Here is a 115343-nt window from a genome sequence, read left to right as displayed (position 1 = left end):
TTTACCACATAGTAGTTGAGGTAAGGTTCCAGCACGTTTTCCACTGCTGCACGGTATTCCTCTTTTACATAGATGATATCGGACAAGATGGGCGCTGAATGGTTCCATCCCGGGTTGTTGTGCAGGAACTTCACGCTCTCGGGATAACCTTCCATTGAATCGATCAGGCTTTTCAGCAGGTCGTGTTCGTTGCGTTTGGCATCCAGTTTACGTGTTTCATCGGCCAGCTGCGCACGCAGCACTTCCAGTTCGCCCTGTGTGGTGAGAATCTGTTCTTTGGTGCGCTCGTGGTGCTCCTGCAACTGGCGCAGGTCGGTTCTTTTGGCTTCGAGTGATTCTTCTTTTTCCTGCAGCTCGCGTTCCAGTTGCTGCAGCTGTGCGGTTCTGTTTTGCTTTTCGTCGTTCAGCTGTGCATGTGAACGTTGCAGGTTCTGGATAGAAGTATCTGCTACCGCTACTTTCTTCTCTGCATCGAACTGGCTGCGTTGTATCTGCTGGTGTTTACCGCGCAGGGCATCTACCCCACTGCGTTTTTCATCGAAGGCGCGGCGTTTGTCTTCAATGTCCATTTTGGCATTCTCCACGCGCTCCTGCAAATCAACCAGGCGTTGTTGTTCATCGCCTACCTGTATCTGTGTATACTGGATAGAATCTTCAATGGTTTTTAACTGGCCTTCTGCTTTCTGTAAAAAGTCTTTCAGGCTGGTTTCCTTTTCGCGCAGGTATTGCAGTTTTTGCGTGGCCAGGTTGCGTTCGTTTTCACGGGTACGCAGGTTTTGCTGCAGGTCGTTAAACTGGTGCTGCATGCTTTGCAGGGAACGTTCCTTTTCAATAAAGGCAACTTTCTCCTGTTCAATGGCAGCTTCTTCTGTGGCGATCTCTGCTTCGAGGCGTATCTTCTTGTCTGTCTCTGTCTCCTGCTGTTCGTTCAGGTCTTTCCAGGTAAGGTTAAACCCTTCGAGCGAGGCCTTGGCCAGTTCCAGCGCTATTTCTTTGTATTCCTTTTTTATCTCGTAGTACTTCTCTGCCTTTTTAGCCTGGTTCTCCAGGGTTTTGAGCTGGTTGTTGATCTCGAACAGCAGGTCTTCAATACGGTTGAGATCCTGCTCAGTGGCATCCAGTTTTGATTTGGCTTCTTTCTTCCTGGTTTTGTAGATGGTGATACCGGCAGCCTGCTCCAGCATGCGGCGGCGGCTGTTTTCCTTATCCTTAATGATATCGTCTACCATGCCCAGTTCAATAATGGCATAGCTGTCGGTACTTACGCCGGTATCCATAAACAGGTTATGGATATCCTTCATACGGCAGGCTACATCATTCAAACGGTATTCACTGTCCCCGTTTTTGTAGAAGCGGCGCGTGATGGTGATGGTGCTGAATTCGGTGGGCAGCAGGTTCTTGGTGTTTTCAAATGTGAGACTAACTTCAGCCAAACCGCTCGGACTGCGGGTTTTGCTGCCGTTAAACACCAGCGCTTCCAGGTTTTCGCTGCGCAGCGCTGATATTTTCTGTTCACCGATAACCCAGCGGATAGAATCGATGATGTTACTTTTACCACAGCCGTTGGGCCCGATGATGCCGGTAATACCCTCATCAAAATTCACCACAGTTTTATCAGCAAAACTTTTAAATCCCTTGATTTCTAATTGTTTTAATCTCACAGTCTAGGCCATTTTAGCAAACGCGAACTTAAGCGAAAAAGGTTAATAAAGGGGCACTATGGATAAATCTGTGGAGAATTGGTGCATTGCGACGCGTAAAATGCAGGTGGCTCCTACCGTATACCATTTATTTGCTATATCTAAATGGGTATCAATACTGTGTTCCTTATAAAAATATGCTATATACAAGCTGCGCGTAACCATTATAACAATAGTTTTGTGCAAAACAACCCATTTCAAGTGAAAATCATTGTTGTTGCAACACTGCTGACCGGATTAATGCTCACCGCCTGCACCGGTAAAAACACAAACCAGGAACCCGCCAGCCACACCGCTTCCGATTCTGCGGTAGTATCGCTGTACAAAGGCGATTTTGATGGCAGCCCCATTTACATCACCATTAACTATCATAACGGCAATAAAGTGGCCGGGTACAATGTACACAAGGGCCTGAAAAGAAACATTACCGGTGAGCTGCTGCCTACGGCCAATGGCTTTACCGCCACGCTTGATGAGCCGGGTGATAATCCCTATGACGGTCATTTCATCATTAACTTCGATACGGCTTTTGCCAAAGCCACCGCCAGCTGGTCGCCCGTGAAGCCAGACGGCCCCCGCGCCAAAGATTTTACCCTGGCAAGAGCCACTTCGCCCAAACGCCAGTACGAAATTGATGAGGTAGGTTACGATCCCTTTACCGATGGCGGCATGATGGCCGGCGACCACAGCGATATCAATTTTGAGAAAGATGGCTCCTGCCTGCTTACCTATTACGCGCATATAACAGACAGTACTTATGTAGACCAGCTGACTACCGTAAAAGGTACCTGGGAGGTAAAAAACAACCAGGTGCTGGTAAACTGGCAACCCAATGAAACTTTCAAGAAAACAAACACTGTTTTTGATTTCAGTTTTTACCAGAACGACGACGGCAAAAAATACCTGAACGGCATTAAAGGGGAAGGATTTGATTTCAGCATTATCGTGGATTAAACATACCGCCTTACCGCTGCTGCGCAAAATACCGGCAGTAATAACTGTAGTGCTGATACTGGCAGGCAGCTGGTTAATGTTGCTGTTAACCCTGCCTTACACTTCATTTGACCGCTATACCGGCTTTCTGCAAACTAAAATTGCGGTATATCACCTGCTGCACTGGCGGGTGAGTTTTTACGTACATGTATTTGTAAGCATGCTGGTACTGGTAAGCGGACTGCTGCAATTTAACCGCACCTTACTGCGCAAATACCCGCGCTGGCACAGGCTGGCAGGTAAGCTGTACGTGCTGGTGGTATTGCTGTTAAGCGGGCCTGCCGGTTTAGTGATGGCTTTTTATGCCAACGGCGGATGGCCCGCACGCACCGGGTTTGTTTTACTCGCCTTATCGTGGCTTACTACCACCGCCCTTGCCTGGCGCTATGCTTTACAACGCAAATGGCAACTGCACGGTAACATGATGACACGCAGTTATGCCTTGACCTTATCGGCACTTACCCTGCGCGGTATGATCTATTGCATTGCTGTACTGCGGATCAATATAAGTCCTGTAGCAGCCTATGTTTTTGTTGCCTGGGCCAGCTGGGTGCTGAACTGGCTGATCGCTGAGTGGATGATAAAAACGCGTGGTGAGTAGTGATCCCCTCCTCTCCCTACATTTTCACAAAATGCCCGCCCGGTGTAATGCTGTATTGTTCGGTACCGGCTTCTTCCATTGCGGTAACATGGTTATCACTTTCGTAGCCTGACTGCTCGGGGTCTTTCAGGTAAGATATTTTATAGCTTTTGATGCTTACCTGCGAATCCTGTTTCAGCTCTGCAATTTTAAACGGCTCGCTGAATTTTTTATGTCCGCCAATGGCGAGTTTTTCTATCAGCTTGCCTTTCTTGTCATAACTAACCAGGTAGTAACTCAGGGAAATATTGCCGCCATTGGGCATTACTTCACGCAGAAACTCGTCTTCAATAGCATAGATCAATACCACGGAAGAATCGGTTTGTTTTACCTGGCCTACACGCACGGCCACTTTACCTACATCTCGTGAAAACTTGCTGTCGCGCATTTCGCTTACATAACGTTCATAATCGTAGGGAATTACTTTCTCCTCACCAAGGTATCCCTCCTGGTCAACCCGGATATAATTGGTATCGAGCACCAGCGGGAAATGCAATGGTTTAAAATCGCGGGCATACATTTTCCACTCCAGTGTTTCGGTATCACCTGCCCCATTGAGCGCAGCTTTTACGGCATTGGAGAATGTCCAGTTGTCTTTACGGATGTATTCCAGGTCAGGATCGCTGAATATCTGTTTGCTGTTGTTGTAACCAAATTCAATGGCAGACACCAGGTAGTACAGTGCAGCAGAATCCTGGTGTAAGATAGAATATGCACAGGCGGTATTGTACAGCAGCTTGCCCAGCGGTTTGTAGTTGAGGGCTTCTGCCATGGAGTAGGCTTTTACGGCTTCCTCATATTTGTTGCTGCCCGAAAGCGCATTGCCCAGTTCGTAATACGTCTTCGCCTGCGGAAGCACCACGAGCGATTGTTTAAACAATGCAACACTGCCGGATGCCTTGTTTTTGTTGCGGTATTCATCCACCGCTTTCTGAAAAAGTTTATCAGCCGCACCTGCAGCGCCCTCGCTGTGGGCAGCTACCCACAACACCGAATCTTTGTTGTAGATGGCATTTGCCGTAAGGTGAACACTTTGTTGCTGATTGGACTGTTTACATGCAGCCAGCAGCAAACCGGAAAGGGAAACATATTGCCAGAAACGCATAAGCATGGGTTTATTAGGAAGTACACAAATGTAAGCCTCCGGAAATGAATGATGAATAAAAATTGTGTTACTTATCTTTATGCTCTTCAATTATTTCAACTGCATGAACCAACGGATTGTCTTCGCAGCTTTTTTATTGTGTATTAACCTTGCGGGCCGCGCGCAAACGGCGCTGAGCGGGGTGCAGTACAGCCAGGCCCTGTTGGTAAAACCGGAGGGTGTTTTTATACTGGGCAAAACGTTTAAAAACAGCAACGGCGCGTGTTTTGCCACGGTAAAAAAATTCGATGCCGCGCTGAAAGAACAATGGTCGCTCAGGATAGACAGCCTGCCCATTAACGTATTCAGCCAGATGGCATTTGCCGGCGATACCCTGCTGGTAACCGGTGTGCATGCCACGAACACCGGCAATGCAGCCAGCGGAGTGCAGGTACTGCGCTACATTAACACCGGTGGAAAAACATTGAAAACGGTAAGTCTGGGTGCAGCGACTGCAGATGTGTGCGGCACCATTGCCACAGGCAATAACCGAACGGCCATCGCTTATCTATATAACAACGGTGCACAGGCAACAGAACAGGCCAGCAAAAGTGTTATTAAAACAACAGTAAGTTATGGCGGCAAACTGCAAACCTTTGCCTTTACATGGACAAGCGTGCTGCCCTTTTACACCTTCTACGGCAACAACAAAATATATGTGCTGGGTAATTACAACAAGGAGTATACTTCTATGACCCAGCCTTTTTTACAACGCCAGGATATAGCTACCGGCAAGCAGCTGGAGAAAATCATCGCCACCAGGGAAGATGAGTTTTTGGCCAGTGCCTGGTTCAGGGAGCAGTTTATTCATATCATTACCTTATCCAACCCGTTTAATACCGATGAATCGCAGTACGTAAAGATTACCGCCATTACTCTTGATGGCGTCATCACCGGCAGTGTTAAAATCCCTTTTATGCGTTATCACTGGGAATGGGCTGGTCATGATAATGTGTATGCAGATGCAACAGCGATTTACCTGCTCGTAAGAAAAGATACAGACCCTGCAGCCACGTGGCTCGCTAAACTGGACTATACCGGTAAATTGCTGCATGAATGGCGTTTACCTGCGCAGGATAATTACTTCCAGTACACTGTTTATAAGGGTGAATTATTTTTTATCGGCGTCCCCGTGAACACAGCTGTTGCTGCTGGCAGTTTGCCGGTGCCGGTGCTGCAGAAATTTAAGCTGGGGGAATGATTGCCTGAAGGGTTTAATGGCTTGATGGCTTTTATGGTTATTTAAAACAAATAAGTAAGATGGAGCGATATATTTTAGCTATTTCAGGGAGTTTGCGTGCGCGTTCGTTTAACCAGTCGTTACTGGAAGCGGTGGCTGCCATGCAGCAGGGAACAGATCTGCCTGTACTGTTTTCCACGTCTATTGGTGAGTTGCCGCATTTTAACCCGGATATTAATACAGAGCAGCTAACACCCGCACCGGTAAAGGCTTTCCGCAATCAGGTACAGGATGCTGCGGCTGTGGTGGTATGCACACCGGAGTATGCATTTGGCATGCCGGGTGTATTAAAAAATGCGCTGGACTGGCTGGTTTCCTCAGGCGAGTTTACCAATAAACCTACCATCACTATCAGTGGCTCGCCATTGGTTACAGGCGGCGATAAAGCACATGCTTCGCTGCTCACCACCTTAAAAGTAATCGGCGCCAGCATACCCGAAGGCGGCAGCATCAGCATACCTGCCGTTACCAAGAAAATTGGTGAAGACGGTCGCCTCCACGATGCTGAAACCCTGGAGCAATTGCAAAGCCTGTTGAAGCTGGTAACAGCTGCAAGCTTCTAGCTGCGAGCTGCAAGCTTGTCTGGTGCCAGTCGCCTGCGGCGAAGCAATAGGTTCGCTAAGATAGTCCCGACTGTCGATTCTCGTTCTCGAAAAGTCTTCGCCAAGATCACTGACGACTGACGATTCACGAATAACGCTCGCTAAGATAGTCCCGACTGTTGATTCTCGTTTCTCGAAAAGTCTTCGCCAAGATCACTGACGACTGACGACTGACGATTCACGAATAACGTTCGCTAAGATAGTCCCGACTGTCGATTCTCGATTCTCGCTGCTTCTCACTCACGCTTCACGCTGTGCGATCCAGTTCCTTCCCGGGCTTCATGAATACATAACACAACAGGGATATGAAAATGCACGTGGTTACGTACCAGTAATACCAATGCTCGTGCCCGATGTTTTTACAATACAGGGCAATGTATTCGGCAGTTCCGCCAAACAGCGCAACAGTAATGGCATAGGGAAAACCCACACCCAGCGCACGTATGCCGGCAGGGAACAATTCTGCCTTTACAACGGCGTTAATGGAAGTATAACCGCTTACAATCACCAGCGCTGCGAGTATGAGCCAGAAAGCAGTGGCAGCGGTGCCTGCAGTGCTCACTGCGGTTAAGATGGGCACCGTGAAAATAGTGCCGAGTATGCCGAAGGAGATTAACAGGGGTTTGCGGCCGATCCTGTCAGATAAAGCGCCCATCAATGGTTGTAAAAAAGCATAGATCAGCATTAGCCAGAATACGATTTCGGTTGACCGCTCCTTGGTTAAGTGCACCGTATTTACCAGGAACTTCTGCATGTAGGTAGTGTACGTATAAAATGCCAGGGTACCACCCATGGTTAAGCCCACCACAGTCATTACTGCCCTGGGATGCTGTTGCAGCAGTGCTTTCAGCGATCCGCTGTTTTTATTGGCAGCAGCCTTCTGCAGTGATTCGGGCATATGCACCCGCAGGTACAACACGGTTACCGCGAGTATAGCACCGATCACGAATGGAATGCGCCATCCCCATGCATGCATTTGTTCAGCACTCAGCAACACCTTTTGCAACAGCATTTGTACGCCGAGCGCAACCAGTTGTCCGCCGATGAGTGTTACATATTGGAAGCTGGAATAAAAGCCACGTTTACCTTTTACCGCCACTTCACTTAAATAGGTAGCCGAAGTGCCGTACTCACCTCCTACACTCAGCCCCTGCAGCAAACGGGCGAGCAGCAAACAAACAGGAGAAATAACACCAATGCTTTTATACGATGGCATGCATGCAATCAGCAATGACCCGAATGACATAAAGAGTACCGACAAAGTCATCGCCGTTTTACGCCCTTTGCGGTCTGCAATACGGCCAAACAGCCAGCCGCCTACCGGGCGCATCAGGAAGCCTACGGCAAATATGGCAGCCGTATCGAGCAACTGGGCTGTGGGATTGCCTTTCGGAAAAAACACGGGTGCAAAATAAATGGCGAAGGCTGCGTACACATACCAGTCGAACCATTCAACCAGGTTACCTGCAGAACCGGTCAATACCGCTTTGATGCGGCTGCTGCCGGTTGTAAAATTGTGTGTATCGTTTGTCATGTTAATGGGTGAAAATAAAAAAAATCCCCGACCTTAGAAGCCCAAATAACCTGCTAACTTGCTATGACACAAAAGTTACGTTCTGCTGCCCTCCTGCTACTGCTTATTGCCACGCTTCATGCCTGTGTAAACATAAAAGCGGTGGATACCTACGCCACAGGTGCGCTGGAAAACATCACACAATTCGACAATACCGGGTATTCCTTTCAACAGGCCTGTGCCGATTCGTGCAAACTGCAACGTTATTTCAGCCTGCAGCTGCAAACCACACCCTGCCCCTGCGAATCGAACAAAAAGGCCGATGCAGGTACCCGTAAAATATATGAGGCATTGAAAGCCTATTTCACTGCACTGTCAAAACTTGCCGGTAAAGATGCCAGCACCTACAAGGTAACGGCGCTGGGCACTTCGCTCAATGAATCGGGTTTAATCAGTTCCACGCCTTACAAAAAGGAAGTAGTGAATGCCTATTCAAAAATATCGGAAGTGTTACTGCATCTCATCACTGATGGTTACCGCAGCCGCAAGCTGAAGCAGGTGATCGAACAATCCAACGGCCCTGTGGATACCTTGCTGCATTACCTGTCCTTTGCCATTGCCACCAATCTCAGCGGCAAGTTGCAGGTAAAGGCAGCCAGGCTGCAGTATGATATTTATCCTGAAATGATGCGTCATGCAGCAACCGATTTTGAAAAGAAAAAAGTGATTGACGAATACGATGATACCATGGCTGCCATTGCGGCCAAACAGGCATTGCTCGAAACCTTTGGCAAAGCACTGGAAAAAACAGCAGCAGGGCACCGCCAGCTATACAATAACCGCAACCGTTTAACCGCGAAAGATGTACAGGAAGCAACCATGCGCTATGCCAATGACCTGGGTGATCTGTACAACGAATTCAATACCATTAAAAACGCCGATAAATAGCCCATATGCCACAGTTAACTGCCGAACAAACAAGCCAGCTTGCACACAGTTTCCTGGTAATAGCCCAGGCCGTAGGCGAATACCGCATTGCCAATATCAATACACTCAGCGAAGCACAAAACCAGCAGCTGCGCTCGCTGCACTGGAATATACTGAACTACTCCGACGATTTGTTTACCCAGTCAACCCTGCTCGTGATGAACACGGTACAGGATTCCCTTGCTAAAATTGCAGGACTTACAGAGGAATTGAAAAGCAGCTACCACCAGCTGCAGAACATACAAAAAGCCATCAATGTAGCCGCGGCAGCCAGTACACTCGGCGCCTCTATCATGAGCAAAAACCCTGCGGCGATAGCAGGCGCTATCAAGTCGGCCATAGATGCATGGAAGGCATAACAAGGTTCCATTGGTTCCATTGTTTAAATGTTCAATGTAACCTTGTCTGCAACTATTGAACTATTGAACGTTTGAACTATTGAACTATTGAACATTTGAACCGTTGTTCAAAGTACTTCTTTGAACAACCATCTTTGAACCGATGCTTTATTATACGCTGCCGCCATCGCTGTTGCTGAGCCCGTTTGTGCGGGCTTACTGGGTACTGGAACATGAAGTGCCTGCCGGGCAGCCCTATGTGTACCGTTCTATGGCAGATGGTTTACCGGAGATGATTTTTCATTACAAAGGACGGTTTAAACAACTCACACAGCAAGGTGCATTAAGTGAGCCGCTGTCTATGATACACGGGCAGGGCACACAATACCACCGGTTTATTACCCACGAAAGTTTTGGCATTTTTGGCGTGTACTTCTACCCTTTCGCTTTTCAACGCCTGTTTGGCATGCCTGCTGCTGAATTCAGTGATCAGATGCCCGGTCTCGAAACATTTTTAGGCAACACAGGCCGTGAATTGGAACAGCAGGTACTGGCAGCAGACAGCAATACCGCCAGGGCTGCACTGGTAACCGGTTTTCTTGAACAGCAGCTGCGCATGCACCCGGTTATCCCGGAGGCCATGGCTTCGCCTGTGCTGCAACTCATTGCATCAAAGGGTACCATTAGTGTACAGCAGCTTGCCTATGACCATTGCCTCAGCATACGCCAGTTTCAACGCAGGTTTAAGGAAGCGGCGGGCTTCAGTCCGAAACGTTATGCACGCATTATCCGTTTCCAGCATGCACTAACGCATTATGGCAACAGGCTGCGCCCGCTCACTGATATCGCTTACAGCTGCGGTTACTATGATCAGGCCCACTTCATCCATGATTTTAAGCAATTCTCCGGCTACGAGCCAGGCCAATATTTTCACGGGAACCCCGAAGGAGCTGAATGGAGGGACGGATAGTGTCGCGTTTTTACAATTCCGGGCGGTGAGCACTTGCTAGCTTTACATAAAATTAAATGCCATGTCAACAACAACTATTCCCCAGACACACCAGCAAATTATGCCCTACCTCGTGGTACCGGGTGCTGCCGGTTTTTCGGCCTTTGTGCAGGAAGTGTTCGGCGCAAAGGAAACCTACCGCGCCATGCGCGACGAAAGCACCGTAATGCATGCCGAGGTGATGATCGGCAATAGTACCATCATGTTTGCCGATTCCACAGCCGCGTACAACGTACAAACTGCGGGTTTATTTATTTACGTGGAAGATGCAGATGCAGCCTTCCGGCGGGCCCTGAAAGCAGGCGCTACGGTGGTAAATGAAATGGCCGATCAATCGTACGGCCGCAGCGGTGGCGTGAAAGATCCCTTCGGAATTACCTGGTGGATTACTTCGGTATAGCAGGAAATTACATATCTTCATCGCTTATTTTAATATACCTCTACCTCCGTTACTATGGGAAGATTTCAAGGGATTATTGGCATAGCACTTATCCTGGGACTGGCGTTCCTGTTTTCCAACAATAGAAAAAAAATTAATTACCGGCTGGTTTTCAGCGGCATGGCCCTGCAGATTGTCATTGCGCTGCTGGTATTTAAAGTGCCGCCTGTATCGCGCTTTTTCCAGGCGCTGGGACATGGCATGCAAAAAATTGAGGAATTCGCCTTCCAGGGTGCATCATTCGTATACGGAGGTATTGCGGTAGAAAAACAACCCGGCATCATTGCCAATTACAGGGGCGGCGGGTTTGTATTTGCCTTTAATGTTACGGCCACTATTATATTGGTTTGCGCGCTGGTGGCCGTGTTTTACCACTACGGCATTATGCAGCGCGTGGTAGCGGTAATTGCCCGTGCCATGAACTTTGTAATGCGCGTAAGCGGCGCTGAAGCCCTGAGCAATGTTGCCAGCGCCTTTGTTGGCCAGGTGGAAGCACAGGTAATGATTCGCCCGTATTTACAGGGTATGACCAAAAGCGAACTGCTCGCCAGCATGAGCGGCAGCCTGGCCTGTATTGCCGGCGGTATACTGGTGGTGTATGCCAATATGGGCGCAGCGGCCGGACTTGATCTTGCCCCCAAACTAATCACCGCCAGTTTAATGGCTGCACCCGGCGCATTGGTTATCGCGAAAATTGTGTTCCCCGAAACGGAAGAAAGTCAAACCATGGGCAAGGTAAAACTGGAAGTGAAAAGCCATTACACCAACGTAATCGATGCCATTTCACACGGCGCAGGCGATGGTTTTAAAATAGCCATGAATGTAATTGCCATGCTGATTGGTTTTATTGCCGTAATCGCTGTGCTGGACTGGGGTTTGATTAAAATAGGCCATCTCTTTAACCCGCACTTTGATTTAAGCCTGAATTATATTTTCGGTAAAGTCTTCTACCCCATGGCCTGGTCAATGGGTGTACCTGATGGCGATGTAAACAACGTAGCCACTTTGCTGGGGCAGAAATTATCCATCAATGAATTTGTTGCCTTTCAGAACCTCACCAATAAATCAGTTCCCATTGTATCAGAAAAAGGCCTGCTGATTGTAAGTATTGCCATTTGCGGCTTCGCGAACTTCAGCAGCGTTGGCATGCAGATAGGCGGTATCGGTGAAATAGCGCCAGGCCGCCGTACAGACCTTGCCAAACTGGGTTTAAAAGCCTTGTTATGTGGTACACTGGCATCGTATCTTTCTGCTACAATTGCCGGTATTTTGATTTAATCATCGGCAATTTTTCATTTTGTGCAGATATGCATGGTAAAATATGTTTAAAACGTTAATTTTAAACAGGCTTTTAGCTTAGTGAGCCGTATTTACCTATATGCCGTTTAAACAAGTATTAGCTGCAGTATTAACCCTGCTCTCTGTTCAGATCTTTGCCCAAAAACAGCCATCAGCCAACCATATCACGCGCAGGTGTGCGACCATGGAAGTGATGCAAAACATGCTGCGCAACAATCCCGATCTTAAAAACCAGTGGAAAGCAGAAAGCGAACGCCTGCTGGAGCAATACCGCAACAGCCCCGCAAGCCGGGAAACCTTTCCCACAGGAACGATTGTAGTTCCCATTGTAGTGCACATTATCACCAATAACCCGGCCAGCATATCCGACAGGGATGTACTCGACCAGATTGAAATACTCAATACCGACTACGCCGGTGCCAACATAGATACCAGCTTTCTTACACCGGAATTCAAAGCCCGCTTTGGCCGCACACATATCCGTTTTGTAATGGCACGCCGCACACCTGCGGGAGCCTTAACCAACGGCATTGAACGCAAAACAACCAGTGCCACCTTTACTTCCAATACATCCAATGCCGTAAAACATGTAGCCCAGGGCGGTTTGGATGCATGGGATGTCAATAACTATTTCAACATATGGGTGGCCAATTTTACAGATGGCCTGCTTGGAATTTCTACCTTTCCCTATATGACACCAGCCAGCGAACAGGGTGTGGTGATCAACAATATCGGCTTCGGCATTAACCCCTGCCATGTAGATCCCCGGTTTAACCTGGGCCGCACGCTGGTTCATGAAACAGGACACTATTTTTACCTGTACCATGTTTGGGGCGATGATCAGCTGGAAAGCAATACCTGCTCTGAAAGCGATTTCACTACAGAAACAGGCGCTGATTTACCTGCAGCGTGTACTGATGATACACCCAACCAGGGTGTAAGTTCCAGCGGTTTTCTGGCCGGTTATGTGATAGACAATTGCAGTACTGCCAAGCCTGGCATCAATTACCAGAACTACATGGATTATACCAATGATGTGAGTTACGGTATGTTCACTGCCAACCAGGTGTGCCGCATGCATGCTGCGCTGGATTTATACCGCAGCTCTTTAAAAGCATCGGCTGCAGCATCTGCACCCGGCACGTTTACAGATGCTTACCTGGTTGCATTGCAGCCCGGCGGCAGTGCCTGCGGCGTGGTGCCGGTAGTAGCTAAAAATACCAATGTTATTACGCAACTGCGCAATGCTGGCAATACCACGCTCACCAGTGTAAACTTTACCGTACAGTATGATGGCAGTACGGCTACAACCGTGGGCTGGTCGGGCAAACTGGCACCCGGTCATGATACCCTGGTAAACCTTGGCCCCATTACTGCAGCACAGGGCGCGCACACCCTTACCGTATTTACCACTACACCCAATGGCGGTGCAGATGGTTATGTATTAAACGATACCATTGTAAAACAGATTACCGTAGCACAAACAGCTATTGCAGCGCCGTTCACAGAAAGCTTTGAAGGTACCAGCTTCCCCCCGCAGGGCTGGACAGTTTCCAACCCCGACAACAGCGCGTTTACCTGGGTAAGGGCATCAGGCGCAGGTGCTACCGGCACCAAATCGGCTGTTGTACAAAACTATGTGGACAGTCTTGACGGCGAATGGGACGACCTGATTACACCACCGATCGATTTTGGTGTAGCCAATGCAGCCACCCTCACCTTCCAGGTGGCATACCGGCAATTAAACCAAAACGGTTATGTGGATGGGCTGGATATATGGGTATCGGGCGACGGCGGATTAACCTACCAGCCTGCCTACCGCAAATCTTCACCAGACCTGTCTACTGTTGCAGGTACCACACCCAATTCATTTGTGCCAACAGCAACGCAGTGGCGCAAAGAAACCGTAGACCTAACGCCTTTCCTGGTGCAGGGGCAAAAAATGCAGATCCTCTTCCGCAACATAGCCGGCTGGGGCAATAACCTGTACATTGATGATATACAGGTTACTAAAAACTCGCAAACACAGTACGATATTGCGATTAAAACATTGAGCGCTCCGCCGTTTACGTGCACAGGTACCAGCATTACGCCTGCCGTAACGCTATTCAACAACGGCACCGCAACGCTTACCAGCGCAACACTGCACTACGCGGTTGACAATGCAACCGCTACAGCCGTGCCCTGGCAGGGCAACCTTGCTCCCAACGATTCTATTGCCGTATCGCTGCAGGGAGTTTCCGGCAGTCTTGGCCAGCATACCCTGCTTGTTTACACCACCAGCCCCAATGGCAATGCAGATCAGCTTACTTCGAATGACACCGCAAGCCAGGGTTTTGCCATTACCGGGCTTGTCAATGCACCGGTATACGAAAGCTTTGAAAGCACCGTTCCACCTGCAGGCTGGGGTATTTATAATCCCGACAACAGCATAACCTGGGCACAAACCACGAAAACCAATGGCAACAATGCATCGCAGGACAGCCATGCTGCCTACATGAACAATTTTGCCTATACCGGCAGCGGTAACATTGATGAACTGCGCAGTCCAACAGTGCAATACGGCACCGTGGATTCAGTGTTCGTGGTATTTGATGTAGCGGCTGCGCATACGCCCATTATCTCGGTATTGCCGGGCGATACACTACAGGTGTTTATTACCAGCGATTGCGGTAATACCTTGCAGAAAGTTTACGAGAAATACGGCACTACTTTGCAAACGGCAGGCAGCACACCCGCCGGCGGGGCTGTTTTTGTTCCGTCACAGGCATCCCAGTACCGCAGGGACAGCATTAACCTCACCAGCATTGTACCATTGAGCGGCGGTTCGTTCCAGGTGGTATTCCGCAACGTATCGAACGGGCGCAACAATATTTATATCGATAGTGTACAGATCTATACCAAGTCGCTGCCGGCCAAACTGAAAGAACAGGGATATTTGATTTACCCCAACCCCTTCCAGACCTGGTTTGCGGTGCAGCACCTGAAAGCGCCCACCAACCTGCAGGGCATTGAAGTGTTCGATGCAGCAGGCAGGCGCATTTATTCATCGCGCTACAGCAGCAATGCCCCGTCGTACATTACTGTAAACCTTGGCAACGTACCGCATGGCATGTACTTCGTACAACTGGTGTACCTGGATCATAAAGTGACAGAACGGGTATTGAGGTAAAACAAATCCCGAAGCTATCAGCTCGCAGCTCGTAGCTTTTCTCTAGCTTTGCACCCTAAACAGAAGAGCAATGTTTACCGTTAGCGCAGACCCAAAGACCATTGTTTCGGCAACAGCTGATCCTTATTTAAAAAATATAGGCGACAAAATCCTGGCAGGTGAAAGAATCACTGCCGATGAGGGTTTGGCCCTGTTTGAAAATGGCAGCCTGCCGTTTGTTGGCGCACTTGCCAACTGGGTAAGGCAGCAAAAACATGGCAACAAGACCTATTTTAACCGCAATTTTCATATAGAACCCACCAATGTTTGTGTGTTCTCCTGCAAATTTTGTTCTTACTCACGCCTGTACGCCCATCGTGACGAGGGCTGGGAACTGAGCATAGCGCAAATGCTCGACATCGTTAAAAAATACGATGGCAAACCTGTAACAGAGGTGCACATTGTAGGTGGCGTGCATCCCAAAATGAACCTCGAGTTTTTCTGTGAGCTCATCCGCAAAATCAGGGAACACAGGCCCGATCTGCACATCAAAGGTTTTACCGCGGTAGAGCTGGATTATATGTTCCGTAAAGCCAAATTAACGGTAGAACAGGGCATGAAACAGCTGCACGATGCCGGTTTGCAGTCGATGCCCGGCGGCGGCGCTGAAATTTTTCATCCCGATATACGCAGCCAGATTTGTGATGACAAGGTGGATGCTGACGGCTGGTTGAATATTCACCGTGCTGCACACAACCTGGGCATGCATACCAATGCAACCATGCTGTACGGCCACCTGGAGCAATACTGGCACCGGATAGACCATATGGAACGCCTGCGCCAGCTGCAGGATGAAACCGGCGGGTTCAATACCTTTATTCCGCTCAAATTCCGCAATAAAGACAATGAGATGAGCCATGTGGCAGAAAGCTCAGTGATCGAGGACATGAAACTGTACGCGATTGCCCGCCTGTACATGGACAATTTCCCGCACCTGAAGGCCTACTGGCCCATGCTTGGCCGTAAAAATGCACAGCTCACCCTGTCATTCGGCGTAAACGACCTGGACGGTACCATTGATGATACCACCAAAATTTACTCAATGGCCGGCAGTGAAGAACAAACCCCTTCACTGAGCACAGCCCAGCTGGTAGCGCTGATTAAACAGGTAAAACGCGAACCGGTTGAACGGGATACCCTGTACAACGTGGTAAAAAACTATGCCGATATTGATCTTGCAGAATTGGAACAAAACCCTATATACAACTAATTATCAGTTATATAATTCAAAAGGCGCTGCCCGCGGGCGGCGCTTTTTTATTGCACGGCCCTGTGCATGCGGCCAGGCTGTTTGCAGTTTATTTTTGGGCGGCCCAACAATACTTACGTTGCAGTACGTATTAGGGTAGTAAATAACCACTACTCAAAAATTTCAGGGAAATGAAGAAAAACAAACTGCCGTTGCTTGCACTTGCTGCGACAGCACTCGCCGCGGCGACCATTACCGGCTGTTTTAAATCAAACGACAGTCAACCCGCATCGCTCACCAAAAACCAGGTATTTATGGTACAGAAACCCTGGGCGATCAGATCAATCACCATCCCAAAGAAAAACGATTCAACCCAGGACAGTTCTATATTTCAGCCTTGTCATTCAAAAGCAGGTATTTACTTCGGTCAGCCCGTATACAGCGACGGCTCCGGCGCTTTTGCCTATCTTGACAGCGCCAAAGGTTGCGACAGCAACGCTTTCCATTACGGCCAGGGCCGCTGGTTGTTTGCTACAGCTGCCGAAGACAGCCTGGCAACCCTTAATTACAGCTACGGCATCAGCGTAATGAAAGTTTTAGCACTGAACGATTCAGTTTTACAGGTACGTTTCATCGATTCTATGAGAAATGCACCAAAAATTCTGAAAACGATAACATTTGTTCATTAGAAATTTGCGGCGGAAACCGGCGGATTAAATCTGCCGGTTTTACCTTCAGCAGTGAGCGTTAAGAACCTGGATAACATATTGGCCCTTTGTCTGCAAAACGACCGTATAGCGCAAGAAAAGCTGTACAGGGCATTCTTTGGCCTATTTTATACCGTAGCAAGGGATTACACAACCGACAATGAGAGCCTGCTGGCGATTATCAATGAAGCCTTTCTGAAGATATTTCTGCACCTGAAAGATTACGACACCAGCAAAGGCAGTTTTGAAACCTGGAGCAAGCGCATTTTGCGCAACCAGTGCATTGACCACTACCGCAAACAAAAAAACGCGATCGCTGCCATAGAAATAAACGATTCGGTTAGCAATCATATTCAGCACAACGATTCACAGCCCGGCAATTCACGCGATACAGCGTACTATTTCAGCCTGTTGCCCGAAACCACAGGCAAGGTTTGCAGACTGTTTTTCCTGGAGGGTTATGCCCATAAGGAAATAGCAGCAGAACTGCATATTACCGAAAGCACTTCGCGCTGGCATGTTTCGGAAGGTAAAAAACGTTTGCAGGAAATTTTAAAGAGAAAATATGCCTGAAGACCAAGATGATATACACGATTACGGGCCACCGCCTTCCTTCCTGGAAGATACGGGATGGGCACAGATGCGCAGTCTGCTGGACACGCACATGCCTGTGGCAACGGAATCGCCGGTAGTTCCCCTGCCCGTGCGATCACGTTTGCGGCTGCTTTTATGGCCCGCCCTTGTAGCGGCAACGCTGTTCCTGGGTTTGCCCATGCACACACGCGATGCCCTGCAGCAAAGCTCCATACCGGAAGATATTGCAGTCCACGCCGCAACCAAACCAGGCGACGCTCAAAACAACAATACAACAACGCTTATTGATACAACTGTACACAACAATCAACCGCTTTCAATTGCCGGCCAAACGTCAACTATTGAACCTGCAACCCGCCGCTTTGTTGCCGGTGAAGTTGGAGGCAACGCAAAAATAGGTCGTAAACCGGTGCATGGCAATAGTTTTAGCGCTGCTGCCGGCGCCAACAACGAAGCCCCACCTGTAGCCAATGCTACACGGCAGGCTAACAGTGCCGATACAATGGCGGCTTCTCCCCTTGCAACAAGCGCTGCGAAAATTACCAGTCCTGACAGCCTTACGGCTAAAACCGCTACGCCAACAGACAAGTCTAAAGACAGCACCGTGAAGTCTGCTGCCAAAAAACAAATTACCCGTCAGCCTTTATTGGGTGTTGCACTGGAGCTCAATAAAACCATCGCACGTCACAGTCACCCCAACAGCCTGTTATACCAGGCGCCGGTGTTTCCTTCTTTAAAGGCCACCATACACATCAATAACCGCTGGGGCATATCTACAGGCGTTGCCCTATTTGCACCCGGTAATTTCAAACACCCGGTTACGCAGCAGGTGCCTGTTGTAAACCTGGTGTCTAATCTGGCACTGGTTACAACCAAAGAAACGGTTGACCAGGTGTATTACTGGAAGATACCCATACTCGCTGAGTATAACATCAATCGCAACATCAGTGTGTTTGGCGGCATAGAGCTGGCTTTTCTGCAAAAAGTGCTGGTAAACAAACAGGAGAATTTTAATTCTGCTTCAGATACTGTTACCACGCTCAGGGTAAACAATTACCTGCTTTCAGGCGGCACCGTAGACCGCGCGGCACTCGGCCAGTCGTACGATGTACGCAAATTCGATCCGCGTGCAACAGTTGGTGTGCAATATCATTTCAACCGGTTTTATGCGGGCGTACAGTATAGCCAGGCACTGCAAAACTCTGTTGTGTACAAGAATTACTCCTACCAGCCCAGCAAAAACAAGATGATTAATTTTACGGTTGGTTTTAACCTCCTTAAAAGTAAAAAGGCAGCCAAATAACAACTTATCGATTTGCTCAAAAATTTGGCAATTATTATAAAAAGTAGCTACCTTTAATTAAAGGAACCAGGAGGCTGCTACCTCTGGTCCCCTGCTTTTACTGAAACAAATCAATAAAAGCTTTAAGTTTTGTCGCTAAACTTATTAACTTAATAAGAACATCCAGGATTACTTTAAACCTGGGTGTTTTTTTGTTTTTAGTAATCATCCATAACCAGTGAGATTTTGAGCCTCTTCATTTAAAATATAAAGCCCATCTGTTTAGGATGGGCTTTACGCATTGATACATTCGTACCAGCTTCTTTAAAAAATATACCGCAAACCCAACTGCAACTGCCAGCGCGAAGGCAGGTCAGGACTGGTGGTAAAGGTAGATTGCTGTGAAGGATCGAACTGGTAAATGGTTTTACCGCCTGCATCTTTGCCGGTGTAAGCCACAGGCTGGTAATAACCCGAAGCACTGGCATATTTACGAACGCCCCATTTGCTGCTGATGAGGTTGCCGATGTTTACACAATCAAGACTGAACTGGATGGTGCGCACCCGGTCTCCTGCCTTGAAATTAAAATCCTGCAACACGCGCATATCCACCTGGCTAAACCACGGTGTGGTGCCTGCATACTTGCCACTGTAGCTGCCCCTGTGGCCGCGCAGGTATTTATCCTGCTGGATAAATGATTCGAGTGCATTGCGCTGTGCAGCTGCATCCTGCTCTTTGCCCGATGCATCGGTAAGGGTGGCAAAATTCATATTGCTGATTTCTGCTGCTGTAGGAATATAGATCAGATCGTTCGCAGCAGAACCATCGTTATTAATATCACCGCCATACACATAAGAATACCGGTTGCCACTGGTGTAACTGCCGAACAGCGATACCGTGGTGGCAAAATTCTTTTTAGCGCCATAGGTAAACTTGCGGATACCAGCCAGCACAAAACGATGCGTATTGCCATACAATGATGGTCCGCCCACTGCTTTGTTGGAATTGTTGAGTACAGGATTACGGTCAAACGCATCACCTGAAATTTCAGCTGAAATAGAGTTGGCATCCCTCGCTATAAGATAATTGTAAGCGCCCATTACATACAGGCCATGGCTGAATGTTTGCTGTACCTGGAATGTAAGGTTTATTGAGTGGCCAATGTTGGTATTGGTAAACACATAGGTGCTGGTATTGCCTTTATCTGCCGGCAGGTATATACTGCGGGTATCGCCTGTGCCGGAGTTAAGCGTGCCGGTGGGCAATCCTAAGCCATAGTCACGCACCAGCATGGCATGTACGTCTTTGCTGTAAGCCGCATCAACAGTGAAAATGGTTCCTGTAGGCAGTTTATAGTCGATGCCGATATTGGTACGCCATATCTGCGGCCACCTGAAGTTTTGCGCAGTGATATTGTAATAACCTGTTTTGGGATTGCCGATTGCATTGCCTAACCATACAAACGGGAAGCGGCCGGTAAACAGGCCGGAACCGCCGCGCAGCTGCACAGTTTTATGCCCGCTGATATCCCAGTTAAAGCCCACGCGTGGCGAGAACAATATTTTGCCTGTCGGCATGCGGGTGTTGTCAATCTGCTGGCCGGGGCCATTGCTTACAGGATTGCCGTTTTCATCAAACAGTTTTAATACATCTGTGTTGGGCAATGTGGGTGAGCCGGTGAGATAATTACCCGCAAACGTACCATCTGCATTCATTACAGGTTCGCGGTAGCTGGCCTTGGAAGAAAAGTAGAGCGGCTTATCTGCACGCACACCATAGGTTAATGTGAAGTTGCGGCCGGGTTTCCATTCGTCCTGCAGGTAAAGCGCTGCCTGGCCAACGGTAAGATAATACCATTTCCACTGGCCTGCTGCGCCTGCGTTGCGGGCATAGGTAACATCCACATCAAGCGGGTAAGCACCAAACACTACGTTACCGCCAACCGGCACCTTTGTAATAAAATCATTGATATCGATACCGCCAAACAATGTGGCGCCATAACCGGTAAGGTTAAAGGAGTTGGCAAACTTAAACTGCTCGTACGATGCCCCGATGGTGAGGGTATGTTTGGAGAGCAGGATGTTGAAGTTGTCTGTCAGCTGCAGTGCATCCTGGTTCAGCACGTTGTTGATGGAAAAAGGCTCGTGCCCTGCAACAATATACGGCACACCGTACTTGGTGATATTAAGCGCCGGGAAGGGTGTGGAAAATGGATCGCGCTTGTCCCGGAAGATGGTATAGACTGCCCTGAATTTATTCGCATACATGTCGCTGAAATTCGATTTCAGCTCAAGTCCGAATGAATGCAGCCGGTTGATCATTTTATAACCTGAATTCCTGAACTGCAGCGTAATGGCATCCGGACCGCGGCGGTTGATGGAATTGGGATGTGCCGGTTTTTCCTGTGAAGCGTCAAGGCCATTGTAGGTAAAGGACAGGCTATGGCGGCTGTTGATGACCCAGTCTATTTTAGCCAGCCATTTGTAGTTCTTGGTTTTTAGTTTGAAGCCTTCGTACAGGCCGGTTTCGTAACCAAAGCGGCGCTGCAGGATATTGCTTACCGAATCAAGGTCGCTGGCCAGTACGCGTGAAGTAGTGATACCGCCTTTGTTGGCATCTGTCTGTGCAACATAGGCACTTGCAGCGTCTTCGCGTTGTTCGGTTTCAAAGTTCACAAAATAATACAGCTTGTTCTTTTTGATGGCACCGCCCAGCGAGCCACCTGCCTGTACATGCGACAGGGAGGGTGTTTTTATTTTAGTGCCGTTTACACGCTGTCCGGTTAAATCATCATTGCGGTAAAAGCCATAGATGGTTCCGGTGGTTTTATTGCTACCGCTTTTGGTTACAGTGTTTACACCCGCACCGGTAAAGCCTGATTGCGTCACATCGTACGGTGCAATGTTTACCTGTATCTGGTCAATGGCATCCAGTGAAACGGGCTGGGCGCCTGTTTGTCCGCCCGGTGTAGGAGCATCCAGTCCAAACGGGTTATTGAATACCGCACCATCCAGTGAAAAGTTATTGTATTGGCCATTGCGCCCTGCAAAAGAGGTACCGTTGTACGTGGGTGATGCAGATGGGGTAAGCCTGGTGTAATCATCTGCAGAACGTGAAATGGTAGGCAGCTGCCTGATCTGGCTGCTGCTGATGTTGGTAGATGCGCCTGTACGTTTATCGTCGAATATTTTTGAACGGGCGGTCACCGTCACATCCTGCAGCTTGCCCGCCCCCTGTTGCAGGGTAAATACCAGGTCGCTGCTGCCGCCCAGGTCAAGCATAATGTTTTGCTCTGTTTTGCTTTCATACCCGGCAAAGGATGCAGTAACCGTATACGGACCACCTACCCGCAGGTTGGGTACCAGGAAGCGCCCGTCAGACCGGGTAGCGGTGGTTTTATTAATGCCTGCGTCGGCAAACGACAAGGTAATGGTGGCGCCTGGTAATACCTTACCTGCCTCATTGTATACAATACCATTGAGTGTGGCAGTGGTTACCTGCGCGTTTAATTGCAGCATGCAGCCGGTGCACAGCAGCAGCCATGCTGCGGCCAGTGTAAATTTTCTCATGCAGTTTGTTTGTGATTGGTGTTTTGTGAAAAGAAAGTCCAGTAACATCAAAATACAAAAAAAGAAAGGAGCTATGCCGGGGATTTGCTCACATGAGTGGAAAACTCTATTTGAAAACCAAAAAGAATCAGCCATCACTTATTACCGCGGAATGAGCAATTCTGACCGCTGGTAAACATAAATATTTTTTCGTACGAAAAATTTCCTACCTTAGATTTCATGAAACAGGGATCACTCAAAACAGCAGACCCCACCAAAGCAGAGCTCGAAATTCTGCAGGTATTGTGGGAACATGGCGCCAGTACGGTAAGGTTTGTAAACGACCAGCTGAACAAACAAAGGGAAGTGAACTACACTTCTACCCTGAAGCTGATGCAGATTATGGCAGACAAAGGCATTTTGCTGCGCGATGAAAGCCAGATGAAGCATATTTACCGTGTAGCCCAGGAAGAGCAGCAAACCAAGGAGCACCTGCTGCAGAAATTCGTAGACGCCATGTACCAGGGCTCGGCCAGCAAACTGGTTATGCAGCTACTGGGCAATAAACAAACCTCAGATGAAGAGATCCAGGCCATTAAAGACCTGTTGGATAAGCTGGAGAAATAATTAAATTAATTTCTATAATTAATTAAAAATCAAAATATTAATCCATGCAAACGCTCTCTGCATTATTTACCGGGCAAATGGCCCGGGCCTTGTGCAACACCCTGCTGCATTCACTTTGGCAGGGCGTATTGCTGGCCATTGTAACCGGTATTATTGTATTGTGCACCCGCAGCAGCAGGGCCAGCACACGCTACAACAGCCTGGTTGCTGCCTTAACGGTGTTTACACTCGGCGCTGTGGTTACTTTTATCTGCGAGTGGCACAATGCCGCTACGGCTGCCGTATCCGGCAATGCAGCGGCTTACATGCCGGCTGTTGTTTTTGAGCAGGTACAATATGGTGGCGCCGCTACAGATTCGCTTACCGTTTTATTACAGCAATGGATTAACCAGCACACCGGTGCGCTGGTACAAATATGGCTGCTGCTGTTTACCATGAAAACCATACAGCTGCTCGCAGGCCTGCATGGCACCTGGTATATGCGCCGTTATAAAACCGCTGCTGTAACCGGTTACTGGCAGCAGCAACTGCAACAACTGAGTAACAGGCTGCAGCTGCGGCAAAAGGTACAGCTGCTGGAATCGCAGCTGGCAAAGGTGCCCATGGTAATTGGTCATATGAAGCCTGTGTTATTGCTGCCCATCGGTTTGCTCAACAACCTGCCGCCCGACGAAACAACTGCTATATTAATTCACGAACTGGCCCATATTCGCCGCAGGGATTATCTGGTTAACCTGCTGCAAAGCCTGGTAGAAACGGTATTTTTCTTTAATCCTGCCATCTGGTGGATTGCCGCACTGCTGCGCACAGAAAGGGAAAATTGCTGCGATGATATTGCAGTGGCACATACCGGCAACAAAGCAAAATATATCCGCGCACTGGTATCCTGCCAGGAATACCATACCCGTGGTGCAAGCGCCCATTATGCAATGACGCTGGGCAAAAAAGGCGGCGCGCTTATGCAACGCGTGCAGCGTATGATCGGCAGCCGCAACCGCTCACTCAACCGCTGGGAAAAACTGCTGCTCAGTCTTTGTATTGTAGCTGTATTGGTGGTTGCGGGCATACCTGCTTTTGAACAACGCAAACAGCCGTCACCCGCTCAATATGCCGGTACGGCCTACAGTGACACTACGCGCAAAAAAGCAGAGCCACCTTACGAAGTGTATAAACCGGAAGAGATCAGTAGCGGAACCTACCTGCATAACCAGCAAAAATGGAACGGGCAATTGTACCATACCTACCTGGTTAAAGAGAAGGACGGCGTGCTGTACCAGATAGTTTTTGCTGACGACCAAATGAGCTCTTTGTATATTAACGGCAAAGCTATTCCGCAAAATGAATGGGCAGCCTACAGGAAGAAAATAGAAAAGCTGACTGCGGCACCAGCACCACCTGCTGCACCATTCGCGATAGTACCTGACCACCCGGAAGCTGCTGAAACGCCCGAACCTGCAGAACTGCAAGCCCCGGCAGCGCCAACACCAGCCAAAACAGCCAAGGGCGCAACAGCCCCTGCTGCACAAAGCCTTCCCTTGCCGCCACCTGCTCCCAAAACTGCCCGTGCAGCACAACCTGTTATTACTACTGACGTATTGATGTCGCCGGCTGCTTCGGCACCTGCTATACCGGCTCCGCCAACTCCGGGAGGCAAAGTCACCTCTTCCGGTAAAACCACGATGTCTACTGATGTGTCTGGCGGTAATTTTGTCATCACAAGAGATGATAGCGGCGAAAACGTGGTAAGCAGCGGATATGTGCCCCGTCCCGATAAACCAAACGCGGAACAGGTTATCATCAATGAATTGCTGAAACGCAAAATTATTACCAGTACCCAGAACCTGCGCTTCACCATTTCAACAGAGAATGGTTTAAAAGTAAATGATGTACAGCAGCCCGATGCAGTGTGTAAGGCTATTTTACAACAGCTGGGCACAGGTAACGACCACTTTTCAATGGCCTATTCCAAAGACACGAAAGATTAAATACAGGAATAAGGGGCTTATGCTTCCGGTGTAACATCTTTTATTTCCTGTTCCTTTTCAGGTGTAAGATCCAGGCTGTAGTAAGTAATGTGCATATTCAGCACCAGGTTGTAAGGAATAATAAAGAACTCGCCCGGCAAATCGTAATAACGGTTGTCGGGCTTTCCTGTTGCCGGCGCTTCATCTTCCCGCAGGTAACGCCGGCTTACGTCAGACAGGTAAATACGGTCAATGCCGCCTTCCTTGTTTAACGTATAATGCGATAACACACCCATGTAAATCACCGTGCCTTCATCACTGCGCATCAGCACATCTACATATTTAAAATCTACGTTTTCGGCAGTACCGGGGATATCAGGAAAATCGAGCATTTCACCGCTGAATACATAGTGCCATTCATTCTGGAAACGGAACAGCGAAAATTTGCGGTCGAGCTTTAACCTGCGTACAAACTGCTTGGTAAGCAAACCGCCTGCAATGGCCAGTATACTTACACCGGCAAAGTATTCAATAATCAGTACAGCATGCTGCCCAATACCGTTAAAGGCGCCGGTTACCCTGCCTGCATCGGTGGTGCCGCTTAGCAGGGTACCCAGGGTTTGCACATCAAAAGTGTAGCGGCCCCTGACAAATAATTCAAAGCCTATGATGTGAATGATAAATCCGGGCAGTATACTGGCGAAAACTAAATCGGTGAGTGTTTGCTTGAAATATTCCTTGGAGAATTCGGCGGTATAGTAAAACCGCCTGAAGAGAAAACCGGGATAAAGTACAATGAGCAGTACAAGTGTGGCTAGCGCTATATTCATGCGGCCCGGCTAATGCTATTTATTTTTATAAGAACCTACGCGTGTTACTGAAATACCGTTTGAGGCACGTGCTGCTACAGGAACACCCCTGTGGGCATTGCGTTCGTTGCGAACGGCAGCCAGTAAGGCAGGCATTAAACCGGCCTTTTCGAGGCGCAGCATTTTTTCGCTTTTTACCGCAGGTGCTGTACTGAATTTCATGTGTAACAAATTTGACTATGTGCAAGTTAATAAATTATAAGAATAAAAACAAGCGGTTACCAGTGCACATTCCAGGTAACGGCGGGAATAATGGGAAACAAAGATACTTTTTTGGCTTTTATCACCACCCGGCCATTCAGGGAAATGCTGCCGGATTGATCGTAATAATAAAAATACGGGTTGGCGCGGCTGTACACATTGTAAATACTGAATACCCAGCTGCTGGTATACTTGTGTTTGCGTTTGGGAACCGGCGTGTAGGTGGCCGCAAAATCGAGCCGGTGATAGGCCGCTGCGCGATAGGCATTGATGGTGCTGTACTGCTGCGTTAGCACATTGTTAATAAAGTAAAAACGTTCAGGCAGCGACATGGCATTGCCCGATCCGTACACGAAAATGGAAGATAGTTTCCATTTTTTGGTCAGTTCGTACATACCCACCACCGATAAATCGTGCCGGCGGTCGTATTTGCTGGGGTATTTGTTGCCATAGTTCAGATCAGGAAACCGGCGCCAGGAGTAAGAAAGGGTGTACCCCACCCAGCCGGTAAGCCTTCCTTTTACTTTTCGTACAAACAGTTCGCTGCCGTAACTCCAGCCTTTGCCAAATACAAATTCCTGCTCCGGGTCGGTAAGTGATGGCGTATATCCCTCCCGGTATTCAATCTGGTTCTGCATGGTTTTATAGTACAGTTCCAGCGAGGTTTCAAACATATTGTTATTGAAATTGCGGAAATACCCCGCTGCATACTGCCACCCTATCTGCGGTTTTACGTGCAGGGTGCTGGGTACCCATAAATCGGTAGGCAATGTGGTACCGGCATTGGTTACCAGGTGTATGTATTGCAGGTTGCGGGTAACGGCCAGTTTTACCGAACTGTTGTTGTTGAGCATAAAACGCAGCGTAGCCCTGGGTTCGAGCCCGCCATATCCTTTTACCAGTTTACCGCTGCCGTATTGTACGCTGTCGAGTTTATTGCCGTCTGCATCACGGTTGTAAGCAGTATAGGGACCTACCTGGTGAAACACGCTGTAACGCACACCAACATTCAGTTTCAGCAGTTTGCTGATGTCCCAGTCATCCTGTATATAGGCTGCATATTCCTTGGCATGTTTGGTTACGGAATTATTGGGTGTAAACTCGGTTGTATCCTGGCTGCCCGATGCCACATTGGGCCTGAAGGTATGGTAGGTGTACTGTGCCCCGAAGCGTACTTTATGTGCGGTAGATGCATACCAGTCAAAATCTGTCTTGGCTGCATAATCCTGTATGCCGGAAGAGAGTTTGAGGTTAAAATTATTCTGCCCGCCGTCAAACGAAAACTTGTAGTCGTTATACAGCAGCGTAAGGTTGGCAAACAGTTTACGGCTGAATACATGGTTAAGCCTGGCCGTGGCTGTGGCATTACCCCAGGGCACGCGCAAGCTGAATGAGCGGCGGCTGTTTTTGTATTCAAACACATCGCGGCCAAGATAGCCGCTCAGGTACAGGCGGTCACGCGGGGAAAAGATATAATTCATTTTGGCATTGAGGTCGTAGAAATAATAACCCGAGCCGTACGATGAGTTTTGTTTGGATACAAAGGGTTTGATCAGCTGGTCTACATACGTGCGCCTGGCAGACAGCATGTACGATGCTTTTTGTTTTTTGATGGGTCCCTGTATGGTAAACCGCGATGCAATTAAACCAATGCCTGCGTCTATCTCCGTTTTGTTGAGGTTGCCTTCTTTCATGGCAATATCCAGCACAGACGATAAACGCCCGCCATATTGCGCAGGCATACCGCCTTTAATGAGCGATACACTTTTGATGGCATCCGAATTAAATACCGAGAAAAAGCCGAACAGGTGGCCGGAATTGTATACAACGGCTTCATCCAGCAGAATGAGGTTTTGATCGGGTCCGCCCCCGCGCACATAAATACCGCTGTTGCCCTCCCCTGCATTGCGCACGCCGGGCATCAGCTGCAGGGTTTTCAAAATATCGGTTTCACCCAGCAATACCGGCAGGGTTTTAACGGCGTTCATGTCCAGGTCTATCTTGCCCATCTGGGCTGTTTTAAGATGGTCTTCCTTCTTTTTACCAATTACCGTCACATTGTTCATGCTGGTGGTAAGCGGTGAAAGTAAAATATCGAGGCTGCGGGTACTGTCGACCCTGATGGTAAATACCTTGCTTTCGTACCCGATAAAACTGCATACGGCCTGGTACTCGCCTGCTGCAAGGGTAATGGAATAAAAGCCATACCGGTTGGCATTAACACCTTTGCGGCCTTCCTCAAACGAAATGGATGCGCCGATCAATGTTTCACCGGAAAGTGAATCTTTTATGTAACCGTTCAGCGTGTATTTTATTTGTGCGGCAAGCTGTGCGGCGAGGCAGGGTAAAAAGCAAAGGCAGGCTAGTATGGTCAATTGGCGCATGTAATATGCTAAAACAAAAAGCCTGGGGGCTTGTTTGAAAGCACGGCGGCATTTTTTCTCCCCGTCGCCTCCTCAACCGCCCAAAGCACCGCCCTCCGGAGAACCCGGTTCTCCGCTCCCACTTTAAACGTTAAACCAGTACTAAGAATGACGGAAATCGATGGAATCCTGCACCTTGCCGCAGCCGATCATACCGCCTGCATAGTGCGGGTGCTTTTTGCCGAGGTACGGGTTTACAATGGTGGAATCTGTGCTTATCCAGAAGGCTTCTTCACTGTCGTTGAAGGCCATGGGACAGCTCATGTGGTAAATAACGCCCTGGTCGTAATGCACGGCGCGGGCCAGGTTATATAAATCTTCAGATAAGACATAAAAAGAGCGGCGTTTGCCTTCAATGGTGGCTTCACCGGCAATGGCCTTGGTTTCGGCTACCAGCCCGTCTGCCAGGCTTTTGGCAGTAGCAATAATGGCAGTATCTCCCTTCAGTTCATTGAATTTTACGCTGTTTGCCGCTGCTGCCAGTTTAGGCGCCAGCTGGGTGGCCTGCACGCTGTCCCAGTTCACGAACGCAGTTTTGAGGTCAGCATAAGCCTGCAGCAATTGTCCGAAAGATTCGTTAAAAGCCGCACTGTTTTTGCTGATGGCAAGGGGTTGCTGTTTGGGAGCTTCGGCAGCGGGTTTACCGCTTTTTTTCGACACCAGCAGCCATGCGCCGCCTGCAATAACCACCACGCCCAGCAACAGCCATATTCCTTTTTTCATATTTATTTTTTTGGGAATCTCAAAGATAAGGGAATACAGCAGGCACTACACTCAATCTTCTGCCAACTCTTTCGTAAATTTGCGCTGCAATTTGAAAAAGCAAGCTTATTTATGTTAGTCGGATTGAACAATGTTACTTTCGAGTTTGGCGCCCGCGTTATTGTTGAAGAAGCCACCTGGCACATTCACCCGGGCGAGCGTATCGGCCTTATCGGGTACAACGGAACTGGTAAATCAACCCTGTTAAAGGTGATTGTGGGGCAGTACACCCCAAGCGTAGGCACCGTTGAAAAAGGCCGTGAAACTACCATCGGTTACCTGCACCAGGATCTGCTGAGCTTTGATACCAACGATTCTATTCTTGAAGTAGCCCTTACTGCCTTTGAAAGGGTAAAACAGCTGGAAAAAGAGATCGAGGAACTGGGTATTCAACTCGAAAAAAACTCCGACGACGAAAAACTGCTGGAACTTTATACCGATAAACTGCACGAACTGGATGTAATTGGCGGTTACACCGTTCACCACCGTACAGAAGAAGTGCTGCAAGGCCTTGGTTTTGCCAATGCCGATCTGCACCGCCCCTACAAGGAGTTCAGCGGTGGCTGGCGCATGCGTGTGCTGCTGGCGAAAATGATATTGCAACAGCCTGATGTGCTGCTGCTCGATGAGCCCACCAACCACCTTGACCTGCCCAGTATTGAATGGCTGGAGAAATACCTGATGCATTACCAGGGCAGCGTGGTAATTGTAAGCCATGACAAGTTTTTCCTGAACCGCATGGTGAATAAAATCGTAGAACTGTACCAGCAGCGCCTGCACGTGTACAGCGGCAACTATGAATACTACGAAACAGAAAAGGAAATGCGCGTAGAGCTGCAGCAGCGTGCCTACGAAAACCAGCAGGATTATATACGCCAGCAGGAACGTTTTATTGAACGCTTTAAAGCCAAGGCCTCCAAGGCTGCCGCTGCACAAAGCGCCATGAAACGCCTCGATAAAATTGACCGTATTGAACAGGTGGAAATTGAACGCCCTAACCTGCGCATCAATTTCCAGGTAGATAAACAGCCGGGCAAAGTGCTGGTTGACCTGAAAAATGTGACCAAACGTTTTGGTGACAATACCATCATTGAAAAAGCAGTTGCAGAAATCGAACGCGGTGATAAGATCGGCCTTATCGGCGCCAACGGTAAAGGTAAATCAACCGTGCTCCGCATTGTAGGCGGTACTGAGCAGCACGAAGGCGAGCGCGTATGGGGACACAATGTGCAGGAAAGCTTTTATGCGCAGCACCAGCTGGAATCACTCAACCTCAACAATACCATACTCGAAGAAATGCTGAGCTGCGGCAGTGGTAAAACCGAACTGGAGCTGCGTTCTTTGCTGGGCTGTTTCCTGTTTTCGGGAGATGATACCGATAAAAAGATCAGGTTGCTGAGCGGTGGTGAAAAAGCGCGTGTGGCGCTGGCCAAGGTAATTGTAAGCAAAGCCAACTTCCTGCTGCTGGATGAGCCCACGAACCACCTTGACATGAACAGCGTGGAGCTGCTGGCTGATGCCCTTAACAAATACGAAGGCTCTATCCTGTTTGTAAGCCACGACCGTTTCTTCATCTCTAAAACAGCCAATAAAATCTGGGAGATCGTTGACCATGAGATCAAGGAATTTAAAGGCACCTACGATGAATATGTAGCCTGGAAAGAGCGCATGGCCAAACAGCAGCAGCAATCTGCCAAAGAACAGAAGGCAGCCACAGCAACCCCTGAATTGGCTAAATCGCCTACCCAGCCTGCCACACCTGTTAAAAACAATAACGACAACTTAGACAGGGAGCAGAAAAAAGAACTGCAGAAACTGCAGCGCCAGTTTGCCCGCCTGGAAGAAGATATTGCCAAAATGAATGCGGAGAAAAGCAAACAGGAGCAGGACATGGGCAACCCGGATATTTACAGCAACAAACAAAAATTCGCCAGCCTCGAAGCCGATTACAAAAGCATACAGCAAAAGCTGAACACTGCGAATAAAGAATACGAAACACTCTTCGAAAAGATCATGGAAATGGAACAGCAGTAGTTCCCCAATAAAAAGCCCGGCCAAGCCGGGCTTTTTATTGGGGATGGTTTCATGGTCGATGGCTTTTCAACCATCTAACAATTCAACCATCCAACCATTAAATTCTATAATTTTAGTAGATTACTTATTTTCGCGTTTCAACAGTGTAAACAACATTCTATGTCTGGCATATTAGATCTGGTTGGCAATACCCCGATGGTGTTATTAAAGAACGTTACCCTTAACCCCGCAGTGCGCATTTATGCAAAGCTGGAAGGCAATAATCCCGGCGGCAGTGTGAAAGACCGCGCAGCTTATGGCATGATTAAAGGCGCGCTCGACAGGGGCGAAATTACACCCGGCATCACACTCATTGAAGCCACCAGCGGTAACACCGGTATTGCACTGGCCATGATTGCCAGTTTGTTTAATGTGCCTATTGAACTGGTGATGCCCGAAGACGCCACACGCGAACGCGTATTAACCATGGAAGCCTTTGGCGCCAAAGTGATATTAACGCCGAAAGAGAAATCAATGGAAGGCGCTATTGATTACGCCAATGCACAGGTGGCCAAAGGCGGTTACCTGATGCTGAACCAGTTTGGCAATCCCGATAACTATGGCATGCACTATGCCACCACAGGGCCGGAGATATGGCGCGATACCAACCATGAAGTAACCCACTTTGTATCTGCCATGGGCACCACAGGCACCATTATGGGTGTATCAAAATACCTGAAAGAACAAAACCCGGCTATCCAGATTGTAGGATGCCAGCCCAGCGATGGCTCACACATCCCCGGCATACGCAAATGGCCCGAAGCGTATCTACCCACAATATTCGACCGCAGCAGGATTGACCGTACCATAGAAGTAGCCGAAAGCGATGCACGCACTATGACTAAACGACTGGCCCGTGAAGAAGCCATTTTCAGCGGCATGAGCAGCGGCGGCGCAGTACACGCAGCCGTACAGCTGTCAAAAGAACTCACCGCAGGTGTAATTGTCTGCATCATCTGCGATCGTGGCGACCGCTACCTCTCCTCCGATCTCTTTGACTAACCATACAACCAGCAAACCATTCAGCCATTGCTCTGTTCATTTTCAAATCAGCAAATTTTCAAATTATGCCTCCTTTGTTTGTTACAAAATTTGTGACCACTGATGATGAACTGGTGCAGATAGCCGCCCTGTCTGATGCCAACCTGGTATCCAATGTCAGCGATGATACAAAGGGAAAGGAAGGCTTTGTTACCTGGGCATACACGCCGGAGATTTTGCGCAGCCTGCATGCCGTTACCCCTTCTGTTATTGTGAAACACAACAACCAGGTAGCAGGTTATGCATTGGTGCTGCCGCAGGAAGCTGCGCAGTTGTACCCGCCGCTGGCAGGTGTGCTGCAGTATTTTAAAGAACACGTTACCTACCAGGGCAAACCCGTATCTGATTACCGTTTTTATGTAATGGGACAAGTATGCGTACACCCGCAGTTCCGCGGCCAGGGCGTGTTTGACAAGCTTTATCAATTCCACCGTGAGCAGCTTGCCGGTCAATACGATTTTATACTCACCGAAATATCTACCCGCAACCTGCGCTCACAACGTGCACACGAACGTGTTGGTTTTACCACCATTCATACTTACCATGACAATATGGATGAATGGAATGTGGTGTTATGGAATTTTATGTAGTTGCTTCAGTTGCTTGTACACCGGGCAGTTTTTGTGATGTGCACCAGGCAGGTAACCTGTGCTTAATAAAAACGATTCAACAATTTCACCACCGGTAAAGCGAAATGTCTTTTTAAACAGTTTCACCCAGGCATCCTTACCCATAGGATGATGCGCTTCTATCCATTGTTTAAAGGAACCATGCGATTTCTGCAGCACCAATACCTGCTGTGCATTGTATACCGCAGCGGCCACCTTCAGCCTGTTGCGGATAATACCTGCATCCTGCAGCAGCGCATCCACTTTAGCTTCATCATACCGCGCAATCTTTTTAATGCTGAATTTATCGTACGCCTTATAAAAATTGGCTTTCTTGTTCAGGATGGTTGTCCAGCTCAATCCTGCCTGGTTTATCTCCAGCAGCAAGCGGCCAAATAAAGCATCATCACTATCCAGCGGAAAACCGTATTCTGTATCGTGGTAAACGCGGTGCACACTGTCTTCAGGTTGTTGGTGTACAAAACCGCAGTAGGTTTTGTCAAATGGCTGCTCCATAAATACGGTAATCTTATATGTAAAGATACTGTGTGCCACAAACAAATTGTATGCAGCCTACTGCGCGATTACTGGTTTTTGTTACCTTTCAAGCTATAATCAGAACTGCTATGCGCATAAAATTGCTGGCAACCGCAGCGGTTGCCTTCCTTGCTTCGTTCACTGTACACGCACAAACACCTGCTTTTGTAAGCAATGACATCGATGCCTACATCAAAAAAGGTATGGCCGACTGGAAGATACCCGGCCTGGCAATCGCCATTGTAAAAGACGGGCAGGTCGTAATGATGAAAGGCTACGGCGTAAGAGACATTAAAACCAATGCACCGGTGAATGAGAACACGCTGTTTATGATTGCCAGCAACAGCAAATTGTTTACCGCTACAGCGCTTGCACAACTGGAGTACAATAAGCAACTGTCGCTTGATGACAAGATTACCCAATACTTCCCCGATTTCCGTTTGTATGACAGTACCACCACCCAACTGGTGACTATCCGTGATATGCTGAGCCACCACCTGGGTACCAAAACCTTCCAGGGCGATTTCACTTTCTGGAACAGCAATCTTTCACGCGGTGAAATCATGGACAAGATGCAACTGCTGAAACCCGTTGCAGGCTTCAGAAACAGCTTTGGCTATTGCAACAGCTGCTTTTTAACAGCAGGTGAAATCATCCCCAAAGTAACCGGCAAACCCTGGGAAGTATATGTGTACGATAGCCTGGTGGTACCGCTGAATATGCAAAACACCCATACACTGGGCTATGGCATGGAGCAAATACCCAACGCCAGCAAACCATACACCACTGCATTTACCGGCGAAATAAAAGAAATCCCCTACGATCATGTAGACAACCTCGCCCCTGCCGGCAGCCTGCTCAGCAATGTAAAAGACCTTTCTCAATGGCTCATCACCCAGCTCGACAGCGGCCGCTACGAAGGCAGGCAGGTACTGCCCTGGAAAGTATTACAACGCACGCGCGACCTCAATACCATTATCGGCAGCCGCAGCTCGCGCAATGGCCTCATGCACTTCAATGGTTACGGCCTCGGTGTTTTTGAAGCCGACTACGATGGCAAACAGGTATTCTGGCACACCGGCGGTGCATTTGGTTTTGTAACCAATACCTGCTTTGTGCCTGAAGAACGTTTGGGCATTACCATTTTAACCAACCAGGACAACCAGGAGTTTTTTGAACTGCTGCGTTACCAGGTACTCGATGCTTACCTGCAACAACCCTTCGTAAACAAGAGCGAACAGGCAGTTACCGGCTTTCTGCAGAAAGAAGAAAAAACCAACAGCGCCATCCGCGCATTACAGGCACGTGTAAAAGGCAATGCACCACCATTACCGCTGCAATCGTACACCGGCACGTACGAGAACATCCTGTATGGCCCGGTAGTGATTGAAATAGCCGGCAATGCCCTGCAGGTAGTGTTTAAAGGACACAATACCCTGAAAGCCTCGCTGCAATACCTCGACAACGACGAATGGCTGCTTACCTACAACAATATTGCTTTCGGTATTTTCCCCACAAGGTTTATGATGAAGAATGGAAAAGTGAACGGCATCACCATTAAGGCAAACGATTTTGTGGAATATGATCCGTATATTTTCACAAAGAAAAACTAGCATGAGAAAACTAACTGCTTTATGGGCACTGCTGCCCCTGTATGCCGGTGCACAAACCGGTACAGTCACAGCCTTTGATAAACCGGTGGCAGCAGTAAAAGACCAGGTAATTGCCTGGCGCAGGCAAATTCACCAGCACCCCGAACTGTCCAACCGCGAATTTAAAACCGCTGCACTGGTAGCAGAACAGCTCAAAAGCTTTGGACTGGAAGTACAAACAGGCGTGGGTAAAACCGGCGTAGTGGCTATTTTGAAAGGCGGCAAGCCCGGCCCAGTGATTGCGCTGCGTGCAGATATGGATGCCCTGCCTGTTTTTGAACGCCCGGATATTCCCTTTAAATCTACCGATTCGGCCGAATACCTTGGCCAGAAAGTGCCTGTAATGCACGCCTGCGGGCACGATAGCCATATCGCTATACTGCTGGGCACAGCCAAAGTGTTGGCACAAATGAAAGCACAGGTGCCCGGCACCGTAAAATTCATCTTCCAGCCGGCAGAAGAAGGCACACCCGGTACAGAAGAAGGCGGCGCACCGTTGATGATTAAAGAAGGCGTAATGGACAACCCGAAAGTGGAAGCCATATTTGGCCTGCACATTAATTCACAGACACCCATTGGCCAGGTGAAATACAAAAGCGGCGCCACCATGGCATCGAGCGACTGGTTTACCATTAAAGTAAAAGGCAAACAAACACATGGCTCCCAACCCTGGAATGGCATTGACCCCATTGCAGTTTCTGCACAGATTATAGAAGGCCTGCAAAATATTGTAAGCCGCCAGATGGAATTGACCAAAGCGCCCGTAGTGATTACGGTGGGCAAAATACACAGCGGCTTGCGCCCCAATATTATCCCGGAAGAAACGATAATGGAAGGTACCATCCGCACGCTGGACAGCAGGATGCAGGCACAGGTGCATGAGCGCATTAAATTAACTGCAGCTAAAATAGCCGAGGCATCGGGTGCTACTGCAGAAACTTCTATCGATACCAAAACCAAGGTAACGTTTAATGATCCAGCCCTGGTGCAACGCATGCTGCCCTCTATTGAAGCAGCTGCAGGCAAGGCCAATGTAACTGCTGCAGACTGGACTACCGGCGCGGAAGACTTTTCTTTTTACGGCGATAAAGCCCCGGCCTTTTTCTTTTTCCTCGGCGGCATGCCTCTTAACCAGGATCCTGCCAAAGCTGCACCGCACCACACACCTGATTTTTATATCGATGATTCAAGGCTGGATGTAGGCGTGAAAATATTCTGCCAGCTGGTATTTGATTATGCGAAAACAAAATAGGTTTAAAGTTTAACAGTTTAAGGTTTAACGTTCAATTGCTGGTGTTAACGTAAGCATCAGCGATTGAACTGCTATCTTGTTCCGAACAACAGGCTGCCAATGCGTACCATCGTGCTGCCTGCTTCAATGGCGAGTGCATAGTCACCACTCATACCCATGCTGATGGTATCAAAAGCAGTATCGTTCAGAGAAGCCTGTGCAGTTGTAAATAGCCGGCGGATGGCGGCAAACTCGCTTTTTACCACTTGCTGATCGTCTGTAAACGAAGCCATACCCATTATACCTTTTACCAGCACATTTGCGTATTGTGCTTTATTGGAGCGGTATGCTTCGATCAGCGCGGCGAGCCCGACAGCATCCATACCAAACTTGGTTTCTTCCTGGGCTACATGCACCTGCAGCAGGCATGCAATAGTGCGCTGGTTTTTCGCAGCCTGTTTATTGATTTCCTGCAATAGCTTCAGGCTGTCTACCCCATGAATCATATATACAAACGGGGCAATATACTTCACCTTATTGCTTTGCAGGTGACCGATAAAATGCCAGCGGATATCAGCAGGCAATACGGGCTGCTTTTCAGTAAGTTCCTGTACATAATTCTCACCAAAATCACGTTGACCCAAGGCGTACAGTGCCGCTATATCAGCTGCAGGCTTGGTTTTACTCACTGCTACCAGTGTAACCCCTTTGGGCTGCAACTGCGCGTTAATATTGGTATAATTCGTTTCTGAAATCGCCATGTGGAAGAATGGTTGATTGCTCGATGGTTTAATTTGCTTTATGGTTTAATGGTTATTCGTTTTATCCATTAAGGCACAAAGATAGATGAAGATGCATTCAGAACAGCTGGTAGCTTGTTTAGGCATATCGCCTTTGAAAGCGTACTATTCACTATGCCTGTGGCTGTGTCCCCACAGCCACTTCTTCACCCATAATGAGCGGCTGTAAGGACACAACCGCTGGCGATCTGAGGGAAGGATTCACTAAGATAGTCTCAACGTGTCGATGTCCCGATTCTCGAAAAGTACTCGCTAAGATCACTCACGACTGACTACTCACAACTCACGAACTGGGCTCTCGCAAAGTTCATTCACTATTCACCCGTTTCCGCCACACCAGGTATTCTAACAACAACACATTGTTATACGCCGGTGCATAGTAAAAGAATCTTCCCAGTCCTGTGCTGCCCATCCATTGTTTAAACGGGTTGGGAAGCATGGAAGTCATATTGGCGATGAAGAAAACGAAATCGCTGTTTTCTACCAGTGCTGTTACCGGAACATCGGTTTGCATAGCAGTTACGGGCGGCTGTACACCCCAGCGCATCAGCGCAGTGGAGAGAATGATTTTATCAACCAGGTTATCGCTTTGCGCAAATATCAATTGGGCATCTGCAATCAGTTGCTGTTTGTAAGGCTCCAGTAATGGCAGCGTTCGCAATTGCATTAACCTGGACAAATGATACAGGATAATAGAACTGCGGCTGTAATGCGGCGCAACAAATGAGGGATGCAACATATACTCCCTGCTCTTCACTACCTCCTGAATCAGCTGCAGTGAAGCCGAATCCGCAGCAGTAAACGCGAGTTGACGTTGCTGCACCATATACAATACATTGCTCAGCACGCAAACATCAAAATCAATCGGCATACGCTTGCCAAACCAGGTGGAGTACGCGGCAATATGTTTGTAGGCCTTCAGTGTGTTCTTTACTTTTTTCTTCCCGTTATTGGTATACCCCTGCATCAGCGCATGCACCTGCTGTACAACTGAATCCGGCGCATCCATCGCCATCAGTACAATAGCAGTATCATCCATGTCATCGGGTAACGTATGTGTTTTGTTCATCCAGTTGAGCCAGCCGCCATTGGGGAAAACCGTAGGCGGATCTGTTTGCCAGAAATTATAGGTATTACGCCCTTTCGTGTTGCGGAACCTGGCATATACAGGTGCAGCCCGGGAAATGATGGTATCGCAAAGCAGCTGGTCTGCCGGGGGCAAATGCGGTCTTAACTGGCGCAGGGTAAAAACTACAAGTCCTGTGTAAAAGGCGTTGTCATCATCTTTAAAATGATTGCGGTGTTTATCGTATTCACGGTAAGAAGGAAACATGCCTGCAGCGAATTTACCACTGGTGCGTACCTGCTGCGCAGCAATGCGGTTCAATAACTGGTGAACCTGTAAGCTGTCGCTGGCACAAAGGGTATTGTACCAGCCTGACAACAGTAACAGAACAATAATGCCAATGCCTGACCGGTGTTGTATAGCCATATCTGAAAATACCTGTTCATCAAATATAACGCCGGGAATGCTGAAAACCATCGGGAATCGAGACATCGACAGTCGAGACTATCTTAGCGAGTGCCATGCTTGTCGCCGGAGGCGATATGCACCCAACAAGCTACCGGCTATCAGCTTACAGCTATCAGCTATTCCTCACTTCAATATCGCGCGGCTGATAACAATGCGCTGCACCTCGCTGGTGCCTTCGTAAATCTGGGTGATTTTGGCGTCGCGCATCAGGCGTTCTACGTGGTACTCCTTTACAAAGCCATAACCGCCGTGTATCTGTACGGCTTCTGTGGCTGTCCACATCGCTGTTTCGGAGGCGTACACCTTGGCCATGGATGAGCTTTGCGTATAGTCGAGATGCTGGTCTTTTTCCCAGGCAGCACGCAGGCATAAAAGCCTTGCAGCTTCCACCCTTGTGGCCATATCGGCCAGTTTAAACTGTATGGCCTGGTGATGCATGATTTCTTTACCAAAAGCCTTGCGTTGTTTGGCATAATTCAATGCCAGTTCATAAGCGCCGCTGGCAATGCCCAGGGCCTGCGATGCAATGCCTATACGGCCGCCGGCCAATGTTTTCATGGCAAACTTAAAGCCCGATCCGTCTTCGCCAATGCGGTTGCGCTTGGGCACTTTTACATCGTTGAACAGGATGGTATGTGTATCACTGCCGCGTATACCCATCTTATTTTCTTTGGCCGCCACGGTAACGCCCGGCCAGTTTTTTTCTACAATCAGGGTATTAATACCGTGCGATCCCTTGGCTGCATCTGTTTGCGCCATTACCAGGTAAACACTGGCGGCAGAGCCGTTGGTAATCCAGTTTTTGGTGCCGTTGAGCAGATAGTAATCACCCATGTCTTCTGCCGTGGTACGCTGGCTGGTGGCATCACTACCGGCTTCCGGTTCGCTCAGTAAAAAGGCTCCGATGTATAACCCGCCATCTTTGCGGCCCTGTGCCAATGGTGTGAGGTACTGTTCTTTCTGCGCTTCGTTGCCAAAAGCCTGCAGGCCCCAGCATACCAGGCTGTTGTTTACACTCATACACACGCTGGTGCTCGCATCTATCTTGCTGATCTCTTCCATGGCCAGTACATAGCTCACGGTATCCATGCCTGCCCCGCCATATTTCGGGTCAACCATCATACCCATAAAACCCAGTTCGGCCAGTTTCATTACCTGCTCGCGCGGGAATTTCTGGTGCTCGTCACGCTCTATTACTCCCGGTAAACATTCGTTTTTAGCAAAATCCCGTGCAGCTTTCTGAATCATTAAGTGCTCTTCATTCAATTGGAAATGCATATCGTTATTTTTTATGGCTGGACTAAGATAAGTATTTACCACTAACAACCGTTAGTTGCATTGCTAACTAATGTAATTTACTTATATTCGCATAGCTTTCCATCCCCACTCCCTGGTTTTCTTCCATCTACTCCTAAAAAATAGTTTAATCTGTAACCCCGACTTTAAAGCCTGCTTAAAACCACCCCAAACGCACCTTAAAACATATTACAGTTGATTATAAACTGAAATTTTACACGTTACTTAGCGTCATCAATCCAACCCGCTCCCTAAACTTCCCTCGTTTATTAATCTTATTCCTATACGGCCCTAACCCCTTTTTTGATTTTACTAAATCCTTGAGAAGACCTAAACCTTGTTTTCCATAGCCATGCCATGTTCATAACCGGCATGGCTTTTTTATTTTTGATCAATGAACAATGTATTTAACAGCGATTACTGGAACCAGTTGTATGCCACACACCATACCCGGTGGGATATCGGTGCCGTTTCCCCGCCATTGAAAGCTTATATTGATCAACTGACAAATAAAAATGCGGCTATCCTTATTCCCGGCTGCGGCAATGCTTACGAAGCGGCGTACCTGCTGCAGCAGGGTTTTACCAATGTTACGCTGGTAGATCTTGTACCTGAACTAACCGCCAGGCTACAACAACAGTTGGCAGCATATGGTGATGCCGTGCATATTATTACCGGTGATTTTTTTGCCTTGCAACAGCATTTTGACCTGGTGCTGGAGCAGACTTTCTTCTGCGCACTCGATCCCTCGCTGCGCTCTGCCTATGTACAGCAAATGCATCGTTTGCTTACCGGCGGCGGTAAACTGGCAGGCGTGTTGTTTAACCGTACGTTTACGGGAAATGTGCCTCCCTTTGGCGGATCAAGAGAAGAATATGAACAACTGTTCAGTGAACTGTTTCACATACGTACCATGGATATGTGTTATAACTCCATAAAGCCAAGGGCTGAGCGCGAATTGTTTGTTATTATGGAAGCAAAAGACTAGAAAAGTTTCTCCTGGATCACTGCCATAAACTGGTCGCGGTATTTTTCACTGATGGGAATTTGTTTGCTGCCGATGAAGATATGATTGTCCTGTATGCGGTTAAGCTGTTTGATATTGACGATATAGGAATTGTGCACGCGTACAAACGGAATGGCCAGCTGCTCTTCCACTTCTTTCAGGCGCCTGTTCATCAGGATCTGTTCACCGGCAGTAACCAGGCGCACATATTCTTTTTCTCCTTCAAAATACAGTATATCATCCAGCAGCATCCTGCGCAGCACCTTGCCTGATTTTACAAAGAAATAACCATCCTGTGCTGCAGTGATACCGGCCTCGGCAGAGGTTACAGGCGCAGAAAAGTAGGCTTCTATTTTTTGCTGCGCTGCCAAAAAACGCTTGAGGGTAATAGGTTTCAGCAGGTAGTCGATGGTTTTGAAATTATAACTGTCTGCCGCATATTCGGTATACGCCGTAGTAAACACAATGCGGGTATCGGGCAACAGCGTGGCCAGTTCCATACCGCTGAGCCGTGGCATATTGATATCGAGAAACACAAAATCAACCGTATGCTTTTTAAGAAATGCCATGGCCTCCAGCGCATCATAACACTTGGCCTGCAGTTGCCAGCCGGTGTTTTGTTTCACCAGTATTTCCAGCAGGTTTACTGCGTTGGGTTCATCGTCTACTATAATACAACTCAGGTTCAGTTGACAGGGAATTTAAGTGATGCAATAAAATACGGGCCGGATGCATTGGTATTTAATTCGTACGTATCGCCATACAGCAAGGTAAGTCTTTGCTGCAGATTTTTAAGCCCGAAACCGCTGGGGCCATTGATTTGCGGCTGTTGCGGCATTTTGTTGCGCGTTTCAAAATACAGGCTGCCATTGCTGCGCACCAGCCAGATATCGATGGCATTGTCGCTGCTCGACTTGTCAATGCCATGTTTAAAAATATTCTCTACAAAAGTAATCAGCAGCATAGGCGGCACATAATCGTCGGCCCGGCAGCTTTCTTTTATAAAACGGATATCCACCCCGTGCCGGATGCGTATTTTCTCAAGCGCCATGTAGTTTTCGAGGAACTGTATTTCGGTTGACAACAGCACTTTTTCTTTCGGGCTTTCATCTACAAAATAGCGCATGATCTCCGATAGTCTTTCAATCAAATGTGCGGTACGCGGGGCTTCGCGGTAAGCCTCGTAGTAAATATTGTTAAGCGTATTAAACAGGAAATGCGGCTGCGCCTGTGATTTCAGCAGGTTAAGCTCGGCCTGTGTTTTCTGGAAAATAATTTCCTCGGTATGGCGTTTCAGGGTAAAATAATCCAGCGCTATCCGGTACAGGAAACTGAGGATGTACGTAAGCACGCCTGCCACCAGGTAATTAAAAATATAGATGTAGCGGAATGTCTCTTTCTGTTCTGCAAACCAGTTGTTGTAAATAAAAAACACGCCCATCCCTTTGCTGATGCCGGCTACACTCAGCAACACAATTACGGCCGCCACATAAGCCTTTATCCGCCCTTTGCGGTATAGCCTGGGCAGCAGGTAATTGGCATTGCCATGAATAATCAGCGCATAAAAAACCGTGTAAATGGAAGCAAAAATGAGCGAGGCAGGTAAGCCATCCATACCAATAAGCGAAAGAAAAATAATGATCCATACGCCTGCCCACACCAGCCAGTGCATGCGCATTAAACTCATCTGTGTCGGGGGCCATTTCATCTCTAAAAATACAAAGCCGCCGGGTATGCCCTGTGAAATTTCAATGTTTTGGCCTGTTTATTCCATTAAACGGCCATTATAGCCCATCAATGGCGGTAAAACAGCTAAAAACACCCCGTAAAGCCCGGTTGTTGAAAATAACAGCCCAATCGTTGAATGGGTTTGTCAGCCCCTGTAAACCGCCTCATTTTTACAGCACCAATCAAATACCGCTTATTGTTATGAAATGCCTGTTACGTGTACTTGTTTTTATTGTTATGCCCTGTATAGTTTCTGCACAGGCAGATACCATCAATTTTACCAGCCATGCCCTGCAGATACACCAGCTGAAAACAGGCACCAGGCAATACCTGGTTTATTTCCAGCATCCCGCACAAAACAAAACCCTGCGCTTTTCCCTGTGGCAACGCAGCATTGATACCATTCGTTTCAACAACCAGCCCCTGTTCCGCATTGTGCAGCAATGGTACGGTACAGACAGCGCGCAATTCCGCAGTGTATATTCCTTAAGCAGCCGAACAGATTTTAAACCTGCTTTTCATGAAGAAACGCTCAACGGCAAAACAAAGGCGTATAACTGGTATGCAGATCATATTACCGGGGCAGACAGCATTACCGCCAACACAGCCGCTGCATTTAACCTGCCGCTTGAATACCCTACGCTTAACTGGAACCTGGACATAGAAACCTTTGAAATGCTGCCGCTGGCCGAAGGGAAAACATTTGTGATCCCGTTTTACGATGCCGGTTTAACGCCGCCTGCCTTTATTACCTACAAAGTAACCGGCAGCGAAAAGCTGAACACCCGTGAAGGTGTAACCGATTGCTGGAAACTGCTGACAGAAGGGGTACACAACAACAGCCGTTATACCCAAACCTTCTGGATCAGCAAGCAGGAGCATGAATTATTAAAAGAAGAAGACCAATTCAATGGCGGGTACCGCTACAAGATTAAGATACCGGCTTTTTCACCGGATATCACCGCACGGTTTGCCGCCCAAACACCATAAATACCTGTTATGAAAGCCGTATTACTGTTACTGCTGGTTGCCGGTTGCCTCATGTACCTGCTGGTATTATCACAATGGTATGTACATGGCCATGGTATTATCTTCCCGGGTGTACACATTGAAACACCTATGGCAAGCATACACACAAGCATGCAGTGCACTAAATAAACCAGTGATTCGTTTATCCTCATAAGAAAAGGGCGATCAACCGTGTCTACGGATGTATCGCCCTTCTTGTTTCCATATATTCTTTGAGAGCAGTTTAACCGTTTCAAAGTTCAGGCGTTCAAATGACCACACTGTGCCGCTGCGTACCCGCGATAAAGAAAATGGTCCCGCTTCAATCACTCACGACTGACGATTCACGAATAATACCCGCTACGATCTCTTCACACAACCGGCTGTTTTATTGCCTATTGCCTATTCACCAGCTTTGTTTTCACTCACCACTCACTACACCGCCGGCTCCTGCTGGCTTAAGCAATGGAAGCTGCCCAGGCCCCAGATAATATCTGTTGAATCGATGCCTACTGTTTCGCGGCCGGGAAAGCTCTGGCGAATGATTTCAAGTGCTTTCTCATCCTTGTCACAACGATAAGTGGGCACAATAACATGCTGGTTGCTGATGTAGAAATTGGCGTAAGACGCAGGCAAACGCTGATCATCAAACACCACGGCATCAGGCATGGGCAGTTCAATAATATTGAGCTGTTTGCCATTCAGCAGGCGCATCTGTTTTAATGCGGTTAGGTTCTGCTGCAACAGTTCATAGTTCTCATCGTTTTTATCTTCTTCCACCACGGTTAACACGGTGTCTTCATTTACAAAACGGATGGTATCATCAATATGGCCGTCTGTATCGTCGCCTACTATGCCTTCGGGAACCCACAGCACCTGTTCAACGCCGTAATAATCCTGCAGGTAGGTTTCAATCTGCTGCTGGTTTAAATGCGGGTTGCGGTTGGGGTTTAACAGGCAGCAGGTAGAGGTAAGCAATGTGCCTTTGCCGTTGAATTCTACTGAACCACCTTCCATTACTATACCGGGGTGGTATACCGGCACCTTGTATTTTTCACCAATAAGGGTGGGTATTACATCATCCAGGTCGTAGGGCGGATATTTACCGCCCCAGGCATTGTAATTCCAGTCTACAATTACTTTGGGTTGTGCGGTATTGGCCGGGTTAATCAAAAAAGCCGGGCCATGATCCCTGCACCATGCATCGTTGGTTGGGTGCAGAAAAAAACGCACCTGCGCCATGTTTACACCTGCCTGCTGCAAATGTGCTGTGGCAGACTGCTGCATGGCTTCGTTGGCTACGTTGATGCATACCTGTTCACTCATGGCCAGGTATTTTACAAACAGACTGTAATTGGGGTAAATGGCCTCAATTTTCCCGGGCCAGCTTGCTTCTTTATGCGGCCAGCTTAACCACGTGGCAGTATGCGGTGCAAATTCAGCCGGGAAATAGTAGCCTGCTTGTTTTGGTGTAGACATGATATACAGAATATAGTTATTGGAAAAGGGAACAGCTGCAAGCTTATAGCTTATAGCCTGTTGGGGCGTTGACCTGCGGCAGTGTTTTCCACTTATCCGCTTAGACCAAACCCTCGCTTAGATAGTCGACGCGTCGATGCTCGACAAAGTCTTCGCTAAGATCACTCACAACTCACAACTCACAACTGACGGCTCACGAATCGGACCCGCTAAGATCGTCTCGAGGTGTCGATTCTCGATGCTCGCTCTCAGTCTTCGTCAATATAACGTTTGGTAATGGGTTGGTAAGAATCAATACGCCTGTCGCGCATGAACGGCCAGTGTGTGCGGTAGCGGTCGCTCAGTTTGGTATCGATTTCCTGGATAATGATTTCTTCGTTTTCATGTGAAGCCTGGTACATGATGGTGCCGAAAGGATTGGCTACAAAAGAGCCACCCCAGAATTTCATCAGGCCATCCTGCTCAAAGCCTACCCTGTTCACGCTTACCACGTGTACACCATTGGCTACGGCATGGCTGCGCTGAATGGTTTGCCAGGCGTTGTATTGTTCCACATTGGTAGCTTCATCCTGTGAAGTAGCCCAGCCGATAGCGGTGGGATAAAACAGGATTTCCGCACCCATGAGTGAAGTAATACGTGCAGCTTCAGGATACCACTGATCCCAGCAGATCAGCACGCCGATGGTAGCAAATTTTGTTTTGAATACTTTATAACCCAGGTCGCCCGGTGTGAAATAGAATTTCTCGTAATAAGCCGGGTCGTCGGGGATGTGCATTTTGCGGTATTTGCCGAGGTAGCTGCCATCCGCATCCAGTACAGCGGTGGTGTTGTGGTAAAGTCCCTGCGCCCTTTTCTCGAACAGGGAAGCGATGATTACCACACCCAGTTCACCGGCCACCTGCTGCAACGCATCTGTTGAAGGACCAGGAATGGTTTCGGCCAGTAAAAAATTATCGTAATCTTCTACGTCGCAGAAGTAAAGTGATGTAAACAGTTCCTGTAAACATACAATCTGCGCGCCTTGTGCAGCCGCTTCACGTACTTTGGCAATTGCCTTGTCCAGGTTCTCCTGTTTGCTGGCGGTACAGGTCATCTGCACCAATCCTACTTTTACTTTTGACATAGTTCCAAATTTGCCGCAAAGGTAACATTATGCAACGAAAATGAAAGTTATGAAATGTGAAAAAAGCCATCGAGAATCGAGAATCGACACCTCGAGACGATCTAAGCGAGTAACAATTCCGAGAATCGACAGTCGACATGTCGAGACGATCTAAGCGAGTAACAATTCCGAGAATCGACAGTCGACATGTCGAGACGATCTAAGCGAGTATAAAACCTGTCGCCGGAGGCGGCTTACACCAAACAGGCTTGCAGCTGTTTCCTGTGGTGCGAATGTTGCCGGTGAGGACACCGGCAACGGCAACGGCGGCTGTTTTATTCACAATTGACTATTCACTATTCACCGGCTTTGTTTTTCACTCACCACTCACAAACACGCACACAAAAAAGCCCGCGGCACGGCCGCGGGCTTTTTTGTTTAAGGCCCCACTATCTACGCCGTTCCCATTTGTTTCAGGAACAGGATGTGCGATACAACGGCCTGTGACATGCGTTTATATTCTACATACTGTACACCGTATTCCTGGCAGGCCTCTTTGATAATGCGGCTGATGGCAGGATAGTGTACGTGCGATATTTTAGGGAACAAATGGTGTTCAATCTGGAAATTCAGTCCGCCAACAAGCCAGGATACCAGTTTGCTGCGGGTAGCGAAGTTGGCCGTGGTTTTTAACTGGTGAATGGCCCATTCGTCTTCCAGGCGGCCGCTTTCCACATCCTGCACAGGGAAGGAAGTATGCTCAACGGTATGTGCCAGCTGGAATACAATGCTCAGGATAAACCCGGCAAAAGCAGTCATAATCAGTATGCCAACAATGGTAGGTATTACGCCAACTGTGTAAATGGGTACTACCACCATGGTAATCAGGGCAATCACTTTATACAGCCAGAAATAGAAATGATCTTTGAACTTCATTTTCTTCAGTGGAATAGGACCTACTTTGCCGCTGAAGTATTTGCGGTAATCGGAGAAGAAAATCCAGTACAGGTACAGGAAGGCATAGAAAAACCAGAAATACAGGTGCTGGTAGCGGTGCATTTTGTATTTCTCCTGCGTAGAAGCCAGGCGCAGGAAGGGTTTTGCATCAATATCATCATCAATACCGTCAACATTGGTGTAGGCATGGTGAATAATGTTGTGCTTCATGTTCCACATAAAATGGCTGCCGCCGAGAAAACCAAGTGTTACGGCAGCTGCAAATTTGTTTACACCGGGGTACTTGCTGAAACTGCCGTGACCGCCGTCGTGCATAATATTAAAGCCGATGGCGGCGGTAAGACCACCCAGCAAAACACATTCTAAAATGGCCCATACAGTAGCCGGTGTGTAAAACACCAGGTGAATGTAAGTGAGCACATAACCAACCAGCAGGATAATGGCTTTACTCCACAGGGCAAAATTGCCGGTTGATTCTTTCCCGTTTTCCGTAAAATAATCGTTCACCCTTGTCTTCAGCACGGTGTGAAAGGACTGCTTGGGGTGAGCAAATTTGGGCGTTTGCATAAACTCTAAAAGGCTTCAAAAAATGATAAAATCGGGTTACTTATAATAACGGAGGACCAGGTACTCTGCCTCCGGTGTTATGTTGTTTGCTGCACAAAAGCATCAAAATCGCTGATGCCCGGCATTTTCTTCGAAATATAGCCCTCTGCATAACGCACCCCTATTCTTTTGCCCAGCATCAATGCACGTGCAGTGATGGTGTCAAGGAAATCGGGCGATGAAATGTAGGTTTGCGGCTCGTGGGTATTGGTGGTTGCGGGAGAATGAAACTGGGTATGATAGGCCTGCACCGCTTTAATTTTCTGCTCCATGTGTGCAGAAATATCAAATACAAAATCGGGCTTCAGGTAACGATCCTGTATGTAGTGAAATACATACTTGGGTCGCCAGGCTTCTTGTGCCACTCCGTCAACTGCGGTTTCAATCTTACGCAAACCCGACAAAAAAGCCGCGTCTTCTACCAGCTGTGAACTCCTTCCGTGATCCGGATGGCGGTCTTCCAGCGCGTTACACAAAACTATATCAGGCTGGTATTTCCGGATAGCGACAATTACTTTCTTAATGTTTTGTTCATCTATCTGGAAAAAGCCGTCTGCCATTTTAAGGTTTTCCCTTGCATGTACACCCATAATCTTTGCTGCTTCAGCAGCTTCGGCCGTGCGTGTTTCAATGGTGCCGCGAGTTCCAAGCTCGCCTTGTGTTAAATCAACAACAGCTACTTTCTTACCCTGCTGCGCAGAGGCAATCAGGGTTCCTGAGCATCCTAATTCCACATCGTCGGGATGTACGCCAAAAGCAAGAATATCTACCTTCATAAATGTGCCGCAAATTACACCAATTATACGTAAAAACACTATCGCAATCGGGAAGGATATTGAGAAAGAGGCTGTTGGATACAGGAACTGCGCAATATTTAACATAGGGTTACCGTCTTACCCCGTACATGCGCTCCACATCTACCACAATGGATTCCATGGCCTGGTCTTTCCCGGCAGGCTCATAGTCCTGTTTCAGGTTAGAACCAAATACAATGGCCACTGTCTGGTAAAATGCAGCGGTAAAGCCGCCCTTGTATTCATCAATGATTTCGTAGCAGTTATTGCCTGTTTGGCGGTGAATGAGTTTCATGAGCACTTTGCCCTGGTATACCGAGAGCTGGGTGAGCTTGTCGGCAAACTCGCGTTTCAACTCTTTCTCGCGCGATTTGATGATGCTTTTGCGCTGCTTGCGGTCGTTCACATTTACCAGTTGTGCATTAATCTGGTTCATTACCCGTGAAGCTGCAATGGCGTAAGGATAGGTCACATACACCGCATTGCGCAGGCGTGTCCACTCTGCATGATAAGCCCGCCATTTGGGTGTTAAATGCGTGTAGATGTATACCGGCGGTAAAAACGAACAGGGCACTGTATCACCGTTCGATTCAATGCATGCGTTTACCCGGATGGTATCGTACATACCGGTGCCATTCTGGGCATGTGTACGGTTGGCCGCACAAATAACCAGCACAAAGCTCACGAATGCAAAGCGAATTGTATTTTTACAATACCTCATGGTAAAAACATCGGCACGCCGATACGTAAATATAGACATTCAACCGGGTAATGAAGCTGCTATGCATGCAAAACTAATTGGCGCATTTGTTATTGTTTTCTTAAACCTTTACTGTTGTTGCGGGTGCTCTCCTGCCGGCAAATCTGATGAAGTAAGTGACACAACACTGGAGTTTGAAAAAAAGCTCGATTCCATTGCAAGCATACGTATTGATTCGGCCTACAAGGCAGTACAACAGCAATGTGATTCTGCCAATAAATACAGGCTGCCCCTACTGATAGATTCCCTGCAACACCTTAAAAAAGATTCGGCACAATGAGCACAAACAAAATCATTTTAACAGCCTTGTGCCTGTGCACCCTCGCCTGCCAACAGCCTGTTGCAGATAAACAGGAGGCGGCCCGGCAGCAATTGCAGGCAGCTATGAACATGGAAGAAAAAGTAAAAAAAGTAGCTGCCCAATTGCACCGCGACTGCGACAGCGTGTTACTGCAAACCGCACTATTTAAAGTAGATTCTATCGCAAAAGCCGCAGCAGTAAAACCGGCAAAAACACCTGTTAAAGCAGCACCAAAGAAGAAGAAATGAGCGTGTGGTGGTGAGTGAAAACAAAGCCGGTGAATAGGCAATAGTGAATAGTGAATAAAACAGCCGCAAGCTTTATCCAATTATGAGCTGCTGTGAGGACACAGCAGTGGGCGAAAGTAATTTTATACTCGCCGAGATAGTCTCGACTGTCGAATCTCGATTCTCGAAAAAACGCCCCCGGTTCAGCCGGGGGCGTTTTTTTATGCTCTCGCTAATTTGTTGTCTCGTTTTATTCGTTGCCACATGCTCATTACAAAGCCTACGGCCATTACAATTACACCAATCCACAACACGAAAATAAACGGAAACTCATACACCTTGGCAGTAAGCAGGGTATTCATCGCCCTGTCTTCCTTAATGCCCAGTTCCAGCTTGCCTTCTTTCTCGTCAATCACCCGGTTAAACTGCAATGCCAGGTTTTGCGCTACTACTGTATCGGGCAGACTGCGTGCGTTTTGTGCATTCTGTGAAATAGCAACGCCGGGGTTGGCCTGGTACCTGGTTCCTTCTTTTGAAATCACCGTCACATCCAGCACCATGGCTGTTTCGTTCGGTTCCAGTTTCAGTTTATTGTCTGCAGGGTTTACGTTTACCTTGTTCAGCACAATCATGCCGTTGGAGTAGAATACGGTATCCCCTACTTTCATCTGCCTGGGAACAAAACCTGCGGTATCTTTTTTGTTGCCGTCAATCCAGGAAGTGATGTATACAAACACGTCCCTGTTCCAGTAATGTTTGGCATCGGGGTTGGCAGAAGGTTCTTCCTGCCCCTTGTTCATACGCATGATATCAGGGTACAATGCAAACGCTTTGCCGGTAGCCTTGTCCTCGAACAACAGCTGGAAATACTTCTTGCGGTCGTACTGGTTCAGCGAATCGCCCTGGTAGGTAACATGGTATTTACCCATATCGGTGCGGATGCCTTTAAACAGGGTGATGTTCTCAGCCGGGTCGCCGGACAAACTGTTCTTTTGTTTGGGATCAGGGGCCTGTAAAGGAGTAATGCCCGTCGTATTCCAGCTAAGCACGGTTTTCTTGCTCGATGAGATTAAGATACCCAACAGCACCAGGCCAAAACCTACGTGTGCAACAGAAGCGCCTGCGGCTTTTATCTTACCGTTCATGCCCAGCCATATATAACCTGCATTGGCTACTACTGCATACACACTGGCAAAAATGCCGAGGTGTATCGCTACCAGGAAGCCGATGCCTTTTTCATTGTAATTCACACCGCCGAATGCACTGATGCTGGCGCTGATAACCACTGCAATAATGGTTGGCAGCATAATCTTTTTCCAGAATGCACCTTTGGGTGTGGCCTTGTATTTGAAATACTGTGTGATGGCCGTTAACACACCAATAATGATCGCAATAAATATCTGGATCTGGTTGTGTGCAAACTTGGGATCTTCGGGATCGGCGATGCTGGTACCAAATACTTTGTTCACTACCGGTGTAGATGTTTTGGCAATAATAATAATGCCTGCCAGCAATAATACCAGCGCACCGATAAACATCCAGAACTCACGGCTGTAGGTATTTTCTTCCCGCGCAATGGTGGGAATGTTTTTCCTTTCTTTGAAAAACAGGTACATGCCGGGTAAAAAGAATACCAGTACAAACAAGGCCAGCTGGGTAGTCATATCCGCCCCTGTAAACGCGTGCACCGAGCTGTCGCCCAGTATACCGCTGCGGGTAAGGAAGGTGGAATACAATACCAGCGAAAAAGCCAGTATATAGAACAGGTAAGTACTGCGCAAAGAATATTCACTGTGGCGGTATACCAGGTTGGTATGCAAACCGGCTACCATTACCAGCCAGGGCACCAGCGAAGCATTTTCAACCGGATCCCATGCCCAGTAGCCGCCGAACGACAAACTTTCGTAAGCCCAGGCAGCACCCATCATAATGCCTACGCCAAGTACAGCACCTGAAAAACCGGCCCAGGACAGCGATATACGCGTCCAGCTATGGTCTTTGTTTACCAGGCCTGCGTATGCAAAGGCAAAGGGTATAATGGTAGAAGCAAAACCGAGAAACAGTACCGGCGGGTGAATTACCATCCAGTAGTTCTGCAGCAGTGCGTTAAGGTCGTTACCATCACGCACACGCGGTATGCTCAGGTAATCGGGATTGGTAAACAGCGGCAGGTTGGGCATTTGCTCCCTGAATAAAATAAAGGGATTGGCGCCTATTTTGGTACCGCCGATGTAAATACCAATGAGCATGGTGCCTATACAGAACTGCGCAAAGTTTACCACCGTCATTACCGGTGCTTCCCATTTTTTGGCGCGCAGAATAATGCACCAGCCCAGCACTACATGCCATATATTCCACAACAGGAAACTGCCAGACTGGTCTTCCCATATACAGGCCAGCAGGTACTGCGGCTGCAGTGAACGGGAAGAGTGGTTCCAGGCAAAGAAGTATTCGCTGTAGTGATTGCTTACAATATAAAAAAGTGTAATAAAAGTGCCTGCAACGGCAATGGATTCTATAATAAAAGCCGCACGTGCCAAACGCAGCCAGCTGGCTTTGTCGGCAGGAATTTTTTCCCTGTTGGCTTTAAAATATGCGATGGTAGCGATAACAGCAGCAACAAGCGCCAGTACGGCGAAAAAATGTCCGAGCTGGCCGGGCAATAAGTGTTCACCTATGTAATTCATTTATGAGGGGGTTTACCGCAGCCCGGGGCTGCAGCGGGATTATTGCAAAACCGCAGCGTTTACATTTTTCTGCACGGCATTGGGATCGTCTTTGTATTTGCTGGGACATTTCAATAAAATATCTTTGCATTCAAAATGATCGCCCTGTACCCGTCCTTTCAGCACCAGGCGCTCACTTTTCTCCATGTCGGTAGGTTTGTTGTTGTGGTAAACCACTTTAATGGCATTGCCCAAAGTATCAATGGCGGTAAAGCTCAGGTAGTTGGGATTTTTCACCGGATCGTAATCCACGGGATGCGTTTTATCCATTTTAGCGATCAGGTGGACGAATTTCCCTTCTTTTTGCCTCGCAGATGCAATGGTGTCGTAGGTAGAAGTATCTCCCATAAAGCTGATTAAAACAGCGATAGACACAGCAATAAGCACCAGCGCAATAATATGCGTCTTCTTCATCTTGATAAGTGGTTTCAAGCGCGAAATTAGGGCAAAAACAACTTACAGTGTAGCATAATAAATAAACCCTTTTTGTTAAAAACGTTAACGCGCATATAAAAGATTGGCCCTATAACCGGCAGAATATCACCCTGCTAAGCGCTTCCGCCAAAAGTTGCAATAGTAGCCCGAAAAGGCTTTTAGTGGTTTTTAACCCGAGATACCAGCTTTTTGACATAACTTGCATGCCGTTTTACGTTTAAAGGACTAATAAGTGCCCAATGGCAGATCTATCCCGTTTTGATCCGAATGCTGCAGGGAACCCGAATAATAATATTTTCGGTCTCCCCTTCTCCGAAGAAGACGCCCAGTTAGTTTTACTACCCGTACCATGGGAAGTAACCGTTAGTTACGGAGCCGGCACCGCCCGCAGTGCCGAACATATTTGCAAGGCAAGTTTACAGGTTGATTTATTTGATACACAAGCACCCGATGCCTGGAAAAAAGGCTTCTACATGCGAGATGTAAACAAGAAAATATTGCTGAAAAGCGATTACCTGCGCAAAGAAGCCGAGCTGTATATCGATTATATCTCCAAAGGCGACCTTGTTGAAAAGAACAAGTTCATGTGCAAAAGCCTGCGGGAAATTAACGAAGGCGGTAAACTGCTCAACAACTGGGTGTACGAACAAACCACCGACCTGCTGAAACAGGGCAAGCTGGTGGGCCTTATCGGCGGCGACCACAGCACACCGCTGGGTTACTTTAAGGCACAGGCCGAAAAACATGGCCAGTTCGGTATTCTGCAGATTGATGCACACTGCGATCTCCGCAGGTCATACAACGACTTTACTTACTCCCATGCTTCTGTGATGTACAATGCGCTGGGCGAAATACCCGAGATCCAGAAACTGGTGCAGGTGGGCGTTCGCGATTTGTGTGAAGAAGAATGGGCGTACATCAATAACAGCAACAGCAGGGTCATCACTTACTTCGACCAGCAGCTGAAAGAGCGCCTGTTTGAAGGCGAAACCTGGAAACAGCTGGTAAACGAAATGATACAGCACCTGCCCCAGAAAGTACACATCAGCTTTGATATAGACGGACTGGATCCCAAATTATGTCCGCATACCGGCACCCCTGTACAGGGCGGTTTTGAAGCAGAGCAGGTGCTCTATCTCTTTAACAAAATTGTGGAAAGCGGCCGTACACTCATCGGGTTTGACCTGGTAGAAGTAGGCGTTGGCGAATACGACTGGGATTCGAACGTAGGCGCACACCTGCTGTGGCGTATGAGCAATTTACTGATCAAAAGCAACATGCATGACTGAGCAGTATGATTATGTAATTACACTAAAAAAGAAAGACCGGAGTGGTATTGACCTCATTGGTTTTTTGTTGTACATACTGGGATTCCTGTTTTTCCTGCGCTTTTTCGCCATCACCCGCAACCTGCTGGATGTGTTGTTCGCCGTAATTGTGCTGGTGTTCTTCATTGCCAAAATAAGGCACAAGAAAATACGCCAGCGCTTCTTCCTGCGCGGTGGTTTGCTCATTATCGCCGTTGGCATTCTATCCATGCACCGCGATTTCTGGTACCTCGGTGTGTTTTACCTGCTGGCAGCCTTTCTGGAGAGCTATGCTAAAACCCCGCTGGAAATCGGTTTCAGTAAAGACAACGTAACGGTAAACAGCATACCACGCAAACACTTTACCTGGAACAGCATTGGCAATGCAGTACTGAAAGACGAACTGCTCACTATCGATTTCAAAAACAACAAACTCATCCAGCAACACACCGAACCCTACGGCAAAGACATGGAACAGGAGTTCAACGATTTCTGCCGAACCAGCATCCAGGGAAGCCGGTAGAGGCAGTTGTTTCAATGGTTTAATTGTTTAAAGGTTTAATGTTTGAAGTTTAAAGTTGGCAAACACTTTAGTTCACTCACGACATGAAGGAACAGCGGCGGGCTACGAGCCGCAAGCTTGTCTGGTTGTAAATCGCCTCCTGCAATAGGTTTACTACTCGCCAAGATTGTCTCGACTGTCGACTGTCGATTCTCGAAATTGTTACCCGCTTCAATCACTCACGACTGACGACTGACGCCTCACGAGTAATACTCGCTCCAATCGTCTCGACTGTCGATTCTCGATTCTCGAAATTGTTACCCGCTTCAATCACTCACGACTGACGCCTCACGAGTAATACTCGCTCCAATCGTCTCGACTGTCGACTGTCGATTCTCGAAATCGTTACCCGCTTCAATCACTCACGACTGACGCCTCACGAGTAATACCCGCTTCAATCGTCTCGACTGTCGACTGTCGATTCTCGAAATTGTTACCCGCTTCAATCACTCACGACTGACCACTGACGTCTCACGAGTAATACTCGCTCCAATCGTCTCGACTGTCGACTGTCGATTCTCGAAATCGTTACCCGCTTCAATCACTCACGACTGACGCCTCACGAGTAATACCCGCTCCGATCATCTCGACTGTCGATTCTCGATTCTCGATGGCTTTCCTGATTCACGAAATTATCCGATCTTTGCACGATGGCATTACCACAATCTCCTTACTTACTTTACTCCGACGGACAAGGCAGTATATTTGAAGACACCAGTTTATACGTCACCGGGCGTGCAGGCTGGGACGCATTGCCCATTCCCGAAGAAGACTGGATAGAACTGCCCGACGGCGGTAACCTGTACGAGCTGCCTGGCCGACGTGGGATTGGTATTGATGTGGAAACAGGCGACCTGCGTCTTTGTGAGAAAGGATGGGCCGTAGCTGCATTTATACCACCTGCACATACCGGTTTATACCTCGCGGCATACGAAACAGCGCCCGATGCGCCTACCCTGCCTTTGTTCTGTTACACGGCAGCAGGCTGGCTTAATGAAAAATTTTATGTTCCCGCAGTACGCATAGAACGCGACATACGCCAGGAATGCGCCGGTTACGATGATGATAAAATTGCCGACGGCACCACTAACCTGCTGGCAGCTTACCCGCACAACAGGCTGGTAAAACACCTGATGGAAAACTGCTGTCAAACCTATCATTGTCCGGCTGCCCGCAATTTTGCATTGGGTCGCTGGGAATGTCCGGTGCCCAGCTCTCCTGCATGTAACGCCAACTGTATAGGCTGTATCTCTTTTCAGCCGGCTGAAGAAAGCATTGTTTCCACGCAGGACAGGCTTACGTTTAAGCCGCTGGCAGAAGAGATTGTTGAGTTCACCGTACCGCATCTTATGAACGCGCCCTACCCCATTGTAAGCTTTGGCCAGGGCTGCGAAGGCGAACCATTGCTCATGTGGGAAACCATCCGCGAATCGATCATCGAGATCAGGAAACATACTGATAAAGGCAGCATCAACATCAACACCAACGGTTCAAAACCCAATGCCGTACGTGCGCTTTGCGAAGCCGGTTTAAACAGCATCAGGGTAAGCACCAACTCTGCCCGCAAACATATTTACACGCCTTATTACCGCCCCAACAACTACCAGTTTGAAGACATTGTTGAAAGCCTGAAAGTAGTACGCAGTTACGGCGGATGGGCCAGCATCAACTACTTTGTGTTCCCCGGTATGACTGATACCGTTGAAGAATATGAAGCACTGCGCCAACTCATTATCGATACTGATTTAACCATGATACAGTGGCGCAATTTCAACATTGACCCTGATTGGTACCTCGGCCAGATAGGTGTTACCGAAACCGGCGAAATGCTGGGTGTAAAACAACTGATGGAACTGATACACGAAGAGTTTCCACAGGTACAGTTTGGTTATTACAACCCGCCCATCGAACGCATCAAAGGCAACTACCAGTTGGATTTTGCACATTATTAAAGTTTCTTTGTACTATACAGGTTTAATGTTTGAAGTTTAATGTTTGATGTTTAAGATCACTCCGCCAAAACTTCCCACGGAAGCGTATCGAATCATGAGTAGCATACAAATTGTAAATTAATAACTTAGAACTATCACAGCCACCAACCAAACACCCATGCCGGTGAGGACACCGGCATGGGCATCATGAGGGAATATATCCGCCTCGCGAAACTGGTACTCGCTTCAATAGTCTCGACGTGTCGATTCTCGATTCTCGTTCCCACTCATAGCTGAATAACTATATCTTTGTTGCACAACCGAATTGCATGGAGGCCAACTTCGAATCGAAAAAGAATTTACAGGCACTGGGATTAACCGCGGTGATTATTGGCGTGCTGGCACTGTTACTGTTTGTAATAGGCTGGACATTGCCGCAGATGCCCGTACCCGTGCAGGACGAAGGCATTGAAGTAAACCTGGGCAACAGCGACCAGGGCCAGGGCGATATTGCCCCTGCCATACCCGGCGAAGCCTCTGCCGAGCAAACTACCACCTTCGATCCGCCCCCCTCTGCACAAACCAATGCAGCACCCGAAGAAACCAAGCCGGTAGAAGAATCAAAAGATCCCGACGCAACACCTATTCATACGCCAGACAAACCATCGCCCAAACCCAACCCCAAACATACCGAAACCTCCGTTGCACATAAAAAACCCAAAGCAGTAGTACCCAACCCCACACCGGTGCCGCCCAAACCCAAGGCAGTATATGCAGGCGGTAAAAACACCGGCAATGGCGGCAACGGGGCAGACAGTTATAACGGTGTTCGCAACCAGGGCATCGCAGGCGGCAAGGGCGACCAGGGTAAACCCAATGGCAATCCCAACAGCGACAGTTATACCGGCAACGGTGGCTCAGGCAAAAGCGGCGTAAGCATTCGCAGCGGTCTGCAGGGTCGCCGCATTACCCACTTCCCATCCTTCCAGGACGACTTTAACGAAAACGCCAAGGTAGCAGTCGATGTATCAGTAAACGAAAGCGGCACTGTAACAGGCGCCACCGTTAACCCGCGCGGCACTACCACCACCAACACTACTATCCGCAGTATCGCCATCCGCAAGGCACAACAACTTAAATTCAACACCGGCGGCACACAGCAAACAGGTACTATTGTGTTCGACTTTAAGTTGAATTGATGGAGAGCCTATACGTCAGTCGTGAGGGAAATTAGCGAGTAACAATTTCGAGAATCGAGAATCGACAGTCGAGACGATCTCAGCGAGTATAAAAACTGTCGCCTAAGGCGATTTACAACCCAACAGGCTTGCAGTTCGTAGCTTGAAGCTTACAGTTGTTTTCCTGTGGTGATCTAAGTGAGTTCTTGATTGAACGGGCTCTTCTTTGTGACCTCCGCGGGTTTTCTCTTTGTGCCCTTGGCGGTAAAAAATAGCGCTCACAGAACTCCTTCCGAGAACAATGAAACAATTGAACACTATCTGCTGCTTCAAATATTGCTTCTCCATATCGTGCAATCACGTTTACTTTGCAAAATGAACTACCAGCAAACACTTGATTACCTTTTCAACAAGCTTCCCATGTTCAGCCGTATTGGTTCGGCGGCTTTTAAAAAAGACCTGACCAATACCATTGCATTGTGTGAAGCATTGGGCAACCCGCAGCAACGTTTTAAAAGCATTCATATTGCAGGTACCAATGGCAAGGGATCAACCAGTCACATGCTGGCAGCAGTGCTGCAAACAGCCGGTTATACAACAGGCTTATACACTTCACCGCACCTGAAAGATTTCAGGGAACGCATTAAAGTGAACGGCGCCATGTGTTCAGAACAATTTGTAATTGATTTCACCCAACGCATTGCACCACTCATCGAAAGCATCGAGCCTTCGTTTTTCGAGATCACCGTGGCCATGGCCTTTGAATGGTTTGCGCAGCAAAACGTAGATGTTGCCGTGATTGAAGTAGGCCTGGGCGGCAGGCTCGACAGCACCAATATCATTACCCCCGAACTCAGCATCATTACCAATATCAGCTACGACCATATGAACATGCTGGGCAATACCCTTACCGAGATTGCCGGTGAAAAAGCAGGTATCATCAAGCAAGGAATTCCTGTAGTAATTGGTGAAGCAAATGAAGAAACACAACCTGTGTTTGAACATAAAGCAGCAGCACAGCAAGCCCCCCTGGTATATGCAACGCAAACGTTTTATGCAACAGACTGGCAATACAATCACCATCAGTTGACGGTAAGCATGGCCGAAAAACGCACAGATGCACGCACTACCTGGCAGCTTGATTTGCCCGGCATATACCAGGCAAAAAACCTTGCTACCGTACTAACTGCCATACAGCAATTAAAGCAACGCGGGTTTACACTGCCGCACGAACAGGTGCAGCACGCGCTGTCGCATACAAAAAAGATCAATGGGCTGCATGGCCGCTGGGAACAGCTGCACGAAAGCCCTGCTGTAATAGCAGATGTATGCCACAATGAAGACGGCATCAGGCAAATGCTGTCACAGCTGGAGCTGGCTACTTACCAGGACCTGCATATTGTATTTGGCATGGTAAAAGACAAAGAGATTAAAAACATACTGGCCCTGCTGCCCGAAACAGCCACCTACTATTTCACGCATGCCCATATTCCGCGCGCCTTACCGGCAGAAGAACTGGCACAGCAGGCAGCAGCCCGTGGCCTGCGCGGCACCACTTACGAAGATGTAAACACCGCCATCGCCCATGCCCGCCAGCACGCCCACCCCAACGACCTCATCCTGGTTTGCGGCAGCGTATTCCTGGTAGGAGAGATAAATGCCTAATGTGCAAATTTGAAAATTTGAAAGTGTGATAATCAATAAAGCCCGCAGCAGCACGAATGTGCAAGCTGCGGGCCTTTGTATTTCATTCACTATTGACTATTGGCTATTGGCTATTCACTATTCACCGGCTTTCGCTCACTATTTATATCCCAGCTTATCCAGGTACCGTAACGCATAGAATATCGTATTCATGTGCATGGATTGCACGATGCGCTTTTCATCAATCAGCTGCTGCAGTTCTTCAAATGTTACCTCCAGCACCTCGATTTCTTCGTTCTGATCCAGATCCTGGTCTTGCACCCTTTTGCCGCCTGTGGCTACAAACATGTGCATGAGATTGGCATTGGTACTGGGGTTGGCAGAAGTGCGGCCCAGGTAGTGCACGGTTTCAAAAGCATAACCGGTTTCTTCCAGCATTTCCCTGCGAATGGCATCTTCCAGCGCAGCGTCGGATGCATCTACACAACCGCCGGGCAGCTCAATGCAAACCTCGCCCAATGCATGGCGGTATTGACGCACGAGAATGATTTTGCCATCTTCAGTTACCGGTAACGCTGTTACCCAATCATCATATTCCAGAACATAATATGGGTCAATGATGGTGCCGTCTGCACGCTCGCAGCGGTCTTTTCTTGCTTTCAGCCAGTTGTCTTTAAACAGGTATTCAGATGACAGTGTTTTCCAGATTAAATCACTCATAGTATATTGTTTTATCTAGTTCCAACCCATGCGTTCTTTTAATGCGGTAACATGAGCAGTATGGTGTTTGCCATGCCAGGCATAGCTCCCCAGCAAGTACCAGAGGGTAACGGTTTTACCTGCACCACTGTGAAATACAGTTCTGTCCCACGCCTCGCGCGGCAGGCTGCGTAAAGTGGCTACCAGCCGCTGATGCAGTGCATGCAGCAAAGTAAGCGATATGTTGATGGGCACGGTTTGCACATCATTCAGCAATGCCCATTCTTTTTCTTCATAGGTTTTAATCGTGGGGGTGTCTTCAGTAAGTCCCAGTTTAAAACGCGTGTAGGCATTGATGTGACTGTCTGCCACATGATGCACCAGTTGTTTCACCGTCCATCCGCCTTCGCGGTAAGGCGTGTTCAGCTGTGCTTCGTCCAGCGTCTGAACAGCTATTTCCAATTCATCGGGCAAAAACTGCAAGTCTGCCAGCCAGCGCTGCAACTGCGTTTCAGAAAACGCCTGCGGCTCATACTGACCAATAGGGTAACGAAGATCCATAGAGGGAGCAATTTGAGAATTTGAAAATTTGAAAATGTGCTAATGAAGGCACAATAGTTGAAAACCAATAAAAACCAGCTACAAGCTGCAAGCTTGTTTGGTGTAATTGCCTACGGAAACAAGTATACTACTCGCTAAGATCGTCTCGACTGTCGATTCCCGATTCTCGAAATTGGTACTCGCTAAGATCACTCACAACTCACCATAAAGCCTTCGCTAAGATCGTCTCGACTGTCGATTCCCGATTCTCGAAATTGGTACTCGCCAAGATCACTCACTATTCACCAGCTCTCCCTCACTCCTCCCGCAACGCTTTGCCGGTGATGTGGATGAACACATCTTCCAGATTGGCTTTCTTTACTTCCTTGGGGCGTTCGAAGCCTGTGGCTACCAGTTCGTCGATCAGCTGGTCGGGTGTGTTCAGGGCAATGATGCGGCCGGCATCAACAATGGCTACACGGTCGCACAGAATTTCTGCTTCGTCCATGTAGTGGGTAGTGATGATAACGGTAGTGCCTTTTTTACGAATATCCAGTATCAGATCCCACAAATTGCGCCTGGCCTGGGGGTCAAGACCGGTAGTAGGCTCGTCAAGGAAGATAATCGATGGATCGTTGATGAGCGTGGTGGCAATGGAGAAGCGCTGCTTCTGGCCACCGCTCAGCTCTTTGTATTTGTTCTTTGCCTTATCGCGCAGATTCACGGTATCGAGCAGTTCCAGCGCGTTAACGCTGCGGTTGTATAAACCGGCGAACAGTTCAATCAGCTCCGTTAAGTTGAGATTGGGATAATAACCTGAGGACTGCAATTGCACGCCGATGATTTTCTTGATATCATTTGGCGCTTCATCGAGGTTGATGCCATTTACCACAATGCTGCCGCTTGTTTTGGGGCGCAGTGTTTCAATGATTTCAAGGGTGGTTGATTTACCGGCTCCGTTCGGACCCAGTAAACCAAATATCTCCCCTTCATATACGTCAAAACTGATGCCCTTGACCGCCTCGAAATCACCGTATCGCTTTACCAGGTTTTGTACAGATATAATCGTCTTTTGCATAACAGCGGCAAGTTACTACTTACGCAGGAAAATCTGCGTGTAGAAAATGGTGCCGTTTTTATCTTTTGCCACACCAATGCCGGTTAAATTGTAATTGCCTTCTATGTTTTTCTTGTGCCCGGGGCTGTGCAGCCAGCCGTTCACCACTTCCTGTGCAGTAAGTTCACCGTAAGCCACATTTTCGGCAGCACCGCTGATGCCGCCTATTTGTTTGCCTACATTGCCTACCCTGTCTTCAAATCCCTCATGGCCAAAACCAGTGCGGCGTGCAGCCATATTGGCACTGTGTTTTTCTGCTGCAGTACTTGCCGGGTCAATCATTTTTAACTCAGGCTTACCAATTTCGCGGCGGTGCTGGTTAATGTAATACAGGATATTTTTCTCCATGCCGTTAAGGCTGATCGTATTGTCGCCGCCATCTTTTTTATAGGCCACAGACGAAGAGGTAGTTCCTTTTTGACAGGCAACGAGAATAACAACAGTACATATGAAAGCAAAGCGGATCACTCGGAATAATTTAGACATAATTGGTTGAAATATGGTTTAATAACGAACACCAGTACCCAACTATTGTACCAGAATCGCCAAAATAGCTGAATGGTTCGATGGCTTTATGGCTGAAGATGCTGCTCCAGCTCCTCCATCATGTGTTTACTGCCGGTAAAAAATGGTGAACGCTGGTGCAGGTGTGTGGGTTGAATATCGAGAATACGGCGATGACCGTCTGTGGCTTTGCCGCCGGCAACTTCTGCAATAAAGGCAAAGGGATTACACTCGTACAGCAGGCGCAGTTTGCCCTCCGGTTTGGCAGTGGTGCCGGGGTACATAAAAATGCCGCCTTTAATCAAATTGCGGTGCACATCGGCCACCATGCTGCCGATATAACGTTCGGTATAGGGGCCACCGTTTGCTGCAGTTTTTTGCTGGCAGGCAAGAATGTAGTTGCGCACCGGTTCACTATACTGGAAAAAATTGCCGTGGTTGACGGAGTAGATCTTCCCGTCTTCCGGGTACTTGATATTGGGATGACTTAAACAAAATTCACCGATAGAAGGATCTAAGGTAAAGCCATTTACACCGCGGCGTGTGGCATATACCATCATGGTAGATGAGCCGTAAACAATATAGCCTGCAGCTGCCTGCCGGGTACCGCATTGCAGAAAATCGGCCTGGTTGCACGGCATGCCCGGTTCACTCACCCTGCGCAGTACACTGAAAATGGTGCCGATGGAAATGTTTACGTCGATATTGGAGCTGCCGTCCAGCGGATCGAACAATACCACGTATTTGCTTTTGTTGCTTATTTCATCATCAAACACCACAAAATCGTTTAGTTCTTCACTGCCAATACCGGCACAACTAATGCCATGGCGCAGCACACCGGTTAACTGGTTATTGGCATAGATGTCGAGCTTTTTTACATCTTCTCCCTGCACGTTCACCGCGCCTGCGTCGCCGAGTATATCAACCAGACCGGCCTTGTTTACTTCTACATTCACTCTTTTGGCTGCCAGGCCAATATCGCGCAGCAGGCTGCTGAGCTCGCCGGTGGCATGTGGAATATGGCGCAATTGACGGATGGTAAACTCATCGAGTGTAAGCACTTGTCTGTTAATCATAGGTGCAGTCATTTTATTAAAGATAGGCCGTAATTGTTCATCCCCATGTGTTGAAATGCAGCAGCAGCGCTACTTACAGCCCGCAAACCCTTTGGTGTGGCCATGCAAACGTTTTCATAAAAAATCATTTTGCACAACTCAACGCTTTTAGCAAAAACAGGCATCTCCCGCAATCCTTTGTTGGCAAGTATTTCAGCCAAACATTTGAACCATTTTCCGCTCCCACTTTCAACTTCAAACATTAAACGTTAAACCTTCAACCATCACTTAACTTGCAGCCATGATCACGCTACAAGACCAGTTGCAACGAACCATATCCTTACCGCAGGCACCCACACGCATTGTATGCCTGGTGCCATCATTAACGGCCTGGCTGCATAGCCTGGGACTGGAGGAGGAAGTAGTTGGCATCACGAAATTCTGTGTGCACCCGCAATCGTGGTTTCGCAGCAAAACCCGCATCGGCGGTACCAAAGATGTGCACGTAGAGCAGGTGCAGGCCTTGCAGCCACAGCTGATTATTGCCAGTAAGGAAGAAAACGTACAGCAGCAGGTTGAGCTATTGTACAATGTGGCCCAGGTATATGTAAGTGATGTGCATGATATGCCCTCTGCCCTGGAAGCACTGGCACATATTGGTTTGCTTACCGGCAGGCACGAACAGGCTGCGTTGTTATTGCAGCAGGTGGTAACCGGTTTCCGGCTGTTGCCTGCGGTAAAGGAACCGGTACCGGCGGCCTATCTTATCTGGCAACAACCCTATATGACCGCAGGCGGCGATACCTTTATTCATGCCATGCTGCGCCGTTGCGGGTTACACAATGTTTTCGGGGAACAGCAGCGTTACCCGCAGACAACCCTGGCACAATTGCGCGATTCGGGCTGCAGGCTGGTATTGCTTTCAACCGAACCCTACCCTTTTAAACAACAGCATGTACAGGCATTGCAGGCCGAATTGCCCGGTGTGCAGGTACAGCTGGCAGATGGCGAAATGTTCAGCTGGTATGGCAGCACCATGCTGCAGGCGCCGGACTATTTCAGGCGTTGCAGGCAGCAGTGGGCGGTTAAATAGTTGCGATGGCTGTTAACCCAAGTTGCAGTATATTGCGTTCCGTTAGGCCAATCATTTCTTATTCATATTACAAAAAAACGTTTTTACACCATGAGCAAATACAGAGCCGGTGTCCTGCACGGAAAAGAACTCGAAGCTTTATACAATGATGCAAAAGACAATCAGTTTGCTTTACCTGCAGTAAATACAATTGGAACCAATACCATTAACGCGGTACTGGAAACTGCAGCCAAGGTAAACTCCCCCGTAATTATCCAGTTTTCAAACGGCGGCGCTCAGTTTATCGCCGGTAAGGGAATGCCCAACGATCACCTGCAGGCCAATATCGCCGGTGCTATCTCTGGTGCACTGCACATTCACAACGTTGCCAAATACTATGGCGTTCCTGTAGTACTGCATACTGACCATGCTGCCAAAAAATGGCTGCCCTGGATCAGCGGTCTGCTCGATGCCGGTGAACAATATTTTAAAGAAAAAGGTCAGCCCCTGTTCAGCTCACACATGCTCGACCTGAGCGAGGAGCCCATCGAAGAAAACATCCATACTTCAGTTGAATTCTTCAAACGCATGCAGCCCCTGGGCATGAGCATCGAAATTGAACTGGGTGTTACCGGTGGTGAAGAAGACGGTGTTGACAACAGCGGCGTTGAAAACCACAAGTTGTATACACAGCCAGAAGACGTAGCTTATTCTTATACCGAATTAAGCAAAGTGGGCAACCTGTTCACCGTAGCAGCAGCCTTTGGTAACGTACACGGTGTGTACAGCCCCGGTAATGTAGAACTGCGTCCTGAAATACTGCACAACAGCCAGGTGTACATTGAGCAGAAATTAGGCACAGGCCCCAAACCTGTTTACTATGTATTCCACGGCGGCAGCGGCTCACCGCAACACCAGATCCGCGAAGCCATCAGCTACGGTGCCATCAAAATGAACATCGATACCGATATGCAGTGGGCTTTCTGGGAAGGCATTCTCGAGAACTACAAAAAGAACGAAGCATACCTGCAGGGCCAGCTCGGCAACCCCGAAGGCCCCAACAAACCCAACAAAAAGCACTACGACCCGCGCGTATGGCTGCGTAAGGGTGAAGAATCGTTCATCAAACGCCTCGAACAATCTTTCGAAGATCTCAACTGTATCAACAGGAACAAATAATAAAAAAGCGACCCGGAGGTCGCTTTTTTAATGGCTTTATGGTGCTATGGTTTTATGGCTGGAAATCTGCACCTCCTGACGCCGTTGCCGGTGTCCTCACCGGCAACACCCCCTGCAACAAACAACGCGTCGGTGAGGACACCTCGCGGGCATGCGTGGCTATTCGCTGGTGGCTCACCGGCGCTCCCGCAACATTCACGTTCCCGCCAACTGTTTCCCGCATTCCGGCACAACCATTACTGTATCTCATTGTTAGTGCAACATCAATGAATCAAAAGAACAGTTATGGCAACATCAACCATTACCGAATTATTAGGCGACAAAGCAGCCTACCTGCTTGAACACAAACCCGCAATCGACAAAAACACGCTGCACCTGCCCTCCCCGCATCACCTGGATGATATCTGGTTAAACAGCAACCGCAACAACCAAACCATCCGCAGCCTGCAAACGCTGCTCAACCACGGTCGCCTCGGCGGCACCGGTTACTGCAGCATTTTCCCGGTTGACCAGGGTATTGAACACAGTGCCGGCTCTGCCTTTGCGCCCAATCCTATTTATTTTGATCCTGAGAACATTGTAAAACTGGCCATAGAGGGCGGTTGTAACGGTGTGGCCAGCACGTTTGGCGTACTGGGTATTATGAGCCGTAAATACGCGCACAAAATCCCCTTCATTGTAAAGATCAACCACAACGAATTCTTCAGCCTGCCCAACCGGTACGATCAAACCCTGTTCGGTACCGTAAAAAGCGCCTGGAACATGGGTGCCCTGGCAGTTGGCGCCACCGTTTACTGGGGCAGCGCAGAAAGCACCCGCCAGCTGAAAGAGATTTCAGAGGCTTTTGAATATGCACACGAGCTGGGCATGGCCACTATTCTGTGGTGTTATACCCGCAATGCCGGCTTTAAAGTGAATGGCGTGGATTACCATACAGCGGCAGATTTTACCGGCCAGGCCAACCACCTGGGCGTAACCATACAGGCAGATATCATCAAGCAGAAACTGCCCACCAACAATGGTGGCTACCTGGCCACCAAACATGGCAAAACCTCGCCCCTGGTGTACGAAAAGCTCACTACCGACCACCCGGTTGATCTGACCCGTTACCAGGTGCTCAATTGCTACAGCGGTCGTGTAGGCATGATTAACTCAGGCGGCGAAAGCAAGGGCGAGAGCGACCTGAAAGACGCCGTGTATACTGCCGTGGTAAATAAACTGGCCGGCGGCATGGGCCTTATCCTGGGCCGCAAAGCCTTCCAGCGCCCCTTCAACGAAGGCCTCCAGATGCTGGAAAAGATCCAGGATGTATACCTTGACCAGGAAATCCAGGCCTTGTAACAATTAAACCATCGATCCCTCAACCCATCTGTGTGAATATAACATCCGGTTAACAGCGTTTTATCCACGTCAAACGTTGTAATGTCAATTTCACTAACTTCGGCCTCCCCTTAACCACCGGAAATATCGGTTTTTGTGGTTAAAAAGGGCGCAAAATATTGGTTTAATTAACTAAATACCAGTTATTTGCGCTTCCTTAAATGAAAAATCTGCCTGCTGTACCGTTTACCCGGGAAGGCCACTTGTTGGTATCCTGGCCGTGCAACAGGCATTAAAAACGTCATTGAAAGATGAAAAACGAAGAGGATTTAGAAGCAAATCTTGCGGGTGATGGTCAGCCAGCCAGTGAAGAACCAACATCGGTTGAATCTTCAGAAGCAAGGGAAAGATGGTTTCAGCGCCTGCGCAAGGGCATTCTTACTTCTACCGCCGATAAAAAGGAAACTCCTGAAGGGCTGTGGAGCAAGTGCCCGGAGTGTAACTACATCTGCACCACTACCGAGCTGAAAGAAAATCTGTTTGTTTGCCCGAAATGTAATTACCACCATCGCATTGGCAGTATCGACTATTTCGATATCATTTTCGATAACAAGGAATACAGCATACATTTCGACAATATCCGCAGTAAGGACTTCCTGGGCTTTACCGATCTCAAATCGTACCAGAAAAGGCTCGATGAAATTCATGCAAAAACTACCCTGAAAGACAGTATGCGCGTTGCAACCGGCAACGTAAACGGCAATGGACTGGTAGTGGCTGCCATGGACTTTGAATTTATCGGTGGGTCACTGGGCAGCGTAATGGGTGAGAAATTTGCCCGCGCCGTTGACTATTGTATTGAACACAAACTGCCGTACCTGGTTATTTCAAAAAGCGGTGGCGCCCGTATGATGGAAAGTGCTTTCAGCCTGATGCAGATGGCCAAAACCAGCGGTAAACTGTCGCAGCTGAGTGATGCAGGACTGCCGTTTATATCACTGCTTACCGACCCTACCTTTGGTGGTATCTCGGCCAGCTTTGGTATGCTGGGCGACCTCAACATTGCTGAACCCGGCGCGCTGATTGGGTTTGCAGGCCCGCGTGTAATTAAAGAAACCATCAAAAAAGACCTGCCGCCTGGCTTCCAGCGCAGCGAGTTTTTGCTGGATCATGGTTTCCTTGATTTTATCGTTGACCGCAAAATACTCAGGGATAAACTCACGCAGATTATTACTTTATTTAAAGGATAATCAGCTGTTGTGAATAATGTATTTTTGTCGTCCCGCTGTTAACAGGCGGGACATTTTTTATTAGGTATGGCAAAGGAAATGAACAACAGGCAAGCCTATTACAATTACTACATAGAAGACAAATATGTAGCAGGCATTGTATTGTTGGGAACAGAAGTAAAATCGATACGGGAAGGCAAGGTAAGTTTCAACGACAGCTTTTGCCTGTTTGATAAGGGTGAGTTATGGGTGCGCGCCCTGTACATTGCAGAGTACAAAATGGGCACTACCAATAACCATATTGCGGTGCACGACCGCAAGTTGTTGCTAACGGCACGCGAGCTGAAAAGGCTTGAAGCCAAAATGAAAGAAAAAGGTTACACCATTATTCCGCTGCGGGTTTTCATGAACGAGAAAAACCTGGTTAAAGTGGAAATAGGTTTGGGTCGTGGCAAGAAAACACACGATAAACGCGAAACCATTAAGAAAAGAGATACCGAAAGGGAACTCAAAGCTTATATTAAATAAATTGTAGCACGATTCTTGAAAACATACGCAACAAACTAGCCTCCCTCATGAACAACGTATCCAGGTTATTGGGTTTAATCCTGTTATTTGTGTGCTCTTATGAAATAGCCGGGGCACAGTCTGTTAAAGGCAAATGGTACGGCGCCGGCAACGTAGACGGTTCCAATAGTTCCAACAACTACCTCTTCGAATTTATCCTTGACCAGAAAGGAAGTGTGGTAACAGGTGAACTCAATTACTACTTCCGTAACGGTTACTTCAGCAATAAAATAAAAGGCACCTACAACGCCACAAGCAGAAAACTCCACATCCAGTTTATCCCCATCATGTTTTACCAAACCGTGAACACCGCGCTGGGCGTGGATTGTAAAATGGAAGGAGATTTTATATTGAAAGTATCCCGCGCAGAAACCACGCTGCAGGGCAGCTTTACAGCCGATGATTTTTATAAGAACACCGCCCCTCCCATCAATATCAAGTTTACCAAACTGCTGAAAGAGGTGCCGTTTAAAACCATCGTGGAAGAAGAAATTGCCAAACAGGATTCTGTTAACCTGAAGCCCATTGAATCGCCCGTGGCCAAGCTGCAGCGCGAAGCAACCCTGCAGCTGAACATGCGTACCAAAGACCTGGTAAAAGAACTGGATGTAACAGAAGATTCTGTTCGCATTGACTTGTACGACAACGGCGACTTTGACCATGATTCGGTAAGTATTTTCTACAATAATGCGCTGGTTGAATACAAAAAAGAACTCGACACACGCAAACCCATTACGTTTAAAGTACATGTAGATGATATTGCCACCAACAACGACCTGGTGATGTTTGCCGAGAACCTGGGCCTTATTCCACCGAATTCAGCACTCATGATTATCACCGACAAAAACCACCGTTACGAGGTAAACCTCACTTCCAATTACCAGAAAAATGCAGCGGTACGGCTGAAGAAAACAGCGCCGCCGCAGAAAAAATGATACATGCGAAAGTGCGCTCCATCCGGGCGCACTTTTTTTTACCTTAGCCATTCCATCCGTAAAACCAGCTGTTATAGTCCTGCCCGCATGAAGCCCGTTGCTGTAACGTACTGCCATCCGGCATACCTATTGTTATAGTAAAATTCTTTACTTTTAATATATTTCACGCTCATGCGCACAGCCCGATATTTGTTGCCAGGCATTACTACTGTATTACTGCTGACCGTTAACCTTGCAAAAGCACAACAACCGGTGCAGGAAGCCATTGACCGGTCGCAGAAGCAGATTGCCACTTTAATTGCATTTGAAAAAGGCTCCAGCAGCCAGGTAAATGCTGCGATCACCACCCGTATCGATTCCCTTCAAACCGCCATACCGCACAACAGCGCCATTGATGCCGATAACCAGCAGAAATACCTGGCCGGCCTGCACGATGTGTTAAACGCCTTTATCGCCGATTATACTGCCCGGCACATTACCGGTTTCCAGTTTGCCGACCTGCTTAATGCCTATAGCGACGCCATGCAGGCGAATATAGCCGGTGAAAGCATTGCGCCGGTGATTGCCGCACACCAGCTGGAACCGGGCAATATCGTGCTCCGCAATGCCGTATTTGCGGCCAACAGCGGCATCGCCGATTCGAAGGGGATACTGGCATTGAAAGAAATCAGCAAATTCCCCGGTCATACGTTACAGTTGCTCAACAAAAATCCCAACCTGCCCGGGGCAGACAGCCTGCTGGTGATTGCCGCCCACGAAGACCCGGACGTGTTTTATAACTACGCCGCTGCCACCAATGCCATTGGCCAGCGCATCAAAAAAATTGATGACCCGCTGGTACAGCTGATGGTGAAAATGGCTGCGCAGAAAACCGGACGCCAGTACTTCCCTTTCCTGGATGATTTGTACAGGAACAAACAAACCTTTGCGCAAATCACCAAGGCCATGCAGGATAAGGTGAAGTATTATAAACTGCTGGTAAAAACACAAATTGCCTATGCCGCGCGTATGGCTGTTAAAGACACGCCCCTGGTGGCCGCCACGCTTACTGCCAAACTGCAGCAAACCGGCCGCGACGAGTTCCTGAATACCATCAACGGACTGCACGAATCACCCGATGGCGTACGTTTCCGCAAGCTGGAACAATTAACGCCACAGGAGCTTTATTATCTCGCCGTTTTACAGGAAGAGGAAATCTATACTTCCAGTTATACGCATGGCGTATACCCCATGATCTTCCGCAAAATGAAAAAGCCGCGCGGCGATACCCTGCTGATGCAGGTGCATTTTGATCACTTTAAGAAGTGGATCAAGATGGCCGCCAACTTTAATACGCTCAACGATTTTCTTAAACGCATGGAGCCTGATCATGCCCGCCTGCTGATGAAGGCGTTTGTAAAAGGCCTGGATAAAACCAATAACCTCGAAGATGCGGTGGATGTGGCCAACTCCTACGCCAGCATTACCGACAGCAGCCTGCGTGCACTGGTACTGCAGCAGGTGCAGGAAAACCTGCACCAGGCAGAACAGGGCAACAAACCCAGGATGAAGTATATCTACAGTATCCTGAATACCTTATTCCTCTCCATAGACCCGGCCAATAAAGTGGACTTAACCGCCACGCTGAACATTCCGCCTGTATACAGCATGCCCAATAACAACCTGCACGACAGCGCCGGCCGCATTATTGTGCAGCAGTTTTTTTATGGTGATGCAGACGGCAAGGCCGGCTATGTGGATTTTGTACAGTCGTTCACCAACAACAACTGGGAGCAGCAGGCCACCAGCAACTGGATTGCCTTTAGTTCCAAAAAAGGCACACCACTCACGATTTACGCCAACAAACCGCGCGATGAAGAAAAGAACCTGGATGCCGATGCGCAGAACGACCTGGTGCAATACCTCAAATACAATCACCTGAAACCATCTGTAGTAATACACCGCGGCCACAGTTACTACTTAAACAGCACTATTGAACAGCTGGCGCCTTCCGCCAAACTCATTATGCTGGGCAGCTGCGGCGCTTACCAGAGCCTGAATAAAGTGTTGAACATTTGTCCGCAGGCGCAGATCATCGCTTCCAAACAAACCGGCACCATGAAGGTAAACCAGCCCATGATCGATGTTATCATCAACGATCTGCGGGAAGGCAAAGACCTGGAATGGCCGCAGATATGGAAAGGACTAAGCAAACAATTCAAAGGCAACGAGCTCTTCGACGACTATGTGCCTCCTTACAAAAACCTGGGCGCCGTGTTTATTATTGCATACCAAAAGGCATCGGGCAGTAAGACATAGTGAGTGGTGAGTGGTCAGTTTGACCTAAGCGAGTACCAATTTCGAGAATCGAGACATCGACACGTCGAGATTATCTTAGCGAGTATTACCGCGAGGTGTCCTCACCGACGCGTTGCCTGTTGCACAGGTATGTGTTGCCGGTGGGACACCGGCAACGGCACTCAACCATTCAACCATCAATCCCTCATTTCACTACAATATCATACTTTGCCAGTAACCCGGCGAGGTTGTATAGTGAGAATTTGGCTTTCTTGATTTTATTGGCTTCAGGATCGAGCGAGAGGTTTTGGGCGTTGGAAAAATCAGCTGATTGCAGGTTGTTGCGGTCGAATACCGTTGCCTGCAGATCGCATTGGTTAAACTGGGCACCGGACAAATCGCATTGTACGAAATGCGCCTGTTTGATGGAGCAGTCTGTGAACTTCGCCTTCTTCATGTTCTTCTCAAAGAAATACGCATAGTCCAGCAGGCAGCTGTTGAAATGCACCTCAAACCGGAAGCTGTTGCAGTTGCCGAAATTGATGCCGTTGAGCTTGCAGTTGGTAAAGGTAACAGTGGCAAACATGGTATGATCAACCGGCAGCATCTGCAGGTTGCAGCGGTCAAACGTGCAGTCAGAAAAGGCTGCGCCGGTAAAATCGTTACCGGTGAAATCAATCCCGTTAAAGCGGCATTGTTCAAACACCACCTGTTTCATCGGCTTGCCCTTATAAGCTTCCCTGTCAAATGTCTGGTCGTAGTATTCCATAAAAAAACTCGCAAAGAATGCAAAGATGCATTTTTTAGCGAGTTGTGTAAAGGTTATTATCGGTAAGACTTGCTATGTTATGCCAGCACTTCCTGCTTGCGTTTACAGCGGTCTATCGAGGCTTTGTAGGCTTCGAGATTGGTATCGCTTAACGTGTAGCGGATGGCTTTTTTAAAGTGGTCGGTCGCCATGCCGTAATCGCCCAGCATTTCGAACATAATACCAAATTCATTGTAAATGGAGGGCCTGTCAATTCCCGGCACATCAAGGGCCCGCATCAGCAGTGCTTCCAGCTCGTCCCATTTCCCCATGCCCGATAAAATCATGGCCAGGTTCAGGTAAACCGGTGTGTATTCCGGTTCGTGCTCCATGCATTTCTTATAAAACGATTCTGCCTTTTTGAAATCACGGTATTTGGTTTCGTACAACCATCCCAGGTGGTTATATGCCTTGCCGTATTCGGGCGCCTCGGCTAATATCGCCTCCAGCGTTTGCATAGCGTCTGCATAGCGCTGGTCTTTGATATTCTGATCGGCCTCATAAAAAAGCTCGTCCAGTCTTATTTTGTCGTAAAATTCCATGGGGGTTTAGGGTTTACGTTTGAAGATAAGATATTTCAACAATGCCTGCAAAGTAAAACGGGCAGTTTTTTAGCACGATTTAATTGCCCAGCAATTTATACAGTTCATCCAGTTTGGGTGACAGGATAATCTCCGTACGCCTGTTTTTAGCACGGCCATCGGGGGTGCTGTTGGGCATAATGGGATCGTACTGGCTGTGACCGGAAGCTATAACCCTTACCGGGTCTACCTTGTACTCGTTGACCAGTATACGCACAATTGAGCTGGCGCGGGCGGTACTGAGGGCCCAGTTGTCTTCAAACTTTGTGCGGATGGGAATAGAATCGGTATGGCCTTCGATATTAACGGTGATATCTGGGTTCACGTTAAGCACCACAGCCAGTTTGCTGAGCGCCTGTTTGCCCTTTTCGTTTACCTGCGCGCTACCTGAAGGGAACAGCAGGTTTTCGGAAAGGCTCACGTATACTTTACCGTTTTTGGTAGATACGGTTAATTCATTGCTGTTAAACCCAACCAGGGCATCGGCCATTTTCTTTTTGAGTTCGGCCGCTTTTTCTTTCTGCTGATCAATGAGTGATTGCAGCTGCTGCAGTTTGCGCTGCTGGTCTGCCACCTGCGCCTGGGTATTGCGCAGCTGTTTGCCTTTGCTGTCTGCATCGTTTGAAATGGCAGTCAGCTTGTCCTGCAGGTTACCGTTCTGGCCATTCAGGTTAGCATTCTGCTCTTTCAGATCTGCTACATTTTTCTCTAAAGTGCTGATGCGATTGGCCATCATGGCGCTGTCGCTTTTAAGCGTGCGCAGGGCAATCTGCGAATCGATGAATTTTTTCTTGGCAACGCAGCTGCTTAAAGCCACCAAGCAGCCCGCCAGTATGCACAAGGGAAGTGTAATTCTTTTCATATTGAGGGTTTTTGAAAGGGTTAAAAGGCGAAAATTCAGGGCCACAATTTAAATACAAAGTGCAAACACCAAACACTGCGAGGCATTATTTCTCGCGGAAATCGCAGAAAACGCAAAACAAGCTATCAGCCGGTACCTATTGGCTGATAGCTTGTTTGAAGCAGCTTCCCCAATCATGAGCGGCTGTGAGGGCACAGCCGCGGGCGATTTAAGGAGACAGCCTCGCTTAGATCATCTCGACGTGTCGATGTCCCGATTCCCGACGGCTTTCAGATTCACGCTAAAACAGTTCCGGCTTGGAAGGGTCAGCCTTCTTGGTTTCCCATTCCATGCTCGTGCTCTTAGAGTAATCGGCCAGTTTGTTGCCGGCGGCCTTCCATCCCATTACTTCCACGAAATTCGTGATCTTGATTTTTTGTGTATGCTGCTGTGCGCCGCGGCCAACACTTAGTAACAGTACCGGTGTTTGCGCGGTTGTAACCGCTTCGAGCCAGTTTCCTACTCCTTCTTTAATGAAATAGTACTTGGTATTGAGCGTGGTGGTTTCAATTTTGAAACGTTTTACGCTGAACTGCAATTTCTCCTGGTCAAGGTAAATGGCCGTGATAATTTTCTCAGGGTCAAATTTCTCGATCAGCAATACCTTGTCTGCATCAAAGCGCTGGGTTAATTCGGTATCGGTTACTTTATAGCTGCCGTCACCAAACATGGCCAGTATTTTTTCATCGGCTGCAAAGCTGCCGATAAACAGGCCTTTCTCTTCAGTATTCAAACGGCCGATGGTGTCATCAAACCACAGCTTGCGGTTGGCCAGGGTTGATTTACCGGCTTCTTTCAGTTTAACACTGCGAATAGGGTACTTGGTTACCTGGTTGCCCTGCGAGGTACGGCCTTTAATATCGAGTTCTTCAAAATAAAAGTCCAGCTCTTTTACACGCGCCGAACAGTTCGGACTTAACACAATGCGCACTACTTCGGCCTCACCATTGGCATTGGCGGTAAAGTAATGCACTTTCGATTTGGCATCACCGCCCTTGGTTAAATCGTATTCCTTATCGCGGGTAATACCGGTTACATTAAAACGTTTGGCATAGCTGGTGCCCGTTGCGCCGTCAACATAAATCATGTTGTAAGTCATGCGCTCATCGTTTTTCTGGAACACAGCCACATGAATAATGTCTTTCCCGATAAACACCTTATCGGCCACACGCACAATCTTCATAATACCACGGCGGGTAAACACAATAATATCATCCAGGTCAGAACATTCGGTGAGCAGCTCATCTTTCTTCAAACCGGTACCCACAAAGCCTTCTGCCCTGTTTACATACAGTTTGGTATTGGCAATGGCAACGTGTTTTGCCTGGATGGTATCAAACAGTTTGATCTCTGTTTTACGTTCCCTGCCCTTGCCGTATTTCTTCAGCAGGTTTTCAAAATAGGCAATCGCAAAATCGTTCAGGAATTCGAGATCATGTTTCACCTGTTTGATTTCTGCTTCCAGCCCTTTGATCTGCGTATTCAGCTCGTTGATATCGAGTTTGTAAATACGGCGTACCGGTTTCTCAGTCAGCTTCAGAATATCTTCACGCGTAATAGCGCGTTTCAGTTTTTTCTTGAAAGGTTCAAACGCCTTATCGATCGCAACAATCACTTTCTCCCAGGTTTCATGACCTTTTTCCAGCTCCTTGTAAATCTTTTCTTCGAAGAAGATCTTTTCAAGCGAGGTGTAGTGCCATTTTTCCTGCAGCTCGGCGAGTTTGATTTCCAGCTCACGTTTCAGCAAATCCTTGGTGCTTTCGGTTGCCAGGCGCAGCAGTTCGTGAACGCTCATGAACTGCGGTTTATTGTTCACGATAACACAGGCATTCGGTGAAATGCTTATTTCACAGTCTGTAAATGCGTACAAAGCATCAATAGTAATATCAGGAGAAATATTCGGCGCCAGCTCTACCAGGATTTCGACTTCCTTGGCAGTTTCATCAGTTACCTTTTTAATCTTGATTTTACCCTGGTCGTTTGCCTTAACAATCGATTCCATCAGCGAAGCTGTGGTAATGCCGTAAGGCACGCTGCGGATGACGAGTGTTTTCTTGTCCAGCTCTTCAATAATGGCGCGCACGCGCACTTTGCCGCCGCGTTTGCCTTCATTGTAGTTGGTGGCATCGATCATGCCGCCGGTGATAAAATCGGGCAGCAGTTCAAACTTTTTGCCACGCAGGTATTTGATGGATGCTTCACACAGCTCACAGAAATTGTGCGGCAATATCTTGGTGCTTAAACCCACGGCAATACCATCGGCTCCCTGTGCCAGCAGCAGCGGAAACTTCATGGGCAGTGTTACAGGCTCCTGTTTACGGCCATCGTAACTGGTTTGCCAGTCGGTTGTTTTGGGGTTGAATGCTACTTCCAGTGCAAACTTCGAGAGGCGTGCCTCAATATAACGCGGTGCCGCAGCATCATCACCGGTACGCACATCACCCCAGTTACCCTGTGTTTCAATCAGCAGTTCCTTCTGGCCCATGTTTACCAGCGCATCGCCGATAGAAGCATCGCCATGCGGGTGGTATTGCATACTCTGACCAATTATATTGGCCACTTTATTAAAACGGCCGTCGTCCATTTCCTTCATCGCATGAAGAATACGGCGCTGCACGGGTTTTAAACCATCTTCCAGTGCCGGTACTGCCCTTTCGAGAATTACATACGAAGCGTAGTCGAGAAACCAGGTTTTATACTGTCCCCCCACGCCTGATTCGTTGTCGAATACATTGATCTTCTGATCGTCGTTTGTAGCCATGCTGTATCTGTTATCTTTCTTTTGCGTGTGCCTGTAAGATGCAGAAAATGCTACTTTCCACGGCAACGCATACCTGAATTTAAATTACATGCTTGCTTTATAACTTATTCAATATAAAGCATTTCCTTCCATATTGAAGGTATCTCCCCGGCCATCTTTCAGGCTATTCAGTTCCAGCACTGCAATATCGGTTTGTGCCACTACTTCGTGCCAGGCCAGGGGTTGTATTTCTATAATGGCAGGTGCCGTTGCCGTACAACTGCCGGTTGCTTTGGTTTCAATATGCAGCCAGTTAATGACTGCGGTTCCACTCATCAGCACCAGCCGTTCCGGGTTCTTGTGCGGTGAACGCCCTGTATGGTAATGCCTGCCGCTTACACTCCCGGCCACCCGGTAAGTCACCATCAGCTGCCCTGTACGGTCGTTGTCAAACACATGCGTGGTACCGCGTGCATCTGCGCCTATCTCTGTTACCGGTGTTACTGAAACCATGTTTTATTGTTTTGTGTCCAAAGGGCAATGTGGGATTTACTGTTTAAAAGTTTAAAGGTTTGATGTTTAACGTTGCACTTTGTGTGTTCAAGGGGTTTCATTGTTCAAAAGAAGTTCAAGAGGTTTCATTGTTCCAATGTTCCATTTATCGCTTCACACCAGGCAAATTGAACTTTTGAACCGGGTGCTTCCCCGCTGAAGTATCCTCATCCAATGTTCCATTCACCCCTTCACATCAATCAAATTGAACTTTTGAACTTTTGAACTTTTGAACCCAACGCACCGAAAGGCAACCAACGTTAAACGTTAAACGTCAAACCTCATACAACTCCAGCGGCTGGCCATTGGGGTCGTCGAAGAAGGTGAACTTTTTGCCCGTGAGTTCGTCAATGCGAACGTCCTGTACATTGGCCACTCCCTGGCTGCGCAGCCATTCAATACCCGCTGCCACATCGCTTACTTCAAACGCCAGGTGGCGCAATCCCTTGCTTTCAGGATATGAACCGCGTTCCCTGAAATCGGGGAACGAGAACAACTCTATCTGGTATTTGCCTGCAATGGCCAGGTCAAGTTTGTACGAGTTCCTGGCTTCACGGTAGGTTTCGGCGATGATGTCAAAACCGAGTATCTCAGTATAAAAACGTTTGCTTTCCTCGTACCTGTCTGTGATAATGGCTACATGATGTATGCCTTTGATGTTTAACATAGGAATGTGTTTATGCTGTTTGATCTGTTGCTGTTTCTTCCGTACCTGCTGCAGCAGCGGCTTCGGCAGCCATGCCTGCAGGCCGTACCACGATCTCTTTCCAGCCCTTGGCCCAGTCACCCGTAATATCGAGCTTACCTGCTTCGGCCAGCTGGCGGATGCGCCACACCAGGAATACATCACCTGTTTTAGCTTTCATTTTAGAGAGCGTATTGCTAACTATTTTGTTGAGCTTGCCGCCTTCCTTGCCTGCTGCCTGCAGTATATCCTGGTCGAAAAACGCGGCGTCTTTGCTTACTATCTTTTTACCGCCTTCCAGTATGCGCACCATGGCGTTTTCACGGCACAGTTTGCGCCATTCATCCGGGTCAACTTCAAACTCGCTGAGGGTGATCTGGCGTGCAAGGCGTTTGGCTTTCAGGAATTCTTTAGGCTGAATTTCGTACAGGTTGGCCGGGTAAAAAATGCCGCCTTTTTCGTTGATGAAAGGCAGGTTGTTCATATACAATACCTGTATTTTACCCTGGTATTCGGCCAGCTGGCTCATTAACCAGTAATAGCCGCACACATCGTGCTGGTTCTGCCCCATCCATATCCATAATTCTGCCGGACCATCATCTTCTATCACCACGGCAGCAGGTGCTTCTTCTACCGTGGGTTGTTCGGCCACTGCTTCGGCTATTGTTGTTTCACCGGCTGCTGCATCAACAGGAACTACTGATGCTTCTGCAATGATGCTTTCGTCAGCATTTTCAACACTTTCTTCTGTTGTCTCTCCCGGTGCGGCAGTCTGGTTGCCTTCGTTCACAATTTTCCCTGCCGATTGCTGTGGTGTTTCCTTATCAGGCGTTTTGCCAAAAGTAGCGGTTCTGTCGCCCTTCAGGTATTTCACCAGGTTAAACACCGTCCATTTATCGTCTACCATATCCTGCTGCGCAGTATACGGCGAAAACTGCAGGGCCTCCTGCCAGAATGCCTTGCGCAGCTGAAAGCCCTCGGGCTGGTAAATATTTTCGATGGGGCCAACTGCATAATCGTCTTTTATCTGCACCACACGGCCGGCCAGTTTGGGATCGAGCGCGATGGCCTTTTCCAGCACGGCAACATCGGCTTCCTGGAAAACAATGTGAATCATAGTCAAATCATTTTAAGTACGCTCCGTCGCAGCGTTTTACTGAATCTTTTTACCCATAATCACCAGGCTGCGATGAATGCCATCGAGCACCGCAATACCGTGCATTACCGCCCAGCGTTGAAACCCTGCTTTTTCAAACAGGTTGATGCTGGGTATATTGTGTTCAAATATAAAACCGAGTAAATTTTCAATTCCCAGTTCCAGGCTTTTTTCTATTGCCTGTTGCAATACCAGTTTACCAAACCCTTTGCCTCGCACCGCTTCATCCAGGTAAATACTTACTTCAGCAGTAATGCGGTAAGCCGGGCGACCGTAAAAATCCTGCAGGCTGGCCCAGCCGATGCGCTGGCCATCGGCTTCTACCACCCACAACGGGCGGCTGTCATCATGCTCATGAAACCAGGGTAGTTTGCTTTCTACAGAAACCGGTTCCATATCGGCAGTAACCATACGGCCGGCAATGATTGAATTATATACTTCCGTAATCCAGGGCAGGTCGTCAATTGCTGCCGTTATAAAATTCAGTTGCATGATATTGTGGTGGTAACTTTAAACTTCAAACCATTAAACTTTAAACGTTTTTACTTCGCCAAAGCGACTTCTTCTACCAGGTCGAGTTCTATTTTCAGGTTGTTGATAATAAACTCCTGCCTGTCCATGGTGTTTTTGCCCATGTAATACTCCAGCAGGTTTTGAATATGATCGCCCTGTTCCAGTATTACCGGTTGCAAACGCATGTCTTCACTGATGAAACGCTCAAACTCTTCCGGTGAAATTTCACCCAGCCCTTTAAAACGCGTGATCTCGGGTTTATTGCCCAGCTTTTTAATGGCTGCCTGTTTCTCAGTTTCGTCGTAGCAGTAAATCGTTTCCTGTTTATTACGCACGCGGAACAGCGGTGTTTCCAGGATGTACACATGCCCTTTCTTCACCAGGTCGGGGAAGAATTGCAGGAAGAAGGTCATCAGCAGCAGGCGGATGTGCATGCCATCCACGTCGGCATCGGTGGCAATCACCACTTTGTTATAACGCAGCCCTTCCAGTCCGTCTTCAATATTCAATGCGTGCTGCAGCAGGTTAAACTCTTCATTCTCGTACACCACTTTCTTGGTAAGACCAAAGCTGTTCAACGGCTTACCGCGCAAACTGAATACAGCCTGTGTTTCTACCTTGCGGGCCTTGGTAATAGAGCCGCTGGCGCTGTCACCTTCGGTAATAAAAATGGTGGTTTCTTTCTGCCTGGCCAGTATGGATTCCTTGTCCTTTCCTGTAGGCTCATCATTGTAATGAAAACGGCAGTCGCGCAGTTTCTTGTTGTGCAGGTTGGCTTTTTTGGCGCGTTCATTGGCCAGTTTGCGGATACCGCTCAGCTCCTTGCGTTCTTTCTCACTCTGCTCAATGCGTTTTTTCAGCGCCTCGGCAGTCTGCGGGTTGCGGTGCAGGAAGTTATCCAGCTCCCTGGCAAAGAAATCGCCTACAAAGTTCTTCATGCTCGGGCCGCCTTCAAACACATACTGGCTGCCCAGTTTGGTTTTGGTCTGGCTTTCAAACACCGGTTCCTGCACGCGTACCGATACGGCAGCCACAATACTCTGGCGAATATCAGCTGCATCATAATCTTTCTTGTAAAACTCGCGGATGGTTTTTACAAACGCCTCGCGGAATGCCTGCTGATGTGTACCACCCTGTGTAGTGTACTGGCCGTTTACAAACGAGAAAATATCTTCACCGTAGTCGTTATTATGGGTAAACGCTACTTCAATATCTGTTCCTTTTAAATGAACGATGGGATAACGCAGTTCATCTTCATTACTCTTGCGTTTCAGCAGGTCGAGCAGGCCGTTTTTGCTCACATATTTCTTCCCGTTAAAGCTGATCACCAGGCCTGCGTTGAGGTAACAATAGTTCCACAGCTGGTTATCGAGGTATTCGTGAATAAAATGGAAGTTGCGGAATACCGAATCATCGGGTATAAAGCTTACCTCGGTACCATTGGGTTCGTCGGTTTTCACTTCCTTGTGCTCCTGCTTCAGCACACCTTTTTCAAATTCGGCGAGTTTCATTTTACCATCGCGCACACTCTGCACCTTAAAATACTGGCTGAGGGCGTTCACGGCCTTGGTACCCACACCGTTCAAACCAACGCTTTTCTGGAAAGCCTTGCTGTCGTACTTGGCGCCGGTGTTAATTTTACTCACCACATCCACCACCTTACCCAGGGGAATGCCGCGACCATAGTCACGCACGGTAACGGTTTTGTTTTCAATGGAAATATCCACCTGCTTGCCATACCCCATGGTATGTTCATCAATACAGTTGTCGAGTACTTCTTTTACCAGTACGTAAATGCCATCATCAGGGGCAGAACCATCACCCAGCTTACCGATATACATACCGGGACGCAGGCGGATGTGTTCGCGCCAGTCGAGACTTCTGATACTGTCTTCCGTATAGGCTGCCTCTTGCTTCAATTTTTCTTCGGCCATAGTTCGTTATTCGTTCTGATTGATAATTCCTGCTAAAATCGGGAGATTCTGTTAACCTTTTAACACAACTAACTTTTTTAGCAAAAATATTTCATGCTGCAAATGTACTAAAATACAAATAAGCGCAAAGCGGCAGGACTTTTGCGTGGTTGTGAATAAAAAATTAACCTGTTAAAAGTTGCCTACATCAGCTGATTTAAACCTGAGGAATTTAGTTTTACACCGATGACACAGCACTTAGAAAGAAAACATATGCCTGTAACCAGGGAAATACTGGTGCAGATTATGGCCGTTATCACCATTATTCCGCTGGCGCCCTTTATTTGCCGGTTTATTCCCCCTGTGATGATTGCCGGGTGGAATGTAGACCTCATTATCGCCATACTGATTGCTATTGTCATTGTACGTGCCATCATGTGGCTGGTGCGCCCTCTTATTATCGCCGCCTTTTTGATTATACTCGGCGTGTTAATCTACAACCAGGCCACCAATAATTATAGCTTCGCCAATATTATCAACGATTATAAAACCATTGCCTACCAGAACTGGCTGATACGGGAGAAAAAACAACCTGATGTGCTAAGCATTAACCCGCACCTGTTTGAAAACACACTGGACAAAACCACCCGCCTCATACGCACCAAAGTAAATTACCAGGATTCGGTGGTACGCAATTTCTCCATCCAGCATTCGCTTGAATCGTTTGATGATTACCAGGGTAAATTTAACATGCTCACGCGCTACCTCTCCCTTTTTAAATACATCAACACGCATTTCAGGTATGTGCCTGATGCGCAGCGCGACGAATATTTTGCCAGTGCCCGCGAAACCATTTTAAACGGGCTCGGCGGCGACTGTGATGATCACAGCATTCTCATGGCCTCCTGCCTCATGTCAATCGGCGCCCGATGCAGGCTGGTGATTGTGCAGGGCCATATGTATCCCGAACTGTACGCAGGCAATGAACAACAATACGAATTGCTGTCGCAGGCCATTATTCAGTTATTCCAGAAAGAACGAATCGGCCGCATTTACTACCACGAACACAACAATGAATACTGGATAAACCTCGACTACACCGCCAGCTATCCCGGCGGCCCCTACATGAACGACCGGGTGAAGCAGGTCATAGAGCTGTAGAACGCCAGCTGCAAGCTACGAGCTGCAAGCTTTCTCTGGTGTTTGTTGGGTATCTCTCGCGGATAACGCGAAAAACACAGAATTTTTGAGCGAAGAACTTAGTCAGATTCAATATGCAGAAGCAAAGCCATGGCTTTGCGCTTTTAGCTCAGACTGCCGGTTTGCAGTATCTGCCGGATTTAAATTCCCGCTGTTTCACTCACCACTCACTACTCACCACTCACCAATTATCGCTTACCTTTGCCGCATGACCACTGTGCGCATCGCCATACTTGATTTGTACGCCGGGCAGGCCAATGAGGGCATGCGCTGCATCCGTGCCATCATTAGCCAATGGGCACAGGATAAGGGCATCGCAGCCGTTTGTACCGAGTTTGAAGTACGCGACAAACAGGAATTGCCGGGTCTGGATTTTGACATATACATCTCCTCCGGCGGACCGGGCTCTCCCCTCGAAAGTGAAGGCAGCACCTGGGAACGCAGGTATTTCGACTGGATTAAAACCATCGATACCTGGAACGAAACCACCAGCGAAGCACCCAAACCGGTACTCTTTATCTGCCACAGCTTTCAGCTTGCCTGCAGGTATTACGGCATAGCCACGGTTTGTAAACGCAAATCCACCGCATTCGGCATATTCCCCATACACCTGCTCGAGGCCGGTGAACAGGAACCGTTGTTTAACAACATGAGCAACCCGCTGTACGCCGTAGACAGCCGCGATTTCCAGGTAATACAGCCCAATGAAACCGTGCTCGCAAAACTACATGCCAGGGTACTGGCCATTGAAAAGGAACGCCCGCATGTACCCTACGAAAGGGCAGTAATGGCAGTACGCTTTACTGAACACAATATCGGCACCCAATTTCACCCCGAGGCAGATGCAGCAGGCATGAGCCGCTACCTGCTGCGCGAAGACCGCAAACAAATGGTGATTGCCAATTACGGTGAAGCCAAATGGCAAAGCATGATCGACCAGCTCAACGATCCCGATAAAATCAGTTATACCCACCACCATGTGCTGCCCAATTTCCTGGAGATGGCGTTCGCTGCTACCCAACGGCTACCCGTCCTTTCCTGATCTGATCATGGGCATCTGATAGTTGAATTATGAGCGAAAATTACTTCCCAACAAACGTTTCTCTATCATTTTATGCGTTCCGGCGACATATTTTACTGAAAAAGCATGTTTTTTAAAATCGTCGCATCATTTTTGTTGAACATTTTGCCTATTTTCAGTATACATACACACACGAGAAGACTAACATGATTCCCCGATTCCGGCAGTTGTTCAATGCGCATTTTTCAGAAGAGAAATACCATGATTACCTGCATGCATTACATTATCCGTATCCTGGTGCCATCGAATTCCGCGTGGCCGAAACGCCTGTGTTTATTAACCAGTCATTCAGGAATAAAATGCTTTCCGCCTGCGAAAGCATCATCGATTTTATTGTAAGTCCCGATTTCAAAACCATTACCGAACGCGCTATTCCCGATAACCTGCGGGTACCGGGTGAAAATGCCCATCCCCATTTTATTGCTTTTGATTTTGGTATCTGCACCAACGAAAAAGGCGAAACAGAACCGCAGCTGGTAGAAATGCAGGGCTTTCCTTCGCTGTTCGCCTTCCAGGCATTGATGAGCCGTATGGCGGCAGACAGTTTTGATTTACCCCGCAACCTTTCGGCGTACCTGAACGGGTATAATGAAATTACCTACCTGCAACTGCTGCGCGATATTATTACCAACGGTTTTAACCACGAAAACGTGATACTGCTGGAGCTGCATCCGCACGAGCAGAAAACCAGGATCGATTTTTACCTCACCCGTCAATACCTGGGCATAGAACCTGTTTGCATTACAGAACTGGTGAAAGAAGACAGGCAGCTGTACTACTATAAAGATGGCCGCAAAATTCACATAAAACGCATTTACAACCGCCTCATATTTGATGAGCTGCTGCAGCAGCCGGCTGCTGTGCAGGAACATGCACAAATACTCTTCAGCGAGCTGGATGTGGAATGGGTAACGCACCCCAACTGGTTTTACCGCATCAGCAAGTTTACGCTGCCGTTTATTAAGCACCCTTATGTGCCCGAAACTTTTTTCCTCGATACACTCAGCAGCCTGCCTGCTAACCTTAACGACTACGTACTGAAACCGCTGTTCTCCTTTGCAGGCAATGGCGTGGTGATAGATGTAACAGCAGCAGACATCCGTGCAGTACAAGACCCACAGAACTGGATACTGCAGCGCAAAGTGCAGTATGCTGAAATTATCAAGACCCCGAATGAACCTTCGAAGGCAGAGATACGCCTGTTCTATTTCTGGAAAGATGGTGCGGCAAGACCAGTGGCAACACAGAACCTGGCGCGACTGAGCAAGGGCAAAATGATTGGTACCCGTTACAACCAGAACAAAGACTGGGTAGGCGGAAGCCTGGCCTTTTTTGAAAACTGATCCAATATAAACGATGAACCCAAACTACTGGCTGCTTGCAACCATCTGTTGCCCTGTACTCGTATTGCTTATTGTGAAGCGTAATGAAGCCAAACGCCGCAGACTGCTGCGGCAATTGCGCAAACAATGGGGCAAACCCGTTGAAAACACACGCGATTTTGCATGGATTGGTTATTACAGCAGCCTGGTAAACGCACCCGGCCGCGTAAGCAACCAGCTGATCAACGATCTTGACCTGCACGAACTGTTTCACTACCTGGACCGCACGCAAAGCAAACCCGGACAACAATACCTGTATCACCGCCTGCTGCACCCTGTTGCCGACCTGCAGGAACTGCAGGCCTTTGACGACTTGTGCGAACATTTTTTGCATGTAGTGCAAAACCGCGAAAAAGCACAGCTGCTGCTTACTACCTTAAGCAGCCATGAAGCCTATTACATCAGCACGCTTCTGGAAGCAAACGGGTTCGCTGAACCGGCCTGGGCCAAATGGCTGCCGGTAAACCAGTGCCTGGTAATTGTGTTGCTGCTTGCATCCCTACAATATCCCTTTTTGCTGATTTGGAGTATCATCCCCTTCACCATAAACATGCTGCTGCACTTGTGGACACGCTTTAAAGCAGGCCGCTACATACATGCCATTAACCAGCTGAATACCCTTATTACAGTAACAGATGAGCTGGGCAAAGCAGGCATTCCCATGCAGCATTGGCCTATTAGCCAGGAGCTGCAGGCATTACAGCGTTTCCGCAAAAAATCGGCATGGCTGCATCGCGGTACAGTAAACAGCGATTTGAATACTGTACTATTTTTAGCGATAGATGCGGTAAAGGCCTTGTTTTTGATAGAAACCAGCACATTTATCAGCTGCATGCGCTTTATCCGCAACAACAGGCAAAGCATCAGCTGTTTAATGGCATGGACAGGCCGTGCAGATGCAGCCCTCTCTTTTGCATCCCTGAAAACAGGACATCACGACTGGTGCAAACCCTTCCTGGTACCAGGTGAAAAAAGAATGATTGCCTACGATATGTATCACCCGCTCATTAACGGATGCGTGCGCAATTCCATTGAAATAAATGGCAAAGGCTTGCTGGTAACGGGTTCCAACATGTCGGGCAAAACTACGTTTATCCGCACACTGGCCATCAATACCCTGCTGGCGCAAACCTTTTATACCTGTTTCGCACGTTATTTCCAGCTGCCTTTTGTGCAGGTGCACAGCTCTATCCGCGTGAGTGATGATTTACTGAGTGGCAAAAGTTATTTCCTGGAAGAAGTGCACCTGATCGGTGAATTTATTGCCGCAGCGGGAAATGGTGAGCAGCACCTGTTTGTGCTGGATGAAGTATTTAAAGGCACCAACACTGCAGAACGTATTGCAGCCGGCAAGGCCATACTCTCGCGTCTCAATAACAGCAACAGCATGGTAGTGGTTTCTACGCACGATACAGAGCTGGCGCGTTTGTTAAAAGAGGAATACAACCTGTATCATTTTGAAGAGATCATTCGTGATAACCAGCTGGTATTTGATCATGTATTAAAAACCGGGCCGCTTACCCGCAGCAATGCCATCCGCTTACTGCAGCTGAACGGCTACCCCGAAAGCGTGGTGCAGGAAGCACAGCAAATAACAGACAAACTGAAAACAGATCTTATTCGGGCAAATTCACTTTCGGGAATAACGCCATAAACTGCACGCCTACGGCCAGAAACAACAGGAGAAAAATACCGGGCTTTTTTTCAGGGCAGTCACCCGCATAACAGGCCGTTACAATGAGGTAATTGCGAATGCTCCATGCTACATTAACCGCGGCAATGAACACATTCGTGCGCTTGGCCCATACTTTGGGCACCAGGAAAAAGAAGATGGCGCATATACACAGGATGATATTGAGCATACCCGGCCTGCCATAACCGGTACCCACCGCACTAACGCCCGAAATAGTAATATCACGGCCGGGAATAAACGTCCAGGGCATGTAACATACTGCGATTAAAGCGATGGCCAGTACAATACCTATCTGCTGCGAATATTTCATTGTGTTAAAGCTTTTGCACCTCGAAAACGGCGAAGTTAACATTTAATGCCGGGTGAAGCCACTGAAACACAAGGAAATTTACCGGGCGCTATTTATTCCGTAACTTCAACTACCCCCGCCAGGCTGTGGAAACTGTTCACCACAACACCCCTGCCCTGCAGCGATTGCAACGGCGCCGGCCAACAGGCACAGGTTTTGAACACTTACGGTTGATTGCTTCCCATATTGAAAAGAACCGCGCCATGCGTGGAACAAAACAACAGATGCGTTAACCGAAAAACCGATGAGCCATGCAACAAGCAATCAGTAAAATCAATACCGTACTGGTAGAAAAACTGGGGCTGGAAGAACAACAGCTGAAACCCGAAGCCTCATTCGACAATGACCTCGGTGTTGATTCCCTCGACGTATGGGAGCTGTTCCAGGAACTGGAAAGAACCTTCAACATCGACATCCCCGACGAAGACGCCGAAAAATTAACAACACTGGGTGCTGTATATAGTTATGTGCAGGAATCGTGTGAGAACTAAAAACCCGCAGGGCCTTTAGCCCTGCGGGTTTTAATTTGAAAATTTGAAAGTGTGCAAATGCGGCTCAACTGCCAGCTTACTCACTACTGACTACTCACAACTCACTATAACGTCAGCCCGAACTTTTCCAGCTTCACCAGCGTATCTTCATAAGCGCTGTGTACAATGCCATTGAGGCCCAGGCCTTCGGCTACGGATACAAACATGGCCCTGTCTTCAATATACACCACCTGGCTGGCAGGCACCTGTGCAATATCCAGTGCAATTTTAAAAATATCAGCATCCGGCTTGCGGAAATGCACAAAACAGGAAGAAATAAAGAAGTCTACAAACTTATTAATGCCGAAATGGGCAATGCGGTATTCATTGAGTTCGCGGCCTTCATTGTTAACGATGGCTATTTTGAGTTTGTATTTTTCTTTGAGTTTCGGGATCAGTGCCAGCATATCGCTGTAGGGTGCTGATTGTGCGTAGATGAAATCGGTGAACTGCTCCCGGGAGAACGGCCTTGGCTCGTAAAACACAATACGGTTCAGGTATTCGTCGAGCGTGAGTTTCCCCTCTTCATAGGTATCGAAGGTAAGATGGTGTCTTTCTTCGAGCTCGGCCGGTTCCAGGTTAAACGTGCTGGCAGCCAGTTTTCTTGCTCCCCTGTCCCATCCATTCGTCAGTAAAACGCCCCCGATGTCGAGGAAAAGCGTTGTAATCTTCTGTTCTTGTTTCATACTTCGAATTTAAGTAAAATCTTACCGGCTGTCAATACAAGGTTTTGTACATATGCACGAAACTGTTGCCCATACAGTAACCGGGGCCTTATTCTCCCTCTTCTTCATAAAACTCTTCCAGTGCGGCGAAATAGCTGTGATCCCAGCCCTCAGTAATGTCTTCGTAAGCGCTGTCGGGTATATTTGTATGGCGTACTTCCACCGAGGTGCCCTTTTTGTGCGGGTGCAGTAAAATGGTAACGATAGATTCGGCAGCGTCGTCTTCCCCCTCAAAATACCACTGCTGTACAATTTTACGGCCTTCTTCAAAAGCAATGTTGCGGCCTACAATGCTATCTTCCCAAAGCGAAAATTCCGATCCCGGCTCTGTGCTCATCACAGCTGGCTCACCAGTCCACAGCTGAATGGTAGCAGGGTTGGTCAGCGCCGTATACACTTCCTCGGGCGGTACAGGAAGGATGTAGTATTTTTTAAAGTCTTTCATTACGCAGTTTTGCGCAAAGGTAGGGAAAGTGAAGTTGGGGTGTTATCACTTTCCATTGCGCTGCTCCAATTCTTCCACGCGCTTTTTAAGCGAAGCATTCTCCTTCTTCAGCTCAATCATATACAGCGTCATCTCTTCCATTTTTTTGAGCATCAGTTTTTGTATATCGCCTACATCCTGGCCATTGGTTTCTACCTCTTTGGCAGCAGGCATTTCGGGCAGGTGTTTGTTATCGGTGATGTATTGCGCTACGCTGTCCAAAGAAGGCAGCTGGTAACCGGGGGCAAATACATAGTCGGGCCAGTTGGCGGCACTTTGGGATACTTTTACCTGTTTGGTTAATATGGTTCCGTTTACTGCAAACTTTGCTTGTGGATTAAGCGTGCCGATGCCTACATTTCCGGCACCATCAATCACAATATCGTCGCCATAGTACCAGTTAGTGCCTGCTCCCACTTTATTGAACTGTCTCCTGGTGCCTAATACCAGTTTGCCCGCAGCATTTCCGGTAAGCGCATTAGCTGGCAGGGCCGTAATGCGCGCATGCCCATACAGGTTGGTGCCATCGGTATTGGCAGGCAACACAAATTCCAGCGCCGCTCCCAGTGTTGTAGTTCTACTCCCTGTATTGCCTTGTATAATCACATCGCTGGTTATCGTCTCATTTGCGTCAAGCAACGTGCCTGCGTATGATACTGTAAATTTCTTTGCAGGTGTCGATGTACCTATGCCTATATTACCTTTACCATCAATTACCAGGTCATCACCATAATACCAGTTGGTGCCTGTTCCCAGTTTATTGAATTGTCTCCTGGTGCCCAATATCATTTTACCAACAGCACTGCCATGTATATTGTCTCCTGCAACAGCAATGATGCGCGCCTGTCCCATGGGATTGGTACCAGAGGCATAAGCAGGCAATACAAATTCCAGTTGCGCCCCCCTGTTAGTCGTACGTCCACCTGTATTGGCCTGTATAAGCATATCGCCCGATAGTACCGCTGTAGTATCCATCGAAACCCCGTTACCTACGATATGTAGTTTTGCAAAAGGGTTACTGATACCGATTCCCACTCTGCCACCCCGGCGCAGCGTCATCACATTCATTGCGGTAAGACTGTCTTCTATAAGAAAAGGTGCGGGGTTGGTAGGCCCGGGGCGTACATAAAAATTCATATCCCCATTGTTCACGCGCATCATGGCAATGGAGTTAAGATCGTTGTCGTTGATCTGCCATTTCATACTGTCACTGTTCCAGAATATGCCCGACGAAATAAACGCAGTGGTAAAATTATTCTGCGGTATAGATGGCGGTGACTGCACAAATAACCTGGCAGTTTTAAAATAAGCATTGGTAGTTTGAACAATTGGACCGGCCACGGTTAATTTGGCATTCAAATACTGGGAGCCCCCAATACCGACTGCACCCGAGTGCCAGGTAAAAGCTGTATCTGCATTGGCGGGCGTAGTATTTACCTGCCATTGCGCGGAGGCAGATGCCACCATTAACAGCAGGGCGAGAATGATTTTTAGTTTCTTCATGTTCAAATAGGGTTGCGTTATTTGTTTTTCTCCAATTGTTCTACACGCTTTGCAAGTTGTTCATTCCGCTGTTCCAATTGCTCATTTTTCTTCTTCAGTTCAATCATGTACAGCGTCATTTCTTCCATTTTTTTGAGCATCAGTTTTTGTATATCGCCTACATCCTGGCCATTGGTTTCTATCTCTTTGGCAGCAGGCATTTCGGGCAGGTGTTTGTTATCGGTGATGTATTGCGCTACGCTGTCCAAAGAAGGCAGCTGGTAACCGGGGGCAAACACATAGTCGGGCCAGCTGGCGGCGCTTTGGGATACTTTAATTTGTTTGGCCAGTACGGTGCCGTTCACAGACAGCTTGGCTGTTGGATTGGTAGTGCCGATACCTACATTATAATTTGCCATGCGCATAATGGAAGTACCCTGGTAATCGGAGAAATCAAATCCACCATTGGCATTACCCTGGCTGCTGGTCATCGTATTGGTAAACTGTACCAGGTAACTGGTACCGTCCGGATGTTTGGCAAGCTGAATTGCCCGGTACTGGGGATTATCCCAAAACATCTGTCCCCCCAGCTGTATATTGTTTACCACTTGTAATTTACCGCCCACCCTTACATCAGTTCCGGTGTTAAGAGACGCAATTGTTGCAACATCAGTTACCAGTAAAGTACCTGCAAGTGTAGTTGGTCCCGCTACGTGTAAAGTAGAAGAAGGATTTGCAATACCCACACCCAATTTGTTGGCCACTACTTCGGCACCTGCTACGCCATTCACGGTGTTGAGATAAAGCTTTTGAAAGTTGGAAGACGCATCTACCGAACCCACCACCGGTATAGTGCCATAACTACCTATAAAGGGAGAAGCTACTTCATTGCCAAACATGGCACGTCCAGTCCAGGTATTGGCTGCAGAAGCGGCATATACATGCAACTGAGCCCTGGGAGCCGTGGTACCCAGCCCCATCCTGCCATCCTTATCCAGGCGCATTTTTTCAGTACCATCGTTAGTGGCGAATGTAAGGTATCCACCGGTTCTGTCGGCTCCCCTGTTAAATATTACTGCGCTGTTTACGAGACCATAAAAACGGTGCTCCAGGGAGAAAGAAGATGTATTTACGGGCAGTGTAGCTCCGCTGAATATATCCAGGCAGGTGCCCATATCTGTTCCGGTCCCTTCCAGCAACCTGCTTAAAACGGCCGTTACTTTCTGCGTTTGTGTGTTGCCCACATCCAGTGGCGCAAGAGGTGTATTATTATTAATACCCACGGTTCCTATGTGCCAGATAGGGTCTGCATTGGTGCCGCCGGTTGCAGATGACCATTGTGCGCCAGCAGCATGTGCTAAAAACAATGCTACGGTTAGGGCTGTCAGCTTTCTCATTTCAAAAACTTGTTATTATTATTAAATTTCCGGATAATATCAATTATCTGGAAATGCCATACAAAAGGGTTAGAGACGTTTATATTGAAGCTTCGTTTCTTTCAGAATACCCATCACCCTGCCGGTATGCCAGATAGCAGCGGTATCAGAATTTTCGGTATTACTCGGCCATTAGGTTTGCGCCCTGGCAGCTGAGAAAGCAAGCGTTAAGCAAGCTAGCGGCAGTATTCCCCGTATGCTTTTATTTACTGGCATAATCGGTCAGTCTTATTGAATGATTAATGTTGGTTATTGGATTTGGCTTTTAATTCCCTGTTTTCATTTTCCAGCCTGTCTATCCTTTTTTGCATATCAATCATGTACAAGGTCATCTCCTCCATTTTTTTCAGCATCAGCTGCTGAACCTTGCCAACATCCTGACCATTCGTCTCGACTTCTTTTGCATCAGGCATTTCGGGGAGGTGCTTGTTTTCACTGATATATTGGGCTACACTGTCAAGCGAAGGCAACTGATAGCCGGGTGTAAACACATAGTCAGGCCAGTTAGCAGCGCTTTGCGATACTTTTACCTGTTTGGCCAATAGGATGCCGTTCACAGCAAGTTTACCCGTCGGTTTCAGGGTACCGATACCTACGTTGCCTGTTTCATCTATAGTGATGTCATCACCATAATACCACAAACTGCCGGCACCTATTTTATCATACTTCCTGCGTGTACCCAGCACCAGCTTACCGGCTGCGTTGCCGTTGGTATTATTGGCTGCCTGTGCAAAAATGCGGGCATGCCCATACAGGTTAGTACCATCTGTATTTGCCGGCAACACAAATTCCAATGCAACACCCGTATCCACACTCCTGGTTGCAGTACTTGCCTGCACAACCATCTCGCTGGTTATAGGAGTAGTTGAATTCAACTGTGTACCGCTGTAAGCCATCGTGAATTTTTTAGACGGTGTTAAGGTACCTATGCCTATGTTACCTTTGCCATCTATCACAATATCATCGCCATAGTACCAGTCGGAACCGGTGCCCAGCTTGTTAAACTTGCGCCTTGTGCCGATGATCATTTTACCAACTGCATTGCCATGAATATTATCTCCGGCTACCGTGATAATACGCCCTTGTCCCCAGAAATTGGTGCCGTTTGAGTAAGAAGGCAATACAAATTCCAGTTGTGCCCCGCGATCGGTAGTGCGCCCGCCGGTACTGGCTTGTATAACCATATTGGCAGATAATTGAGCGATAGTATCAATGGGCGATCCGTTTCCGCCTACATGCAATTTGGCCTGCGATACCGGAACACCTATGCCTACATTTCCGCCACGCTGCATGGTAAGGGCCAGCATAGAAGCGAGGTCTGTTTCTGTGAGCCATTGTGCACTTGTGGCGGCCGTTTGTGTGTAAAAGTTGATCCCGGTAGCACTGAAACGCATCATACCGAAATGGGTAAGATCACTGTTGGCGATCTGCCATTTGGCGCTGTCATTGTTCCAGAAGGTGTTACCAGCAAAAGTTGCATAAGTTTGACCATTTGCCGGTATAGCCCCAGGGGACTGCATATATAAACGAGCGGTGTTGAAGTAATTGTTATTGGACGTTTGTACGATGTTGCCTGTAACGGTAAGTTTTGCATTTTGCGGCGCTGCGCCGCCTATTACCACATCCCCGGTACGCCAGGCTTTACTGGTATCAGAGCCAGGAGGGTAACCGATCCACTGGGCCTTCGCCTTACAAATCATCACACAAGCGAGCACGCAACAAAATATAATTTTTGCATTCATTGGTATTGATTAAACGATCTATTATAAAAATTTGGATGTAACAGCTATTGTTATTTCTGCCAGCACAACTATTGGTAAAACACAGTATTACTTAATGATAGGATGAGCAATGGGTGCCGGTTTATGATATTAAGATAGGGAGCGAAAAGCAGGGACTTCATGTGATTTAGGTTGAATTATCTACAAATAAATGCTTTTCCTTACAAAAAAAGAAAACAAGCCGTTCTTTTTATAAAAGAACCATTACCGTTAGCACAACCAAGAAAGCAAAGCCTGTGCGCATAATAATAAAAAGCCTTAATTCACATTTTCTTTTTGTGTTATTGAATTATTCATTTTATTTACAAAATTTTCAACCTCAACCTGCCTTATGTATATTCTATTGGTTATTTCTAAAATTTGCCTGCCGCCCTGCCCGTATGAAGGCTTTCCTTCCGGCAAACCCTTTTCGAAATTATTTCACCCGATACATGTATGAAAAAAATCAGTATAGCAGGTATTGCATTACTATTACTCCCTATTTGCCTGCGGGCCCAGTTTTCGAAAAAAAGCAGTACAGGTACCGACAGTCTGCAACAAACCGTAGACCTTAAGCTAACCCTGGTAAGTGATACAGCCAAAGCCCGTATTGTGCTTTTTGCCAGGGGTGATACCGACCAGTTCCTGAGCTGGGTAGACGGATTTATCATTACCAAATCATACAAATTACCGAATGGCAATACAGTAGCAGGTGTGGGCAACCTGGCTTATACCAGCAAATGGGTTTTGATAAAGCCTGAAGACATATATGACATAAAACTGACAGCTGCCAAAGAGCAGTCTGCCCGGTAATAACAATTAACGAACTTATCAATTCTGTATATGAAATACTCTTTTAAATGGACAGCCGCAATTGCCTTAAGCGCAATGCACCTGGGCGCCGCAGCCCAGTTTACCTGTAAGACCAAGGCTGACAGTATAAAAATTGTTAACAACAATCATAAAATCGCATTATTATTAAACAACAGCACTAAAGATGTAACGGGCTATTTGTTCAACTATAAAAACGAACGCAATGGTACTACAATCATATTGCCTTATCCGGTCTATTGCCTGTCTGATATCAGGCTCAAGGAAAATGTAACGCCTGAGCAACCTGCACTTGATAAATTACTTCGCCTTAGCGTAATTGATTTTAGTTACAAATATACCCAGGAAAGCAAGGCAACACGTACAGGCCTGATTGCCCAGGAAGTAGAGCAACAGTTTCCCTTATTGGTTACTGAACAGAAAAACTACATCAACAATGATTCTACCGCCTATAAAGCAGTAAATTATTTAGACATGGTAGCTGTATTGGTAAAAGCCCTGCAGGAAGAAGACCAGAAAGTGGCGACCCTTCAGCAGGAAGTGGCGGATTTAAAGAAGAAGATGCCTTAATAAATTATTACAATGAAATATAATTGTATTGGATTGTCGGCTGTTGTATTGTGCTGTTGCCTGAATGCAGTAAAATCGTGAGCCTCCGTTCAACTACATGTTGTTAATGCAATTTATTTGTGGTATCTGCCATAGCACTTTGTGGTAGTCTTGTCATATTATTACAAAAGTCATAATTCCATCCCGAAGAACAAGGGATGGAATTATGACTTTTATTTTTGCTAATTGATCAGAAGCAAGCAACAATATGCCTTTTGTGCTACATAGCGTAATCAAACAAAATACAAAAAGTTTTAGCTGTAGTATTATTGGCCGTAAACATGGCTTGTGCGGCTGAGCCATCCGACGCTACAACCATACCACCGCTCAGGCTAACAGATGGATCGCCTGTAATTACTCCTGTACCTGAGCCGGCAATTGGTGTAGTGGGTAAACTGAAAGCGAACACCGTTTGGGCATTGGTCGAAGTAACAGCAATATTTACACGCAGCGCTACATGTACCATGTTACCTATTTGTGTATAGGTTGCTTCCAAAACAGATGAGCTGGCAATATTGCTACCCGACAGGATTGTTGGTGAATAAGAACCACTGGTTACCATTGGTGCAGACACCAGGCTGGCATTGGTCTTCTGCAGGGATGATACGGTGGAAATTCTACCCGAAGCATCTGCCACCAGGTACCCCGCGCCTATCTGCGGTAAATACAAACTCTTGTCTGTGTTTATTCGTATTACATCTGCCCCACGATCCATAGGCACGCCATTAGAACTCATTTGTATCGCCAGCCCCCATGCTCCGCCGGACGGGCTGCCGCAGGAGGAGATTACATGATAACCATTGCCGCCGTCACCTATAATTTTCAAAGAGTTGGCCCCATCTGTAGTGGCATTGAAATCAAAAGCATAAGGAAGCTGTATGCCATTAACAGCAGGTACCAGCTGCAAGCCTGCTCCCCTGTTATTTTGTGCCCGGAATTTCACGTAGTTAAAATAACTCATGCCGGGATCAGACCCATCTGCCAGGATATCGTTTGAAGCATTTACAAAGTGTAATACACCGCTGGTTAAGGTTTCGGTATAAAAAGACGGGCTGTTATTGGTACTCAGCCGCTGATCTTCCTTTGGTTGGTATAATTCACCTGCATCCCTGAAACGGGTTCTGCCTTTGCCGTAGTTGAATAGAAAACCTTCCACATTTTTGGTGCTATTTTCAATAATCAGCTCCGCACTGCAGTTTTCATTGGTAATTTTTACACTGTCGGCCTTGATAGTGTATGTAAACTGTGCGGTCAGAGGCACAGCAAATCCTACCAAACCGAGAATCAGCAAAAGGGCCATTCGCATCCCCATAAAGTATTGTCTTTTAAGTTAAGTTGAGGGTGCAAATAACGAAAAAACATACAATCGTACATTGTTTTTTTATTAAGATAGTTGTGCAGATACCCACGCCTTCCTTATTTATGCCTGGAAACAACTTTAGCTTTATTGATCAATTCCCGAATTCGCTCATTAACAAAAGATGCCTTTTTATCAATGCTAATCATTCTATTATCTCTATTTTCTGTATCTCCATCCGAAAAAACTTCCTTGTCTATTTCCTGAAAGTAAATATCCCTTTTTTTTAACCAAAGTCGTTGTTCATACCAATCATTGCCTAACGGATCAACATAAGTTATTGGATTATTTCCAAGTGCTGCATATGGACTTATCATTGACTTTGGAACAGGATCTGTATTCCATCTCCTGCCAAGTCTTGCATCATACTGCCAAAACTCAGCTGTAGTAGTATTAGCCGCAATTTCATCAGACTTTCCCTGCCCATTAAACCCATACCTGCACTTACTACTTACTACCACTATACACCCTGCCTGGCATCTCCATGCCAAAAGGATAGTAATCTGTAGCACTCATCACCACAGGTTCGTAGTGGTCGATGATGGTGTTAAAGAACTTATAACCTGCCCCCATGTAGACATAAAAAAACAGCATTTTACCCGTTCGGGTACAAATGCTGTTTAAATATAATCAATATTGAGGCTACCAACTTTTCAGCTTTAAACCTTCTATCTCTTTAAAATGCTTATCGCGTGAATTAATGTAAGATCGTGTTGCAAGACAGTTGCTGCAATCCAAATATCATTTAATGGAATGGGTTTGCCTTTTTTATAAAGTATGGCAACAATTTCTCCATGCCATTTAGCGGTATCACTGTCGATTTCCCATACTGAACAAAGTTGTAAAAATCATTCAGCTTTTTCAAGTGCTTGGTCTTATTGTCTACTCGATTAATACCAATGTACAATTTCCCGAGTACGATGGACGATATATAGAATCCACCCAGTTTATTGATTTTCTCCGCAATGTCATTGTTCCCATCAAACACATCTATGATGATGCTAGTATTAATCAAAAATTTACTTCCAGTCATCAGCATTAACTGTTTCACAGGTTTCTTCAATAGCTTTTCTCATCTCTTTGCTCTCTTTTTTGGAAAGAATACCCACAAAATCAAGGATAGAAGGCTTTTTATCTTTTGTCGCTGCTATTTTTGATTATGGCCAGCATCACTTCATTTATGCAGCACCGTTTCCAATTCAGCTAAAGTAGCTTCATCGGTCATCTGCAGTACTTCTTCAATCAAATATATCTTTCTTGCTTCCGTATACATAAGGTATTTTTTAACGCATTACAAATTTAAATGCACTATCCCAAAGGGTTAAACCTACCCAGCTGATCTACGAGTAACGCAGGCAAAACCTTAAAAATTACTTAAACGATTCCTCAACATATCCTCTTTCATGTCTTATGAAGAGGAAAATGGCCTCGACATTTTGCTTGCTTACACCTTTCAAAACACCTTTATGATTGCTATCTAACTTAAGCGACAATATTTTATATCTGAATATAGCAGAATCCATTGTAGACATTTGTAAGATAGTTGGTGAATAAAGAGATTTGCTTTCTGTGTAATTATGACATGATAAACAATATTTATATGCCAACTTTTTCCCGTCTTTATCTTTTAATGAAATATCCGAGTTACAAGCTATAACAAGGAAAAGTATCGGAGTAAAAACAATTAGCGATATAATGTTATTTTGTCGTTGTGGCATGTTTTGCTTCAATGAATTTTGTTAACTCATCTCTAGTTTTTGTGCTATATTTTTCAGGTACTAAATCGCCTTTTTCAGTAACCGTTTTCCAAATTTGATTCCAGAAAAAGGTCTCACCCAAACTTTCATTTTGTGTTCATCATGCAATTCGTAACTTGTATTCGGCTCATAGTTCATTACGTCCTTGTCACTTTTAAAAACTTCATTTGCCCCTAACATCACCGAGTGATGATTAGCTCCGAACAAATGCAAAACCTCGTGTAGCGCATTTTTTAAACCAAAATCTTTTCTGGATGGATTGGCTAGATCATTTTCCTCAAGTAGAGCAACTCTTCCTGGCTTCTGTGCAACATCTAATTCCTTAGCGCCATTCGATGAAAAGCCCAAGTCGTCAACAATCGCCAATAAGGGTGTCTTATTGTCAATTTTATCTTTTGAATCAATAATCTTTACACTTACATCTACTTTAATGTCATAGGTTACTTTTCTATCACTCATCTTGCCGTCTTTATTGTATTTAATCTTCCCATTTCTGTTGAAAATGGAGCTGTTTGATTCCCAGAAACATTTCCGTATAAGTAATTTATAAGATTTGATTCAGTCGTGCTACGCAAAGTTTCTATATTCACATCATTATTCGATTTTGATAACAAGTTTATGATTTGTATTGAAATTTTTACTACTCCAACTACCTTTATTGATCCGTCGGAATATCTATAGACTTTTAAATTCGATGGTATTACATCATTTCCGTTCGGATCGATATTTTCAACTGGATTATTCAAACCAAAGTTATATGGAGACCACGCCGTATATTTTTTAGCTTTTGCATCGACGCTTAACCACCTTCCGACTCTAGAATCATAAAGTCTATCCCCAAAATCTAAGTTATTCCCCTCACCCTTCATCTCATTGTCATTCTCCTTACCATTAAACCCATACCTGTACTTACCACCACTATACACCCTTCCAGGCATCTCCATACCAAATGGATAGTAGTCCGTCGCACTCACTATTTTCCAACTAACTTTTGGCAAAACCCGAATCAAATTACCTTCAGATCTACAGCTTTGCAATGGTAGTCGCAACCTGCCTTAGTTGCCCCTACTTGCAGTCTGGTAAATAATATAATGAGGCTTGCATTAGCGACTGTTTATAAAGATATGTACTGTCGCTTAAACACAAAGCCGCAACTTTCGTTACGGCTTTATATATACAAAATGAAATTTAATACCAGCAGCCTTTATTAATCTTTTAGATAGCAGGGACCAAAACAAAAAATATTTTGTCTGGATCTTTGTTCTGGTAAGCTTCAATATAATTTTTTGATTTCATAATACTTCTGTTCAAAAATTCATCCGTTGCTTCACCAGGCAACTTATCGCAATACCAATTATCATAATTAGATGACATAACATTGTTTGTACATTCATATATATCTCCTCCCAATATGGGTATTCTAGCAGCATAAAAATTCATCAACTGCATGCAAGGCTTGAGATTTTGTCAACGCCCAATTATTAACTCCAACATCTTTTAACAACAAACCTATATTTAATATTTTATCTATTTCAGAAGACCATAAAAACTCCATAATGCATAATTTCTAAATTATAATTAATAGAATGCCCCATACTAACTCTTTTGTTAAAAGCATACTTTTCGTTTTCTTCCTTTTATACCTGCATTTTATAATCCGACAAGCCATGCCATCTTTTTAAGTTAATCACATTTCTTGTGATAGTTATGTTGCTATTTCCCCCTATAAGGGTACGCCAACTATTGATGAAAAAGCCTGTTACTACCAATAAGGTAATAACAGGCTTATATTAAGTTCTGAGCAAGCTTGAATTTCAGTCAAATAGAATGCGTCAGATCCAATCAATATTATCTTTATTCTCACCATTAAACGACAAGCCATTTGAACGCATCACACACCAAACTTCATTAACGTGAAACATGCCTAAATCATAGGGTTTTCTAGTCATTAGTACGCCTTTCTTTTCTAAAACTTCCAATTCTCTTTCAATATCCTCACTATTATAATTGATATATTCGGAATTATTAAATTTTATATTGGTCTGGATAAATTTCCGTACTGGATAAGTTGATATGCAAATTTCATTTTTACTAGATGCGTCAGTATTATAATGAATTTCTATCTCCCCCCATTTTAATGAACAACCGCCTCCGTGAAACCAATATTCGACCATAATATCATCAATAACCTCAACTCCTTTTTTGGGGAATGCCTTTCCCTTCGAAAAAAAAGGTATATCGGTCAGTTGATATTTAATAGTAAGATGGCTATGAAACTTTTTGATATATACCGCCATCTGCATAATTATGTCCTCAAAATCAATATTTTTTTCACTCATTGCTTAACATCTTTTATAGGGGGTATTAAATTCCTTCTTTTTAATATATTCCAAGACATCTTTATATTGATTTTGAACTTTTTGTTCAGATAACATCTCAATACTTACTTTTTCCGCTGTTCGCAGTTGAGAAAAGGCTGTTATTCTATGATGACCATCTAATAAATAGCTTTTACCCTCATATTCAAATGCTTTAATTGGCTCTTTCCAAACCTCAAGATCTTTTGCTAAAATAGCTTTTTAATGCCTTCTATTGCATCTAAACTTTGCATCCCTTCTTCTGTTGAAATTAATAAACCAGCCTCTGCGGCTGTGAAAGACTTAAAGGTCGATGCAGCAGATCCTTCCGGAAAAGCAAAATCAACAGGTGCTGTTCCTCCCATAGGTATGGTTCTATCCTTCATCACATAACCATCAGCACTTACATAATAAACCCCATGAGTTCTGCTTCCTAAAACAAAATCTAAAATCGGGTTTATGGGAAAGTCAACCTGCCCATGTTCATGATCCAGTTTAGCGTATTCTGCTGATATTCTAGCCCGTTCTTTAAGTAAATAAGTATTATCAGGATGGCATGTTAGCTGCTTCAATAGCCCGCTGCCCCAAGTCACTATTTATGTGCTGAAGCTTTGCAGATTCACGCCTATTACCTTCTTTTTGACTTTCTACTGTTATCGTATTTTTTGCCTGTAAAGAAGAAGGTAAGTTTCTAGGATTACCCGATAGATTCTCTCCCGTAACAGGAAATTTTTCCAAGCCATCCAGGTCAATATTCTGAATAGGATTGTCGCTTGAAAACTGGTATGAACTCAGCATGGGGTATGACCTGCTAATCGGATCCACACTCAAAAACTTACCGATCCTCGTATCCTAAATCCTCATTCCATAATCCTGCTGGTTTCCTTCTCCCTTCACCTCATTGTCATTCTCCTTCCCATTAAACCCATACCTGTACTTGCCACCACTATACACCCTGCCTGGCATCTCCATACCAAATGCAAATGGATAGTAATCCGTAGCACTCACTATCACAGGTTCATAGTGGTCGATGGTGGTGTTGTTGAGGCTAACCAGCTGCCTGCGGTCACTTACCGTGGCCAGTACGTTGCCTAAATGGTTATCCTACTGCAACCAAAAACTATTTTTCAAAGAACTTATAAGGCAGCTGTAAATGTATAGCAGATAGGGAAGAAATTGTTGTTAACTCCATACCCAGACATAAAAAAAACAGCAATAATCATGTTGGGAATTATATTGCTGCTTAAACGCTTGAATAACTGTTGCAGACTACCTATACCAGTTGTATCCCCTCGATTTCTAAGAAATGCTTATCAGACGTAAAAAGTGGTAAACCATATTGAATAGCTGCCGCAGCAATCCACATATCATTTTCAGGTATGGGTTTGCCTTTTCTGGCTAAGGCAGTTTTAACTGCACCATAAATATCTGCTGTTGAAACATCGGTAGGTATGATTCTGCAATTCTGTAAGAATGATTGCAGCCTGTTGAGTTGTTTTTGCGTTTCATTGGATTTATAAGCACCGTAATAAAGCTCTCCAATTACGGTTACAGGCACATAAATATCCTCTATCGCATCTAATCTCTCTGATATATCGTTATTACTCCTGAATGCGTGCACAATAATGCTCGTATCCAGCAAACATTTATTTCCAATCATCTTCGTTTATTTGTTCACATCCTTCTTCGATTATTTTTTCAAGCTCAGTTACTTCACTATCCGTCATCATACCTGCAAAATCCTTAAAGCTTCTGCGTTTTACAGTGTATAACTTGCTTCGGGCAATAACAGTTTCTACCTCGGCCAGTAATGCATCATTCTCAATTTTGAGAATTTCCTCGATCAGGTGCAATTTTTTTGCTTCTCCATGCATAATTGCTGATTTTCAACAAATTTAATCAAATTTACCATTATCCCAAAGGGTGAAATCTCGTCAGCTGATCTACTAGTTTGGTTAATTCTTGCTGTTCATAATACTCTGTGCTGGTGATGTATTTATGGCCAATCATATACTGCACCTGCCTTTTGTTATGGGTTTTCAGCCATTGCAGGATAACACTGCTCCTTATATGCGCTGCATTCTGCACAACAGGGTTGATACCTTTCAGCTCCCCCATTAGTGTAAATACAGCATTTCTTACGTTTCGGTTAAATAGCTTTACCTGTCCAGCAGGTAACTTGCCCAAATACTGATACAGGGTAATGACCTGTTTGGCTGCTAGGGCCAGTACACGGCTATTGCTGCGCATAATGGAGGGAATGTATATTTTTGCTTCTGCGAGCTGAATATGACCCACTTCCAGCTTGGCCAGTTCACCACTATGCAATCCCTGCCAGATTAGCAAACCGAGTATTACAATGTGTTGCAGGTGAAAATCTGCGTACTTACTACTGGCGACTGATTTTAACTGTACATACTGTTCGTACAGCAAATTCAGGGCATCTTTATCCAACACATCAGTAACAATTTTCTTTTCTCCTGCTTTTATATGCAGCTTTTTAACGGGATTTTTTTCAATCACCTTTTCAGCCTTCAGCCACTCAAAATAATGCCCAATGCTTTGTAACCTGATGGCTATGGTAGTAGATTGCAGCCCTTTGCTGCGTTCATACTGTACGTAAGCCATCAAGGTTGTATAGTCCATTTCGCTTACTTCAGGCAATTCACCTGTAACCCAATCTATAAATAGGGAAAGGTTATTTAAATGGCCAGTAATCGTGCTTGCTGCATAACCTTCCTGCTGCAGGTACAGCGTAAATTTATGTTGCCAGTTCTCCATTGTGTTCTGTTTGAATGTGCATGTAGATTTGGGTGGACAACAGCGAGCTATGTCCCAGAAATTTGGCAATTTCTTCTATGTCCATACCACCCTGTAAAAGATGGGTAGCGATACTATGCCTTAAGCTATGCGGGCTAAATTGCTGCTGGATTCCAGCTTTATCCCTTAGCAGGTGCAAGCGTTGGTAAAAGTTTTTCATCTGCTGTCCCTTCCCGTTTACAAAAAAAGCTTCATCGTCTGTTTGTATTTTTCTTTTAAAAGCATGTCCATAACGCTGGTTGTACCAATGCCCTGTATCATGCTGATCAAAAAACCAGCCTCTACCCTCCTGCAAATAAACCCGTATGTCTTCCAGCGCCTTCCTTGCTATCGGCACATACCATTGTTTGTTGCCCTTGCCCTTTCTTACCAGCAACAGGGCTTTATGCAGGTCAATGTCTGTTATGTTCAGGCTGGTGGCTTCCATTTTACGCAGTCCACAGCCATACAATACGGCTAACATAGCCCTGTCCCTTTGTCCAATGGCTTTATCAATCCTGCCCGTTTCAAAACTGGCGTCATACAACAGCTGTATTTCCACTTGCGTGAGTATGGAAGGGATTTTAATATCACCTGCAGGTCGCACAGGACTAATATCCAGAAAATGCCTGCCCGTACTGTTCAGGTATTTGATAAAGGCATTGACAGCTGTAATCATCTTATTGATACTGCTAGTACTTAAACCAGCACCCGTTTTATCACTGGCCCTGTTTTCCAGATAGCTGATAAAGCCATGCACATGCCTGTTTTCTACCAGCAGTATTTCAGTAATATGTCGTTGCTCCAGATAATGGAAAAATTCCCGTAAATGCACAGGCAATGTATCTGTGGTGGTGGTTGCATACCCGAGTATAAATAACCACTTTCTAAAACTCTGCTCCAGGTACAAAAAGGATACACTATTAATGGGTAACTGTTTCATAAGTAGATAAATAAAAAAGCCACCCATTGCTGAGCGGCCTTACTGGTTAAATAATATGCCTTATGCCTGTTTGGAAGAACTTTTGAACTTTTCGCTGTATCCCTTATCCGTAGTGGTTTTGGAAGGTTCACTACCCTGCTGAACTATAGGTAAACCTTGAACCTTCAGCCTTTCCAGCGCACTATCCAGCACCTGTTTTACCCTATCCTGTAAAGATAGGTATTCCTCATGGCTGACTACTTCGTAAACAATACCTGCCTCATTCTGCACTTTCTGGATATAGCCTGTTTGCAATAGTTGCAGCATATAACGTTTCTGGTTACTGGGGTGCAGTTTGTACGCTGAACGGATTTCCTTGGTGGTAAAACTGGCCTTACTTTGCTGTTGCAGGTACCCCTTTACCAGTTCTAGGTAGTGCCGTGTAGCATGGTTCAGTTCATCGCTTTTGCGTAGCAGTACAACTTTCATCAGCTCATTGGCCGCGGCAACATCCTCAAAACTGGTTTCTATATACTGTTCACCAGTTTGCTTATCTGTGCGTTTTACACGCTGGTATTGGTGGTAAAAAGTTACTGCTTCAATAAACTGCAAATCCTGGGCATGTGCTCGTCTTACTTTAAACACTTCGGCTGGAATCTGCAATTGCAAAGCATAGGGATTTCTTACCTGTACAGGTTCCAACATTCTTTGACAATTCTGCAACAAGGCTTTAATACTGTTTTCCTGCCTGTAATCAATAGTACCCGCACTTTGCTGTTTCTGGCGCTGCATGATTCTTGCATCCTGTTCTTTGCTGTCATCAAGGTAAATCAATATACTGCGGTTGGCATTGTCCTCATAAATGCTTTCCTTGGTCGTACAGCCAGCTACACAAACAGGCCCTTCCACGGTTACATCAATGGTCTGCGTTTGTCCTGTACGGTCTTTTACAACTACCCGTTTGGTCAGCTTGTTTTTGCTCTGCAATTCCCTGAGCGGGTACAGGGATTGTGCTGCACCTTCCAGATCTTCAATCAACAGCAAATTTGTTCCGCAATTCCTGCTGCCCGAAGTAATAAAAGGCATTTTCAGACAGCATCGTCATTTCTATTTTATCTTCATCGGGTATCAGTGCTGCCACTTTTTCCTGCAAATAACTTTTACCTGTACCTGATGCGGCAAGGCTGATAATATGTAAAGGATATTGCCTTTTCCTGCTGGTAAATACCAGGTACATCAGCAGCCTGTTCAATTCTTCACCTATTACGCCACTACTCCCTATCAGCTCATTGGTACGTTGTAACAAATTTGGCTGGCTTAGAAAAGCAATGGCTTCCTGCTTATCTTCCTTGGACAGCACTTTCTTTTCTTTCTTCACCTCCAGCTGTTGCAGGCTTTTAATGCGGTGGGCTTCCAGCTCATTGGTTAATTCTTCCAGCAATTTTACTGTAAAACTGGTGCCAAGACTACACTGCACGGCCATTTTACGGGCCAGCTTCTCTACCTGTATATCATTATACAAATCAATATTGGTTCGGATTACCTGTTGTTTATACTGCACTTTAAGGGTAGACTTTAGCCTGTCCAACCCTTCCAGCCTGATGCCTCCCATCACCACTACCTGCACTTCGCCATATTGCCATACAAATTGTAATGGATCACTGGTATTCAGTGGTTGTGTTTTCATACTTCCTATTTAAAATGTTACAAATAACCAGCATCACACATGCTTAAAAAGACGCCACCCTCTACCACAATCAGGTGATCCAGCAACCTGATCTGGAACAATCCAGCAGCTTCTTTAATACGTTTGGTAAAATCTTTATCAGCCTCAGAAGGCTGAAGATTACCTGAAGGGTGATTGTGGGCAACAATAATAGATACAGCCAGACTTTTTAATGCTACAGCCATAATCAGTCGAAGGTCTACATTTACCCATGACACCCCACCTGTAGCAAAGGTATGCACGCCTATTACCTCGTTTTGAGCATTCAAAAACAGGGCTACAAAAGTCTCCTGCACATTAATGGTCTTTTCTGGAAACCAGCTGCGCAGTATACTGTTTGCTGTAGCAGAAGCATTGATATAACTCCATCTTTTCAGCTTTCTGGGCGTATAGGTTAATTTTATTTCATTGACTAGTTTGGGTACTTCCATAAACTGTTTTGTGTGATTACTGAATTTTTCTTGATAACTGGTACCATTTGTTAAACCAGTTCCTATGCAGGATACTGCGCCATTTAACAAAGTCATCTATAAAAGCAGCGGTTTGTAGTTTTGGTTGAGGCCAGAGGCTACGTATAGCATCCAGCTCTTTAAATAAGGCTGTATAATCAGCTGGATTGAATAAGTGGTTACCATACTGACAGTGCAGCATATAGTTCAACGCAGCATCCCGTTCAGCATCACCTTTACTGGGTATCCTGCGTGAAACATTGTCCATAAACTCTATTAATACCTGTTCAGGTGATACATCCAGCAGGGTACAAACCATGCTGAAATCAGGTGGCAATCGCAGGGAAAGGTCTTTCCATGCAAAAACCTGCTGTTTTTCTTCAGCAGTAGACATAACTTATCTTTTAAAAGTTGGAGAATTAAAATTTAACTGGAATCAGGAAATGGCTGTGCGGGTAAATATTACCAGCGATGATAAAACACAGGTTGTCTGTATCAGTGGAGCAGATTTCATCGACATACACCCACGCATTAGCTGGAAAATGGCCTGTAGCAGTGGTACATTGTACCCTGAAAGGTGTGTGCAGCTTTTTAATCATTCCTTTCTGGTTTACCAGCAGCAGCACTTCGTGGTTATAAAACTGGTAATGCATATCAGTGAAAGGTGTTGCCTGTGTAGGAGTGGCTGTTTATAGCCGCATTATTGTGATGAAATCCTGTTTCTAACTGTTTCCTTCGCTGCTGAAAATCACCCAGCAAAACAGCCTGTAAAGTGGGATAAGCGTTGTACAGGTCAGACAGGGCCCTAAGGGTGCCGCATTGGCTTATCTGCTGTTTAAGTGCCGTTTCATTGAGCGGATTGCACCATTCTACCAGTTGTTTACCCGTGTCAGAAGTAATCACAAAACTCGGCTTATGCATAAACAGCCCTGTTCTGTCTTTGGAAGCACTTGCACAGTTATGCATATCCAGCTGAAAGAGCAGGGTAAATTCATAATCCATGCCGTCACGGGTTATGCCTTTTAAACCTATTTTTTCGGGTACCTGTTTGCCATTCTTTTCAGTTAATACGTATTCCTGTTTGGTGCGGATGGTACAGACTACATGCACAGGGCTTTGTAAAATGGCCTGTACAAAGGCATTATGTCTCGAGGTAACCTTCGCCCAGTTGGTATAACTGTTACCCGTCATGGCGCTGTGAATGGATAAAATACCACCTGCCCCATCCCATTCGTGCGAAATACTGTCGATAATAATTACTTCTGCTCCTGCTTTTTCACAGGCTGCAATAGCCTGTACAAAGCGTTCTGGTGTATAAGGAGCAGTTAAATGCAGCACTTGAAAGCTACCCAAATGGGCATATAACTCCGCTGAATGATTTTCTGTATCTATTACGGCTATTTTAGACCAGTTGTTGCGCAGGCCATAAGCCAGTAACAGCGAACTATAGGTTTTACCTGAGCCACTGGGGCCTTGCAGGGCCAGTTTTATTTTTGTGTTTTGCCTGTTGGCAATTTGTAGTTGCATAAAGAATGTTTGGGGTACAAAAAAGGGGCAGCAATTTGCTACCCCATAAGTTCTTAAAAAGAAAGAAAAATCAATGCAATGAATAATTCGTTAGCTGTTTAACGTTATCTGCACCTATCTCCCTTTGAGGCGAATAAGCGTATGTGTGGGTGAGTTTAATTGTTTCTCCTGTTTCTTTGAGCAAGTAGTCATAAACCGGGCAGTCTATCCTTTCAACTGAACCAGGAAGCTGTTTACCTATGAGCATTTTTGCTGTATGCTCATCAAAAGTTGTAGGAAGGGTGCATTTTCTTACTGTAGCATAAAACTTTCCTGTTTCCAGTGATTGAACCAGTTCCATATCTCCTTGCAGTTCCAGCAATATAAATGCTTTACCTTCCTTGTTATTTCTCGAGAAATAATTAGTTACCGTTACCATCTTATAAGTTTTTTGATTATTAATTAGGCCCCAGGAATAACCCGGGACATCTAATTCGGGTGGGGGTAGCGAACTGGAGGTACCATCATTTCCTGTCTGCACAAAAAATTTTACTAATGCTATTTATAACTAAGTAGATTAGTGGGTAAAAAAGAATAATCGTCATCATTATAACTGGATGCAGGAGGTATACAGCAGGTAAGTTTACCCGTTTAAAATTTCATCTTCATACAAGGGATAAAGGCCCCTTAGAGAAAGAATGTTTTTATGGGCATACTATAACTGAGCCAGATGTACAGAATTGAAAATGGCATGGTTAATACATCAATCAGCCAGCTAAAGCATTGAAAATTAAGCCAGAAGAGTTATTTACCTTCTAATCTTTTTAGTTAACAGCACCTGGTTTAGCATAATCAAATTGGTTAAATTATATTCTGGAATTTCCTCAATTGTATTGGTGATTATCTTATTACATCATATTTTTGTAGTTGATGGAGTTTGATAAACTTTCAGCCTTGAGGGCCCAACGGTAAGAGAGGCTTAGACATCGGGTTAATATTCGCAACTCTTTTTAATAAAAGGGATACATAGCGAGGAGTTGTCCCCGGTACCATCGAAAAAATTACAACTATAATTTACTGGAAGGAGCATTTCACAAAGTAATGAGTGACCTGAATCAACAGGAATTTTGGCTTCCTTGGAGGTGTAAGAAAATACTAAGAATATTTTCCGACGTACGGCAGTAATGAAATGGTGTAATAAAATTACAGTTCAGCATACCGCTGATTATGTAAATAAATCTAATTAAAAGGTTAAGGGGATTTTTATGCTTTATAATCAATACTAATAATTCCTGTATTAGAACATAAATTATCTCCTTCAGGTATAAAGTATAAACAAAAATATTATTCCTCTCTTAAGGGAAAATAAAAACAATGTTATTTGTATAACAAAGTATTCAATAATACTCTTTATTTATGCTAATGATAATTTCTAAATTATAATTAATAGAGTACCCCATACTATGCCGTTTTGTTAAAAGCATACTTTTCGTTTTCTTCATTTTTACACCTACACTTCATAATCCGATAAGCTTTCAATCTTTGTTTAAGCTAATTAAATTTCTTGTGACAGGTATGTTGCTACTTTCTTCTATAGGGGTAGACTAAACTATATATGAAAAAGCCTGTTACTACCAGTAACAGCAATAACAGGCTTCTATTTTAAACCAAGCGATGTTCTAAAGGCAATTTTAACCTCCAACTAATACATTTTTCAAGATCTTTTGAGCTTCATTTATTTTCATTTTTACTCACATCCTTCACCATGTAGTTGTGCTCCTTTACATTGAGAATAAACTCTTCTGAAAGTAAAGAAAAATAACCCTTATTGACGTAGTATGATAAATAACTAGGCCAAATAAATTCACCATCAGTGTAATAGGCTAACGGAGCAATAGCATTCTCTCCATCAAAAATATAATGCAAAAAAGCAGCGACTACTTTACCGCTACTCAAATATTCGCATAATTTGATTATCTCAGCACTGCTTGCGGGTAATATTGTAAGATCATTTAAGGAGATGCCTTTTTTAACCAAACTGGTTTCATGTTCTTTGATAATACCTAAAACTTTCATCTGCCATAATTTAAATTCTTCATTAACATGTTTGCCTTACAAAAAGGTATTAGAAGTATGCTTCATTGCAAACATGAATTTAAGAAGCAATAAAGCCCACCCTATCACTAACTGTAAGTGGGATTCTATTTCAAGTAATATCAACAAGCAAAGGATATTCGATACTATTACTTTTACCAATCCATACAACATCATCTTCGGCTCCTTTAAAAACAACGAATGACCTTGACATAGATGTTATATAATACCATGATTGCCTATCGATATTCAACGGAATTGAAGGCGTATCAAAAAGGCAAAAGGCGCAATGATCAAATGCAAACCAAATTAACGACAGACATCTTAGCAAGCTCACACTTATTTCTGTACAGACAAATACGCATTCAAAGTAGTCGTCCGAACAAGATAATTTGTCATTAGTATGCTGAATAATTCGTAATTCCTTAATAATATCACTAACATTATAGTTTGGCCTTGAGAATTGGAAATAAGAGTATCCTTTAACCGAATCCGAAAGCCTACTTATTACATTGATAAAGTACAATCTATCAGCATCAGTATCTTTAACAGATTTAATGGAAATCAAACATCCATTTTTGTCGTTATGTTCCTTTACTTCTTTCATTATTTTAATGTATTAAAAAAAGGAGGTTTCAAACTCGAAGGATACCAAGTTCTTTGTGCCGCACTGCCATATTTAACTCCGTTCCAATGAAACCTGATCGTAGAATGAAGTCCCATTTCTCCAGACTTATGGAGTACTCCATAATCCCAGCGAAACTGTGCGCCACCTTTTTCAAGTTGTTTCAAGAAGAATATAGTACCAGCATTTTCACCAGCCGACGGATTTGCATACATTAAATCCAGTCGATAATTACCTATTTTCAAACCATCCCTGCCCAATAAACCATATCCCCCGTTTGCTCCAAAAACATCTATAACCCCATTACTTATTGCTAAATCTGCAACCCCCACAACCCCAGAAGCAACATAGACAGCATCTTGTATTTTTCGAAGACTAGCTATAAAAGGTAAATCGGATTGATTAGCAAGGGCCGTCTGATAAGCCCATTTCTGTGGACCGTTTGGAGATTTAGCTGCATATTCTTTTAGCAGCCATGTCGGAGCGAGCATAGCCAAAACATTCCTATCATCATATTGTGACCCCATAATTCCACTCCAACCGCCAGTTGATAGAAATTAGATGAAGAGCCAGTAGGATTAAATTGCTCCAACTTGCCATTCACAGTAGTCAAATTCCCACTTTCATCAATTGTGGTTGTATTCTTTTGATAGTAAAATACATCTGCACCATCTCCTTTGCGAATATCTATCCTGCCAGTACTAGACACAGATGCAGGAGTCAATACCTTTGATCGCATTCCATCTAATTTACCACTCATCCTTACTTCCTTTCTAATTGTCGTATTTTTTGTGAACGTAAGGGTATCAGCCCCATCGGGATCAACATAAGTTATCGGATTATTTCCAAGTGTTGCATATGGACTTATCATTGATTTTGGAACAGGGTCTGTATTCCATCTCCTACCAATCCTCGCGTCATACTGCCAAAACTCCGCAGTAGTTGTATTAGCCGCAATTTCATCGGACTTTTCTTGCCCATTAAACCCATACCTGTACTTACCACCACTATACACCCTGCCTGGCATCTCCATACCAAACGGGTAGTAATCCGTAGCACTGTGTACTACAGGTTCGTAGTGGTCGATGGTGGTGTTGTTGAGGCTTACCAGCTGCCTGCGGTCACTTACCGTGGCCAGTACGTTGCCTAAATGATTATCCTATTGCAATCAAAAAATGTTTTTCAAAGAACTTTATACAGCCCAATATTAATCTTTTAAGAAAGTGGAAGGAACTTGGCCAGCTGATCTACCAGTTTGGTTAATTCCTGCTGCTCGTAATGCGCTGTGCTGGTAATGTATTTATGCCCGAGCATGTATTGCACCTGTCTTTTATATACCCTATTTTCACCGCGATGCTCTCTAAAAAGGGCCGCTTATCCGTGTTCATGAACTTTTGAACTTTTTACGGAAAAAGCCCTACTGTATTGAGTTTGGATGGTTCACTTTTCTTTTGAACCAACCCTGAACCGTGAACCAGTATTGACTGTGATCGCAAATACTGTTCGTATGTCTGGGGGATACCTAAATCAGAATACATATAGTTTACGCCATCGGGCTTTTCAAACGAATTATCAATGAAAGCCATAAATAACTCATTTACTCCATGACCAGAGAGTAAACCTTCGTAAAACTGAAATATGTTTACATATTCTTCTGCTGAACTCATATACTGGTATTTAATTTAACACACTTTATCCTTTCCTATCTGCCACCACTTAACAAAATAAATAATAAGCCTGTCACTACCAGTAACAGTAATAACAGGCTTTATTTTAAGTAATCCTTTGAACGCTATCCGTTCATTCATTCGATAATACCAGACATCTTCAATTCCTCATAGAAGAAGTCTGCAAGACTTTCTGCTTGTAGAATGAAATCAGGAGTATTATTGTTACTATTAACTTCTGTATAAAAGAATACCTGTGGATTGTCGCCCTCATCTAACATGAAAAAAGCAAACTGATAACCTTGGTGCATCCAAAAAACAAAACTATTCTCTGGCAGAGAGCGAAACCCATTCTCCTCCAATAATTCAACAGCCCAATCTTTTAAAGAAAATATTTCGTCGTAAAAACAAGACGATCCCAACATAAAATCACCTGCTCCTTTTCCCATGTTTGACAAAAATTCTATATATACAGACGGCAATCTAACTCCATATTCTTCTTCTACCCTTTTCACCTCTCTCTCTTTGCAAGGCTTCAGTAAGTTTCCAGATTTGTATAAAATATCCAATACTTCTTTAAATGTGTGCATAAAATAATTTATTTAATCCCATTAATTACCTCAACTTTTATATTAGGGAACATCTTCCGAAATTGATCTGTCACCCCTGAACATGACACACAAAACGGACGTTCAGAAACAATCTTTATTGTTCCACTCACATCGCGTGTATTACCATACTTTGCGGCAAAATCCTCAAACAACTTAACTTCTGAATCAAACATGCGTTGATTCGCCCCAGTTGCTTTTGTAACGAATACTCTATTTGATGGATTTCCAACAGCCATAGGACGAGATGCTTCTCCACTTATGCCAATTGATGAAAATGTTTCCCCTCCAACTTCTCCCTCGATAAAAGCAATATTTGCCCCCTCTTTCACATTTGCTGCCATTCTGATAGCATTAATTTTAGCTGCATCTGGTAATTTGGCAAATGCCTCTGACATCGTTCCACCAAAAACAAGCTCGCCAGCAACTGAGGTGAGTACACCTATCATCAACTGATTCACCTGACTTTCTTCTTTTTCAGCAGTAGCCCTTGCATTTTTATCTTTATAAACTTTATCCCCAAATGCTCTATTCTTATCTGTTGAAGCCCCTCCTATTGAAGCTGGTGAAACATACCCCTCAAGCTCTGGAAAATTATCCAATATCTTAAGAAGTGCTGTGTAATCATCGTCTTTGACATTTCCCAATATCCCACCAAAAAGATCCGATCGTGTCACACCTGTAGCAGGTGCATTTACAGCTGGATCTGGAAAAAATTGTGTGGGGGTCGATGGAGAAGTGCTACCATTAGCTTTTGCAATGTCTTTGTGAACATAGAATGTATTCTTGAGATTATCCTTGATAACCTGAACCCATGTATAATTTACAGGTTTATTAACTATATGCAGAATGCCATCAGCTCCAGCCTGCGTAACAGGTATATAAGTTGTTAAGTAGTGAAAATGAAATTCATCATTACCATCTGGATCGATAATATTATTAGGACTGTTTCTGGCAAAAGAATATGGAGACTGATATGTTTTTGGATGCATATCTGTCGAATACCATCTTCCTAATCTCGAATCGTATATCCTCGATCCAAAATCTAAACTATTACCCTCACCCTTCACCTCATTGTCATTCTCCTTACCATTAAACCCATACCTGTACTTACCACCACTATACACCCTGCCTGGCATCTCCATACCAAAGGGATAGTAGTCCGTAGCACTGAGTAACACAGGTTCATAGTGGTCGATAGTGGTGTTGTTGAGGCTAACCAGCTGCCTGCGGTCACTTACCGTGGCCAGTACGTTGCCTAAATGGTTCGTTAATTCAAAGAGCTTGCTGCCACGGACAAAGGTATAGTTAAATGCAGTACCGCCATTGGGCAGGGCTATTACATCACCGGGGGTGTTCAGCTGGCTGTTTACATTGTTGCTCACCTGCAGCATGCCCAGGCGCGTGGAGCCGTACAGGTCTATTTCCGTTTGGGTAAGCTGGCCGTTGTTGATGTTCTGGTCACCCGCAGTATATACGTCCAGCACATTGCCCTGCGCATCGCGTACATACCAGGTGGTTACTCCGCCGGCCGCTGCACTCGAGCGAACCGTTTTGCTGATGCGGTTGCCCGCAGCATCATAGGTGTAATCGATCACCGTGCCATCCCCTTTCCGGATCGTTTGTATTTTACCATACACCGTCCAGCTGATGTGATCGTTCTTGTCTGCTACCAGGTTGCCGGTGGCATCGTACTGGTAGTTGCCTGGCTGCATGTCTTTGATATCGTTGCTGTATGTGCTGGCAGCATTGTCTTTAATATAAT

113 protein-coding genes (1 of these 113 running past the window's edge) are annotated in these 115343 nt (G+C 46.5%); 45 read left to right on the top strand and 68 right to left on the bottom strand.

Annotated features, from left to right (window positions below):
- Positions 1-1661 carry the start of a chromosome segregation protein SMC gene (gene smc, locus DXN05_RS10810; RefSeq protein ID WP_116847271.1) on the bottom strand. The gene continues 1864 nt to the left of window position 1, outside the view, so the window shows 1661 of its 3525 coding nt (coding positions 1-1661); its start codon is at positions 1659-1661; the stop codon falls past the left edge of the window.
- A 240-nt stretch (positions 1662-1901) separates the two neighbouring features.
- Here smc and DXN05_RS10805 point away from each other — a divergent pair, with 240 nt between their 5' ends.
- Both DXN05_RS10805 and DXN05_RS10800 read left to right on the top strand, forming a co-directional pair.
- Complete coding sequence (locus tag DXN05_RS10805; RefSeq protein ID WP_147313893.1) at positions 1902-2654, top strand: hypothetical protein; 753 nt, start codon at positions 1902-1904, stop codon at positions 2652-2654.
- Positions 2629-3294: a DUF2306 domain-containing protein gene (locus tag DXN05_RS10800; protein WP_245975181.1), complete on the top strand. Its 666-nt coding sequence runs from the start codon at positions 2629-2631 to the stop codon at positions 3292-3294. Before DXN05_RS10805 ends, DXN05_RS10800 begins: the two co-directional genes overlap by 26 nt.
- Before the next feature lie 16 nt (positions 3295-3310).
- Here the strand turns inward: DXN05_RS10800 and DXN05_RS10795 are convergent, their stop codons facing one another.
- Positions 3311-4438, bottom strand: a complete 1128-nt coding sequence (locus tag DXN05_RS10795; RefSeq protein WP_116847269.1) for a tetratricopeptide repeat protein — start codon at positions 4436-4438, stop codon at positions 3311-3313.
- Between the two features lie 103 nt (positions 4439-4541).
- On the opposite strand from DXN05_RS10795, the gene DXN05_RS10790 reads away from it, so the two are divergent.
- Both DXN05_RS10790 and DXN05_RS10785 read left to right on the top strand, forming a co-directional pair.
- Positions 4542-5678, top strand: a complete 1137-nt coding sequence (locus DXN05_RS10790) for a hypothetical protein (protein WP_147313892.1) — start codon at positions 4542-4544, stop codon at positions 5676-5678.
- Positions 5679-5737: 59 nt separating this feature from the next.
- Positions 5738-6280: an NADPH-dependent FMN reductase gene (locus tag DXN05_RS10785; RefSeq protein WP_116847267.1), complete on the top strand. Its 543-nt coding sequence runs from the start codon at positions 5738-5740 to the stop codon at positions 6278-6280.
- Positions 6281-6566: 286 nt separating this feature from the next.
- Here DXN05_RS10785 and DXN05_RS10780 read toward each other — a convergent pair whose 3' ends face one another.
- Positions 6567-7853 carry an MFS transporter gene (locus DXN05_RS10780; protein WP_116847266.1) on the bottom strand — a complete coding sequence of 429 codons (1287 nt, stop codon included), beginning with the start codon at positions 7851-7853 and terminating at the stop codon, positions 6567-6569.
- Between the two features lie 63 nt (positions 7854-7916).
- Here DXN05_RS10780 and DXN05_RS10775 point away from each other — a divergent pair, with 63 nt between their 5' ends.
- The 10 genes from DXN05_RS10775 (at position 7917) to DXN05_RS10730 (ending at position 18908) form a co-directional block, all read left to right on the top strand.
- Complete coding sequence (locus DXN05_RS10775; protein WP_116847265.1) at positions 7917-8780, top strand: hypothetical protein; 864 nt, start codon at positions 7917-7919, stop codon at positions 8778-8780.
- 5 nt (positions 8781-8785) lie between these two features.
- Positions 8786-9178, top strand: a complete 393-nt coding sequence (locus DXN05_RS10770) for a hypothetical protein (RefSeq protein WP_116847264.1) — start codon at positions 8786-8788, stop codon at positions 9176-9178.
- Between the two features lie 142 nt (positions 9179-9320).
- Positions 9321-10127: a helix-turn-helix domain-containing protein gene (locus DXN05_RS10765; protein ID WP_116847263.1), complete on the top strand. Its 807-nt coding sequence runs from the start codon at positions 9321-9323 to the stop codon at positions 10125-10127.
- 61 nt (positions 10128-10188) lie between these two features.
- Positions 10189-10566: a VOC family protein gene (locus tag DXN05_RS10760; protein WP_116847262.1), complete on the top strand. Its 378-nt coding sequence runs from the start codon at positions 10189-10191 to the stop codon at positions 10564-10566.
- A 54-nt stretch (positions 10567-10620) separates the two neighbouring features.
- Positions 10621-11883, top strand: coding sequence for a NupC/NupG family nucleoside CNT transporter (locus DXN05_RS10755; RefSeq protein WP_116847261.1), 1263 nt, complete (start codon positions 10621-10623; stop codon positions 11881-11883).
- A 100-nt stretch (positions 11884-11983) separates the two neighbouring features.
- Positions 11984-15076: a T9SS-dependent choice-of-anchor J family protein gene (locus DXN05_RS10750; protein ID WP_116847260.1), complete on the top strand. Its 3093-nt coding sequence runs from the start codon at positions 11984-11986 to the stop codon at positions 15074-15076.
- Between the two features lie 70 nt (positions 15077-15146).
- Positions 15147-16325 carry an aminofutalosine synthase MqnE gene (gene mqnE / locus DXN05_RS10745; RefSeq protein ID WP_116847259.1) on the top strand — a complete coding sequence of 393 codons (1179 nt, stop codon included), beginning with the start codon at positions 15147-15149 and terminating at the stop codon, positions 16323-16325.
- 170 nt (positions 16326-16495) lie between these two features.
- Positions 16496-16993, top strand: a complete 498-nt coding sequence (locus tag DXN05_RS10740) for a hypothetical protein (protein ID WP_116847258.1) — start codon at positions 16496-16498, stop codon at positions 16991-16993.
- A 51-nt stretch (positions 16994-17044) separates the two neighbouring features.
- Complete coding sequence (locus tag DXN05_RS10735; RefSeq protein WP_158559209.1) at positions 17045-17584, top strand: RNA polymerase sigma factor; 540 nt, start codon at positions 17045-17047, stop codon at positions 17582-17584.
- On the top strand, positions 17577-18908 hold the full coding sequence (locus DXN05_RS10730; RefSeq protein ID WP_116847256.1) for a hypothetical protein: 1332 nt from the start codon (positions 17577-17579) through the stop codon (positions 18906-18908). Before DXN05_RS10735 ends, DXN05_RS10730 begins: the two co-directional genes overlap by 8 nt.
- 303 nt (positions 18909-19211) lie before the next feature.
- Here DXN05_RS10730 and DXN05_RS10725 read toward each other — a convergent pair whose 3' ends face one another.
- Entirely contained in the window at positions 19212-22457 is a 3246-nt protein-coding gene (locus tag DXN05_RS10725) for a TonB-dependent receptor (RefSeq protein WP_116847255.1), read from the bottom strand.
- A 219-nt stretch (positions 22458-22676) separates the two neighbouring features.
- On the opposite strand from DXN05_RS10725, the gene DXN05_RS10720 reads away from it, so the two are divergent.
- Positions 22677-23063 (top strand): BlaI/MecI/CopY family transcriptional regulator, encoded by a 387-nt coding sequence (locus tag DXN05_RS10720; protein WP_116847254.1) that lies wholly within the window; start codon positions 22677-22679, stop codon positions 23061-23063.
- Positions 23064-23107: 44 nt separating this feature from the next.
- Complete coding sequence (locus DXN05_RS10715; protein ID WP_116847253.1) at positions 23108-25048, top strand: M56 family metallopeptidase; 1941 nt, start codon at positions 23108-23110, stop codon at positions 25046-25048.
- A 17-nt stretch (positions 25049-25065) separates the two neighbouring features.
- Here the strand turns inward: DXN05_RS10715 and DXN05_RS10710 are convergent, their stop codons facing one another.
- From DXN05_RS10710 to DXN05_RS10695, 4 genes are all read right to left on the bottom strand, one after another.
- On the bottom strand, positions 25066-25857 hold the full coding sequence (locus tag DXN05_RS10710) for a hypothetical protein (protein ID WP_116847252.1): 792 nt from the start codon (positions 25855-25857) through the stop codon (positions 25066-25068).
- A gap of 15 nt (positions 25858-25872) precedes the next feature.
- Positions 25873-26058 (bottom strand): hypothetical protein, encoded by a 186-nt coding sequence (locus tag DXN05_RS10705; protein WP_116847251.1) that lies wholly within the window; start codon positions 26056-26058, stop codon positions 25873-25875.
- A 56-nt stretch (positions 26059-26114) separates the two neighbouring features.
- Entirely contained in the window at positions 26115-28481 is a 2367-nt protein-coding gene (locus tag DXN05_RS10700) for a TonB-dependent receptor (RefSeq protein WP_116847250.1), read from the bottom strand.
- Between the two features lie 141 nt (positions 28482-28622).
- Entirely contained in the window at positions 28623-29243 is a 621-nt protein-coding gene (locus DXN05_RS10695; protein ID WP_116847249.1) for a DUF3347 domain-containing protein, read from the bottom strand.
- Between the two features lie 111 nt (positions 29244-29354).
- Here DXN05_RS10695 and DXN05_RS10690 point away from each other — a divergent pair, with 111 nt between their 5' ends.
- The 3 genes from DXN05_RS10690 (at position 29355) to DXN05_RS10680 (ending at position 32986) form a co-directional block, all read left to right on the top strand.
- On the top strand, positions 29355-31316 hold the full coding sequence (locus tag DXN05_RS10690; RefSeq protein ID WP_116847248.1) for an ABC-F family ATP-binding cassette domain-containing protein: 1962 nt from the start codon (positions 29355-29357) through the stop codon (positions 31314-31316).
- Positions 31317-31475: 159 nt separating this feature from the next.
- Positions 31476-32357: a cysteine synthase CysM gene (gene cysM, locus DXN05_RS10685; protein WP_116847247.1), complete on the top strand. Its 882-nt coding sequence runs from the start codon at positions 31476-31478 to the stop codon at positions 32355-32357.
- A 65-nt stretch (positions 32358-32422) separates the two neighbouring features.
- Positions 32423-32986 carry a GNAT family N-acetyltransferase gene (locus tag DXN05_RS10680; protein WP_116847246.1) on the top strand — a complete coding sequence of 188 codons (564 nt, stop codon included), beginning with the start codon at positions 32423-32425 and terminating at the stop codon, positions 32984-32986.
- On the opposite strand, the gene DXN05_RS10675 is transcribed toward DXN05_RS10680, so the two are convergent.
- Positions 32969-33520, bottom strand: coding sequence for a DNA-3-methyladenine glycosylase I (locus DXN05_RS10675; RefSeq protein WP_116847567.1), 552 nt, complete (start codon positions 33518-33520; stop codon positions 32969-32971). The two genes, DXN05_RS10680 and DXN05_RS10675, sit on opposite strands and share 18 nt — an antisense overlap.
- A gap of 110 nt (positions 33521-33630) precedes the next feature.
- Between DXN05_RS10675 and DXN05_RS10670 the strand changes: the two genes are divergently transcribed.
- Both DXN05_RS10670 and DXN05_RS10665 read left to right on the top strand, forming a co-directional pair.
- A complete protein-coding gene (locus DXN05_RS10670) occupies positions 33631-35154 on the top strand; it encodes a serine hydrolase (protein ID WP_116847566.1) in 1524 nt (507 codons plus the stop codon).
- A 1-nt stretch (position 35155) separates the two neighbouring features.
- Positions 35156-36445: an amidohydrolase gene (locus tag DXN05_RS10665; protein WP_116847245.1), complete on the top strand. Its 1290-nt coding sequence runs from the start codon at positions 35156-35158 to the stop codon at positions 36443-36445.
- Between the two features lie 71 nt (positions 36446-36516).
- Here DXN05_RS10665 and DXN05_RS10660 read toward each other — a convergent pair whose 3' ends face one another.
- The 3 genes from DXN05_RS10660 to DXN05_RS10650 all read right to left on the bottom strand — a co-directional run bounded on the left by DXN05_RS10660 (position 36517) and on the right by DXN05_RS10650 (position 40036).
- The gene (locus DXN05_RS10660; RefSeq protein ID WP_116847244.1) at positions 36517-37185 is read right to left on the bottom strand and encodes a YggS family pyridoxal phosphate-dependent enzyme; all 669 of its coding nucleotides are present in this window, start codon (positions 37183-37185) and stop codon (positions 36517-36519) included.
- 346 nt (positions 37186-37531) lie between these two features.
- Positions 37532-38782, bottom strand: a complete 1251-nt coding sequence (locus DXN05_RS10655; protein WP_147313891.1) for a hypothetical protein — start codon at positions 38780-38782, stop codon at positions 37532-37534.
- A 99-nt stretch (positions 38783-38881) separates the two neighbouring features.
- Positions 38882-40036, bottom strand: a complete 1155-nt coding sequence (locus DXN05_RS10650; protein ID WP_116847242.1) for an acyl-CoA dehydrogenase family protein — start codon at positions 40034-40036, stop codon at positions 38882-38884.
- Positions 40037-40448: 412 nt separating this feature from the next.
- On the opposite strand from DXN05_RS10650, the gene DXN05_RS10645 reads away from it, so the two are divergent.
- The gene (locus DXN05_RS10645) at positions 40449-41042 is read left to right on the top strand and encodes a methyltransferase domain-containing protein (protein WP_116847241.1); all 594 of its coding nucleotides are present in this window, start codon (positions 40449-40451) and stop codon (positions 41040-41042) included.
- Here the strand turns inward: DXN05_RS10645 and DXN05_RS10640 are convergent.
- Together DXN05_RS10640 and DXN05_RS10635 are read right to left on the bottom strand one after the other, a co-directional pair.
- A complete protein-coding gene (locus DXN05_RS10640; RefSeq protein WP_262511503.1) occupies positions 41039-41731 on the bottom strand; it encodes a LytR/AlgR family response regulator transcription factor in 693 nt (230 codons plus the stop codon). The genes DXN05_RS10645 and DXN05_RS10640 overlap by 4 nt on opposite strands.
- A gap of 14 nt (positions 41732-41745) precedes the next feature.
- On the bottom strand, positions 41746-42768 hold the full coding sequence (locus DXN05_RS10635; RefSeq protein ID WP_116847239.1) for a sensor histidine kinase: 1023 nt from the start codon (positions 42766-42768) through the stop codon (positions 41746-41748).
- Positions 42769-42989: 221 nt separating this feature from the next.
- On the opposite strand from DXN05_RS10635, the gene DXN05_RS10630 reads away from it, so the two are divergent.
- Together DXN05_RS10630 and DXN05_RS24655 are read left to right on the top strand one after the other, a co-directional pair.
- The gene (locus DXN05_RS10630; protein WP_147313890.1) at positions 42990-43778 is read left to right on the top strand and encodes a DUF3108 domain-containing protein; all 789 of its coding nucleotides are present in this window, start codon (positions 42990-42992) and stop codon (positions 43776-43778) included.
- A 9-nt stretch (positions 43779-43787) separates the two neighbouring features.
- Positions 43788-43946: a hypothetical protein gene (locus DXN05_RS24655; RefSeq protein WP_158559208.1), complete on the top strand. Its 159-nt coding sequence runs from the start codon at positions 43788-43790 to the stop codon at positions 43944-43946.
- 285 nt (positions 43947-44231) lie between these two features.
- Here the strand turns inward: DXN05_RS24655 and DXN05_RS10625 are convergent, their stop codons facing one another.
- The 5 genes from DXN05_RS10625 to DXN05_RS10605 form a co-directional block, all read right to left on the bottom strand.
- On the bottom strand, positions 44232-45275 hold the full coding sequence (locus tag DXN05_RS10625) for an agmatine deiminase family protein (RefSeq protein ID WP_116847237.1): 1044 nt from the start codon (positions 45273-45275) through the stop codon (positions 44232-44234).
- Positions 45276-45523: 248 nt separating this feature from the next.
- Entirely contained in the window at positions 45524-46399 is an 876-nt protein-coding gene (locus DXN05_RS10620; protein WP_116847236.1) for a carbon-nitrogen hydrolase, read from the bottom strand.
- Positions 46400-46831: 432 nt separating this feature from the next.
- Positions 46832-47902, bottom strand: a complete 1071-nt coding sequence (locus DXN05_RS10615) for a fatty acid desaturase family protein (RefSeq protein ID WP_116847235.1) — start codon at positions 47900-47902, stop codon at positions 46832-46834.
- Between the two features lie 77 nt (positions 47903-47979).
- Positions 47980-48717, bottom strand: a complete 738-nt coding sequence (gene bshB1 / locus DXN05_RS10610) for a bacillithiol biosynthesis deacetylase BshB1 (RefSeq protein ID WP_116847565.1) — start codon at positions 48715-48717, stop codon at positions 47980-47982.
- Positions 48718-48826: 109 nt separating this feature from the next.
- The gene (locus tag DXN05_RS10605) at positions 48827-49420 is read right to left on the bottom strand and encodes a DUF4294 domain-containing protein (protein ID WP_245975180.1); all 594 of its coding nucleotides are present in this window, start codon (positions 49418-49420) and stop codon (positions 48827-48829) included.
- A gap of 97 nt (positions 49421-49517) precedes the next feature.
- On the opposite strand from DXN05_RS10605, the gene DXN05_RS10600 reads away from it, so the two are divergent.
- Together DXN05_RS10600 and DXN05_RS10595 are read left to right on the top strand one after the other, a co-directional pair.
- Positions 49518-49775, top strand: coding sequence for a hypothetical protein (locus tag DXN05_RS10600; RefSeq protein WP_147313889.1), 258 nt, complete (start codon positions 49518-49520; stop codon positions 49773-49775).
- A complete protein-coding gene (locus DXN05_RS10595; RefSeq protein WP_116847233.1) occupies positions 49772-50044 on the top strand; it encodes a hypothetical protein in 273 nt (90 codons plus the stop codon). The genes DXN05_RS10600 and DXN05_RS10595 overlap by 4 nt, the downstream gene beginning before the upstream one ends.
- Positions 50045-50244: 200 nt before the next feature.
- Here the strand turns inward: DXN05_RS10595 and ccsA are convergent, their stop codons facing one another.
- The gene (ccsA, locus tag DXN05_RS10590) at positions 50245-52710 is read right to left on the bottom strand and encodes a cytochrome c biogenesis protein CcsA (protein ID WP_116847232.1); all 2466 of its coding nucleotides are present in this window, start codon (positions 52708-52710) and stop codon (positions 50245-50247) included.
- Positions 52711-52749: 39 nt separating this feature from the next.
- Entirely contained in the window at positions 52750-53163 is a 414-nt protein-coding gene (locus DXN05_RS10585) for a cytochrome c maturation protein CcmE domain-containing protein (RefSeq protein ID WP_116847231.1), read from the bottom strand.
- Between the two features lie 260 nt (positions 53164-53423).
- On the opposite strand from DXN05_RS10585, the gene DXN05_RS10580 reads away from it, so the two are divergent.
- The 5 genes from DXN05_RS10580 to DXN05_RS10555 all read left to right on the top strand — a co-directional run bounded on the left by DXN05_RS10580 (position 53424) and on the right by DXN05_RS10555 (position 59827).
- Positions 53424-54473, top strand: a complete 1050-nt coding sequence (locus tag DXN05_RS10580) for an agmatinase family protein (protein WP_116847230.1) — start codon at positions 53424-53426, stop codon at positions 54471-54473.
- Positions 54466-55014: a hypothetical protein gene (locus DXN05_RS10575; RefSeq protein WP_116847229.1), complete on the top strand. Its 549-nt coding sequence runs from the start codon at positions 54466-54468 to the stop codon at positions 55012-55014. Before DXN05_RS10580 ends, DXN05_RS10575 begins: the two co-directional genes overlap by 8 nt.
- A gap of 689 nt (positions 55015-55703) precedes the next feature.
- The gene (locus tag DXN05_RS10570; protein WP_116847228.1) at positions 55704-57005 is read left to right on the top strand and encodes a radical SAM protein; all 1302 of its coding nucleotides are present in this window, start codon (positions 55704-55706) and stop codon (positions 57003-57005) included.
- Between the two features lie 308 nt (positions 57006-57313).
- Entirely contained in the window at positions 57314-58183 is an 870-nt protein-coding gene (locus DXN05_RS10565; RefSeq protein WP_116847227.1) for a hypothetical protein, read from the top strand.
- Between the two features lie 354 nt (positions 58184-58537).
- Positions 58538-59827, top strand: coding sequence for a bifunctional folylpolyglutamate synthase/dihydrofolate synthase (locus tag DXN05_RS10555; RefSeq protein WP_116847225.1), 1290 nt, complete (start codon positions 58538-58540; stop codon positions 59825-59827).
- A 138-nt stretch (positions 59828-59965) separates the two neighbouring features.
- Here DXN05_RS10555 and DXN05_RS10550 read toward each other — a convergent pair whose 3' ends face one another.
- The 6 genes from DXN05_RS10550 to DXN05_RS10525 all read right to left on the bottom strand — a co-directional run bounded on the left by DXN05_RS10550 (position 59966) and on the right by DXN05_RS10525 (position 63942).
- On the bottom strand, positions 59966-60526 hold the full coding sequence (locus tag DXN05_RS10550) for an NUDIX hydrolase (protein ID WP_116847224.1): 561 nt from the start codon (positions 60524-60526) through the stop codon (positions 59966-59968).
- A 15-nt stretch (positions 60527-60541) separates the two neighbouring features.
- Positions 60542-61066 (bottom strand): YfiT family bacillithiol transferase, encoded by a 525-nt coding sequence (locus DXN05_RS10545; protein WP_116847223.1) that lies wholly within the window; start codon positions 61064-61066, stop codon positions 60542-60544.
- A 295-nt stretch (positions 61067-61361) separates the two neighbouring features.
- Positions 61362-62123 carry an ABC transporter ATP-binding protein gene (locus DXN05_RS10540; protein ID WP_116847222.1) on the bottom strand — a complete coding sequence of 254 codons (762 nt, stop codon included), beginning with the start codon at positions 62121-62123 and terminating at the stop codon, positions 61362-61364.
- Positions 62124-62138: 15 nt separating this feature from the next.
- Entirely contained in the window at positions 62139-62648 is a 510-nt protein-coding gene (locus tag DXN05_RS10535) for a CAP domain-containing protein (protein ID WP_211330021.1), read from the bottom strand.
- An 86-nt stretch (positions 62649-62734) separates the two neighbouring features.
- Positions 62735-63742 carry a class 1 fructose-bisphosphatase gene (gene fbp, locus DXN05_RS10530; protein ID WP_245975179.1) on the bottom strand — a complete coding sequence of 336 codons (1008 nt, stop codon included), beginning with the start codon at positions 63740-63742 and terminating at the stop codon, positions 62735-62737.
- 8 nt (positions 63743-63750) lie between these two features.
- Positions 63751-63942, bottom strand: coding sequence for a hypothetical protein (locus tag DXN05_RS10525; RefSeq protein WP_147313888.1), 192 nt, complete (start codon positions 63940-63942; stop codon positions 63751-63753).
- Positions 63943-64022: 80 nt separating this feature from the next.
- Here DXN05_RS10525 and DXN05_RS10520 point away from each other — a divergent pair, with 80 nt between their 5' ends.
- The 7 genes from DXN05_RS10520 (at position 64023) to DXN05_RS10490 (ending at position 72321) form a co-directional block, all read left to right on the top strand.
- The gene (locus DXN05_RS10520) at positions 64023-64814 is read left to right on the top strand and encodes an ABC transporter substrate-binding protein (protein WP_116847219.1); all 792 of its coding nucleotides are present in this window, start codon (positions 64023-64025) and stop codon (positions 64812-64814) included.
- Between the two features lie 90 nt (positions 64815-64904).
- A complete protein-coding gene (gene fbaA / locus DXN05_RS10515; protein ID WP_116847218.1) occupies positions 64905-65972 on the top strand; it encodes a class II fructose-bisphosphate aldolase in 1068 nt (355 codons plus the stop codon).
- A gap of 285 nt (positions 65973-66257) precedes the next feature.
- Positions 66258-67313 (top strand): class I fructose-bisphosphate aldolase, encoded by a 1056-nt coding sequence (locus DXN05_RS10510; RefSeq protein WP_116847217.1) that lies wholly within the window; start codon positions 66258-66260, stop codon positions 67311-67313.
- Between the two features lie 290 nt (positions 67314-67603).
- Positions 67604-68542 (top strand): acetyl-CoA carboxylase, carboxyltransferase subunit beta, encoded by a 939-nt coding sequence (accD, locus tag DXN05_RS10505; protein ID WP_116847216.1) that lies wholly within the window; start codon positions 67604-67606, stop codon positions 68540-68542.
- 66 nt (positions 68543-68608) lie between these two features.
- On the top strand, positions 68609-69049 hold the full coding sequence (smpB, locus tag DXN05_RS10500) for an SsrA-binding protein (RefSeq protein WP_116847215.1): 441 nt from the start codon (positions 68609-68611) through the stop codon (positions 69047-69049).
- Between the two features lie 47 nt (positions 69050-69096).
- Positions 69097-70023, top strand: a complete 927-nt coding sequence (locus tag DXN05_RS10495; protein WP_116847214.1) for a hypothetical protein — start codon at positions 69097-69099, stop codon at positions 70021-70023.
- A 171-nt stretch (positions 70024-70194) separates the two neighbouring features.
- A complete protein-coding gene (locus DXN05_RS10490; RefSeq protein WP_116847213.1) occupies positions 70195-72321 on the top strand; it encodes a hypothetical protein in 2127 nt (708 codons plus the stop codon).
- Between the two features lie 184 nt (positions 72322-72505).
- On the opposite strand, the gene DXN05_RS10485 is transcribed toward DXN05_RS10490, so the two are convergent.
- The 9 genes from DXN05_RS10485 to DXN05_RS10445 all read right to left on the bottom strand — a co-directional run bounded on the left by DXN05_RS10485 (position 72506) and on the right by DXN05_RS10445 (position 82170).
- The gene (locus DXN05_RS10485; RefSeq protein WP_116847212.1) at positions 72506-73069 is read right to left on the bottom strand and encodes a pentapeptide repeat-containing protein; all 564 of its coding nucleotides are present in this window, start codon (positions 73067-73069) and stop codon (positions 72506-72508) included.
- 77 nt (positions 73070-73146) lie between these two features.
- Positions 73147-73650, bottom strand: coding sequence for a tetratricopeptide repeat protein (locus tag DXN05_RS10480; protein WP_116847211.1), 504 nt, complete (start codon positions 73648-73650; stop codon positions 73147-73149).
- Positions 73651-73729: 79 nt separating this feature from the next.
- Positions 73730-74551 carry an OmpA family protein gene (locus tag DXN05_RS10475; protein WP_116847210.1) on the bottom strand — a complete coding sequence of 274 codons (822 nt, stop codon included), beginning with the start codon at positions 74549-74551 and terminating at the stop codon, positions 73730-73732.
- 280 nt (positions 74552-74831) lie between these two features.
- Positions 74832-77351 (bottom strand): DNA gyrase/topoisomerase IV subunit A, encoded by a 2520-nt coding sequence (locus tag DXN05_RS10470; protein WP_116847562.1) that lies wholly within the window; start codon positions 77349-77351, stop codon positions 74832-74834.
- Positions 77352-77459: 108 nt separating this feature from the next.
- A complete protein-coding gene (locus DXN05_RS10465) occupies positions 77460-77843 on the bottom strand; it encodes a polysaccharide biosynthesis C-terminal domain-containing protein (RefSeq protein ID WP_116847209.1) in 384 nt (127 codons plus the stop codon).
- Positions 77844-78156: 313 nt separating this feature from the next.
- Positions 78157-78549, bottom strand: a complete 393-nt coding sequence (gene gloA2 / locus DXN05_RS10460) for an SMU1112c/YaeR family gloxylase I-like metalloprotein (protein WP_116847208.1) — start codon at positions 78547-78549, stop codon at positions 78157-78159.
- A 10-nt stretch (positions 78550-78559) separates the two neighbouring features.
- On the bottom strand, positions 78560-79684 hold the full coding sequence (locus DXN05_RS10455) for a DUF3658 domain-containing protein (RefSeq protein ID WP_116847207.1): 1125 nt from the start codon (positions 79682-79684) through the stop codon (positions 78560-78562).
- Between the two features lie 36 nt (positions 79685-79720).
- Positions 79721-80215, bottom strand: coding sequence for a GNAT family N-acetyltransferase (locus DXN05_RS10450; RefSeq protein WP_116847206.1), 495 nt, complete (start codon positions 80213-80215; stop codon positions 79721-79723).
- Positions 80216-80265: 50 nt separating this feature from the next.
- A complete protein-coding gene (locus tag DXN05_RS10445; RefSeq protein WP_116847205.1) occupies positions 80266-82170 on the bottom strand; it encodes a DNA topoisomerase IV subunit B in 1905 nt (634 codons plus the stop codon).
- Positions 82171-82395: 225 nt separating this feature from the next.
- On the opposite strand from DXN05_RS10445, the gene DXN05_RS10440 reads away from it, so the two are divergent.
- The 4 genes from DXN05_RS10440 (at position 82396) to DXN05_RS10425 (ending at position 87466) form a co-directional block, all read left to right on the top strand.
- The gene (locus tag DXN05_RS10440; protein WP_245975178.1) at positions 82396-83310 is read left to right on the top strand and encodes a transglutaminase domain-containing protein; all 915 of its coding nucleotides are present in this window, start codon (positions 82396-82398) and stop codon (positions 83308-83310) included.
- 85 nt (positions 83311-83395) lie between these two features.
- On the top strand, positions 83396-84391 hold the full coding sequence (locus DXN05_RS10435) for a type 1 glutamine amidotransferase (RefSeq protein WP_245975177.1): 996 nt from the start codon (positions 83396-83398) through the stop codon (positions 84389-84391).
- Positions 84392-84576: 185 nt separating this feature from the next.
- A complete protein-coding gene (locus DXN05_RS10430; RefSeq protein ID WP_116847203.1) occupies positions 84577-85773 on the top strand; it encodes a hypothetical protein in 1197 nt (398 codons plus the stop codon).
- A gap of 13 nt (positions 85774-85786) precedes the next feature.
- Complete coding sequence (locus DXN05_RS10425; RefSeq protein ID WP_116847202.1) at positions 85787-87466, top strand: MutS-related protein; 1680 nt, start codon at positions 85787-85789, stop codon at positions 87464-87466.
- Here DXN05_RS10425 and DXN05_RS10420 read toward each other — a convergent pair.
- Positions 87429-87815: a hypothetical protein gene (locus DXN05_RS10420; RefSeq protein WP_116847201.1), complete on the bottom strand. Its 387-nt coding sequence runs from the start codon at positions 87813-87815 to the stop codon at positions 87429-87431. The genes DXN05_RS10425 and DXN05_RS10420 overlap by 38 nt on opposite strands.
- A gap of 290 nt (positions 87816-88105) precedes the next feature.
- Here DXN05_RS10420 and acpP point away from each other — a divergent pair, with 290 nt between their 5' ends.
- Positions 88106-88345 carry an acyl carrier protein gene (gene acpP / locus DXN05_RS10415; protein WP_116847200.1) on the top strand — a complete coding sequence of 80 codons (240 nt, stop codon included), beginning with the start codon at positions 88106-88108 and terminating at the stop codon, positions 88343-88345.
- Between the two features lie 104 nt (positions 88346-88449).
- On the opposite strand, the gene DXN05_RS10410 is transcribed toward acpP, so the two are convergent.
- The 5 genes from DXN05_RS10410 to DXN05_RS10390 form a co-directional block, all read right to left on the bottom strand.
- Positions 88450-89070 (bottom strand): HAD family hydrolase, encoded by a 621-nt coding sequence (locus tag DXN05_RS10410; protein WP_116847199.1) that lies wholly within the window; start codon positions 89068-89070, stop codon positions 88450-88452.
- Positions 89071-89158: 88 nt separating this feature from the next.
- Positions 89159-89554: an SRPBCC domain-containing protein gene (locus tag DXN05_RS10405; protein ID WP_116847198.1), complete on the bottom strand. Its 396-nt coding sequence runs from the start codon at positions 89552-89554 to the stop codon at positions 89159-89161.
- Positions 89555-89599: 45 nt separating this feature from the next.
- A complete protein-coding gene (locus DXN05_RS10400; protein WP_116847197.1) occupies positions 89600-91096 on the bottom strand; it encodes a hypothetical protein in 1497 nt (498 codons plus the stop codon).
- 17 nt (positions 91097-91113) lie between these two features.
- The gene (locus DXN05_RS10395; protein ID WP_116847196.1) at positions 91114-92472 is read right to left on the bottom strand and encodes a hypothetical protein; all 1359 of its coding nucleotides are present in this window, start codon (positions 92470-92472) and stop codon (positions 91114-91116) included.
- Between the two features lie 278 nt (positions 92473-92750).
- Entirely contained in the window at positions 92751-94253 is a 1503-nt protein-coding gene (locus DXN05_RS10390; RefSeq protein ID WP_147313887.1) for a hypothetical protein, read from the bottom strand.
- 474 nt (positions 94254-94727) lie between these two features.
- Between DXN05_RS10390 and DXN05_RS10385 the strand changes: the two genes are divergently transcribed.
- Positions 94728-95084: a hypothetical protein gene (locus DXN05_RS10385; RefSeq protein WP_116847194.1), complete on the top strand. Its 357-nt coding sequence runs from the start codon at positions 94728-94730 to the stop codon at positions 95082-95084.
- Positions 95085-95114: 30 nt separating this feature from the next.
- Positions 95115-95672, top strand: a complete 558-nt coding sequence (locus tag DXN05_RS10380) for a tail fiber domain-containing protein (RefSeq protein WP_116847193.1) — start codon at positions 95115-95117, stop codon at positions 95670-95672.
- Positions 95673-95931: 259 nt separating this feature from the next.
- On the opposite strand, the gene DXN05_RS24925 is transcribed toward DXN05_RS10380, so the two are convergent.
- From DXN05_RS24925 to DXN05_RS10250, 26 genes are all read right to left on the bottom strand, one after another.
- A complete protein-coding gene (locus DXN05_RS24925) occupies positions 95932-97023 on the bottom strand; it encodes a hypothetical protein (RefSeq protein ID WP_211330020.1) in 1092 nt (363 codons plus the stop codon).
- Between the two features lie 104 nt (positions 97024-97127).
- The gene (locus tag DXN05_RS10370) at positions 97128-97559 is read right to left on the bottom strand and encodes an RHS repeat-associated core domain-containing protein (RefSeq protein ID WP_158559207.1); all 432 of its coding nucleotides are present in this window, start codon (positions 97557-97559) and stop codon (positions 97128-97130) included.
- 1287 nt (positions 97560-98846) lie between these two features.
- A complete protein-coding gene (locus tag DXN05_RS10360) occupies positions 98847-99284 on the bottom strand; it encodes a hypothetical protein (RefSeq protein WP_116847190.1) in 438 nt (145 codons plus the stop codon).
- Positions 99281-99799 carry an RHS repeat-associated core domain-containing protein gene (locus DXN05_RS10355; RefSeq protein ID WP_262511502.1) on the bottom strand — a complete coding sequence of 173 codons (519 nt, stop codon included), beginning with the start codon at positions 99797-99799 and terminating at the stop codon, positions 99281-99283. The genes DXN05_RS10360 and DXN05_RS10355 overlap by 4 nt, the downstream gene beginning before the upstream one ends.
- A 241-nt stretch (positions 99800-100040) precedes the next feature.
- Positions 100041-100199, bottom strand: coding sequence for a hypothetical protein (locus DXN05_RS25240; RefSeq protein WP_394337518.1), 159 nt, complete (start codon positions 100197-100199; stop codon positions 100041-100043).
- Between the two features lie 46 nt (positions 100200-100245).
- A complete protein-coding gene (locus tag DXN05_RS25135) occupies positions 100246-100380 on the bottom strand; it encodes a hypothetical protein (protein ID WP_262511499.1) in 135 nt (44 codons plus the stop codon).
- A 277-nt stretch (positions 100381-100657) separates the two neighbouring features.
- Entirely contained in the window at positions 100658-101164 is a 507-nt protein-coding gene (locus tag DXN05_RS10345) for a DUF6896 domain-containing protein (protein WP_116847187.1), read from the bottom strand.
- A gap of 227 nt (positions 101165-101391) precedes the next feature.
- Entirely contained in the window at positions 101392-101775 is a 384-nt protein-coding gene (locus DXN05_RS10340; RefSeq protein ID WP_116847186.1) for a hypothetical protein, read from the bottom strand.
- 680 nt (positions 101776-102455) lie between these two features.
- On the bottom strand, positions 102456-102842 hold the full coding sequence (locus DXN05_RS10335; protein ID WP_116847185.1) for a type II toxin-antitoxin system VapC family toxin: 387 nt from the start codon (positions 102840-102842) through the stop codon (positions 102456-102458).
- Positions 102829-103056: a hypothetical protein gene (locus DXN05_RS10330; RefSeq protein ID WP_116847184.1), complete on the bottom strand. Its 228-nt coding sequence runs from the start codon at positions 103054-103056 to the stop codon at positions 102829-102831. Before DXN05_RS10330 ends, DXN05_RS10335 begins: the two co-directional genes overlap by 14 nt.
- 37 nt (positions 103057-103093) lie before the next feature.
- Entirely contained in the window at positions 103094-103963 is an 870-nt protein-coding gene (locus DXN05_RS10325; protein ID WP_116847183.1) for a tyrosine-type recombinase/integrase, read from the bottom strand.
- Positions 103944-104924 (bottom strand): tyrosine-type recombinase/integrase, encoded by a 981-nt coding sequence (locus tag DXN05_RS10320; RefSeq protein WP_158559206.1) that lies wholly within the window; start codon positions 104922-104924, stop codon positions 103944-103946. The genes DXN05_RS10325 and DXN05_RS10320 overlap by 20 nt, the downstream gene beginning before the upstream one ends.
- A 60-nt stretch (positions 104925-104984) precedes the next feature.
- Positions 104985-105941 carry a hypothetical protein gene (locus tag DXN05_RS10315; protein WP_147313885.1) on the bottom strand — a complete coding sequence of 319 codons (957 nt, stop codon included), beginning with the start codon at positions 105939-105941 and terminating at the stop codon, positions 104985-104987.
- On the bottom strand, positions 105934-106590 hold the full coding sequence (locus DXN05_RS10310) for a hypothetical protein (RefSeq protein ID WP_116847180.1): 657 nt from the start codon (positions 106588-106590) through the stop codon (positions 105934-105936). The genes DXN05_RS10315 and DXN05_RS10310 overlap by 8 nt, the downstream gene beginning before the upstream one ends.
- Positions 106591-106607: 17 nt before the next feature.
- Complete coding sequence (locus tag DXN05_RS10305) at positions 106608-107060, bottom strand: JAB domain-containing protein (protein WP_158559205.1); 453 nt, start codon at positions 107058-107060, stop codon at positions 106608-106610.
- 16 nt (positions 107061-107076) lie between these two features.
- Positions 107077-107472, bottom strand: coding sequence for a hypothetical protein (locus DXN05_RS10300; protein WP_116847178.1), 396 nt, complete (start codon positions 107470-107472; stop codon positions 107077-107079).
- Between the two features lie 25 nt (positions 107473-107497).
- Positions 107498-107731: a hypothetical protein gene (locus tag DXN05_RS10295; protein ID WP_116847177.1), complete on the bottom strand. Its 234-nt coding sequence runs from the start codon at positions 107729-107731 to the stop codon at positions 107498-107500.
- Position 107732: 1 nt separating this feature from the next.
- Positions 107733-108605, bottom strand: coding sequence for an AAA family ATPase (locus DXN05_RS10290; RefSeq protein ID WP_116847176.1), 873 nt, complete (start codon positions 108603-108605; stop codon positions 107733-107735).
- A gap of 70 nt (positions 108606-108675) precedes the next feature.
- The gene (locus DXN05_RS10285) at positions 108676-109023 is read right to left on the bottom strand and encodes a hypothetical protein (RefSeq protein ID WP_116847175.1); all 348 of its coding nucleotides are present in this window, start codon (positions 109021-109023) and stop codon (positions 108676-108678) included.
- Positions 109024-110315: 1292 nt separating this feature from the next.
- Positions 110316-110660: a hypothetical protein gene (locus DXN05_RS10280; RefSeq protein WP_116847174.1), complete on the bottom strand. Its 345-nt coding sequence runs from the start codon at positions 110658-110660 to the stop codon at positions 110316-110318.
- Positions 110661-110790: 130 nt separating this feature from the next.
- The gene (locus DXN05_RS10275) at positions 110791-111285 is read right to left on the bottom strand and encodes a hypothetical protein (RefSeq protein ID WP_116847173.1); all 495 of its coding nucleotides are present in this window, start codon (positions 111283-111285) and stop codon (positions 110791-110793) included.
- A complete protein-coding gene (locus DXN05_RS10270) occupies positions 111285-111794 on the bottom strand; it encodes a hypothetical protein (protein WP_116847172.1) in 510 nt (169 codons plus the stop codon). Before DXN05_RS10270 ends, DXN05_RS10275 begins: the two co-directional genes overlap by 1 nt.
- Entirely contained in the window at positions 111770-112390 is a 621-nt protein-coding gene (locus DXN05_RS10265; RefSeq protein ID WP_262511501.1) for an RHS repeat-associated core domain-containing protein, read from the bottom strand. The genes DXN05_RS10270 and DXN05_RS10265 overlap by 25 nt, the downstream gene beginning before the upstream one ends.
- A 316-nt stretch (positions 112391-112706) precedes the next feature.
- Entirely contained in the window at positions 112707-112970 is a 264-nt protein-coding gene (locus tag DXN05_RS10260; RefSeq protein WP_116847170.1) for a hypothetical protein, read from the bottom strand.
- 137 nt (positions 112971-113107) lie between these two features.
- Positions 113108-113560 (bottom strand): SMI1/KNR4 family protein, encoded by a 453-nt coding sequence (locus DXN05_RS10255; protein WP_116847169.1) that lies wholly within the window; start codon positions 113558-113560, stop codon positions 113108-113110.
- Positions 113561-113568: 8 nt separating this feature from the next.
- Positions 113569-115343 (bottom strand): deaminase domain-containing protein (locus DXN05_RS10250; RefSeq protein WP_317125870.1); only part of this gene is annotated, 1775 nt, incomplete at its 5' end.

The sequence above is a fragment of the Deminuibacter soli genome (assembly GCF_003412455.1).
Taxonomy (GTDB): Bacteria; Bacteroidota; Bacteroidia; order Chitinophagales; family Chitinophagaceae; genus Deminuibacter; species Deminuibacter soli.
This window is presented reverse-complemented; position numbering and strand designations above follow the sequence as displayed.

Bases quoted from the DNA above. Each gene is read 5' to 3' on its own strand.
- DXN05_RS10795 (WP_116847269.1), bottom strand. From the start codon at position 4,438: ATGCGTTTCTGGCAATATGTTTCCCTTTCCGGTTTGCTGCTGGCTGCA.
- DXN05_RS10790 (WP_147313892.1), top strand. From the start codon at position 4,542: ATGAACCAACGGATTGTCTTCGCAGCTTTTTTATTGTGTATTAACCTT.
- DXN05_RS10785 (WP_116847267.1), top strand. From the start codon at position 5,738: ATGGAGCGATATATTTTAGCTATTTCAGGGAGTTTGCGTGCGCGTTCG.
- DXN05_RS10780 (WP_116847266.1), bottom strand. From the start codon at position 7,853: ATGACAAACGATACACACAATTTTACAACCGGCAGCAGCCGCATCAAA.
- DXN05_RS10775 (WP_116847265.1), top strand. From the start codon at position 7,917: ATGACACAAAAGTTACGTTCTGCTGCCCTCCTGCTACTGCTTATTGCC.
- DXN05_RS10770 (WP_116847264.1), top strand. From the start codon at position 8,786: ATGCCACAGTTAACTGCCGAACAAACAAGCCAGCTTGCACACAGTTTC.
- DXN05_RS10765 (WP_116847263.1), top strand. From the start codon at position 9,321: ATGCTTTATTATACGCTGCCGCCATCGCTGTTGCTGAGCCCGTTTGTG.
- DXN05_RS10760 (WP_116847262.1), top strand. From the start codon at position 10,189: ATGTCAACAACAACTATTCCCCAGACACACCAGCAAATTATGCCCTAC.
- DXN05_RS10755 (WP_116847261.1), top strand. From the start codon at position 10,621: ATGGGAAGATTTCAAGGGATTATTGGCATAGCACTTATCCTGGGACTG.
- DXN05_RS10750 (WP_116847260.1), top strand. From the start codon at position 11,984: ATGCCGTTTAAACAAGTATTAGCTGCAGTATTAACCCTGCTCTCTGTT.
- mqnE (WP_116847259.1), top strand. From the start codon at position 15,147: ATGTTTACCGTTAGCGCAGACCCAAAGACCATTGTTTCGGCAACAGCT.
- DXN05_RS10740 (WP_116847258.1), top strand. From the start codon at position 16,496: ATGAAGAAAAACAAACTGCCGTTGCTTGCACTTGCTGCGACAGCACTC.
- DXN05_RS10730 (WP_116847256.1), top strand. From the start codon at position 17,577: ATGCCTGAAGACCAAGATGATATACACGATTACGGGCCACCGCCTTCC.
- DXN05_RS10725 (WP_116847255.1), bottom strand. From the start codon at position 22,457: ATGAGAAAATTTACACTGGCCGCAGCATGGCTGCTGCTGTGCACCGGC.
- DXN05_RS10720 (WP_116847254.1), top strand. From the start codon at position 22,677: ATGAAACAGGGATCACTCAAAACAGCAGACCCCACCAAAGCAGAGCTC.
- DXN05_RS10715 (WP_116847253.1), top strand. From the start codon at position 23,108: ATGCAAACGCTCTCTGCATTATTTACCGGGCAAATGGCCCGGGCCTTG.
- DXN05_RS10710 (WP_116847252.1), bottom strand. From the start codon at position 25,857: ATGAATATAGCGCTAGCCACACTTGTACTGCTCATTGTACTTTATCCC.
- DXN05_RS10705 (WP_116847251.1), bottom strand. From the start codon at position 26,058: ATGAAATTCAGTACAGCACCTGCGGTAAAAAGCGAAAAAATGCTGCGC.
- DXN05_RS10700 (WP_116847250.1), bottom strand. From the start codon at position 28,481: ATGCGCCAATTGACCATACTAGCCTGCCTTTGCTTTTTACCCTGCCTC.
- DXN05_RS10695 (WP_116847249.1), bottom strand. From the start codon at position 29,243: ATGAAAAAAGGAATATGGCTGTTGCTGGGCGTGGTGGTTATTGCAGGC.
- DXN05_RS10690 (WP_116847248.1), top strand. From the start codon at position 29,355: ATGTTAGTCGGATTGAACAATGTTACTTTCGAGTTTGGCGCCCGCGTT.
- cysM (WP_116847247.1), top strand. From the start codon at position 31,476: ATGTCTGGCATATTAGATCTGGTTGGCAATACCCCGATGGTGTTATTA.
- DXN05_RS10680 (WP_116847246.1), top strand. From the start codon at position 32,423: ATGCCTCCTTTGTTTGTTACAAAATTTGTGACCACTGATGATGAACTG.
- DXN05_RS10675 (WP_116847567.1), bottom strand. From the start codon at position 33,520: ATGGAGCAGCCATTTGACAAAACCTACTGCGGTTTTGTACACCAACAA.
- DXN05_RS10670 (WP_116847566.1), top strand. From the start codon at position 33,631: ATGCGCATAAAATTGCTGGCAACCGCAGCGGTTGCCTTCCTTGCTTCG.
- DXN05_RS10665 (WP_116847245.1), top strand. From the start codon at position 35,156: ATGAGAAAACTAACTGCTTTATGGGCACTGCTGCCCCTGTATGCCGGT.
- DXN05_RS10660 (WP_116847244.1), bottom strand. From the start codon at position 37,185: ATGGCGATTTCAGAAACGAATTATACCAATATTAACGCGCAGTTGCAG.
- DXN05_RS10655 (WP_147313891.1), bottom strand. From the start codon at position 38,782: ATGTCTCGATTCCCGATGGTTTTCAGCATTCCCGGCGTTATATTTGAT.
- DXN05_RS10650 (WP_116847242.1), bottom strand. From the start codon at position 40,036: ATGCATTTCCAATTGAATGAAGAGCACTTAATGATTCAGAAAGCTGCA.
- DXN05_RS10645 (WP_116847241.1), top strand. From the start codon at position 40,449: ATGAACAATGTATTTAACAGCGATTACTGGAACCAGTTGTATGCCACA.
- DXN05_RS10635 (WP_116847239.1), bottom strand. From the start codon at position 42,768: ATGAAATGGCCCCCGACACAGATGAGTTTAATGCGCATGCACTGGCTG.
- DXN05_RS10630 (WP_147313890.1), top strand. From the start codon at position 42,990: ATGAAATGCCTGTTACGTGTACTTGTTTTTATTGTTATGCCCTGTATA.
- DXN05_RS24655 (WP_158559208.1), top strand. From the start codon at position 43,788: ATGAAAGCCGTATTACTGTTACTGCTGGTTGCCGGTTGCCTCATGTAC.
- DXN05_RS10625 (WP_116847237.1), bottom strand. From the start codon at position 45,275: ATGTCTACACCAAAACAAGCAGGCTACTATTTCCCGGCTGAATTTGCA.
- DXN05_RS10620 (WP_116847236.1), bottom strand. From the start codon at position 46,399: ATGTCAAAAGTAAAAGTAGGATTGGTGCAGATGACCTGTACCGCCAGC.
- DXN05_RS10615 (WP_116847235.1), bottom strand. From the start codon at position 47,902: ATGCAAACGCCCAAATTTGCTCACCCCAAGCAGTCCTTTCACACCGTG.
- bshB1 (WP_116847565.1), bottom strand. From the start codon at position 48,717: ATGAAGGTAGATATTCTTGCTTTTGGCGTACATCCCGACGATGTGGAA.
- DXN05_RS10600 (WP_147313889.1), top strand. From the start codon at position 49,518: ATGCATGCAAAACTAATTGGCGCATTTGTTATTGTTTTCTTAAACCTT.
- DXN05_RS10595 (WP_116847233.1), top strand. From the start codon at position 49,772: ATGAGCACAAACAAAATCATTTTAACAGCCTTGTGCCTGTGCACCCTC.
- ccsA (WP_116847232.1), bottom strand. From the start codon at position 52,710: ATGAATTACATAGGTGAACACTTATTGCCCGGCCAGCTCGGACATTTT.
- DXN05_RS10585 (WP_116847231.1), bottom strand. From the start codon at position 53,163: ATGAAGAAGACGCATATTATTGCGCTGGTGCTTATTGCTGTGTCTATC.
- DXN05_RS10580 (WP_116847230.1), top strand. From the start codon at position 53,424: ATGGCAGATCTATCCCGTTTTGATCCGAATGCTGCAGGGAACCCGAAT.
- DXN05_RS10575 (WP_116847229.1), top strand. From the start codon at position 54,466: ATGACTGAGCAGTATGATTATGTAATTACACTAAAAAAGAAAGACCGG.
- DXN05_RS10570 (WP_116847228.1), top strand. From the start codon at position 55,704: ATGGCATTACCACAATCTCCTTACTTACTTTACTCCGACGGACAAGGC.
- DXN05_RS10565 (WP_116847227.1), top strand. From the start codon at position 57,314: ATGGAGGCCAACTTCGAATCGAAAAAGAATTTACAGGCACTGGGATTA.
- DXN05_RS10555 (WP_116847225.1), top strand. From the start codon at position 58,538: ATGAACTACCAGCAAACACTTGATTACCTTTTCAACAAGCTTCCCATG.
- DXN05_RS10550 (WP_116847224.1), bottom strand. From the start codon at position 60,526: ATGAGTGATTTAATCTGGAAAACACTGTCATCTGAATACCTGTTTAAA.
- DXN05_RS10545 (WP_116847223.1), bottom strand. From the start codon at position 61,066: ATGGATCTTCGTTACCCTATTGGTCAGTATGAGCCGCAGGCGTTTTCT.
- DXN05_RS10540 (WP_116847222.1), bottom strand. From the start codon at position 62,123: ATGCAAAAGACGATTATATCTGTACAAAACCTGGTAAAGCGATACGGT.
- DXN05_RS10535 (WP_211330021.1), bottom strand. From the start codon at position 62,648: ATGTCTAAATTATTCCGAGTGATCCGCTTTGCTTTCATATGTACTGTT.
- fbp (WP_245975179.1), bottom strand. From the start codon at position 63,742: ATGATTAACAGACAAGTGCTTACACTCGATGAGTTTACCATCCGTCAA.
- DXN05_RS10520 (WP_116847219.1), top strand. From the start codon at position 64,023: ATGATCACGCTACAAGACCAGTTGCAACGAACCATATCCTTACCGCAG.
- fbaA (WP_116847218.1), top strand. From the start codon at position 64,905: ATGAGCAAATACAGAGCCGGTGTCCTGCACGGAAAAGAACTCGAAGCT.
- DXN05_RS10510 (WP_116847217.1), top strand. From the start codon at position 66,258: ATGGCAACATCAACCATTACCGAATTATTAGGCGACAAAGCAGCCTAC.
- accD (WP_116847216.1), top strand. From the start codon at position 67,604: ATGAAAAACGAAGAGGATTTAGAAGCAAATCTTGCGGGTGATGGTCAG.
- smpB (WP_116847215.1), top strand. From the start codon at position 68,609: ATGGCAAAGGAAATGAACAACAGGCAAGCCTATTACAATTACTACATA.
- DXN05_RS10495 (WP_116847214.1), top strand. From the start codon at position 69,097: ATGAACAACGTATCCAGGTTATTGGGTTTAATCCTGTTATTTGTGTGC.
- DXN05_RS10490 (WP_116847213.1), top strand. From the start codon at position 70,195: ATGCGCACAGCCCGATATTTGTTGCCAGGCATTACTACTGTATTACTG.
- DXN05_RS10485 (WP_116847212.1), bottom strand. From the start codon at position 73,069: ATGGAATACTACGACCAGACATTTGACAGGGAAGCTTATAAGGGCAAG.
- DXN05_RS10480 (WP_116847211.1), bottom strand. From the start codon at position 73,650: ATGGAATTTTACGACAAAATAAGACTGGACGAGCTTTTTTATGAGGCC.
- DXN05_RS10475 (WP_116847210.1), bottom strand. From the start codon at position 74,551: ATGAAAAGAATTACACTTCCCTTGTGCATACTGGCGGGCTGCTTGGTG.
- DXN05_RS10470 (WP_116847562.1), bottom strand. From the start codon at position 77,351: ATGGCTACAAACGACGATCAGAAGATCAATGTATTCGACAACGAATCA.
- DXN05_RS10465 (WP_116847209.1), bottom strand. From the start codon at position 77,843: ATGGTTTCAGTAACACCGGTAACAGAGATAGGCGCAGATGCACGCGGT.
- gloA2 (WP_116847208.1), bottom strand. From the start codon at position 78,549: ATGTTAAACATCAAAGGCATACATCATGTAGCCATTATCACAGACAGG.
- DXN05_RS10455 (WP_116847207.1), bottom strand. From the start codon at position 79,684: ATGATTCACATTGTTTTCCAGGAAGCCGATGTTGCCGTGCTGGAAAAG.
- DXN05_RS10450 (WP_116847206.1), bottom strand. From the start codon at position 80,215: ATGCAACTGAATTTTATAACGGCAGCAATTGACGACCTGCCCTGGATT.
- DXN05_RS10445 (WP_116847205.1), bottom strand. From the start codon at position 82,170: ATGGCCGAAGAAAAATTGAAGCAAGAGGCAGCCTATACGGAAGACAGT.
- DXN05_RS10440 (WP_245975178.1), top strand. From the start codon at position 82,396: ATGACACAGCACTTAGAAAGAAAACATATGCCTGTAACCAGGGAAATA.
- DXN05_RS10430 (WP_116847203.1), top strand. From the start codon at position 84,577: ATGATTCCCCGATTCCGGCAGTTGTTCAATGCGCATTTTTCAGAAGAG.
- DXN05_RS10425 (WP_116847202.1), top strand. From the start codon at position 85,787: ATGAACCCAAACTACTGGCTGCTTGCAACCATCTGTTGCCCTGTACTC.
- DXN05_RS10420 (WP_116847201.1), bottom strand. From the start codon at position 87,815: ATGAAATATTCGCAGCAGATAGGTATTGTACTGGCCATCGCTTTAATC.
- acpP (WP_116847200.1), top strand. From the start codon at position 88,106: ATGCAACAAGCAATCAGTAAAATCAATACCGTACTGGTAGAAAAACTG.
- DXN05_RS10410 (WP_116847199.1), bottom strand. From the start codon at position 89,070: ATGAAACAAGAACAGAAGATTACAACGCTTTTCCTCGACATCGGGGGC.
- DXN05_RS10405 (WP_116847198.1), bottom strand. From the start codon at position 89,554: ATGAAAGACTTTAAAAAATACTACATCCTTCCTGTACCGCCCGAGGAA.
- DXN05_RS10400 (WP_116847197.1), bottom strand. From the start codon at position 91,096: ATGAAGAAACTAAAAATCATTCTCGCCCTGCTGTTAATGGTGGCATCT.
- DXN05_RS10395 (WP_116847196.1), bottom strand. From the start codon at position 92,472: ATGAGAAAGCTGACAGCCCTAACCGTAGCATTGTTTTTAGCACATGCT.
- DXN05_RS10390 (WP_147313887.1), bottom strand. From the start codon at position 94,253: ATGAATGCAAAAATTATATTTTGTTGCGTGCTCGCTTGTGTGATGATT.
- DXN05_RS10385 (WP_116847194.1), top strand. From the start codon at position 94,728: ATGAAAAAAATCAGTATAGCAGGTATTGCATTACTATTACTCCCTATT.
- DXN05_RS10380 (WP_116847193.1), top strand. From the start codon at position 95,115: ATGAAATACTCTTTTAAATGGACAGCCGCAATTGCCTTAAGCGCAATG.
- DXN05_RS24925 (WP_211330020.1), bottom strand. From the start codon at position 97,023: ATGGGGATGCGAATGGCCCTTTTGCTGATTCTCGGTTTGGTAGGATTT.
- DXN05_RS10360 (WP_116847190.1), bottom strand. From the start codon at position 99,284: ATGAGTGATAGAAAAGTAACCTATGACATTAAAGTAGATGTAAGTGTA.
- DXN05_RS25240 (WP_394337518.1), bottom strand. From the start codon at position 100,199: ATGTCATCTAATTATGATAATTGGTATTGCGATAAGTTGCCTGGTGAA.
- DXN05_RS25135 (WP_262511499.1), bottom strand. From the start codon at position 100,380: ATGGAGTTTTTATGGTCTTCTGAAATAGATAAAATATTAAATATAGGT.
- DXN05_RS10345 (WP_116847187.1), bottom strand. From the start codon at position 101,164: ATGAGTGAAAAAAATATTGATTTTGAGGACATAATTATGCAGATGGCG.
- DXN05_RS10335 (WP_116847185.1), bottom strand. From the start codon at position 102,842: ATGATTGGAAATAAATGTTTGCTGGATACGAGCATTATTGTGCACGCA.
- DXN05_RS10330 (WP_116847184.1), bottom strand. From the start codon at position 103,056: ATGCATGGAGAAGCAAAAAAATTGCACCTGATCGAGGAAATTCTCAAA.
- DXN05_RS10325 (WP_116847183.1), bottom strand. From the start codon at position 103,963: ATGGAGAACTGGCAACATAAATTTACGCTGTACCTGCAGCAGGAAGGT.
- DXN05_RS10320 (WP_158559206.1), bottom strand. From the start codon at position 104,924: ATGAAACAGTTACCCATTAATAGTGTATCCTTTTTGTACCTGGAGCAG.
- DXN05_RS10310 (WP_116847180.1), bottom strand. From the start codon at position 106,590: ATGAAAACACAACCACTGAATACCAGTGATCCATTACAATTTGTATGG.
- DXN05_RS10305 (WP_158559205.1), bottom strand. From the start codon at position 107,060: ATGGAAGTACCCAAACTAGTCAATGAAATAAAATTAACCTATACGCCC.
- DXN05_RS10300 (WP_116847178.1), bottom strand. From the start codon at position 107,472: ATGTCTACTGCTGAAGAAAAACAGCAGGTTTTTGCATGGAAAGACCTT.
- DXN05_RS10295 (WP_116847177.1), bottom strand. From the start codon at position 107,731: ATGCATTACCAGTTTTATAACCACGAAGTGCTGCTGCTGGTAAACCAG.
- DXN05_RS10290 (WP_116847176.1), bottom strand. From the start codon at position 108,605: ATGCAACTACAAATTGCCAACAGGCAAAACACAAAAATAAAACTGGCC.
- DXN05_RS10285 (WP_116847175.1), bottom strand. From the start codon at position 109,023: ATGGTAACGGTAACTAATTATTTCTCGAGAAATAACAAGGAAGGTAAA.
- DXN05_RS10280 (WP_116847174.1), bottom strand. From the start codon at position 110,660: ATGAAAGTTTTAGGTATTATCAAAGAACATGAAACCAGTTTGGTTAAA.
- DXN05_RS10275 (WP_116847173.1), bottom strand. From the start codon at position 111,285: ATGAAAGAAGTAAAGGAACATAACGACAAAAATGGATGTTTGATTTCC.
- DXN05_RS10270 (WP_116847172.1), bottom strand. From the start codon at position 111,794: ATGCTCGCTCCGACATGGCTGCTAAAAGAATATGCAGCTAAATCTCCA.
- DXN05_RS10260 (WP_116847170.1), bottom strand. From the start codon at position 112,970: ATGAGTTCAGCAGAAGAATATGTAAACATATTTCAGTTTTACGAAGGT.
- DXN05_RS10255 (WP_116847169.1), bottom strand. From the start codon at position 113,560: ATGCACACATTTAAAGAAGTATTGGATATTTTATACAAATCTGGAAAC.